This window comes from Salinisphaera sp. RV14, assembly GCF_052044135.1.
Lineage (GTDB): Bacteria > Pseudomonadota > Gammaproteobacteria > Nevskiales > Salinisphaeraceae > Salinisphaera.
The window spans coordinates 1-115,343 of record NZ_JBQDYF010000012.1; the positions used below are offsets into that span (position 1 = coordinate 1).

Annotated in this window: 103 protein-coding genes, 2 tRNA genes and 1 pseudogene (1 of these 106 running past the window's edge); 46 read left to right on the forward strand and 60 right to left on the reverse strand. The window is 65.8% G+C overall.

Going from position 1 to position 115,343, the window contains the following annotated elements:
- The first annotated feature begins 229 nt into the window (after positions 1-229).
- A complete protein-coding gene (locus ACS8Y6_RS12420) occupies positions 230-1,246 on the forward strand; it encodes a DNA ligase (RefSeq protein WP_440848974.1) in 1,017 nt (338 codons plus the stop codon).
- A 6-nt stretch (positions 1,247-1,252) separates the two neighbouring features.
- Here ACS8Y6_RS12420 and ACS8Y6_RS12425 read toward each other — a convergent pair whose 3' ends face one another.
- Positions 1,253-1,555: an antibiotic biosynthesis monooxygenase family protein gene (locus ACS8Y6_RS12425; protein WP_440855685.1), complete on the reverse strand. Its 303-nt coding sequence runs from the start codon at positions 1,553-1,555 to the stop codon at positions 1,253-1,255.
- A 278-nt stretch (positions 1,556-1,833) separates the two neighbouring features.
- Between ACS8Y6_RS12425 and ACS8Y6_RS12430 the strand changes: the two genes are divergently transcribed.
- Positions 1,834-2,202: a tautomerase family protein gene (locus ACS8Y6_RS12430; RefSeq protein ID WP_440848977.1), complete on the forward strand. Its 369-nt coding sequence runs from the start codon at positions 1,834-1,836 to the stop codon at positions 2,200-2,202.
- 74 nt (positions 2,203-2,276) lie between these two features.
- Here ACS8Y6_RS12430 and ACS8Y6_RS12435 read toward each other — a convergent pair whose 3' ends face one another.
- Both ACS8Y6_RS12435 and ACS8Y6_RS12440 read right to left on the reverse strand, forming a co-directional pair.
- Entirely contained in the window at positions 2,277-2,885 is a 609-nt protein-coding gene (locus tag ACS8Y6_RS12435) for a class I SAM-dependent methyltransferase (RefSeq protein WP_440848978.1), read from the reverse strand.
- 158 nt (positions 2,886-3,043) lie between these two features.
- Complete coding sequence (locus ACS8Y6_RS12440; protein WP_440848979.1) at positions 3,044-4,975, reverse strand: aconitate hydratase; 1,932 nt, start codon at positions 4,973-4,975, stop codon at positions 3,044-3,046.
- Positions 4,976-5,274: 299 nt separating this feature from the next.
- Here ACS8Y6_RS12440 and ACS8Y6_RS12445 point away from each other — a divergent pair, with 299 nt between their 5' ends.
- The 13 genes from ACS8Y6_RS12445 to nuoN are packed head-to-tail and all read left to right on the forward strand — an operon-like array spanning position 5,275 to position 20,011.
- Positions 5,275-5,739 (forward strand): NADH-quinone oxidoreductase subunit A, encoded by a 465-nt coding sequence (locus tag ACS8Y6_RS12445; RefSeq protein ID WP_440848980.1) that lies wholly within the window; start codon positions 5,275-5,277, stop codon positions 5,737-5,739.
- A gap of 45 nt (positions 5,740-5,784) precedes the next feature.
- Positions 5,785-6,438, forward strand: a complete 654-nt coding sequence (locus tag ACS8Y6_RS12450) for a NuoB/complex I 20 kDa subunit family protein (RefSeq protein WP_440848981.1) — start codon at positions 5,785-5,787, stop codon at positions 6,436-6,438.
- Between the two features lie 11 nt (positions 6,439-6,449).
- Positions 6,450-8,198 (forward strand): NADH-quinone oxidoreductase subunit C/D, encoded by a 1,749-nt coding sequence (gene nuoC / locus ACS8Y6_RS12455; RefSeq protein WP_440848982.1) that lies wholly within the window; start codon positions 6,450-6,452, stop codon positions 8,196-8,198.
- On the forward strand, positions 8,195-8,665 hold the full coding sequence (gene nuoE, locus ACS8Y6_RS12460; protein WP_440848983.1) for an NADH-quinone oxidoreductase subunit NuoE: 471 nt from the start codon (positions 8,195-8,197) through the stop codon (positions 8,663-8,665). The genes nuoC and nuoE overlap by 4 nt, the downstream gene beginning before the upstream one ends.
- A complete protein-coding gene (gene nuoF, locus ACS8Y6_RS12465) occupies positions 8,665-9,984 on the forward strand; it encodes an NADH-quinone oxidoreductase subunit NuoF (RefSeq protein ID WP_440848984.1) in 1,320 nt (439 codons plus the stop codon). The genes nuoE and nuoF overlap by 1 nt, the downstream gene beginning before the upstream one ends.
- Before the next feature lie 18 nt (positions 9,985-10,002).
- Positions 10,003-12,687 carry an NADH-quinone oxidoreductase subunit NuoG gene (nuoG, locus tag ACS8Y6_RS12470; RefSeq protein WP_440855686.1) on the forward strand — a complete coding sequence of 895 codons (2,685 nt, stop codon included), beginning with the start codon at positions 10,003-10,005 and terminating at the stop codon, positions 12,685-12,687.
- Positions 12,684-13,664: an NADH-quinone oxidoreductase subunit NuoH gene (gene nuoH / locus ACS8Y6_RS12475; RefSeq protein ID WP_440855687.1), complete on the forward strand. Its 981-nt coding sequence runs from the start codon at positions 12,684-12,686 to the stop codon at positions 13,662-13,664. The genes nuoG and nuoH overlap by 4 nt, the downstream gene beginning before the upstream one ends.
- Positions 13,665-13,722: 58 nt before the next feature.
- Positions 13,723-14,271, forward strand: a complete 549-nt coding sequence (nuoI, locus tag ACS8Y6_RS12480; protein WP_440848987.1) for an NADH-quinone oxidoreductase subunit NuoI — start codon at positions 13,723-13,725, stop codon at positions 14,269-14,271.
- Positions 14,272-14,286: 15 nt separating this feature from the next.
- Positions 14,287-14,841: an NADH-quinone oxidoreductase subunit J gene (gene nuoJ, locus ACS8Y6_RS12485; RefSeq protein WP_440848988.1), complete on the forward strand. Its 555-nt coding sequence runs from the start codon at positions 14,287-14,289 to the stop codon at positions 14,839-14,841.
- Positions 14,841-15,149, forward strand: a complete 309-nt coding sequence (gene nuoK, locus ACS8Y6_RS12490) for an NADH-quinone oxidoreductase subunit NuoK (RefSeq protein ID WP_424819076.1) — start codon at positions 14,841-14,843, stop codon at positions 15,147-15,149. Before nuoJ ends, nuoK begins: the two co-directional genes overlap by 1 nt.
- Complete coding sequence (nuoL, locus tag ACS8Y6_RS12495) at positions 15,146-16,996, forward strand: NADH-quinone oxidoreductase subunit L (RefSeq protein ID WP_440848989.1); 1,851 nt, start codon at positions 15,146-15,148, stop codon at positions 16,994-16,996. Before nuoK ends, nuoL begins: the two co-directional genes overlap by 4 nt.
- Positions 16,997-17,008: 12 nt before the next feature.
- On the forward strand, positions 17,009-18,541 hold the full coding sequence (gene nuoM, locus ACS8Y6_RS12500) for an NADH-quinone oxidoreductase subunit M (RefSeq protein ID WP_440855688.1): 1,533 nt from the start codon (positions 17,009-17,011) through the stop codon (positions 18,539-18,541).
- Positions 18,542-18,553: 12 nt separating this feature from the next.
- A complete protein-coding gene (gene nuoN / locus ACS8Y6_RS12505) occupies positions 18,554-20,011 on the forward strand; it encodes an NADH-quinone oxidoreductase subunit NuoN (RefSeq protein WP_440848991.1) in 1,458 nt (485 codons plus the stop codon).
- Between the two features lie 80 nt (positions 20,012-20,091).
- Here nuoN and ACS8Y6_RS12510 read toward each other — a convergent pair whose 3' ends face one another.
- Both ACS8Y6_RS12510 and ACS8Y6_RS12515 read right to left on the reverse strand, forming a co-directional pair.
- The gene (locus ACS8Y6_RS12510) at positions 20,092-21,507 is read right to left on the reverse strand and encodes an FAD-binding oxidoreductase (RefSeq protein ID WP_440855689.1); all 1,416 of its coding nucleotides are present in this window, start codon (positions 21,505-21,507) and stop codon (positions 20,092-20,094) included.
- Positions 21,508-21,510: 3 nt separating this feature from the next.
- Positions 21,511-22,407 carry a TIGR01777 family oxidoreductase gene (locus tag ACS8Y6_RS12515; protein WP_440848993.1) on the reverse strand — a complete coding sequence of 299 codons (897 nt, stop codon included), beginning with the start codon at positions 22,405-22,407 and terminating at the stop codon, positions 21,511-21,513.
- A gap of 97 nt (positions 22,408-22,504) precedes the next feature.
- Between ACS8Y6_RS12515 and ACS8Y6_RS12520 the strand changes: the two genes are divergently transcribed.
- Positions 22,505-22,580, forward strand: a tRNA-Gly gene (locus tag ACS8Y6_RS12520).
- Between the two features lie 26 nt (positions 22,581-22,606).
- Here ACS8Y6_RS12520 and ACS8Y6_RS12525 read toward each other — a convergent pair.
- The 7 genes from ACS8Y6_RS12525 to ACS8Y6_RS12555 form a co-directional block, all read right to left on the reverse strand.
- Positions 22,607-23,143: a hypothetical protein gene (locus tag ACS8Y6_RS12525; protein WP_440855690.1), complete on the reverse strand. Its 537-nt coding sequence runs from the start codon at positions 23,141-23,143 to the stop codon at positions 22,607-22,609.
- An 87-nt stretch (positions 23,144-23,230) separates the two neighbouring features.
- Entirely contained in the window at positions 23,231-24,196 is a 966-nt protein-coding gene (locus tag ACS8Y6_RS12530; RefSeq protein ID WP_440849073.1) for an ArsA family ATPase, read from the reverse strand.
- The gene (locus ACS8Y6_RS12535; RefSeq protein WP_109993867.1) at positions 24,196-24,459 is read right to left on the reverse strand and encodes a cory-CC-star protein; all 264 of its coding nucleotides are present in this window, start codon (positions 24,457-24,459) and stop codon (positions 24,196-24,198) included. Before ACS8Y6_RS12535 ends, ACS8Y6_RS12530 begins: the two co-directional genes overlap by 1 nt.
- Positions 24,460-24,503: 44 nt before the next feature.
- Positions 24,504-24,929: a hypothetical protein gene (locus tag ACS8Y6_RS12540; protein ID WP_440848995.1), complete on the reverse strand. Its 426-nt coding sequence runs from the start codon at positions 24,927-24,929 to the stop codon at positions 24,504-24,506.
- The gene (locus tag ACS8Y6_RS12545) at positions 24,926-26,635 is read right to left on the reverse strand and encodes a carbon starvation CstA family protein (RefSeq protein WP_440848996.1); all 1,710 of its coding nucleotides are present in this window, start codon (positions 26,633-26,635) and stop codon (positions 24,926-24,928) included. The genes ACS8Y6_RS12540 and ACS8Y6_RS12545 overlap by 4 nt, the downstream gene beginning before the upstream one ends.
- Positions 26,636-26,739: 104 nt before the next feature.
- Positions 26,740-27,846, reverse strand: coding sequence for a molybdopterin-synthase adenylyltransferase MoeB (gene moeB / locus ACS8Y6_RS12550; protein ID WP_440848997.1), 1,107 nt, complete (start codon positions 27,844-27,846; stop codon positions 26,740-26,742).
- A complete protein-coding gene (locus ACS8Y6_RS12555) occupies positions 27,843-29,237 on the reverse strand; it encodes a DNA recombination protein RmuC (protein ID WP_440848998.1) in 1,395 nt (464 codons plus the stop codon). Before ACS8Y6_RS12555 ends, moeB begins: the two co-directional genes overlap by 4 nt.
- 337 nt (positions 29,238-29,574) lie before the next feature.
- On the opposite strand from ACS8Y6_RS12555, the gene ACS8Y6_RS12560 reads away from it, so the two are divergent.
- Together ACS8Y6_RS12560 and ACS8Y6_RS12565 are read left to right on the forward strand one after the other, a co-directional pair.
- Positions 29,575-31,452, forward strand: a complete 1,878-nt coding sequence (locus tag ACS8Y6_RS12560; RefSeq protein WP_440855691.1) for an ATP-binding cassette domain-containing protein — start codon at positions 29,575-29,577, stop codon at positions 31,450-31,452.
- 97 nt (positions 31,453-31,549) lie between these two features.
- Entirely contained in the window at positions 31,550-32,134 is a 585-nt protein-coding gene (locus ACS8Y6_RS12565; RefSeq protein WP_440849000.1) for a cysteine hydrolase family protein, read from the forward strand.
- 708 nt (positions 32,135-32,842) lie between these two features.
- On the opposite strand, the gene ACS8Y6_RS12570 is transcribed toward ACS8Y6_RS12565, so the two are convergent.
- Entirely contained in the window at positions 32,843-33,472 is a 630-nt protein-coding gene (locus ACS8Y6_RS12570) for a YceI family protein (protein ID WP_440849001.1), read from the reverse strand.
- A 201-nt stretch (positions 33,473-33,673) separates the two neighbouring features.
- Between ACS8Y6_RS12570 and ACS8Y6_RS12575 the strand changes: the two genes are divergently transcribed.
- Positions 33,674-34,657: an aldo/keto reductase gene (locus tag ACS8Y6_RS12575; RefSeq protein WP_440855692.1), complete on the forward strand. Its 984-nt coding sequence runs from the start codon at positions 33,674-33,676 to the stop codon at positions 34,655-34,657.
- A 144-nt stretch (positions 34,658-34,801) separates the two neighbouring features.
- Here ACS8Y6_RS12575 and ACS8Y6_RS12580 read toward each other — a convergent pair whose 3' ends face one another.
- The 5 genes from ACS8Y6_RS12580 to ACS8Y6_RS12600 all read right to left on the reverse strand — a co-directional run bounded on the left by ACS8Y6_RS12580 (position 34,802) and on the right by ACS8Y6_RS12600 (position 38,776).
- Positions 34,802-36,142 (reverse strand): lytic murein transglycosylase, encoded by a 1,341-nt coding sequence (locus tag ACS8Y6_RS12580; RefSeq protein WP_440855693.1) that lies wholly within the window; start codon positions 36,140-36,142, stop codon positions 34,802-34,804.
- Between the two features lie 30 nt (positions 36,143-36,172).
- Entirely contained in the window at positions 36,173-37,375 is a 1,203-nt protein-coding gene (locus ACS8Y6_RS12585) for an NAD(P)/FAD-dependent oxidoreductase (RefSeq protein ID WP_440849004.1), read from the reverse strand.
- A 225-nt stretch (positions 37,376-37,600) separates the two neighbouring features.
- On the reverse strand, positions 37,601-37,852 hold the full coding sequence (locus ACS8Y6_RS12590; RefSeq protein WP_440855694.1) for a hypothetical protein: 252 nt from the start codon (positions 37,850-37,852) through the stop codon (positions 37,601-37,603).
- A 316-nt stretch (positions 37,853-38,168) separates the two neighbouring features.
- The gene (locus tag ACS8Y6_RS12595) at positions 38,169-38,456 is read right to left on the reverse strand and encodes a hypothetical protein (RefSeq protein WP_440849006.1); all 288 of its coding nucleotides are present in this window, start codon (positions 38,454-38,456) and stop codon (positions 38,169-38,171) included.
- Positions 38,457-38,533: 77 nt separating this feature from the next.
- Entirely contained in the window at positions 38,534-38,776 is a 243-nt protein-coding gene (locus ACS8Y6_RS12600; RefSeq protein ID WP_440849077.1) for a hypothetical protein, read from the reverse strand.
- Between ACS8Y6_RS12600 and ACS8Y6_RS12605 the strand changes: the two genes are divergently transcribed.
- The 4 genes from ACS8Y6_RS12605 (at position 38,691) to ACS8Y6_RS12620 (ending at position 43,614) form a co-directional block, all read left to right on the forward strand.
- Positions 38,691-39,020 (forward strand): putative solute-binding protein, encoded by a 330-nt coding sequence (locus ACS8Y6_RS12605; RefSeq protein WP_440855695.1) that lies wholly within the window; start codon positions 38,691-38,693, stop codon positions 39,018-39,020. The two genes, ACS8Y6_RS12600 and ACS8Y6_RS12605, sit on opposite strands and share 86 nt — an antisense overlap.
- 581 nt (positions 39,021-39,601) lie before the next feature.
- Positions 39,602-41,062, forward strand: coding sequence for an alanine/glycine:cation symporter family protein (locus tag ACS8Y6_RS12610; protein WP_440849008.1), 1,461 nt, complete (start codon positions 39,602-39,604; stop codon positions 41,060-41,062).
- Between the two features lie 115 nt (positions 41,063-41,177).
- Positions 41,178-41,729, forward strand: coding sequence for a lipocalin family protein (locus tag ACS8Y6_RS12615; RefSeq protein WP_440855696.1), 552 nt, complete (start codon positions 41,178-41,180; stop codon positions 41,727-41,729).
- A gap of 49 nt (positions 41,730-41,778) precedes the next feature.
- On the forward strand, positions 41,779-43,614 hold the full coding sequence (locus tag ACS8Y6_RS12620) for an ABCB family ABC transporter ATP-binding protein/permease (RefSeq protein ID WP_440849010.1): 1,836 nt from the start codon (positions 41,779-41,781) through the stop codon (positions 43,612-43,614).
- Here ACS8Y6_RS12620 and ACS8Y6_RS12625 read toward each other — a convergent pair.
- The 10 genes from ACS8Y6_RS12625 to ACS8Y6_RS12670 all read right to left on the reverse strand — a co-directional run bounded on the left by ACS8Y6_RS12625 (position 43,581) and on the right by ACS8Y6_RS12670 (position 53,878).
- Positions 43,581-44,783, reverse strand: coding sequence for an MFS transporter (locus tag ACS8Y6_RS12625; RefSeq protein WP_440849011.1), 1,203 nt, complete (start codon positions 44,781-44,783; stop codon positions 43,581-43,583). The genes ACS8Y6_RS12620 and ACS8Y6_RS12625 overlap by 34 nt on opposite strands.
- A 63-nt stretch (positions 44,784-44,846) precedes the next feature.
- Positions 44,847-45,746: a glycine betaine ABC transporter substrate-binding protein gene (locus ACS8Y6_RS12630; protein WP_440849012.1), complete on the reverse strand. Its 900-nt coding sequence runs from the start codon at positions 45,744-45,746 to the stop codon at positions 44,847-44,849.
- 81 nt (positions 45,747-45,827) lie between these two features.
- On the reverse strand, positions 45,828-46,718 hold the full coding sequence (locus tag ACS8Y6_RS12635) for a glycine betaine ABC transporter substrate-binding protein (RefSeq protein ID WP_440849013.1): 891 nt from the start codon (positions 46,716-46,718) through the stop codon (positions 45,828-45,830).
- A 57-nt stretch (positions 46,719-46,775) separates the two neighbouring features.
- The gene (locus ACS8Y6_RS12640) at positions 46,776-47,669 is read right to left on the reverse strand and encodes an ABC transporter permease (RefSeq protein ID WP_440849074.1); all 894 of its coding nucleotides are present in this window, start codon (positions 47,667-47,669) and stop codon (positions 46,776-46,778) included.
- Between the two features lie 8 nt (positions 47,670-47,677).
- Positions 47,678-48,892, reverse strand: coding sequence for a glycine betaine/L-proline ABC transporter ATP-binding protein ProV (proV, locus tag ACS8Y6_RS12645; RefSeq protein ID WP_440849014.1), 1,215 nt, complete (start codon positions 48,890-48,892; stop codon positions 47,678-47,680).
- Between the two features lie 870 nt (positions 48,893-49,762).
- Positions 49,763-49,838, reverse strand: a tRNA-Phe gene (locus ACS8Y6_RS12650).
- Positions 49,839-49,904: 66 nt separating this feature from the next.
- Positions 49,905-50,177, reverse strand: coding sequence for an oxidative damage protection protein (locus tag ACS8Y6_RS12655; RefSeq protein ID WP_109993844.1), 273 nt, complete (start codon positions 50,175-50,177; stop codon positions 49,905-49,907).
- A complete protein-coding gene (gene mutY / locus ACS8Y6_RS12660) occupies positions 50,174-51,244 on the reverse strand; it encodes an A/G-specific adenine glycosylase (RefSeq protein WP_440849015.1) in 1,071 nt (356 codons plus the stop codon). Before mutY ends, ACS8Y6_RS12655 begins: the two co-directional genes overlap by 4 nt.
- The gene (locus ACS8Y6_RS12665) at positions 51,241-51,834 is read right to left on the reverse strand and encodes an SRPBCC family protein (RefSeq protein WP_440849016.1); all 594 of its coding nucleotides are present in this window, start codon (positions 51,832-51,834) and stop codon (positions 51,241-51,243) included. The genes mutY and ACS8Y6_RS12665 overlap by 4 nt, the downstream gene beginning before the upstream one ends.
- A 1-nt stretch (position 51,835) precedes the next feature.
- Entirely contained in the window at positions 51,836-53,878 is a 2,043-nt protein-coding gene (locus tag ACS8Y6_RS12670; protein WP_440855697.1) for an AsmA family protein, read from the reverse strand.
- A 146-nt stretch (positions 53,879-54,024) separates the two neighbouring features.
- Between ACS8Y6_RS12670 and thiS the strand changes: the two genes are divergently transcribed.
- A complete protein-coding gene (gene thiS / locus ACS8Y6_RS12675; RefSeq protein ID WP_440855698.1) occupies positions 54,025-55,023 on the forward strand; it encodes a sulfur carrier protein ThiS in 999 nt (332 codons plus the stop codon).
- Between the two features lie 55 nt (positions 55,024-55,078).
- A complete protein-coding gene (gene trmB, locus ACS8Y6_RS12680; protein WP_440849019.1) occupies positions 55,079-55,759 on the forward strand; it encodes a tRNA (guanosine(46)-N7)-methyltransferase TrmB in 681 nt (226 codons plus the stop codon).
- A 582-nt stretch (positions 55,760-56,341) separates the two neighbouring features.
- Here trmB and ehuA read toward each other — a convergent pair.
- From ehuA to ehuB, 4 genes are all read right to left on the reverse strand, one after another.
- On the reverse strand, positions 56,342-57,136 hold the full coding sequence (ehuA, locus tag ACS8Y6_RS12685; RefSeq protein WP_440849020.1) for an ectoine/hydroxyectoine ABC transporter ATP-binding protein EhuA: 795 nt from the start codon (positions 57,134-57,136) through the stop codon (positions 56,342-56,344).
- The gene (ehuD, locus tag ACS8Y6_RS12690; protein WP_440849021.1) at positions 57,133-57,825 is read right to left on the reverse strand and encodes an ectoine/hydroxyectoine ABC transporter permease subunit EhuD; all 693 of its coding nucleotides are present in this window, start codon (positions 57,823-57,825) and stop codon (positions 57,133-57,135) included. Before ehuD ends, ehuA begins: the two co-directional genes overlap by 4 nt.
- Positions 57,825-58,484 (reverse strand): ectoine/hydroxyectoine ABC transporter permease subunit EhuC, encoded by a 660-nt coding sequence (ehuC, locus tag ACS8Y6_RS12695; protein WP_440849022.1) that lies wholly within the window; start codon positions 58,482-58,484, stop codon positions 57,825-57,827. The genes ehuD and ehuC overlap by 1 nt, the downstream gene beginning before the upstream one ends.
- Before the next feature lie 112 nt (positions 58,485-58,596).
- Entirely contained in the window at positions 58,597-59,487 is an 891-nt protein-coding gene (gene ehuB, locus ACS8Y6_RS12700) for an ectoine/hydroxyectoine ABC transporter substrate-binding protein EhuB (RefSeq protein WP_440849023.1), read from the reverse strand.
- A 277-nt stretch (positions 59,488-59,764) separates the two neighbouring features.
- Here ehuB and ACS8Y6_RS12705 point away from each other — a divergent pair, with 277 nt between their 5' ends.
- A complete protein-coding gene (locus ACS8Y6_RS12705) occupies positions 59,765-60,811 on the forward strand; it encodes an NADP(H)-dependent aldo-keto reductase (RefSeq protein ID WP_440855699.1) in 1,047 nt (348 codons plus the stop codon).
- Between the two features lie 94 nt (positions 60,812-60,905).
- On the opposite strand, the gene ACS8Y6_RS12710 is transcribed toward ACS8Y6_RS12705, so the two are convergent.
- A complete protein-coding gene (locus ACS8Y6_RS12710) occupies positions 60,906-62,414 on the reverse strand; it encodes a hydroxymethylglutaryl-CoA synthase (protein WP_440849025.1) in 1,509 nt (502 codons plus the stop codon).
- Positions 62,415-62,582: 168 nt separating this feature from the next.
- On the opposite strand from ACS8Y6_RS12710, the gene mvaD reads away from it, so the two are divergent.
- The 4 genes from mvaD to idi all read left to right on the forward strand — a co-directional run bounded on the left by mvaD (position 62,583) and on the right by idi (position 67,593).
- Positions 62,583-63,554: a diphosphomevalonate decarboxylase gene (gene mvaD / locus ACS8Y6_RS12715; protein WP_440849026.1), complete on the forward strand. Its 972-nt coding sequence runs from the start codon at positions 62,583-62,585 to the stop codon at positions 63,552-63,554.
- Positions 63,551-64,627 carry a mevalonate kinase family protein gene (locus tag ACS8Y6_RS12720; RefSeq protein ID WP_440855700.1) on the forward strand — a complete coding sequence of 359 codons (1,077 nt, stop codon included), beginning with the start codon at positions 63,551-63,553 and terminating at the stop codon, positions 64,625-64,627. Before mvaD ends, ACS8Y6_RS12720 begins: the two co-directional genes overlap by 4 nt.
- A 72-nt stretch (positions 64,628-64,699) precedes the next feature.
- Complete coding sequence (locus ACS8Y6_RS12725; protein WP_440849028.1) at positions 64,700-66,994, forward strand: hydroxymethylglutaryl-CoA reductase, degradative; 2,295 nt, start codon at positions 64,700-64,702, stop codon at positions 66,992-66,994.
- The gene (idi, locus tag ACS8Y6_RS12730; RefSeq protein ID WP_440855701.1) at positions 66,991-67,593 is read left to right on the forward strand and encodes an isopentenyl-diphosphate Delta-isomerase; all 603 of its coding nucleotides are present in this window, start codon (positions 66,991-66,993) and stop codon (positions 67,591-67,593) included. The genes ACS8Y6_RS12725 and idi overlap by 4 nt, the downstream gene beginning before the upstream one ends.
- 102 nt (positions 67,594-67,695) lie before the next feature.
- Here the strand turns inward: idi and ACS8Y6_RS12735 are convergent, their stop codons facing one another.
- The 10 genes and pseudogenes from ACS8Y6_RS12735 to ACS8Y6_RS12780 all read right to left on the reverse strand — a co-directional run.
- On the reverse strand, positions 67,696-68,337 hold the full coding sequence (locus tag ACS8Y6_RS12735; protein ID WP_440849030.1) for an ABC transporter substrate-binding protein: 642 nt from the start codon (positions 68,335-68,337) through the stop codon (positions 67,696-67,698).
- Positions 68,338-68,520: 183 nt separating this feature from the next.
- On the reverse strand, positions 68,521-69,642 hold the full coding sequence (locus ACS8Y6_RS12740; RefSeq protein ID WP_440855702.1) for a glycosyltransferase: 1,122 nt from the start codon (positions 69,640-69,642) through the stop codon (positions 68,521-68,523).
- Between the two features lie 67 nt (positions 69,643-69,709).
- The gene (gene hpnH, locus ACS8Y6_RS12745) at positions 69,710-70,852 is read right to left on the reverse strand and encodes an adenosyl-hopene transferase HpnH (protein WP_109993827.1); all 1,143 of its coding nucleotides are present in this window, start codon (positions 70,850-70,852) and stop codon (positions 69,710-69,712) included.
- Between the two features lie 484 nt (positions 70,853-71,336).
- Positions 71,337-72,491, reverse strand: coding sequence for a phosphonopyruvate decarboxylase (gene aepY, locus ACS8Y6_RS12750; RefSeq protein WP_440849032.1), 1,155 nt, complete (start codon positions 72,489-72,491; stop codon positions 71,337-71,339).
- Between the two features lie 301 nt (positions 72,492-72,792).
- Complete coding sequence (locus ACS8Y6_RS12755; RefSeq protein WP_440849033.1) at positions 72,793-73,290, reverse strand: DUF2147 domain-containing protein; 498 nt, start codon at positions 73,288-73,290, stop codon at positions 72,793-72,795.
- On the reverse strand, positions 73,287-74,288 hold the full coding sequence (gene hpnA, locus ACS8Y6_RS12760; RefSeq protein ID WP_440849034.1) for a hopanoid-associated sugar epimerase: 1,002 nt from the start codon (positions 74,286-74,288) through the stop codon (positions 73,287-73,289). The genes ACS8Y6_RS12755 and hpnA overlap by 4 nt, the downstream gene beginning before the upstream one ends.
- 355 nt (positions 74,289-74,643) lie before the next feature.
- On the reverse strand, positions 74,644-77,265 hold the full coding sequence (locus tag ACS8Y6_RS12765; RefSeq protein ID WP_440849035.1) for an MMPL family transporter: 2,622 nt from the start codon (positions 77,263-77,265) through the stop codon (positions 74,644-74,646).
- Positions 77,262-77,987, reverse strand: a complete 726-nt coding sequence (locus ACS8Y6_RS12770) for a phosphorylase family protein (RefSeq protein WP_440849036.1) — start codon at positions 77,985-77,987, stop codon at positions 77,262-77,264. The genes ACS8Y6_RS12765 and ACS8Y6_RS12770 overlap by 4 nt, the downstream gene beginning before the upstream one ends.
- Before the next feature lie 63 nt (positions 77,988-78,050).
- Positions 78,051-80,069: a squalene--hopene cyclase gene (gene shc / locus ACS8Y6_RS12775; RefSeq protein WP_440855714.1), complete on the reverse strand. Its 2,019-nt coding sequence runs from the start codon at positions 80,067-80,069 to the stop codon at positions 78,051-78,053.
- A gap of 84 nt (positions 80,070-80,153) precedes the next feature.
- Positions 80,154-81,080, reverse strand: a pseudogene (locus ACS8Y6_RS12780) (phytoene/squalene synthase family protein); the annotation flags it as partial.
- 173 nt (positions 81,081-81,253) lie between these two features.
- On the opposite strand from ACS8Y6_RS12780, the gene ACS8Y6_RS12785 reads away from it, so the two are divergent.
- Complete coding sequence (locus ACS8Y6_RS12785) at positions 81,254-82,141, forward strand: polyprenyl synthetase family protein (RefSeq protein WP_440849037.1); 888 nt, start codon at positions 81,254-81,256, stop codon at positions 82,139-82,141.
- 42 nt (positions 82,142-82,183) lie between these two features.
- Here the strand turns inward: ACS8Y6_RS12785 and ACS8Y6_RS12790 are convergent, their stop codons facing one another.
- Genes ACS8Y6_RS12790 through ACS8Y6_RS12800 form a run of 3 tightly spaced genes read right to left on the reverse strand, consistent with a single transcriptional unit; the run spans position 82,184 to position 85,763 of the window.
- On the reverse strand, positions 82,184-83,557 hold the full coding sequence (locus tag ACS8Y6_RS12790; protein WP_440855703.1) for a DUF4139 domain-containing protein: 1,374 nt from the start codon (positions 83,555-83,557) through the stop codon (positions 82,184-82,186).
- Between the two features lie 18 nt (positions 83,558-83,575).
- A complete protein-coding gene (locus ACS8Y6_RS12795) occupies positions 83,576-84,988 on the reverse strand; it encodes an AmpG family muropeptide MFS transporter (protein ID WP_440849039.1) in 1,413 nt (470 codons plus the stop codon).
- Positions 84,972-85,763 carry an exodeoxyribonuclease III gene (locus tag ACS8Y6_RS12800; protein ID WP_440849040.1) on the reverse strand — a complete coding sequence of 264 codons (792 nt, stop codon included), beginning with the start codon at positions 85,761-85,763 and terminating at the stop codon, positions 84,972-84,974. Before ACS8Y6_RS12800 ends, ACS8Y6_RS12795 begins: the two co-directional genes overlap by 17 nt.
- 114 nt (positions 85,764-85,877) lie before the next feature.
- Here ACS8Y6_RS12800 and pyrE point away from each other — a divergent pair, with 114 nt between their 5' ends.
- Positions 85,878-86,528: an orotate phosphoribosyltransferase gene (pyrE, locus tag ACS8Y6_RS12805; RefSeq protein ID WP_440849041.1), complete on the forward strand. Its 651-nt coding sequence runs from the start codon at positions 85,878-85,880 to the stop codon at positions 86,526-86,528.
- 35 nt (positions 86,529-86,563) lie between these two features.
- On the opposite strand, the gene ACS8Y6_RS12810 is transcribed toward pyrE, so the two are convergent.
- The 14 genes from ACS8Y6_RS12810 to coaBC form a co-directional block, all read right to left on the reverse strand.
- The gene (locus ACS8Y6_RS12810; protein ID WP_440849042.1) at positions 86,564-87,772 is read right to left on the reverse strand and encodes a TIGR02679 family protein; all 1,209 of its coding nucleotides are present in this window, start codon (positions 87,770-87,772) and stop codon (positions 86,564-86,566) included.
- Positions 87,762-91,889, reverse strand: a complete 4,128-nt coding sequence (locus ACS8Y6_RS12815) for a TIGR02680 family protein (RefSeq protein ID WP_440855704.1) — start codon at positions 91,887-91,889, stop codon at positions 87,762-87,764. The genes ACS8Y6_RS12810 and ACS8Y6_RS12815 overlap by 11 nt, the downstream gene beginning before the upstream one ends.
- Positions 91,886-93,091, reverse strand: coding sequence for a TIGR02678 family protein (locus ACS8Y6_RS12820; protein ID WP_440849044.1), 1,206 nt, complete (start codon positions 93,089-93,091; stop codon positions 91,886-91,888). The genes ACS8Y6_RS12815 and ACS8Y6_RS12820 overlap by 4 nt, the downstream gene beginning before the upstream one ends.
- 45 nt (positions 93,092-93,136) lie before the next feature.
- A complete protein-coding gene (locus ACS8Y6_RS12825; RefSeq protein ID WP_440849045.1) occupies positions 93,137-93,412 on the reverse strand; it encodes an antitoxin in 276 nt (91 codons plus the stop codon).
- Positions 93,409-93,687 carry a BrnT family toxin gene (locus ACS8Y6_RS12830; protein ID WP_440849046.1) on the reverse strand — a complete coding sequence of 93 codons (279 nt, stop codon included), beginning with the start codon at positions 93,685-93,687 and terminating at the stop codon, positions 93,409-93,411. Before ACS8Y6_RS12830 ends, ACS8Y6_RS12825 begins: the two co-directional genes overlap by 4 nt.
- Positions 93,688-93,768: 81 nt before the next feature.
- On the reverse strand, positions 93,769-95,274 hold the full coding sequence (locus ACS8Y6_RS12835) for a TIGR02677 family protein (protein WP_440855705.1): 1,506 nt from the start codon (positions 95,272-95,274) through the stop codon (positions 93,769-93,771).
- A gap of 115 nt (positions 95,275-95,389) precedes the next feature.
- Entirely contained in the window at positions 95,390-95,701 is a 312-nt protein-coding gene (locus tag ACS8Y6_RS12840; protein ID WP_440849048.1) for an addiction module antidote protein, read from the reverse strand.
- Positions 95,691-96,005, reverse strand: a complete 315-nt coding sequence (locus ACS8Y6_RS12845) for a type II toxin-antitoxin system RelE/ParE family toxin (protein WP_440849049.1) — start codon at positions 96,003-96,005, stop codon at positions 95,691-95,693. Before ACS8Y6_RS12845 ends, ACS8Y6_RS12840 begins: the two co-directional genes overlap by 11 nt.
- Before the next feature lie 157 nt (positions 96,006-96,162).
- Positions 96,163-99,723, reverse strand: a complete 3,561-nt coding sequence (locus tag ACS8Y6_RS12850; protein ID WP_440855706.1) for an SNF2-related protein — start codon at positions 99,721-99,723, stop codon at positions 96,163-96,165.
- Between the two features lie 59 nt (positions 99,724-99,782).
- A complete protein-coding gene (locus ACS8Y6_RS12855) occupies positions 99,783-100,091 on the reverse strand; it encodes a hypothetical protein (protein ID WP_440849051.1) in 309 nt (102 codons plus the stop codon).
- Between the two features lie 49 nt (positions 100,092-100,140).
- Positions 100,141-101,052 carry an acetylglutamate kinase gene (gene argB, locus ACS8Y6_RS12860; RefSeq protein ID WP_440849052.1) on the reverse strand — a complete coding sequence of 304 codons (912 nt, stop codon included), beginning with the start codon at positions 101,050-101,052 and terminating at the stop codon, positions 100,141-100,143.
- A 27-nt stretch (positions 101,053-101,079) separates the two neighbouring features.
- Positions 101,080-101,496, reverse strand: a complete 417-nt coding sequence (locus tag ACS8Y6_RS12865; RefSeq protein WP_440849053.1) for a VOC family protein — start codon at positions 101,494-101,496, stop codon at positions 101,080-101,082.
- Between the two features lie 4 nt (positions 101,497-101,500).
- A complete protein-coding gene (dut, locus tag ACS8Y6_RS12870) occupies positions 101,501-101,956 on the reverse strand; it encodes a dUTP diphosphatase (protein WP_440849054.1) in 456 nt (151 codons plus the stop codon).
- 26 nt (positions 101,957-101,982) lie between these two features.
- The gene (gene coaBC / locus ACS8Y6_RS12875; protein WP_440855707.1) at positions 101,983-103,179 is read right to left on the reverse strand and encodes a bifunctional phosphopantothenoylcysteine decarboxylase/phosphopantothenate--cysteine ligase CoaBC; all 1,197 of its coding nucleotides are present in this window, start codon (positions 103,177-103,179) and stop codon (positions 101,983-101,985) included.
- Between the two features lie 70 nt (positions 103,180-103,249).
- Between coaBC and radC the strand changes: the two genes are divergently transcribed.
- The 14 genes from radC to ACS8Y6_RS12945 all read left to right on the forward strand — a co-directional run.
- A complete protein-coding gene (gene radC, locus ACS8Y6_RS12880) occupies positions 103,250-103,924 on the forward strand; it encodes a RadC family protein (RefSeq protein WP_440855708.1) in 675 nt (224 codons plus the stop codon).
- Positions 103,925-104,045: 121 nt separating this feature from the next.
- Positions 104,046-104,732 carry an outer membrane beta-barrel protein gene (locus ACS8Y6_RS12885; protein ID WP_440849056.1) on the forward strand — a complete coding sequence of 229 codons (687 nt, stop codon included), beginning with the start codon at positions 104,046-104,048 and terminating at the stop codon, positions 104,730-104,732.
- Between the two features lie 177 nt (positions 104,733-104,909).
- A complete protein-coding gene (gene rpmB / locus ACS8Y6_RS12890; RefSeq protein ID WP_440849057.1) occupies positions 104,910-105,146 on the forward strand; it encodes a 50S ribosomal protein L28 in 237 nt (78 codons plus the stop codon).
- A 273-nt stretch (positions 105,147-105,419) separates the two neighbouring features.
- Complete coding sequence (rpmG, locus tag ACS8Y6_RS12895; RefSeq protein WP_109993797.1) at positions 105,420-105,575, forward strand: 50S ribosomal protein L33; 156 nt, start codon at positions 105,420-105,422, stop codon at positions 105,573-105,575.
- Positions 105,576-105,742: 167 nt separating this feature from the next.
- Positions 105,743-106,687 (forward strand): ABC transporter ATP-binding protein, encoded by a 945-nt coding sequence (locus ACS8Y6_RS12900; RefSeq protein WP_440855709.1) that lies wholly within the window; start codon positions 105,743-105,745, stop codon positions 106,685-106,687.
- Complete coding sequence (locus ACS8Y6_RS12905; protein WP_440849059.1) at positions 106,684-107,454, forward strand: ABC transporter permease; 771 nt, start codon at positions 106,684-106,686, stop codon at positions 107,452-107,454. The genes ACS8Y6_RS12900 and ACS8Y6_RS12905 overlap by 4 nt, the downstream gene beginning before the upstream one ends.
- A 10-nt stretch (positions 107,455-107,464) precedes the next feature.
- On the forward strand, positions 107,465-108,823 hold the full coding sequence (locus ACS8Y6_RS12910) for a GldG family protein (protein ID WP_440855710.1): 1,359 nt from the start codon (positions 107,465-107,467) through the stop codon (positions 108,821-108,823).
- Complete coding sequence (locus tag ACS8Y6_RS12915; RefSeq protein WP_440855711.1) at positions 108,820-109,683, forward strand: hypothetical protein; 864 nt, start codon at positions 108,820-108,822, stop codon at positions 109,681-109,683. Before ACS8Y6_RS12910 ends, ACS8Y6_RS12915 begins: the two co-directional genes overlap by 4 nt.
- A 444-nt stretch (positions 109,684-110,127) precedes the next feature.
- Positions 110,128-110,943, forward strand: a complete 816-nt coding sequence (gene mutM / locus ACS8Y6_RS12920; protein WP_440849062.1) for a bifunctional DNA-formamidopyrimidine glycosylase/DNA-(apurinic or apyrimidinic site) lyase — start codon at positions 110,128-110,130, stop codon at positions 110,941-110,943.
- 94 nt (positions 110,944-111,037) lie between these two features.
- Positions 111,038-112,639, forward strand: a complete 1,602-nt coding sequence (locus tag ACS8Y6_RS12925; RefSeq protein ID WP_440849063.1) for an FMN-binding glutamate synthase family protein — start codon at positions 111,038-111,040, stop codon at positions 112,637-112,639.
- 29 nt (positions 112,640-112,668) lie between these two features.
- Complete coding sequence (locus tag ACS8Y6_RS12930) at positions 112,669-113,103, forward strand: YkvA family protein (RefSeq protein ID WP_440849064.1); 435 nt, start codon at positions 112,669-112,671, stop codon at positions 113,101-113,103.
- Positions 113,100-113,912: an SDR family NAD(P)-dependent oxidoreductase gene (locus tag ACS8Y6_RS12935; protein WP_440849065.1), complete on the forward strand. Its 813-nt coding sequence runs from the start codon at positions 113,100-113,102 to the stop codon at positions 113,910-113,912. Before ACS8Y6_RS12930 ends, ACS8Y6_RS12935 begins: the two co-directional genes overlap by 4 nt.
- 75 nt (positions 113,913-113,987) lie before the next feature.
- Positions 113,988-114,239 (forward strand): GlsB/YeaQ/YmgE family stress response membrane protein, encoded by a 252-nt coding sequence (locus ACS8Y6_RS12940; RefSeq protein ID WP_440849066.1) that lies wholly within the window; start codon positions 113,988-113,990, stop codon positions 114,237-114,239.
- A gap of 268 nt (positions 114,240-114,507) precedes the next feature.
- Positions 114,508-115,343, forward strand: partial view of a methyl-accepting chemotaxis protein gene (locus ACS8Y6_RS12945; protein WP_440855712.1) — the 5' portion only. 823 nt of this gene lie beyond the right edge of the window; the window shows 836 of its 1,659 coding nt (coding positions 1-836); it begins with the start codon at positions 114,508-114,510; its stop codon lies off the right edge, out of view.

Here is a 115,343-nt window from a genome sequence, read left to right on the forward strand (position 1 = left end):
TAGCCCGCTTGTGCAGAGTGACTGCACGGCGCGCACTACGCCTCGTCTTGCCGCACAACAGCGCTTGGCGCGGACTCGCACGAAGCGGCAACAGGCCCTAGAACCGGATGGCAATCCACAGATCCCGCCGCCCAGAGACACTGGGCGCGAAGGGCTGCGGGCAGGGACTGCGCGCTCGCCTCGGACCCAGAGTGGTCATGATTGCCGCCGGCGCGTTCGACCGGCGGCTGTGCGCCCGCAACTGACGACAATTGACAGCGCGCGCCCCGTTTTCGTACATACAACACACGAAACCGACAAAGTTGACCCGCGGGGAGGGGTCGACATGAAGACACGCGTCGTCGCAGCCTGCGCGCTGCTCGCCATGATAGCCACGATCGGCGTCGCCTGGGCGGGGCAACCGCCGCAGGTGGAACTGGTCGACGTATACCACGGGAAAGTGGATGTCACGAACTACTGGGTATCGGAAAAGTATGACGGCGTACGCGGCTACTGGGACGGCCAGCAAATGCGCACACGCAGTGGCTCGGCTGTGGAGCTGCCGGCCTGGTTCACCGCGCATTTTCCGACCACACCCATGGACGGCGAACTCTGGGCCGGCTACGGCCGGTTCTCGACCGCCTCGACCCTGGTGAGAACAGCCGGCCCGGAGGATCCAGGCTGGCACGCGATCAGCTATCGGGTATTCGACCTTCCCGGCCGCAACGACGATTTCGACGACCGCGTGCCGGCGATTCGCCGCACCGTCGCGCGCATCGATGATCCATGGGTTGTCGCCGTGCGCCAGTTTCACGTCGCCGACAAGGACGCATTGCAGGCGGCGCTCAAGAACGTCCTCGCCAGGGGTGGCGAAGGGCTGGTCCTGCATCGCGGCAGCCGCGACTACACGCCGGGCCGCCATGCCGGCCTGCTCAAGGTCAAGCCCTATCGCGATGCGGAGGCGCGCGTCGTCGGCATCCACCCCGGCCATGGCCGTTTGAACGGGATGATGGGCTCGCTCGAAGTACGTATGCGCGACGGCCGCCAGTTCGCGATCGGCACCGGCTTCACCGACGAGCAGCGCGCCGACCCACCGCCGGTGGGTTCATGGATCACGTTCCGCTATCAGGGCACGACCGCCACAGGCCTGCCCCGCTTCGCCCGTTTTCTGCGCCGGCGCACCGGGGGGCCGCCGCCGGAAATTACCGCGGACGGCCACGCCGCCGCGCCGGAAGCCGAAGGCATCGAGGCCGACGACGACGCATAAACGCCCTCAGAGTTTAACGTCGAAGCCTTCGAACTCGGGCGGCCCGAGATAGATATCGCGGCGTCCGCCCGCGTTCTCGTGGGCCTTGCGAAATGCTTCGCTTCGCGTCCAGGCCTCGAAAGCCTCGCGCGAATCCCACTCCGAATGCGAGGCGAACAGCGTGTGCTCGTCCGTACTGGGCCCTTGCAGCAGGTTGAAGCGGCGAAAACCGGGCACCTGGTCGAGATGGGTTTCGCGCTGGCGCCAGATGGCGAGGAATTCGTCCTCGCAGTCAGGCTTGATCCGGAATCGATTCATGGCAATGAACATGGCATGGCCGTCGGTCGAAAAACGAGGCCTGATTGTAGACGCCTACCGTGCGCCCCGACAGAGGCATTCCGCGCCGGTTGCCGGTGGAGCCTCCCCGCTTGGGCTTGATCGCTTGCCTGCAGCGAAACGTCGGCCCCGTGTTCAATATGCGGTCAGCATCGATGATGGCCGCGGTCGCCGGCTGTCGCCCGACAACACCGTGCGCCCCAGCCCGGCGCTGGCATTCGCGCCGCGTTCACCTTATATTGCGCGCTATCTAATTTTTACGGGATTCATTCATGCCATTCGTCAATATCGCCATCCTGGAAGGTCATGATCGCGAATACGCCGAAGCGGTGGCCGACGCGGTCAACGAAGCGGCCCTCACCGCGCTCGATTTCCCGGCCGACGATCGCTATCAGCTGATCCGCGAATTCGCGCCGCACGCCCTCCAGCTCCAGACGCGTACCGCAGATCGCGTGATGCTTCATCTCGTGTTGCGCTCGGGCAAGACCGACAGCCAGAAAAAAGCCTTTTATCGCCGGGTGACCGATAATCTGGCGGCCCGCCCCGGTATCGACCCGCGCAACGTCATGATCACCATGACCGAGAACAACGACATCGACTGGTCCTTCGCGGATGGCAAGGCCAGCTTCATCGAAGACTGACGCGTGGCGCACACCAAAAAAAGCCGGCATCGCTGCCGGCTTTTTCATCCATGGGCCCGCAGCCCGGCGGGCTGTCAGCGGTTGCGCGCGTGGATGAAGGTCCAGTAACCGAAGGCGTTGACGGGCACGGACTCGATCACGTCGAGATCGGCCATGGCGAGAAATTCGTCGATCGGGAACGACGGCCGGAACCCCACCAGCTTGGACAACGGCGACGCCAGCCGCTCCAACTTGGCCATCGGGCCCTTGTGGCTGAAGTGGTTGACGATAAAGATCTCGCCGCCCGGCTTGCAGACCCGCTTCATCTCCTCGACCAGCTTGTGCGGATCGGGGGCGACGGATACCACGTACATCGCCACGACCTTGTCGAAGCTATCGTCGGGATACTCGGTGGCCTGGCCGTCCATCACCTGCAGCGTGATGCGATCGGCATTGCCGTTCACGCGCTGACGGGCATGTTCGAGCATGTCGGGCGAGACATCGATGCCGACCACTTCCACGCCCTCGGGGTAATGCTCGAGTGACAATCCAGTGCCGACACCAACTTCCAGTACGCGATCGCCGGCCTGGCAATCCATCTTGTGCACCGCGACCTGCCGTCCCTGTTCGAATACGGGACCGAAGAATCGGTCGTACGTACTGGACAGACGGCGGTAGGCGGTAACGACGGAACGTTCATCCATGGCGTGGTATGACCCGGGTTGCTTGACGAGGATGATCGAAAGCGCGAGGAGAATACGCCGATCTGCCGACGGATACAAAAAAGACCCGCCGCGCAGCAGCGGGTCGGCCCGCACCATGACCATACGGCGCGGGCGCTGACACTCACCCGGCGCTCGGTCTAGCCCTGATCGCGCTTCCAGTTGATCAGCCCGCCAGCGCGCAGAATCTCGACCTGGCGTTCGGACAGCGCATGCTTGCACTCGATGGTATCGCCGTTCGCGGTTTCGACCGACACCGTATCGCCCGAGGCCAGCGCTTCGTGCAGGCCGCTGATCTTGAGCGTCCCGCCCTGCTCGAGCTTGTCCAGGTCATCGCCGTTGGCGAACGTGAGCGGCAGCACGCCGAAGTTGACCAGGTTCGACCAGTGAATACGGGCATAGTCCTTGGCAATGACCGCGCGCAGCCCCAGATAGCGCGGCGCGATCGCCGCGTGCTCGCGGGAGCTGCCCTGGCCGTAGTTCTTGCCGCCGATGATCGCGTGATCGCCGGTTTCCTTGGCCCGATCCGGGTATTCCTCGTCGACCACGTCATAGACGAAGTTGGCGATCTCGGGAATATTCGACCGAAACGGCAATACCTCGGCGCCGGCGCGCATGATTTCGTCGGTGGAGATGTCGTCGCCCACCTTGAGCAGGATCGGCAGTTCGAACGCGTCGGGAATGCCGTCGAAGTCGGGCAGCGACTGGATGTTCGGCCCCTTGACCAGTTCGACCTTGCGCGCCTGCTCGTGCGGCAGCGGATTTTCGAGCATGTGATCGTTGACCACCGGGTCGTCGGGATTGCTGACCTTCGGATACGCGAAATCCAGCGTGCGCGGATCGGTGATCCGGCCCATCAGCGCACTGGCGACCGCCGTTTCCGGCGAACACAGGAACACCGAATCCTCGGGCGTGCCGGAACGGCCCGGAAAGTTGCGCGGGGTGGTACGCAGGCTGTTGCGCCCGTAGGCCGGGGCCTGCCCCATGCCGATGCAGCCGTTGCAGCCGGCCTGGTGGATGCGCGCGCCCGAGGCGATCAACTGCCCCAGGCGGTCATCGCGCGCCAGTGTCTGCAACATTGCGCGCGAGGAGGGGTTCACATCGAACGAGACATCCTTGGATACGGTCCGACCGCGGACCATCTCCGCGGCAACGGCGAAATCGCGGTAGCCGGGGTTGGCGGAGGAGCCGATATAGGCCTGATACAGCGCGTCGCCCGCGATCTCCGACACCGGCACGACATTGCCCGGCGATTGCGGCTTGGCAATCAACGGCACGAGTTCGGACAGATCGATCTCGTCGTGCTGGTCGTATTCGCAACCCTCGTCGGCCAGGAGTTGCTCGTACTCATCTTCGCGACCCTGCGATTTCATGAACCGCCGGATCTCGTCGTCGGCCGGGAACACGGTGGTGGTCGCGCCGAGCTCCGCGCCCATGTTGGCAATCACGTGCCGATCCATGGCCTCGAGATTATCCAGCCCCGGCCCGTAGTATTCGATGATCTTGCCGACCCCGCCCGATACGCCGTGCCGGCGCAACATCTCCAGAATCACGTCCTTGGCCGAGACCCAATCCGGCAGCTTGCCGGTGAGCTTGACCCCGAACACCTTCGGCATCTTGGTATAGAACGGCTCGCCCGCCATCGCCATCGCGACCTCGAGACCGCCCGCGCCGATCGCGAGCATGCCCATCGAGCCGGCGGCCGGCGTGTGGCTGTCCGAGCCCAGCAGAGTCTTGCCAGGGCGGCCGAAACGCTCCATGTGCACGGCATGCGAAATCCCGTTGCCCGGACGCGAGTAGTAGGCGCCGAAGCGCTCACACGCCGATTGCAGGAACAAGTGATCGTCCGGATTCTTGTTGTCTTCCTGGATCAGATTGTGGTCGACGTATTGCGCCGAGACCTCGGTCTTGACCCGGTCCAGCTGCATGGCTTCGAGTTCCAGCATTACCAGCGTGCCGGTCGCATCCTGGGTCAACGTCTGATCAATCTTGAGCGCGACCTCCGAACCCGGGTTCATCCGGCCGTCCACCAGATGCGCGTCGATCAGTTTTTGGGCAACGTTCTGTGCCATGTCGGCCTCCATAAGTGCGTTGTCCCCACTCTAGCGCTGCAAATGGCTCCGGACCAAGCCGCCGGGTGGGAACGAACCCATTGATTTCGCGCCAATCGCTAATGATTCTTATTACACACAACGGTTTTATGCGGCTTCCGACCGCAGCCCTCGCCATGCACGTGACTTTTGGTCTATTTTGACGCCACTCAATCGAGGCACGGGGATTCGGCGGTGACGCACCGCTCGGCCGATTTCCCTGTAAACTACATCGAATTGCCCGGCCGATTCCGCATCGCGATGCCCGGCTCTGGCGTAGGATGGATACGAGCTATATGGACCCTGCAGCGCAACACGCCGTCGTCATCTGGCCGCTGATCCTGTTCGCGGCGGCCGCCATCGGCCTGATCGGGCTCATGCTGGGCATGTCCTACATGCTGGGCGGGCGCCACGACGAGCGGTTGGGCAACCAGCCCTACGAGTCGGGCATCAAGCCCACCGGCGGCGCGCGGATGCGGTTTTCGTCCAAGTTCTACCTGGTCGCGATCATATTCGTGCTGTTCGATCTGGAAGTGGTGTTCATCTTTTCCTGGGCCATCGCCGCGCCCAAACTCGGCTGGACCGGCTATGAAGCGTTCATGAGCTTCCTGTTCGATCTGACGCTCGGCCTGGCGTATGCCTGGCGGATCGGCGCGCTCGATTGGGCGCCCAAGGCGCCGCGCCAGTTCCGACTGCACGCGATAGAAAGCAATCAACGCCGTAATCTGCCCAGCGAACAGAGCTAGGCAGCCATTGCGGCTGGCACCATTTGACTCAAACGGTAACGAGCCATGTCTTGGTCTCTCACCAGCGCTGATAGCAACCCGACTCCCGGTTCCGGCACCCCCGGCGACCACGGCGGCACCGTCGAGGACGCGATGGCCCGCAATGTCGTCACCGCCAAGCTGGACGACCTGGTGGCGTGGGGCCGCAAGAACTCGCTCTGGCCCTTCAACTTCGGCCTGTCCTGCTGCTATGTGGAAATGGCCACCGCCCTGACCGCGCCGCACGACATGGCCCGCTTCGGCTCCGAGGTGATCCGCGCCACACCGCGCCAGTCCGACGTGATGATCGTGGCCGGCACCTGCTTTCTCAAGATGGCGCCGGTGATCCAGCGCCTTTACGAGCAGATGATGGAACCGCGCTGGGTTATTTCAATGGGATCCTGCGCGAATTCCGGCGGCATGTACGACATCTACTCGGTAGTCCAGGGCGTGGACAAGTTCATTCCGGTGGATGTCTATGTCTCGGGCTGCCCGCCGCGGCCGGAAGCCTTCCTGGAAGGCCTGCTGCTGCTGCAGGACTCGATCACCGTCGAGAAGCGGCCGCTGTCGTGGATGATCGGGCCGCAGGGCGTCACCCAGGCGCCGAAGCTCTCCCAGCGTGACAGCAAGCGCGCGGACCGCCTGGCGGCGACCACGCTGCGCACCCCCGACGAAGTGTAAGGGCCCAACGGATGCTTGATACCGTAGACATTCAGCGTCAGCTGACCGAGCGATTCGGCGAGAATACGCTCATCCCGCAGATCACCGCGGACGGCACACCCACGTTCTGGGTCGGCCGCGATCGCGTGCTCGAAGTCCTGAAATACCTGCGCCAGGATTCTGCGCCGGCCTATCGCATGCTCTACGATCTGACCGCGATCGACGAGCGCGCGCGTCATTTCCGGCAGGGCCAGCCCGACGCCGATTTCACGGTTGTCTATCACCTGCTCTGCCTGTCGCCAGTTGCCGAAATCCGGATCAAGGTCGCCCTGTCGGAAAACGATCTGACGACCCCGAGCGCGACCGGCATCTGGCCGAATGCCAACTGGTACGAGCGCGAAGTCTGGGACATGTTCGGGATCACCTTCGACGGCCACCCGAACCTGCGCCGCATCATCATGCCGCCGACCTGGCAGGGCCATCCCCTGCGCAAGGATCACGCGGCCCGCGCGACCGAATTCGAGCCGCTGCATCTGGACCCCAAGCGTCAGGACATCGAGGAAGACGCGCTGCAGTTCAAACCCGAAGACTGGGGCATGCAGCGCGAGTCGGAAGACCACGAGTTCATGTTCCTCAACATGGGGCCGAATCATCCGTCGGTACACGGCGTGTTCCGTATCGTGCTGCAGCTCGACGGCGAGGAGATCGTCGGCGCGGTGCCGGATATCGGCTACCACCATCGCGGCGCCGAGAAGATGGCCGAGCGCCAGTCCTGGCACACCTACATCCCGTATACGGACCGGATCGATTATCTGGGCGGCGTCATGAACGAGCTGCCCTATGTGATGAACATCGAAAAGGTGCTGGGCATCGAGGTGCCGGAGCGGGTCAAGGTCGCCCGCGTGATGCTGTCGGAGTTCTTCCGCATCACCAGCCACCTCATGTTCTTCGGCACCTACGTTCAGGACATCGGCGCGATGAGCCCGATCTTCTGGATGTTCTCGGACCGCCAGAAGGCCTATGACGTCATCGAGGCGATCACCGGCTTTCGCATGCACCCCGCGTTCTTCCGTATCGGCGGTCTGGCCATGGATCTGCCGAAAGGCTGGGATCGCCTGGTCAAGGAATTCCTGGACTGGTTCCCGAAACGCCTGACCGAATACAAGAAGGCCATGGCCCGCAACAGCATGCTGGTCGAGCGTTCCAAGCACATCGGCGCCTACTCGCAGGACGAGGCCATCGACTGGGGCATCACCGGCCCGGGCCTGCGCGCCACCGGCGTCGATTTCGACCTGCGTCGCGACCGCCCCTATTCCGGTTACGAGAACTTCGATTTCGACGTGCCGCTCGGCGCCAACGGCGACTGCCTGGACCGGCTGGACGTGCGCATCGAGGAAATGTTCCAGAGCTGCCGTATCATCGAGCAGTGCATGAAGAACATGCCGGAAGGCCCGTACAAGGCCGACCATCCGCTGGCCACGCCGCCGACCAAGGAGCGCACGATGCACGACATCGAGACGCTCATCGCCCACTTCCTCACGGTGAGCTGGGGTCCGGTGGTGCCGGCCATGGAGTCCTCGACCATGATCGAGGCGACCAAGGGCCTGAACAGCTATTACTCCATTTCCGACAAGAACACGATGAGTTATCGCACGCGTATCCGTACGCCGAGCTTCGCCCATCTGCAGCAGATCCCGCTGATCTCGCAGGGCGGCCTGGTCGCGGACCTGGTCGCGATCATCGGTTCTATCGATTTCGTTATGGCGGACGTCGACCGATGATTGAACTCAGCGAAGCCGAAATCGAGGGCATCAAGCACGAGATGTCGCTCTACGAGGACCCCGGGGCCGCGACCATCGAGGCCCTCAAGATCGTGCAGGAACATCGTGGCTGGGTGTCCGACGAGGCCATGGCGGCCGCGGCCCAGGTGGTGGGCGTGACGCCGACCCAGATGGAAGCGGTCGCCACGTTCTACAACCTGATCTTCCGCCAGCCCGTGGGCCGGCACGTGATCATGCTGTGCGATTCGATCTCGTGCTATCTCGCCGGCTACGAGGAAGTGCGCGACCACCTGAAGTCGACGCTCGGCATCGATTTCGGCCAGACCACCGCCGATGGTCGTTTCACCCTGCTGCCGATCTGCTGTCTGGGCGACTGCGACAAGGGCCCGTCCATGCGCGTGGGCGAGACCTACCACAGCCATCTCACGCCCGAGCGGGTCGACGAGATTCTGGCGGAGTACAAGTAATGGAAGAGACGAAGGTACTGACCCAGCGCATTCGTCCCGACCGTTCACCGGTCTGGATCGACGACTACATGAATCTGGGCGGCTACGAGGCACTCAAGACCGCGCTCGCCGACTACGGCCCGGCCGAAGTGGGCCCGCTGATCAAGGAAGCCGGCCTGCGCGGGCGCGGCGGCGCGGGCTTCCCCACCGGCGTGAAATGGTCGTTCATGCCCCGCTTCGAGGATCGCCCCGACGAACGTCCGGCACATGTCTATCTCGTGGTCAACGCCGACGAGATGGAACCGGGCACGTTCAAGGACCGGCTGATCATGGAAGGCGATCCGCATCAGCTGATCGAAGGCATGATCATCGCCTCCTACGCCATCGGCGCCGACACGGCCTATGTGTTCCTGCGCGGTGAGTACACCGAGTGCCGCCGGCGCCTGCAGCAGGCGATCGACGAAGCCCACGCCAAGGGCTTTCTCGGCGAGAACATCCTGGGTTCGGGGTTTTCGCTCAACCTGCATCTGCACATGAGCGCCGGCCGCTATATCTGCGGCGAGGAATCGGCCCTGTTGTCGGCCCTGGAAGGCCGGCGCGCGGTACCGCGTCACAAGCCGCCGTTTCCGGCCGCATCCGGCCTGTTCGGCCAGCCGACGACGGTCAACAACGTCGAGACCATCTGCAACGTGCCGCACATCGTGAAAAACGGTGCCGAGTGGTACAAGAGCCTGGGGCTCAACAAGGACGGCGGGACCAAACTGTTCGGCGCCTCAGGCCATGTGGCGAAGCCCGGCCTGGCCGAGTTCCCGCTGGGCGTGAAACTCGGCGACGTGCTGGAACACTTCGGCGGCATCCGCCACGGACGCAAGCTCAAGGGTCTGTTGCCGGGCGGCGGCTCCACGCCGTTTCTCACACCCGAGCATCTCGACACGCCGATGGATTACGACGGGGTCGGCGCGGCCGGCTCGCGTCTGGGCACGGCCACCATGGTCGTGTTCGACGACCAGACGCCCATCGTCGGCGTGCTGAAGAATCTCGAACATTTCTACGCCCAGGAATCCTGTGGCTGGTGCACGCCCTGTCGCGACGGCCTGCCCTGGGTGGAGAAGATGCTGGTCAACCTGGAAGCCGGAAAGGGCCAGCCGGGCGATCTCGAGCTGCTCGACCTGCATGTCAAGCTGCTCGGCCCGGGCAAGACCTTCTGTGCCCACGCGCCCGGCGCGATGGGCCCGCTTGAGGCCGGCCTCAAGTATTACCGCGACGAACTCGCAGCGCTGATCCCCGACGATGCATCCAATCTGTCGCGGACCGAAGCAGCGAACGCGAATCCTCTTTAATTAGCGCACGGTTAAGTCATGGCAACGATTACGATCGACGGTAAGGAATTCGATGTCGACGACACCGAAAACCTGCTGGCCGTCGCCCTGTCGAAGGGCTTCGATCTGCCCTATTTCTGCTGGCATCCGGAGCTGCACAGCGTCGGCGCCTGCCGTCAGTGCGCGGTCAAGTCCTATCGCAACGACGAAGACGAACAGGGCATGATCGTCATGGCCTGCATGACGCCCTGTTCCGACGGCGGTCGCTTCGAGATCGACGACGAGCAGGCCGCCGAGATGCGCCGCCAGGTCATCGAATGGCTGATGATCAACCACCCGCACGACTGCCCGGTCTGCGAGGAAGGCGGGGAGTGCCATCTGCAGGACATGACCCTGATGGCCGGCCATACGCAGCGTCGCTATCGCGGGCCCAAGCGCACCCACAAGAACCAGGACCTCGGCCCGTTCATCAACCATGAGATGAACCGCTGCATCGCCTGCTATCGCTGCGTGCGCTACTACCGCGACTATGCCGATGGTGACGATCTGCGCGCGCTGGGTTCGCACAACAACGTCTACTTCGGCCGTGAATCCGACGGCGCGTTCGACAACGAGTTCTCGGGCAACCTGGTGGAAGTCTGCCCGACCGGCGTATTCACCGACAAGACGCTCGGCGCCCACTACAATCGCAAGTGGGACATGCAGAATGCCCCCGGCATCTGTACCCACTGCTCGCTGGGCTGCAACACCAGCCCTGGTTCGCGCCAGGGCGTGCTCAAGCGTATCCAGAACCGTTATCACGGCGAGATCAATCACTACTTCCTGTGCGACCGCGGCCGCTTCGGTGCCGGCTTCGTCAATCGCGACGACCGCCCGCGCCAGCCGCTGGTACGCAACGCCGACGGCATCCTCGAGCCGCGCGAGATGGACGTCATGCGCGACGTCATGGAAGAGGTCTTCGCCAAGGCCAAGGGCGTGGTCGGCGTGGGCTCGCCGCGGGCCTCGCTGGAAGACAACTTCGCCCTGCGCCATCTGGTCGGTGCGGAGCACTTCAGCAACGGCATGAGCCCGGCCGATTCGGATGCCAGCCTGGCCGCGCGTGACACGATCTCGGCCCATGCCGATCGCCTGGCCACGCTGCGCGAAGTCGAATCCTGCGACGCCGTGCTGATTCTCGGCGAGGACGTGACCCAGACCGCGCCGCGGCTGGCCCTGTCGCTGCGCCAGTCCCGCCGCAACAAGCATCTGGAGCACGCGGCGGCCAACAAGATCCCGAAGTGGCATGCCCGTGCCGTGCGCGACATCGGCCAGCACAACAATAGCCCGATCTTCTCGGCGACCACCCACGCCACGCGCCTGGATGACATCGTGATGTCGCCGCAGCGCCTGCGCCCGGCCGCGATCGCCGAGCTCGGCTTCGCCGTGGCCCATGCACTCGACAACACCGCCCCCAAGGCCGGCCCGCTCGACGACGAGACCCAGGCGCTGGTCGATGCCATCGCGGCAACGCTCAAGAGCGCGAAGAAACCACTGATCGTCGCCGGCACCAGCCTCGGCGATCCGGCCATCCTCAAGGCCGCGGCCAACGTGACCCAGGCGGTCGCCGCCGCCAATGACGCTGCCCGCCTGTTCGTCACCCTGTCCGAGGCCAACTCGCTCGGCATGGCGATGCTGGAACAGCGCAACGTCGATCACGCGCTCACCGCGATCGAGGACGGCTCCGCCGACACCCTGGTGGTGATGCAGAACTGCCTGTACGAGCGCGCGCCCAAGGCCCGCGTGGATGCCGCGATCCGGAAGGCCGCGCACGTGGTGGTCATGGATCACAGCATGACGCGCACGGTGGGCGAAGCCACGCACGTGTTGCCGGCCGGCAGCTTCGCCGAGGCCGACGGCACACTGGTGAACAACGAAGCACGCGCCCAGCGTTTCTTCCAGGTTTTCATCCCCGACGCGCCGATGCAGGAAGGCTGGCGCTGGGCAGCCGATCTGGCCGAAGTCGCGGGCCACAAGCCCGACTGGCTCGGCATGGACGATCTGATCCAGGCCATCGTCGCCGAATGCCCGCAGTTCGCCGGCATCGAGGACGCTGCCCCCAGCCAGAGCTTCCGCAAATTCGGCATGCGCTTCCCGCGCAGCCCGCACCGCTTCTCCGGCCGTACCGCGATGTACGCCAACGTGGATGTGCGCGAGCGCCGGCCCGAGGTCGATCCGGATTCGCCGCTGGCCTACTCGATGGAAGGCTATTACGGCGTGGATCAGCCGCCGTCGACGCTCGCCTACGCCTGGAGCCCCGGCTGGGATTCCAACCAGGCGGCCATCACCCGCTTCCAGGACGAAGTCGGCGGCCATCTGAAAGGCGGCGACCCCGGCATAAGGCTGTTCGCCACGGCTTCCGGGGCGGGCGAATTCTCTGCCGCCGAGGTGACGGCGGTCGACGGCTGGCAGGCCGTGCCGATGCATCACATCTTCGGCAGCGAATCGCAGTCGGCGCGCGCGCCGGCCATCGCCGAACGCATGCCGGCCCCGGAATACCGCATCAACGCCGAAGCCGCCAAGGCGCTCGGCGTCGCCCCCGGTGATTCGCTCGAACTGGCCGTGGACGGCGAAACCCATGCCTTCCCGCTGGCCATCGATCCCAGCCTGCCCGACCGGACCATCGGCGTGCCCGTGGGCATGCACGGGGTCTGCGGCCTGCGTCTGCCCGTGGAAGTGAAACCATGATCTTCGGTATCTCCGAGCACGAAATCCTGTCGGCCGTCGTCACCGCGATCCTGACGATCGTCACCCTGATGGGCTGCGTCATCATGGCGGCCCTGATGATCCCGATCGAGCGCCGGCTGCTCGGCCTGTGGCAGGACCGCTACGGCCCCAACCGGGTCGGCCCGTTCGGCTCGCTGCAGGTCGTGGCGGACATGATCAAGATCTTCTTCAAGGAAGACTGGATCCCGCCATTCGCCGACAAGGCGGTGTTCGTGATCGCGCCGGCGATCATCATGTTCACCACCATCATGGCGTTCGCCGTCGTCCCGTTCACCGAATCCTGGACCATCGCCAACCTCAACGTCGGCGTGCTCTTCCTGCTGGCCATGAGTTCGCTGGGCGTGTACTCGGTGATCTTCGCCGGCTGGTCTTCCGACAACAAATACGCGCTGCTCGGCGCCATGCGCACAGCAGCCCAGATGATTTCGTACGAAGTCTTCATGGGCCTGTCGCTGTTGGGCGTGGTGCTGCTGGCCGGCAGTTTCAATCTCGGCGACATCGTCGAATCGCAGCGCGGGATGTGGAACGTGATCCCGCAGTTCCCGGCGTTCGTGGTCTTCTTCATCGCCGGCTGCGCGGAAATCCATCGCGCGCCGTTCGACCTGCCGGAAGCCGAGCAGGAGCTGACCGCGGGTTATCACACCGAATACTCGGGCATGAAGTTCGGCATGTTCTTCGTGGGCGAGTATCTGGGCATCGTCTTGATCTCGTGCCTGGTCACCACGCTGTTCTTCGGCGGCTGGCTCGGCCCGTGGCTGCCCGGTTTTGTCTGGTTCTTCCTGAAGGCCTTCTTGTTCATGTGCTTCTTCGTCCTGTTGCGCGCGGCCACCATCCGCCCGCGGTATGACCAGCTCATGGCCTTCGGTTGGAAGGTGCTGCTGCCGATCGCCCTGCTCAACGTGGCGATCACCGGCGCGATCGTCGTCGCCCAGAGCTAGTGAGACGCCGGCGCCGCCCGCGCTGCCGGTCGTACAACGTGTTTGCAACGAGTCGTTTATGAAAAACGCCGCACAGAACGCCTTCTCCGCCACGTCGAGCGTGCTCCGCACGATCGGCATGACGTTCATGCATTCCTTCCGCAAGCGGGACACGGTCCTGTATCCGGAGGAAAAGCCCTATCTGCCGCCGCGCTATCGCGGCCGCATCGTGCTCACCCGCGACCCCGACGGCGCCGAGCGTTGTGTCGCCTGCAACCTGTGCTCGGTGGCCTGCCCGGTCGACTGCATCAGCGTGGTCAAGACCGAGGACGAAGCCGGCCGCTGGTATCCGGAGACGTTCCGGATCAACTTCTCGCGCTGCATCTACTGCGGCTATTGCGAGGACGCCTGCCCGACCTACGCGATCCAGCTCACCCCGGATTTCGAGATGGGCGAATTCGATCGTCAGAACATGGTCTACGAGAAGTCCGATCTGCTGATCTCGGGCGTCGGCAAGCGCCCCGGCTACAACTTCTACCGGGTGGCCGGCATGTCGGTCGGCGGCAAGGACAAGGGCGAGGCCGAGAACGAGGCCGCGCCGGTCGATATCAAGACGCTGCTGCCGTAAGCCAAGGGGATCGTCGTGGAAATTACATTCTTCATCGCCGGCATCGTGGCCCTCGCCGCGACCCTTCGGACCATCACCTGTTCGAACCCCGTGCATGCCCTGCTCTATCTGATCACGTCGTTGCTGGCCGTCGCCATCGACTTCTATGCCCTGGGCGCCGCGTTCGCGGCCACGCTCGAGGTCGTGGTCTATGCCGGCGCCGTGATGGTGCTGTTCGTTTTCGTGGTGATGATGCTCAATCTCAACCAGGAGACGGTCGAGCGCGAACGTCACTGGCTGCGGCCCAAGCTGTGGGTCGGCCCGTCGGTGTTCGCCGCCATCCTGCTCGTCGCCATGGTCTGGTCGATAACCGTCGGCGGCGCGATCGGCGGCATCAACGGCACACCGCTTTCGGCCAACGCTGTCGGTTCGACCCTGTTCGGCCCCTATGTGCTGGTGGTCGAGCTGGCCGCCTTCCTGCTGCTCGCCGCCCTGGTCGTTGCCATCCACATCGGCCGTGACGAGCGCAACGAGGCCCGCTGGAAAGCCGAGCACGGCGATCGCGAGACCACCGAGGCAGGGGAACAATAATGACGGGACTTCCCATTCAATACGGCATGGGGCTGGCCGCGCTGCTGTTCATCGCCGGCCTGACCGGACTGGTGGTGCGGCGTAACACGCTGTTCATCCTCATGAGCCTGGAAATCATGCTGAACGCCACGGGCCTGGCCTTCATCGTCGCCGGGGCCCACTGGCAGGCCGCCGACGGCAACGCGATGTTCATTCTGATCATTGCACTGGCCGGCGCCGAGGCCTCCATCGGCCTGGGCCTGCTGCTCCAGCTGTACAAGCGTTTCCGCACGATCGACATCGACGCAGCCAGCGAGATGCACGGATGAATCTTCTAGTCCTGACCCTAGTCTTTCCCCTGGCCGGCGCCATTGCGCTCTCCCTGTTCCCGCGCATGGCCGACAACGCGGCCCGTACCATCGGCGCGGCCTCGGTCGGCCTCGCCGCGCTGGTCACCGCGCTGGTGATGGTGTTCTGGGGCGCCAACGGCGGTTATCCGTACGTCCAGACGCTGTGGCAGTGGATCGCCGTGGGCGACTTCCACATCAACTTCGGTCTCTACCTGGACGGCCTGTCCATCACCATGATGGGCGTGATCACCGGCGTAGGCTTTCTGATCCACTGGTTCGCCGCCTGGTACATGGTCCACGACCTGGAAGGCTCGCCGGGCATGGCGCGGTTCTTCGCCTACATGAACCTGTTCATCGTGGCGATGCTGTTGCTCGTACTCGGCGACAACCTGCTGCTGCTGTACCTCGGCTGGGAAGGGGTGGGCCTGTGCAGCTATCTGCTGATCGGCTACTACTACCAGACCCCGGCCAATGCCTGGGCCGCCTTCAAGGCCTTCATCATCACCCGTATCGGCGATGTATTCCTCGCCATTGGCCTGTTCCTGCTGTACACGGTGTTCGGCACGCTCAACATCCAGACGCTGCTGCATGACGCGCCGCAGGTCTGGAGCCAGGGCGATGCCACCGCCAACATCGCGGCGCTGTTGATCCTGCTGGGCGCCTGCGGCAAATCGGCCCAGTTACCGCTGCAGACCTGGCTGGCGGATGCCATGGCCGGCCCGACACCGGTCTCCGCGCTGATCCACGCGGCCACCATGGTGACGGCGGGTGTGTACCTGATCGCGCGCATGCACGGCATCTTCGCGATGGCACCGGCGATCCAGGAACTGGTCGGCGTGATCGGCGGCGTCACCCTGCTCATCGCCGGTCTGGCGGCCACCGCCCAGACCGATATCAAACGCGTGATCGCCTATTCGACCATGAGCCAGATCGGCTACATGTTCCTGGCGCTCGGCGTGGGCGCATGGCAGGCCGCCATCTTCCATCTGATGATCCATGCGTTCTTCAAGTCGCTGCTGTTCCTGACCGCGGGTTCGGTGATCATCGCCTGCCACCACGAGCAGAACATCTTCAAGATGGGCGGTCTGCGCAAGACGCTGAAACTGGACTACTGGCTGATGATCATCGGCGGCTCGGCGCTGTCCGCGCTGCCGCTGGTGACCGCCGGCTTCTACTCGAAGGACGCGATCCTGTGGGACGCCGTCGCCAACGGGCATGGCATCCTGTGGCTGTTCGGCCTGATCGGCGCGTTCATCACCTCGATCTACACCTTCCGCATGATCTTCATCGTCTTCCACGGCGAAGAGAAGACCCATGCCCACCCCGGCCACGGTATCCCGCATCACGTGCCGCTGATGATCCTGGCCGTGCTGTCGACCTTCGTCGGCGCGCTGATCCATCAGCCCCTGGACGGCGTGCTGCCCTCGGGCGCAGTCGAAGGCCATCCGTGGATCGAGATCGTGTTCGAGATCATCTCGAGCGTGGTCGCGCTGGTCGGCCTCGGCGTGGCCGCGGCGCTGTTCCTCGGCAAGCGCCAGCTGATCGCGCAGGCCACCCAGGACGGCCCGGGCCGCAAGACCTGGCTGTTCTTCCACAGCGCGCTCGGCTTCGACTGGCTGTACGACAAGGTCTTCGTCCAGCCCTTCCTGTGCGTCGCGCGCGGCCATCGCCGCGACTGGATCGAGGCGATCGTGAACGTGGTGCCCGGGCTGGCTTCGGTCGGCAACTCGGGGCTGTCGGCGGTCCAGTCGGGCCGGCTGCGTTGGTATGCAATGGTCATGTTTGCCGGTGCGGCCGTGCTGCTGGCCGTGTTGATGTTCGGATAAGAAGGCGATTCGATGCTCCTTTGCTGGCTATTATTCATCCCCTTCATCGGCGGCGCGCTGTGCTGGCTCGTCGGCCGCGGCAATTCCGAAGGCGCCGCACCGCGCTGGATCGCTTTCGCCTCCATGGCGCTGGTGTTCATTCCGGCGCTGTGGCTGTGGGCCACCGGCGACTTCTCCCTGGCCGGGCTCGGCGGCAACGCGCCGCACTGGCAACGCGAGATCAGCGTGCCGTGGATTCCGGCCTTCGGCATCGATTTCCACCTGGCGGTCGACGGGCTGTCGTTGATCATGGTGCTGCTGGCCAGCCTGCTCGGCATGCTGGCCGTGGCCTGCTCCTGGAGCCAGGTGCGCGAACGCGTGGGCGCCTTCCACATGAATCTCATGTGGACGCTCGGCGGCGTGATGGGCATCTTCCTGGCGATCGATCTGTTCCTGTACTTCTTCTTCTGGGAACTGATGCTGATCCCGATGTACTTCCTGATCGCGCTCTGGGGACACGGCGAGTTCGACCGCGCCTCCCATGTCCGCGCCGCGGTGAAGTTCTTCATCTATACCCAGGCCAGTGGCCTGTTGATGCTGGCGTCGATTCTCGGCGTGGTGTTCGTGCACTACGCCCAGAGCGGTCACCTGACCTTCAACTACAACGCCCTGCTGAACACCCAGCTCGGCGGCGGCCTCGGCATGGTGCTGATGCTCGGCTTCTTCATCGCCTTCGCGGTGAAGCTGCCGGCGGTGCCGTTCCATGGCTGGCTGGCCGATGCCCAGGCCAACTCGCCATCCTCGGGCGCGGTCGACCTGTCCGGAATTCTGGTCAAGACCGCCGCCTACGGCTTTCTGCGACTGGCGCTGCCGTTGTTCCCGGAGTCCTCCGCGGCCTTCGCACCGATCGCCTTGGCGCTGGGCGTGATCAGCATCTACTACGGCGCGGTCATGGCCTTCGCCCAGACCGACATGAAGCGCCTGATCTCGTATTCGAGCATCTCGCACATGGGCTTCATCCTGGTCGGCCTGTATGCCGGCACGCTGCTGTCGCTGCAGGGCGTGATGATTCAGGTCGTGGCCTCGGCCGTATCGACCGCCGCGCTGTTCATTCTCGCCGGCCAGCTCTACGAGCGCATGGGCACCCGCGACATGCGCCAGCTCGGCGGCTTGTTCGGACGCCTCGGCGCCCTGCCCGGCTTCGCGCTGATCTTCGTTGTGGCCTCGCTCGGCATGCCGGCGACCGCCAACTTCATCGGCGAATTCCTGATCCTGTTCGGGGCGTTCGCCGCCTGGCCGTGGGTGGTGGTGGTCGCCTCCGGCGGCATGATTCTCGCGGCCGTGTATGCGCTGTACCTGATGCATCGGGTGTACTGGGGCACGCCGTCCGGCGAGGACACCATCGCGCGCATGAGTGCCCGCGAGTACACCATCATGATGACGCTGGTCGTGGTCACGCTGATCGTCGGTCTGTTCCCGCAGACCATACTGTCGGTCTCGCAGACCACCATGACCGAAGTCTCCCACTGGTTCGCCACGGGGCTGGCCGCCTCCTCGGCAAGTTAAGCGATAGCTGACATGAACGACACCTGGAACCAACTGGTCGCGGTGCTGCCGCCGATTTTCACCTGCCTCGCCGTGATCGGCGTGATGGCAGCCATCGCCTGCAAGCGCAACCACGGCTCGGCCGTCGCCATCACGGTGGTGGGGCTGAATCTGGCGCTGGTCTCACTGCTGGCCGTGCTCGCGGTCACGCCGATCCAAGTCACGCCGCTGTTCGTCATCGACGATTACGCGGTGTTCTTCTGGGCGGTGATTCTGGTCGCGGCTCTCGCCACCTGTACCTTTGCCGGCGCGTACTTCGAGGGGCTCGACGACAATCGCGAGGAGTTCTATATCCTCGTCGCATCGTCGGTGCTCGGCGGCATGGCGCTGGTCGCCAGCCGTCACTTCGCCTCGCTGTTCATCGGCCTGGAACTGCTGTCGGTGCCGCTGTACGGCATGATCGCCTACACCTACCGCGAACGGCAGTCGCTGGAAGCCGGCTTCAAGTACATGGTGCTCTCCGGCGCCGCCTCCTCGTTCCTGCTGTTCGGCATGGCGCTGCTGTACGCGGCCTCGGGCCATCTGGACTATGAAGGCCTGGCTGTCGCCCTGCAGTCGGGCGCTCCCGGCCACGCCTGGGTGCTGATGGGCGTGGGCATGATCCTGGTCGCGCTCACCTTCAAGCTGTCGCTCGTGCCCTTCCACGTCTGGACACCCGACGTCTACGAAGGCGCTCCCGCGCCGGTGTCGACCTTCCTCGCGACGGTCAGCAAGACAGCGGTGTTCGCCCTGCTGATGCGCTTCTTCTTCCTTGCGCCGGTGGCCCACGATCCCTGGCTGCTGACACTGGTGGGCGTGATCGCCTTCCTGTCGATGTTCGCCGGCAACCTGCTGGCCCTGCGCCAGACCAATATCAAGCGCATTCTGGGTTACTCGTCGATCGCCCACATCGGTTATCTGCTGACCGTGATCGTCGCCGGCATCCCGCTGTCGATCGAGGCCACCGGCGTGTATCTGGCGACCTACGTCGGCACCACGCTGGGCGCTTTCGGTGTGGTCTCGCTGGTCTCCAGCCCGTTCGCCGGGCGCGATGCAGCCCACCTCGACCATTATCGCGGCCTGTACTGGAAGCGTCCGATCCTGGCGGTATCGATGGCGATCATGATGCTCTCGCTGGCCGGCATCCCGCTGACCATGGGCTTCATCGGGAAGTTCTACATTCTGTCGGTGGCGGTCGCCGCCGGTCTGTGGTGGCTGGTCGCCGGCATCATCATCGGCAGCGGCATCGGCCTGTTCTACTACCTGCGCGTGATGGCTCTGCTGTTCATGGAACGCCCGGCCGACGCACGCGAGCCGGCCACCGGCGGTATGGGCCAGACGGCCGGCACCGTCGTGATCTGGCTGCTGGCGGCGGTGACGATCATCGTCGGCATCTACCCGACCTGGCTGATCGATCTGGTCGGCGCTTCGAGCATCGCCGGCATCGGCTGATACGCGAGCGCATCGATACGCATGAAAAAGCCCGCGAACGCGGGCTTTTTCATGCGCGCTCGTCAGCAGGCAACGACCGATCAGATTCGAACGACCGCCCCCGGGTTGAGCCGGTTATGCGGGTCGAACGCGGCCTTGAGCGCGCGCAGCATGTCGATCTCGACCGCCGGCTTGAGACGCACGATCTCATCGACCTTCAACCGCCCCACCCCGTGCTCGGCGGCGATGGAGCCGCGCATGGCGGCGACCCGATCGTGAACCAGGCGATGCAACTCGGCTTCATGGCGCCGGAACTCGGCGTCTTCCATCGCCCGTGGCCGCGTCAGGTTGAAGTGCAGATTTCCGTCGCCCACATGGCCGAACACGCACGGCCGGATATCCGGTACGGCGGCATGCAGTCGCGGTGTCATGTCGGCAATGAACGCTGGTAACTTCGACACCGGCAGCGAAATATCATGCTTGATCGAGGCCCCGGCCGCGGTCTGGGCCGGCGGGATCGACGTACGCAGGCGCCATAAGTCCGCCATCGCTTCGGGCGTCTCGCCGAGTACGTGATCGACGATATCCCCTTCCGTCGTGGCATGTCGCAGCGTATCTCTACAGGTCGCGGCGAGCCAGTCGCCAGCAGCCGAGATGGCCACCTCGACCAGCAGATACCAGTCGGCGCGTGTGGCAAACGGCACACGGCAATCGACGGAATAATCACAGGCCAGCTCGAGCGCCTGGGCCGAGATCAGTTCGCAACCGACGACGTGCTGGCCGGTGTCGCGCCGCAGGCGCGCGGCCAGACGCACGCCCGCGGCCACATCCGCCAGCGCGCAGAATGCGACGGCACGTTGCCGTGGCGGGTCTGCCAGTTCCAGCACGGCGGCTGTCATGATGCCGAGCGTGCCTTCGGAGCCGACGAACACGTCGTTCAGATCGTAACCGCTATTGTCCTTGCGCAGCCCGGTGAGATTGTCCCAGACGCGCCCGTCCGCCAGCACGACTTCCAGCCCCAACACGCGATCGCGCGTGTTGCCGTAGTGCACGACATTGAGCCCGCCGGCGTTGGTCGCGAGATTGCCACCGATACGACAGCGCTCGCTCGACGCGAGTTGAATCGGTAGATAGAAACCGGCGGCCTCCGCGGCACGCTGCGCATCCGCCAGCGTGCAACCCGCCTCGACCGTCATCGTGGCGTTGTCGGCATCGATCTCCCGGATATGATCCAGACGCTCGAGGCTGAGAATCACCTGCCGTCGCGGATCGTCCGCCGCGGATCCACCGACCGTGCCGGTATTACCGGACTGCGGCACGATCGCGGCGTCGAAGCGCGCGGCCACGGTCACGATGCGCGCCACCTCGTCGACATTGGCCGGGCGCACGATCGCCGCCGCCTGCGGCTCGAACGCCCCTCGCCATTCGGTGAGATAGTGCGCGGCGGCCTCGCCTTCGACGATGACCTGCTCGGCGCCGACCACCTCGGCCAGCGCCGTGATCAATGTTTCGCTCATCGGTCAGCGCCCCACGAGATCATTCAAGGCCGCCTCGAGTTCGGGATACTCGAACACATAGCCGGCCGATTCCAACGCGCGTGGCACCGCCCGCTGCCCGGTCAGCAGCAGACGCGCCATTTCGCCGACCATGGCTTTCAACGCCGGGCCCGGCACCCAGGCAAACGAGGGCCGGTGCAGAACGCGCGCCAACGTCCGGGTGAAAACGCGATTGGTCACCGGCTTCGGCGCCGTGAGATTGTAGGCACCCTGACAGCTCGTCTCGCGCATCAGAAAGCGAATCGCGCCGACCTCGTCGCGAACATGAATCCAGGGCATGTACTGGCGGCCGCTACCGAAATGCCCGCCCAGACCGAACTTGAACGGCGTGATCATCTGCGCCAGCGCGCCTTCGTTCTTCCCAAGCACGATCCCGGTCCGGATGAAGCAGACGCGCACACCGTATTCATCGCGCGCCCGCGCGGCTTCGCCTTCCCAGTCGGCACAGAGCCGCGACTGGAACTCGTGGCCCGCCGGCTCGCTTTCGTCCAGCACGTCATCGCCACGTGCGCCATAAAACCCGACCGCCGAGCCGCTGATCAGCACGTCCGGCTTTGTGTGGCATCGACCGATGAAATCCACGAGATCCCGCGTAACCGAAAGCCGACTTTCGCGCATCTCGCGCTTGCGCGCCTCGGTCCAACGCCCGGCGGCCAGATTCTCGCCGGCGAGGTTGATCACCGCGCGCGGCTCGCTCGCCTGCGCCAACGATTCGACCGGCACGACGCTGGCGGGCAGCACGCGTCGTGCTTTTGCCGCATCGCGCGTCAATACTTCCACCGTCCAGCCATCGGCCAGAAGATCAGTAACCAGGTGCCGGCCGATGAAGCCGGTGCCGCCGGTGATGAGTACGTTGTTCATGCGTCGCTGCTCCTGAAGGGCGCTGCGCGCGCCGACGTTCCGGATCATGAGAATCCGCTTGCATTGTGCCGCCCAACGCGGGTCTAATGGCAAGCGTGCGGCGGTAGCTCAGTTGGTAGAGCGCGACCCTCCCACGGTCGAGGTCGCGAGTTCGAATCTCGTCCGCCGCTCCATTCAATGCCTTGGCCGACCCGTCCGTCTATCGCCGGGTGAGCAGTTGCCGTTGCTTGAGCGCGTGTACGACAGCCGCGGCCAGCGCGTCGGCCCGGCTCGACAGATGCCGCGAGCGGCCATCGTCGATGGCGAATCTTGCCATCACCTTCTGGGTCTTCGCGTCGATCAAACTCACGCGGTAGCCGATTCGGCCGTCATCGAGAATACGGCGCGATGCGGCTTTCGGATCCGCCAGCTCGATGACCACGATCGCCTGTGCGCCGCTGTTCAAGGCGGCCCGATGCCGGCTATCGCCATTCTGCGGCCGCGTCGGCGGCGCGGCCTGGAGCATGGTGTCGCAGGCATGCCCCGCCGACAGCAAATGACGGCACAGGGCTTTTTCGTAGGCCCCCTCGACCGCGAGGTCGCTGAACGCGGCGTAGGCCAGGAAACCGTCGTAATGGGTGTGGGCAGCACCTGGCGAGACGAACCCCTGCGTGGGCAGGCCGGCGCAGCCGGCGACCGACAACACCACCGCGATGGCGAGGATCGGCAGGCGTACTCGCCAAGTCAATCGGGACAAGGACACGGGGCTAGCGACTCGGTTCATCGCGCAAGGCTAGCGGCAACGCAGCCGGTTCGCCAGCGCGCCGCCCGATTTTCACGCCGGTCACGGCGCGATGTTCGGCCCCGGCAGCTGGTCCGCCAGTTGTTCCAGCTGTTCCCGGCCCACGATATCGCGAGCGCTCTGGGCCACTTCGACCAGGGCGTGTACGGCGAAACGTTCGCGGATCTCGTCCAGGTACTCGTTCTGCTGGGCCACCCGTTCGGCAACGAAGGCGCTGTCGGTATCGGCCGGCCAGAGTCGATTCACGAACAGTTCGCCGACCGGAATGCCCGCCTCTTCGAGCTGGGCGATGAGACGCACGGTTTCCTCGATCGGCAGACGCTCGGCCAGTAACACCGGATGAAACAGGGCCTCTCGATGCAGACGCTGGCGTGACCGCGCGAACCGCTCGGCGCGCTGGCGCAGACGCGACAGCACCCGATCGTCGCGATCCGGCTCCGACACACCGGCCATGGAACGCCACATGCCCTGCAGCCGGTTCACCTTGGCCCGCTGGCCGGCCAGCCCTTCGACCCAGGCACCCAGCATCGACGGCAGGGTGAGCAGCCGCAGTGTATGCCCGGTGGGCGCGGTATCGAACACGATGCGGTCGTAATCGCCGGGCGCGGCATCCATCAGGCGAGTGAAGCGATCGAACAGCGCCGACTCCGCGGTGCCCGGTGCCTGCACCGCCAGCTTGAGATGGCGATCCAGGGCCGGCAGCACCGCCTTGGAGACCGCCTCGCGCGCGTCCTCGCGAATCGAATCCACATAGCGCTCGGCGTCGGCGGTCGGGTCGATTTCCATGGCCCAGAGATGGTCGCCGGCAACCGTGGGCGCGTCGCCCAGCTTCGTGCCCAGCAGATCCGACACCGAATGGGCCGGATCGGTGGAGACCAGCAGCGTGCGCTCGCCGGCCGCGGCCAGGCGCAGCGCATGCGCCGCCGCCAGCGTGGTCTTGCCGACGCCGCCCTTGCCGCCGAACAGAAAGAAGCGCGTGGGTTCGTGGTGGTCGTGGTCGTGCGCCATCAGCAGCACACCCCGGCTTCGGGGAATGTCTCCATGCCCATGCGCTGGTGCCAGCGATGAAACGCCTCGATCAGATCCGGGTAGAGTTCCAGCGCGAAGTAGTCGGCGGGGCCGGGAATACCCAGCGCTTCCAGGAACAACAGCGCCACGAGCACGTCCTCTTCCTTGCGGGCCTCGCGTGCGATGCTCGCCCGCCAGGGGGCCACGAACAGCTGGTCGTGATAATCGTTGATGCGGCGCCAAAGACTCTTGTCGTCCGCCATGCGGCCTCCGCTGGATCTTTCGGGAATGGAACCGCCAGCGACCCTCAGGCCGCGCGGGAATCGTGCAACTGTGCCATCACCGCGGCGACAATCGTTTCGGGCGGCGGCAACGCGCCCGAGTACAACACCTCACCGTCGAGCACGATGGCGGCCGCGGCGCCCGCGCGCGACAGGCTTTTCAGCGAGGCGCCGACACCGCGCCCGGCCCGACGCGACGCGCGCCAGACCGCCGGATACAGCCACACCGTGTTGCGCGGGTCGACCACATCGATGACCAACCCCGGCGCCGCGTCGCGCAGGCGCCGGTAGACCGTGCCGACCGATTCCATCACCGCCCGGCTGTGCGCGTAGTCGGCCGCGCCACCGAGGTCGGTATGCGCCTCACCGAGCCGCCCGCAGCAGCCCGAGCCACTGTGCTGGGCGTCCTGCTCGCGCACGAGGATCAAGCGATGTCCGGTACCGATGCTCATGCCTCGTTGGGCACCCCGGCACGACGTTCGCCCCGCTGGCGATTGAGCGCGGTGACCGCTTCCACGATGAGCCAGGCGGTGAGTACCGCGATCCCGGCATCCATGATCAACAACATCCAGCTGCCTTCCTTGAGAAAGGAGACGAGGTTGAGCAGCAGCGCCCAGCTGGTCATGAACAGCAGGAAGGTCAGCGGTACGAGGGCAGCCAGCGGATTGCGATTGCGCGACATCACCCAGACGCTGATCACCGACAGGGCCAGCCCCGCCGTGAGCTGGTTGGTGGTGCCGAACAGTGTCCAGAGCTGGCCGAAGGCAAAGCCCTTGCCGCCGGCGCCGTTGCCTCCCGGCACCAGGGCCAGCGCCAACGGAATCAGCACGGCCAGCGTGGTCAGGATGGTGGTCTTGCCAACCAGGGCCCGAAAGCCGGCCAGTTCGGCGATCTCTTCCAGGATGTAGCGCTGCAGGCGCACGCCGGTATCCATGGTGGTGCCGGCGAAGGTCACTACCACGACCACGGCGAACGAGGCGCCCAGCTGGGCATCGATGCCGAGATTGGCCAGGAAATGCCCGACACCATCGACGAAATGCCCGAGCGCCCCGCCCGACGCCGCGCCAAAGCTGGAATAGGCTGTGTTCCAGTCCGCCGCCGAACCGAGCCCGGCGGTGCAGGCCAGGATCGCGGCCAGCGCCAGCGAACCCTCGCCCAGCGCCCCGCAGTAGCCGATGTAGCGGGCATCGGTTTCCTTGTCGATCTGTTTGGACGTGGTGCCCGAGGCGACCAGGCTATGGAAACCCGAGATCGCGCCGCAGGCGATGGTGATGAACAGATACGGGAACCACTGCTTGGTGCCCTCGGCCACGTGGTTCACCGCCGGCGCCGTGATCTGGTCCCAACCGACGATCACGCCGGCGAAGATCACCGCGAGTGCGACCAGCAACTGCTGACCGTTGATGTAGTCGCGCGGCTGCAGCAGCAACCACACCGGCAGGCGCGAGGCGAACCAGGTGTAGGCGAAAATGAGGATTACCCAGGTCGTGCGCACCGACAGCCCCACCAGGTGGGCCAGGCCGTCGACATGAATCGGGTACATCTGGCCGATCGGGATCGCCGCATACAACAGAACCAGCCCGATGATCGACGGAATCAGCACCGCGCCCTTCATGCGATACACCCATTGGCCGATGCACATCGCGATCGGGATCACGATCACGGCCGGGATCACCGAGCCCGGGTGTGCTTCGAACAGGATGGCCATCACCACGCCGAACACCGCGTTCACCAGCGTCAGCAGGAAGAAGATGATCAGCAGGAACAACGTGCTGGCGCGCGCGCTGATGACCTTGCCGGACAGCGTGCCGATATTCTGGCCACGATTACGCGCGGAAGTCACGATGGCGCCGAAATCGTGCACGCCGGCACCGAATATCGTGCCCAGGATCACCCAGGCGATCGCCGGCAGCCAGCCCCAGTAGACCGCGATCGCCGGCCCGACGATCGGGGCCGCCCCGGCCACCGCCGTGAAGTGGTGGCCCAGCAGGATGTGTTTGTTGGTCGGTACGAAATCGACCCCGTCCGACAACTCGTGCGACGGCGTCTTGAAGTCCGGGTCCAGCGCATAGACGCGCTCGGCCAGATACCGGGAGTAGAAGCGGTAGCCCAGGTAAAAGGCCCCCAGCGTTATCACGATCAAATAGAAAGCCGGCATGCGCGGTCCCCCGACGGCCGAAACAATGGATACAACGGAATACAATAATGGTAACGACCGCTACCTAGGCACTGACATTCGACTTATGTCGTAGCCCGCTGTTTTCAGCCCGCACAGACCGGGCATTGGGGATTGGCCGGCAGCGACATCGTGCGCCAGCGCTGCGTTCGCACATCCAGCGACAGCAGCTTGCCGGACAGCGTGTCGGCCATGCCCACCAATAACTTGATCGCTTCCAGTGCCTGCAGCGTGCCCACGAGACCGGGCACCGCGCCGATCACGCCGGCCTCGGCACAGGTCGGCGCGCTGCCGGCCGGGGGCGCTTCGGCGAACAGGCAGCGATAACAGGGCCGCCCGCCGGCCGGAAAAACCCCGACCTGCCCATTGAAGCGCTCGACCGCGCCGTAGACCAGCGCGATGCCCGCGGCCACGCAGGCGTCGTTGACCGCATAGCGCGCGGCGAAATTGTCCGAGCCGTCGATCACCAGATCGTAGCCTGCAACCAGTTCCGCCGCGTTATCGGCCGAAACCCGTGCCTGAACGGGCGCGATCTCGATCGCCGGGTTGAGCGCGGTAAGCGTGGCATGCGCCGAACGCACCTTGGGCTGGCCGACGCTGGCGTCCCGATGCAGGATCTGGCGATGCAGGTTGGAGCGATCGACCGTATCGTGATCGACGATCGCCAGATGCCCGACCCCGGCCGCGGCCAGATACAAGGCCGCCGGGCTGCCCAACCCACCGGCGCCGATCACCAGCACCCGGGCATCGCGCAGCTTCGACTGCCCGGCCTCGCCGACCTCGGGCAAGGTGAGCTGGCGCGCATAGCGCGCGCGGTCGCCGGCATCGAGCATGGCCGGCGTCTCGAAGGCCAACCCCGCATCCTTCCAGGCATCGAAGCCGCCCGCCACCGAGCGCACGTCGGTGTAACCGAGCTGATGCAGTTGCTCGGCGGCCAGCAACGAACGCGAGCCCGAAGCGCACAACAACAGAATCGTGTCGTCGGCCGCCGCGCCCTCGGATTCCAGCCGCATTTCCAGAAAGCCACGCCCGAGCGGCCTGGCGCCCACCGGCGTGCCCTGGGCAATCTCGTCCGCCTCACGGATATCGACCAGCCAGGCGCCGGCCGCACGCAGACGATCGGCCTCGGCCGGGTCGATCGGCGGCATGGATTCGCGCAGGGCGGCGAGTCGTTCGCGAATGGATGGACTCATGACTTGGCTCCCGTGGTTTCGTCGTCGCTGATCGCCTCATCCGCCTCGAGCCGATCCAGCGCCGCATCGGGATCGTCCGCCTCCCCGGCCGCCCGGTCGGCGCCGAGCTGGCCGGCTTCGCGCCAGGCCTTGGGCGCCTGTTTCGATGTATTCGCCCCCATCGCCCGCAGCATCTCGGCCTGGCGCACCAGATTGCCGCGGCCGTCGGTGAGCTTGTTGCGGGCCTCGGCGAACGACTTGTTCACGGTTTCCAGATTGCGCGAGACCTTGTCCAGATCGGTAATGAAACCGACGAACTTGTCATACAGCGTGCCGGCACGATCGGCGATGGCCTCGGCGTTTTTCTCCTGTTTGTCCAGCCGCCACAGATTCTCCACCGCGCGCAGCATCGGCATGAGCGTGGTCGGCGACACCAGCGCGATGTTCGCATCGAGCGCTTCGCGCTGCAGGCCGAAATCACCGCGCAGCGCTTCGACATAGGCTGCCTCGGACGGCACGAACATGAACACGTAGTCCAGCGTCCGAATCGCATCGATGCCTTGATACTTCTTTTCCGACAACTGCTTGAGATGGCGCCGCACGGAGGTGATGTGTTCGGCCAGCGCGGTGCGGCGCGCGTTTTCATCCTCGGCTTCCTGCACCCGCAGATAGGCGGTGAGCGAGACCTTGGAGTCGATCACGAGCGAGCGCGACTCCGGCAGATGCACCACCGCATCCGGCAACTGGCGTTTGCCCTCTTCGGTGGTGCTATGAAACTGCGTCTCGTATTGCACGCCTTTTTCCAGCCCGGAGCGCTCCAGCACCGTCTCCAGGATCATCTCGCCCCAGTTGCCCTGGGTCTTGGACTCGCCGCGCAGCGCCTTGGTCAAATTGGTCGCGTCCTCGGCGATCGCCTTGTTCGACTCTTCCAGCATCCTGATCTGCTGCGCGAGCGCGGAACGCTGCCGGTTCTCGACGTCATAGGCTTCCTTGACCTGCTTCTCGAAGCGCCCGATATGCTCGCGCAGCGGATTGATCAACGGCTCCAGGCTGGCCTTGCTGGATTCGTTGAAGGCCTTGGCCTTTTCGTCGAGGATCTCCTGCGAGAGTGTTTTGAACTGGTGCGCCATCTGCTCGCGCGCCTGGGTGAGCGTGGCCAGCTTGTCCTCGGCGTGACGCTGCTCGGCCTCGATCCGTTCGGCGAGACGCGCATTCTCGCTACGCGCATTCGCCAGTTCCGCATGGGCTTTTTCCAGCGAGGCGCCGCGCGCTGCATCATCGCGTTCGAGCGCCTCAAGCTTCGAAACCAGCCCCGCACGGTTCGCGCGTGCCACCAGCAGGGCGATCAGCCCGCCAAGTGCGGCGCCAACCAGAAAAGCAATCGTCAGCGTAAGCCAGGCGCCATCGGTCATATCATTTCCACGCCATTCGATCTTGGATAATCGGTGGATTCTAAACCGCGCGATCGCCAGACCGCGACGCAGCGGGACTTTCCCGAAGTTGAGCCCGATTCCGTTTGAACGGGCCGCCGGCAGAGGTCGTCGGCGCACCGACGGGAAAGGACGAAGCAGAGCATAAACAGCCGAGGGAGCAATCGCGGCAAGATGTGCACACCGTTGAATCGTCCGTCTTCGACCTGCCTAGTTCTGCGTTAATCCGCGGATAAATCGTCTTTACCGCGCGGAGCATGCAACGGCGGCAGGACGCGTACAATAACGCTCGATTTATTCTTGGCCCGCTAATACCTCCATGCTGCTGCAACTCCGCGAACTGTCGCTGTCCTACGGCGTCGAAGTCCTGCTCGATCGCGCCGAGCTGTCCATCGCCGCCGGCGAGCGTGTCGCGCTGGTCGGGCGCAACGGCACCGGCAAGTCCACGCTCATGCGTATCGTCGCCGGTGAACTCGAGCCGGATCAGGTCAAGCGCGAAAGCAAGCCGGGGCTGAAGATTTCGCGGCTGGAACAGGAAGTGCCGGCGGCGACCCATGGCAGCGTGTACGAGGTGACCGCCGCCGGGCTCGGCGCCGCCGGCGAGGCGGTCGCGCGTTTTCACGACCTGGCCGCGCGCCTGTCGGCCGGGGAAGACGTGATGGATGCGTTCTCCCGCGCCCAGAGTGATGTCGAGGCCCACGACGGCTGGACGCTGGCGCAACAGGTCGAAGCCACCTTGAGCCGCCTGAAGCTCGATCCGGATGCCGACTTCACGGCCCTGTCCGGCGGCCAGAAGCGCCGCGTGCTGCTGGCGCGCGCGCTGGTCTCCGAGCCCGACCTGCTGCTGCTCGACGAGCCGACCAACCATCTCGACATCGCCGCCATCGCGCAGCTCGAAGAGATCCTGATGTCGTGGTCCGGCGCGCTGTTGTTCATCACCCATGACCGCGCCTTCCTGCGCAATCTGGCCACGCGGATCATCGATCTCGATCGCGGCCGGCTGACGTCATGGCCCGGCGACTACGACAAGTTCCTGGAAGGCAAGGACAAGGCACTCGCCGACGAAGAGAAGGCCAACGCCGAGTTCGACAAGCGCCTGGCCCAGGAAGAAACCTGGATTCGCCAGGGCATCAAGGCCCGCCGGACCCGCAACGAAGGCCGAGTGCGCGCGCTGAAAGCCATGCGCGCCGAACGGGCCCAGCGGCGCGAGCGCGCCGGCACAGCCAATATCGTGACCCAGGACGCCGCCCGTTCCGGCAAGAACGTGATCGTGGCGGAAAACGTTGCCTATGCCTGGGGCGACAAGCCGATCGTGACCAACCTGACCACCACCATCCAGCGCGGCGACAAGGTCGGCATCATCGGCCCGAACGGGGCCGGCAAGACCACGCTGATCCGCCTGCTGCTCGGCCAGCTCGAGCCGGACGCCGGCACCATCAAGCTCGGTACCAATCTCGATATCGCCCACTTCGACCAGCACCGGGCCGCGCTGGACGACAACATCAGCGTGCTCGACAACGTCGCCGGCGGACGCTCGTCGGTGACCATCAACGGCCAGGACCGCCATATCATGAGTTACATGGGCGATTTCCTGTTCTCGCCCAAGCGGGCGCGCAGCCCGACGCATGTGCTGTCCGGCGGCGAGCGCAACCGTCTGCTGCTGGCCAAGCTGTTCACCCGCCCGGCCAACCTGCTGGTGATGGACGAGCCGACCAACGATCTCGACGTGGAAACGCTGGAGTTGCTCGAGGAACGGCTGACCAACTTCGACGGCACCCTGCTGCTGGTCTCCCATGATCGTGATTTTCTCGACAATGTGGTGACCAGTTCGCTGGTGATGGAAGGCGACGGCCGCGTCGGTGATTACGTCGGCGGCTATTCGGATTATCTGCGCCAGCGCCCGGCCGATCGGACACCGGCGCCCGCGGCGAGCAAACCCGTCGCGACGCCGCAAGCGAAACCGAAGACCGAATCGGCGCTGTCCACCGCCGAGCGCAAGGAATTGCGCGACCTGCCGAGCCGGATCGAAAGACTCGAGCAGGATCTGGCAGAACGCGAAGCGGTTTTCGCCGAGCCCGGTTTCTACGACCGCAACGAGGCCGAGATCAAGAAAGCCACCGATGCCTTCGCCCGGGTCGAAACCGAACTGGAAAAAGCATTGAAACGCTGGGAGACGCTCGAGGCCCGGCAGGGCTGACGCGACACCGCGCGACATCGGCGGTCGCCGGCCTGGTTGACCGGGCCGGCGGGTACAGCTGCTAAGGTGCGGTTCTCAAACCGACACCGGAGTCGCCATGACCACTGCCCTGATCGCCCTGGATTTCATCAACGACATCGTGCATCCCGACAGCCCGATGGCCGGCGCGGCGCCGCAGATCGCCGAGCGCGGCGTGATCGAGCATGCCAACACGTCCCTGGCCCATGCCCGCGCCAACGAGTGGTTCGTGGTGCTGGTCAAGGTCGGCTTCGGCCCGGGCTACGCCGAATGCCCGAAGCATTCGCCGCTGTTCGGCGCGGCCAAGGAAAACGGCGTGTTGCAGCTCGGCACCTGGGGCACGGAATTCCACGAAGCGCTGGACGCCACCCCGGCCAATCCCGAGCGCGAATTCGTGGTGGAAAAGCCACGCGTGAACGCCTTCTACGCCACGCCGCTGGAGGCGCTACTGCGCGCCAACGCGGTCGACACGCTGTATCTGTGCGGCGTCTCGACCAGTTGGGCGGTGCAATCAGCGGCCCGCGACGGTCACGATCGCGATTACCGCATTCGTGTGATCGAAGATGCCTGTGCGACCGACGACATCGAGGATCACAAGGCCTCGATCCGCCAGCTGTCGCGCATCAGCGAGATCGTGACATCCGATAACCTGCGTTCAAACTGATCGATCTTTTCTTCGTTAAGGACGAGTCGGCCAATGGACGTGAATTGAACGCGAATCCTGATTATGTACGACAGGCAACGGCTGAATAAGCGAAGGCACTTTGTCCGCCAATGCACGCGAATGAGCGCAAATAGAAGCAGGATCAAGGCATTGCTGCTTCGGGTGCACGCAATCGCGTCATCAAGCCTTTGACTGAACGTTGTACATAATCAAAACGCGAATTGAAGCGAGGCGGCCCGTCTTGGCGCGGCCCGACTCGAAAACTCGGCACGCTCCGGCGCGGCCAGTCGTCATTCTGGCTCCTGATTATGTATAAATCTCAGCCAGGGCGACATGCGAGATCGCTCGGCGTGTTGTCGCTTCTGGAAGCCATTGATCGGGCCAGGGTTTCACGCTGATGCGCGAGTTACCTTTCTTGTTTGCCCAAGAAAGGTAACCGAAAGAAGGGCACCCGACACAGCGCCGGCTACGCCGGTTCACTCCGACGCGCAGCGCCGGCGGGATGCAGCCAGAACTCGGGCCGCTTTGGCGGCCCTCAAACAGGCTGGCCGCACCGGCGCAGTGCGCCGGACACCCGCCGTCACTCCGCGTCTCCGTCGCTGCGTAACGGGACGCAATACAGCACCGTCCGGCTAAGTTTTGTACACAGTGAGGTTCCGGTTTTTTATTTGCGCTCATGCGCGTCCATTGGCGGACCGACTTTTCAAGTCAGTCCTTCGCGTTCACAGGCTTGTTCGCCTCGACCTCGAACGACAGCTCGACCTTGTCGCCGACCAGCTTCGGGAAGGCATCCATGCCGAAATCGCTGCGTTTGATTTCGGTTGCGGCGTCGAAACCACAGGTGTAGCGGGTCTTTTCCAGCGGATTCACCTTGCAGGCGATATCGTCCACCTGCAGCGTAACCGGTCGCGTCACGCCGTGTAGCGTGAGACGGCCCCGCACGGTCGCTTCGCTGTCGCCATCAGCATCGTCGAAACGCACACTTGTCGACTTGAATGTGAGCGATGGATATTTCTTGACGTTGAAGAATCCTTCCATGTCGCGCAGGTGCTGATCGCGCGCGTCGTCGCCGGTATCCACGCTGGCCGGGTCGAACGTGACGTCGATCACGCTGTGCGACGGATCATCGCCGATCCGGATCGTACCCTTGCGCACGTCCATCCGGCCGCGCAGGGTCGATAACCCCATGTGGTCGATCGCGAAATGCGCATAGGTATGGGCGGTATCGATCTTGTAGCGGCCGGGCTTGAGCCCGGGCGCTGCGTGGGCGATCGTGACACCCGCAGCGGTCAGGGCCAGCAGCACGGAAAGGTCGCAGGCGCCTCGGCGAATCGTCATCACGCATCTCCAAACAGGCGGCACCACGCGCCGCGATGGACTTGAGACTATCACGCAACCGCCGCCCCCTCTCCTGCGTGGCGTACGGCTTCTATTGCCATCGCGACCGCGTGCCGCCACAGCGTAATTCGGCGGCTGAGCTTGTCGGGCTGGATAACGAAGATTATTGTAAGGCACACACATATGCCAAACCCATAATCCATGGAATTCAAACAACTGGGATCGACCGGTACACGCGTTTCGCCGTTGTGCCTCGGCACGATGACCTACGGCACCCCGAAATGGCGTGAATGGGTGCTGGACGAGCAGGCCAGCCGGCCGTTCATCAAGAAAGCACTGGATGCCGGCATCAATTTCTTCGACACCGCCGACATGTACTCGAAGGGCGAATCCGAAAAGGTCGTCGGCAAGGCCCTGCTGGACTACGCGGACCGCGAGGATTTCGTGCTGGCGTCCAAGGTCTACAACCCGATGGGCGACGGCCCGAACAACCGCGGCTTGTCGCGCAAGCACATCATGCATGCCATCGATGCATCATTGACGCGCCTCGGCACCGATCACATCGATCTGTACCAGATCCATCGCTTCGACTACGACACGCCGGTCGAGGAGTTCATGGAAGCCCTGCACGATGTGGTCAAGGCCGGCAAGGCCCGCTACATCGGCGCGTCGAGCATGTATGCCTGGCAGTTCGCCAAGTGTCAGGAAATCGCTCGCGCCAACGGCTGGACCGAGTTCGTGACCATGCAGCCGATGTACAACCTGGTCTATCGCGAGGAAGAACGCGAGATGCTGCCGTTGTGCGCCGATCAGGGCGTGGGCGTGATCCCGTGGAGCCCGCTCGCCCGTGGCGTGCTGGCCGGCAAGAAACAGGGCGCCGGCGGCGAGTCCAAGCGCGCCCAGACCGACCAGATGACCGAGAAATGGAAGCTCGGTGCCGCCGAGTCCGACGATCAGGTGGTCGAGGCCCTGCGCAAAGTGGCCGAGGCCCGGGGCGTGCCGATGGCCCAGGTTGCACTCGCCTGGGTGGCGGCCCATCCGCAGGTCACCGCGCCGATCGTGGGTGCGAGCAAGGAGCGCCATCTCGACGATGCCATCGCCGCGATGGACCTCACCCTCACCGAGGATGAAAAGACCCAACTGGAAGCGCCCTACGTGCCGCACGCGATCGCCGGCCACGAATAGGCCGCCCCGCGATTCGCCCGTGACATGGGCCGCCCTGCGGGGCGGCCTTTTTCATGCGGCTTCGCCGATGGGCGGCGCGCTATCACCCGCACCCTACGGGCTCGAAAAACCGCGCAAAGTAAGACGCGCCGTGGTGCGCGGCCGTTAGTTGCCAACCGCGACCGCGACCCGGTGCAGCAGGCTCCGGGTGGGGAAACCGTCCGCCGTCAGACCCTGGTCGCGCTGGAACGAGCGCACCCCGGCTCGGGTATTGGGGCCAACGATGCCATCGGGCGTGCCACTGCCGTAGCCGAGCGCATTCAGGTCGCGCTGCAGGGTGAGCACCTGAGCACGCGACAGGCTCGCCTCGTCCCGCGGCCAGGATTGCTGTACGCCGGGTTCGCCCCGGATCCGGTCGGCCAACAGGCCCACCGCCAACGCATAGCTGGTGGCATTGTTGTAGCGCCGGATCACCCGGAAATTCGGCCCGACCATGAAGGCCGGGCCCGACGCCCCGGCCGGCGCGATGATGGCGGCCGAGTCGAATTGTGGCAGGCCGCGTGAATCGACCGGGCGCACGCCCTGGGCGCGCCAGGCCGCGGCCGATCGATGGGCGTCGCCATCCGCTTGCGCATAATTGAAATTCGCCGGGAGCCGGACCTCGCGGCCCCACGGCTGCCCGGTCTGCCAGCCGTTCTTGGCCAGATAATTGGCGGTGGAGGCCATGGTGTCGGGAATCGAGCCCCAGATATCGCGCCGGCCGTCGCCGTCGGCATCCACCGCATACGCCAGGAAGCTGGTCGGCAGGAACTGGGTGTTGCCCATCGCGCCGGCCCAGGAACCGCGCATGTCGGATCGGCTGATATCGCCGTCGGCCAGAATCCTGAGCGCGGCATAAAGCTGGTGCTCGGCGAATGACTCGCGCCGGCCCTCGTAGCCCAGCGTGGCGAGCGCATCGATCGTTTCGTAATGGCCGAAATTGGCCCCGTAGTTGCTCTCCATGCCCCAGATCGCAACGAGCACGGCGCCCGGCACGCCATAACGAGCCGCGACCCGGTCCGCCGTGTTCCGATAGGTCGCCAGTTTCTCGCGGCCGTGGGCGATACGCGTGGCCGAGACCGCCGTATCCAGATAATCCCAGATCGCCCGGTTGAACTCGGGCTGGCGATGGTCAAGATCGATCACACGCGGCAGAAATTCGGCATCGGCGAGGGCGCTGTGCAGGGTCGTGCTGGCGACTCCCCTGGCCCGGGCACGCCGCTCGAAGCCCGCCACCCAGCGCGCGAAACCGGCCGCATCGCGCCCGTCGACACCCGCCGGCGCGCCCTGTCCGCTGTCGTTCGAGCGCTTCGTCGACTGGGCGGGTTCGGACTGCGTCCGCTCGCTCGTCGGCTGCTTCGCGCCCGCTGCGTTGGCCGCGGACGTGTCGGCCGGGGCGTGGGTGGCACAACCGGCCAGGAACACGATCAGGGGCGCGGCAGCCCGGGGAGGCCATCGATATGGCATGTCGGCGGACGGGGGTCGTGGATGTGCGCCCTAGACTACCTGACCGGCCGCGTTGGCGGAGGCCCAGGCCCATTGAAAATTGTGCCCGCCGAGATGCCCGGTCACATCGACCACTTCGCCGATAAAATAAAGGCCGGGCACGTCGCGCGCCGCCATCGTGGCTGACGACAGGGCCGCGGTGTCCACGCCGCCGATCGTGACCTCCGCAGTACGATAGCCTTCGGTGCCGTCGGGCCGGAACCGCCAGTCCGCGAGCCGAGCGCCGGCGGCCGTCAGTTCATGGTCCGACAGGGATTTGAGCCGCGCATCCCCCAGGCGCGCCGCCCCGACCTCGCGACACAGGCACGCCGCAAGGCGCTTGGGCAGGCGTTCCGCCAGCACGGTGGACAAACGGGCATCGGGTCTTGCCTCGCGCCGCTCGGCCAGCCAGGCGCGCCCATCGACACCGGGCAGGAAATCCACGCCGACCGGGTCGCCGGCCTGCCAGTAGGACGAAACCTGCAGCATGGCGGGCCCGCTCAGTCCGCGATGGGTGAACAGCATCCCGGCACCGAAGCTCGCCTCGTGGCAATGGGCCTCGACGTCCAGCCCGAGCCCGGACAGCGCGGCAAACGATTCGCGTTCCCGCCCCGCCAGCGTGAACGGCACCAGTGCCGGACGCGGCTCGCGCACGGCCAACCCGAAGCGTCGCGCCAGATCGAAGCCGAAGCCGGAGGCGCCCATCTTCGGAATCGACAGCCCGCCGGTGGCGACCACCACGGCGGCGCCGGTCCAGACACCGGCGCCGGTGTCGACCCGGAAGCTACCGTTGTCCGCGCGCGCGACGTTTCGGATATCGACTTCCGTATGCACGGCCACGCCCGCGCGTTCGCATTCATCCAGCAGCAATCGCACGATCTGCTTGGAGGAGTGGTCGCAGAACAGCTGGCCGCGTTCCTTCTCGTGATAGGCAATGCCGTGGGCTTCCACCAATGCGATGAAGTCGGCCGGGGTATAGCGCGCCAGCGCCGACTTGCAATAGTGCGGGTTGGCCGACAGGAAATTCGCCGGGCCGCTGTACAGATTGGTGAAATTACAGCGCCCGCCGCCGGACATCAGGATCTTCTTGCCCACGCGCCGCGTCTTTTCGAGCACATGCACACGCCGCCCGCGCGCGCCGGCCACCGCGGCACACATCAGCCCCGCCGCGCCGCCGCCGAGCACGATCACATCGGTATCGATTGTCTGGGTCATGGATATAGCGAGTCGGCCAGGCGCAATTGTCGCATACGACGTTTTGGCACCTTGGCCTGCCGTTTCTAAAAGGCTCCTCAGCGAAATTTGTGGGCGCACTCTGGCTCAGGTAGAGCGCCGAGGGCGTAATACAGAGCGATTTCGGCGCCATGATAGGTTCGAAACCCGTAGGATTTTCTGGTTGTCAGTTTATTGACCCGGCACAAAAATAGATGATTTTTCGGGTCAATAGCGCGAGCATGCGATCGCATGCTCGCCGCGGCCATTGGCCGCGAAGCCTTTGAAAATAAAAGACGGACAGGCGCCGGCTTTTATTTTTGAAGGCTTTGAAAACAGCGGAGGTAACAGGCAGGAGACCTCCCCGAACTCTGTGTCGAGGTCCTCGGCACCCTGGCGCCGCGCCACAACATGGCTGCGCGCGAACACGACCGCGCCGTATTCGTCTGCCTGCACATGAAACGCTTTGTCCTGGGTCATCACTACCTCCGATCACGTCGCGATCGCCGGCAGAGCCTTGGCCTCGCATCCTTGCTTGTTTCGGTTCGTCGTACGTGTGATCCGACCCGGTGCGATCGAAGTCTGCGCCAGACGGTGATCGCTCCTGCGGGCCCGTTGAGCGATTGCACTCGGCAACGCTTTTCGCAGAACCGCGGCGCGGCCCTCTGAAAAACGCTCGTTTGCGGGCGATCCATGGCGTCGTGTGCTTGTCGCTCACACAGCGCGCCGCCATGCGCCCTGCCCGTGGCCACTCGCCTCGCGCGGGCTCGATCGCCCGTTCTTGAGCCGGGCCGACCTAGCGGTCGTCCTCGGCTTCGTGCTCGGCGATCCGGTCGCGGATGTCGTCGACGACGGCGCCCGGTGTTTCGGGGTTCTCAGCCCGTATCTGGCGCAGCGCCTCGTTGCTGGGGAAGTCCTCGTTGTACTGCTCGGGGAAAAGTCGCTGATGGATGCGATTGATCGCGATGTGTACGGCCATCGTTTCGGATACACCGAGCTTGTCGGCGACCGCCTTCAGGGTATCGCGGTCGGCGCCGTTTTCGCTGCGCTCGTCTCGAAACCGTACAAGCAGTGGCTTGGTCATGGTCGGCTCCCTGCATGCCGGGCGGTGATGTATATCTAAAATATATTACACTGCCCGGCATGCAATTCGCGCTTGGTCTAGTCGAATTGGGCCTCGAAGATCGCATGTTTCAAGCGGCGCCTGATGTCGCGATTAGCGAGGTCAATATCGCCTTTCCGGGTCACATCCGTGACCTTGCGGCGGTAGCTGTCAGAATTCGGCAACAACGGCGGCATCGCCGACTTCGTGCCGGGCATGCTGTCCGGCCAGCTCGTATTCCACAAGAACCGGTTCCCGGCCGATTTCGGCCAGAAATCACGCACCTGGGTATTCAACAACATGTACGGGCCAACCATGCGTCGGGTGAAACGGTCCGACAACAAGATCCCGGACAAGTACTGGGTGCGTATCCCGGGTGATCGAGCCCGGAAGTACCGCCGGATGTGTCGCAACACCCGCGAGCGACTCTGCCAGGACGGCTGGTACAGCCACAAGATGCAGCATATGTTGAAAAAGATTCGCTGCTCCAGCAAGCCGGGGCTGGCCGAGTGCAGCCTGGACAACGAAGGCGGCCCGGTGAATTGATCGATCGCCCCGCCCGTAGCGGCCCGCGCCGGGCGGCCTAAAGGGGCGCCCAGCTGGTGTCTGCCGCATCGGCGGACGACCCCACGGACTGACACGGCGCGAGCGCGGCGGGCTTGTTGTGCGCCGCGACCGACCGCGAGCGCTTGCCGCGGTGCCGCCTACGGCTTCCGGCCAATTGCCTCGCCGCGTTCGGCACGGTAAAAAGGGCGCCGCCGGGAAATCGCAGACGCTTTGCGCCAAGCACAGCATGGGACACGGTCGTTACAGATCCGAGTCACGTGCGACGCTGGGTGGTCGAAAAGCCGGCGGCTCAACCACTCGCGCCGCGAGTGTTGCGCCGGTGCCGTGCCGTGGGCACGGCCAACCACACCGGGCGGCTCAATCCGAGCGGTCTCCCGAAGACACAATTCGTTTTCGCGACGATCTGCAAGCAGCGATTTGCACCCGGCCCGCGGCGACATTCTCCGCCGGGCCCGGGCGTGGTGCTGCGGCAGCGCCTGTACCTGGCTCCGGCTGGGGGCAAAACGTCGCGGTATCACTTATCGCGTGCCCGGGACCGGGTACGCCGGGGAGACAAATCGATGACGCTCATCCAGACGCTGGAACAGGCCGTGAATGCGGTGATCAATCCAGTCAGTGGTTTCATCTGGAACTACATCCTCACCTACTTGCTGCTGGGCGCCGGCCTGGTGTTCACCATTGCCACCCGCGGCCTGCAATTCCGGTTGCTGGCGCACATGGCAGCACTGGTGTTCACCGAGAAAGGCAGCGGCAAGGGTGTGAGCTCGTTCCAGGCGCTGGCGACCTCGCTGGCCGCCCGCGTGGGCACCGGCAACCTGGCCGGTGTGGCCCTGGCGTTGTTCGCCGGGGGGCCGGGGGCCATCTTCTGGATGTGGATGACCGCGCTGGTCGGCATCGCCACCACCTTCATCGAGTGCACCCTGGGGCAGGTCTACAAGGTGCACCACGGCGACGGCATCTATCGCGGCGGACCCGCTTATTACATCGAGCGGGCGCTCGGCCAGCGCTGGATGAGTATCGTGTTCGCCGTGTTTCTGATCATCGCCTACGGCTTTGCCTTCTGCGGCGCCCAGGCGAACACCATCGCGCAGGGCATCGAGGGCGGCTTCGGCGTGCCGAACTGGGTGACCGCGATCGTGCTGGTGATCCTCACCGCCATCGTCATCTACGGCGGCATCAAGTCGATCGCGCGTACGGCCGAGAAGATCGTGCCGATCATGGCCGTCGGGTACTTCCTGGTCGCGGCCTATATCCTGATCGCGAACTACGCGCAGGTGCCGAGCATGCTGGCACTGATCGTGAAATCGGCGTTCGGCTACGGTCCGGTCGCCGGGGGTGCGGCCGGCTATGCCGTGGCCGCCGCGCTCAAGAACGGCGTGCAGCGCGGCCTGTTCTCGAACGAGGCCGGCATGGGCTCCACCCCGAACGCCGCCGCGACCGCCGAGGTCAAGCACCCGGCGGCCCAGGGGCTGGTGCAGGCCTTCGGCGTGGTCATCGATACGCTGATCATCTGCAGCTGTACCGCAGTAGTGATTCTGCTTTCGGGTGTCTACGACCATATCCTGCAGGCCCATGCGGCCGGCCAGTCGCTGGAGGGCATCAAGCTCACCCAGGATGCGATGCAGTATCACCTCGGCGCCTTCGGCGAATGGTTCATCGCGCTGGCGATCTTCTTTTTCGCCTACAGCTCGATCCTGGCGAACTTCGCCTACACCGAGATCAACGTCGATTACCTGTTCGGCAAGTACGGGGACACCATGATCGCCTGGCTGCGGCCCTTCCTGCTGGCCATGGTCTTCATCGGCTCGGTGGCCACGCTGAGCTTCGTCTGGAATTTCGCGGACTTCGCCATGGGGCTGATGGCCACGACCAACCTGGTGGCGATCCTGCTGCTGTTCCCGATCGCGCTGCGCGTACTGCGGGACTACGAAAAACAGCGCCGCACCGGCACCGGCGATCCGGTCTTCAACAAACGGGTGCTCAAGAAACCGGAGCAGGTCGAACCCGGTATCTGGGACTGATCAGCCCGGCATCCAATGGCGCCGCTGTTGCGTAGCGCATAGACAATGCCATTCATCCCGGCCCCGACCGGCGCCCGCGACTGCGGCGCCGGTCGGCGGCCTCGCGGAGCCCGTCATGTCCCGTCTTCGTTTTCTGCTGCCGATCATTGCCCTGCTGTCGTTGTCGGCCTGCAGCGTGATCCCCAAGCCGGGGTTCCCGCGCGAGCACGATGTCGATCTCAATCGCTTCATGGGCCCCTGGTATGTGATCGCGCACATCCCGCCGTCCAAGACCAAGAATGCCTACAACGAGATCGAGCGTTACTCGCGCGGCCGGGGCAACACGATCCACGTGAAGTTCACCTATCGCGACGGCGGCTTCGATGGCAAGAAACACACCATGACGCCCACCGGCACAGTGATTGACGGCACCGGCAACGCCGTCTGGGCCATGCATTTCTACCATGTCCTGCGGCTGCAGTATGTGATCTCCTACGTCAGCCCGAACTACGACAGCACCATCATCGCGCGCGACAAGCGCGACTATGTCTGGATCATGGCGCGTACGCCGCATATCAGTGCGAAACGCTACAAGGCATTGGTGCAGCGCGTGAAGAACATAGGCTACGACACCCGCAAGCTGCGAAAGGTGCCGCAGCAGCCGTTGTCTGCGCGCCACGACCTGTGACCGCCTCAACCGGACATCCACTGGCGGGACGACAACCTCTCGTGATCTGTTGAACCGCCGCCCCCGGTCCGACGAGCGCGCGGAGCGCCGTGCCGAATGGCGACGGCTGGTGGCGCTGACACCCTACCTGCGCGCGCACACGCCGCGCGTGGCGCTGGCCATGGCCTTTCTGATGGCGGCCAAGGGCGCTTCCGTACTGCTGCCGATCGCGCTCAAGCATATCGTCGACAGTCTGGATCGCTCGGAACATAGCACCGCCCTGGTGCTGCCGCTCGGCCTGTTGCTGGCCTACGGCGCGCTGCGTCTGGCCTCCACCCTGTTCGGCCAGATCCGTGATCTGGTGTTCGGCCGGGTGACCGAGCGCACCATGCATCAGGTCGCGCTCGCGGTCTTTTCGCACCTGCATCGGCTGGATCTGGAGTTCCATCTGTCTCGGCGTACCGGCGGCCTGTCACGCGACATCGAGCGCGGGCTTGGCGGTATTCGTTTCCTGCTGCGTTTCATGCTGTTCAATATCCTGCCGACCGCGTTCGAGATCGGCCTGGTCGCGGCGATCCTGTTCTATTACTACTCGATCTGGTTCACCCTGATCGTGCTGGTGAGCGTGGTCGCCTACGTGGCGGTTACCGCCGCCCTTACCGAATGGCGCACCCGGCACGTGCGCGAGTCCAACCGGCTGGATACCGCGGCCAACACCCGCGCGGTCGATACCCTGCTCAACTACGAGACCGTGAAGTATTTCGGCAACGAAACCTTCGAAGCCGATCGCTACGATGCCGAACTCGGCCGCTGGGCCGATGCCATGGCACGCGCTCGGCGCTCACTCGGCGTGCTCAACACGTTGCAGGCGTTGGTGATCGCGCTTGCGATGACCGCGATCATGATCCTGGCCGGCCGGCGCGTGGTCGCCGGCAGCATGACGCTCGGCGACCTCACCATGGTCAATGCCTACATGCTGCAGCTGTTTCTGCCGCTGTCGGCGCTCGGCTTCGTCTATCGCGAGTTGAAGAAGGCAATGGCCGACACCGCACGCATGTTCGCGCTCACCGATATCGAGCCGGAAATCACCGAGGCCGCGGATGCCCGCCCCCTGCGCGCGACGCAGCCGGAAATCGTGTTCGAGGATGTCCATTTCGGATATTCCAGCGAGCGCGAGATCCTGCGCGGCGTGGATCTGGTGGCCCGGCCCGGCGCCAAGGTGGCCGTGGTCGGCCATAGCGGGGCCGGCAAGTCGACGCTGGCACGCCTGTTGTTCCGTTTCTATGACGTCGACGGCGGCGCGATCCGGATCGACGGCACCGACATCCGCGAGCTGACGCTCGACAGTCTGCGCGCCACGATCGGCGTGGTACCGCAGGACACGGTGCTGTTCAACGACACCATCGAATACAACATCGCCTACGGCGCGCCGGATCGCGCCGACAGCCCGGCGATCGAGCGCGCCGCGCGCATGGCCCATCTGGACGACTTCATCGCCCGGCTGCCGGACGGCATGCATACGCTGGTCGGCGAGCGCGGGTTGAAACTCTCGGGCGGCGAGAAACAACGCATCGCCATTGCCCGCGCCATTCTCAAGAACCCGGCGATCCTGGTGTTCGACGAAGCCACATCTTCGCTCGACAGCGAGGCCGAGCGCGCGATCACCCACGCCCTGGCCGAACTCGCGGCCGACCACACCACGCTGGTGATCGCCCATCGCCTGTCCACCGTGGTCGACGCCGACCGGATCGTGGTGCTCGACGCCGGCCGCGTAGCCGAACAGGGCCGTCATGCCGAGCTGCTCGCGGCCGGCGGCCTCTATGCACGCATGTGGCAGCTGCAGCAACACGCCGACCCGCCGAAAGGCGCGGCTCAGGATGCGGCCGTTTCCGTTCGCGCACGCTGACGCGCCAGCAGGCTGACCGCCGAAATCAACGACAGCACGGCCACCGCCGAGGCAAAGATGACGCCCGCTGTGGGCAACCCGCAGGCCCGCGCCATCAAGCCGAGCCCTACCACCGGAATAGAGATCGCCACGTAGGCAACCACGAAGAAAGTGGAAGCCACTTCGGCACGGCGCTCCGCCGGACTGGCCGCGGTGATCTCGCCCATGCCGGCCCGGAACGACGCGCCCTGCCCGGCACCGGCGATGGCCCCAGCGAAAATCATCAGCGTCAGTGACCCGGATTCAATCGCCGCGATCAGAAATCCCATGCCGATAATCAGCCCGAGGCAACCGATGGGCAGACGCGCCGCTCGCGGCAGTCGGGACTGAAGCGTCTGACCGACCGTTGAGCCGATGAAAAGCATGAAAACCACGCTTCCGGTCAGCGCGTGATTGCTGTAGCCCAGAACCTTGCCGATAAAAGCGGGCGCCACCGCCGTAAACAGGCCCATGACGGCAAACCCGGCAAAGCCGGCGATCGCCGCGGGTACGAACACGCCGCGAACCCCGGGCGGTACGGCCGGCTTGCGAACTGTCAGCCGGGGCCGGTCCGGCTTTCGCGCGGTTTCCGGCGCCAGGTAGAGCACTCCCGCCGCGAGGGCGATCAGCACCAGGTCAAGCACGAAACACAGCAGCAGCGGCGCCGGCGCGTATTGCGCCAGGATACCGGCGACGAACGGACCGAGACCGAGACCGCCCATGTTGGCGGCAGTCGCCACCAGTGTCGCCTGTTCACGCCATTGGCGTGGCGCCATTTCCACCACGGCAACCGTGGCGGTGCCGGTGAAGATTCCGGCCGAGAAACCGGACAGCAGCCGCCCGATCAGCAGTGGCACTAGCGCGCCGCCCCAGATAAAGGCGACCGCGCTGGCCGCAGAGAAAACGAGACCGAGCGCCAGCATCGGCCGGCGACCGATCTGGTCGGACCAACTACCGGTGATGATCAACGCGGCGATCACGCCGACGGCGTACACGGCGAAAATTACCGTGATCATGAGTTCGGAGAAGCCGAGCTGATCCTGATAGATCGGATACAGCGGGGTGGGCAATGTGGTGCCCATCATGTTGATGGCGAATGCTGCCGCCAGGCCGATGAACACGGCGGCGACGCCACGGGACGACAAAGTCATGGCTGTAAGAAAGCCGAATTTAGGCCTGCTAGGCTAGCAGGCCGGCGCGACCATACAAGGGCGTCAATGGCGCTTGCCTGGCGCCGTCCATTGCGCCACCTGATCGGCATGCCGGGCCATGAAGTCCTCTACCGCCGTCGCATAGCCGTTGGCCTGGGCATCGAGCATCGCATTCTGTAACTCCGGCAGCCCCAGGTGCATCCGTGACAGTATGGCCGCAACCCGCGGATAATCCTCGCGAAAGCCGTCGCGTACCAGCGCATCGACATGCTGCCGCGAGCCCAGCGCGCCCTTGGGGTCCTGGAGAAAGCGTAGCCGCCATTTGCCGAATATCCAGTGCGGCGTCCAACCCGTGACCACAACCCACTTGTGCGCTGCCTCGGCGCGGGCCAGAACCCTGGACATCACGCGAGCGTCCGCGGCCGCAAGACGATACTGCGTGTTCAGGCCGTAGCGTTTGAGTGCTTTTTTCGACAGCTGCATCAACCCGGCGCCGGGATCGATGCCCTGAATACGATGGTGCAACCGCGCTGCAATGTCGGGCTTCGCGAGGTCGGCGATACTGTTCAGCCGATCGCGGGGCACATAATCCGGCACCACCCAACCGAGTTGCCCGCCCTGGTACAGGGGCCCGAGATCGACCAACCGGCGCCGATAGCGTTGCCAGTAGCGCGCATGAGTATCGGGCAACCAGGCCATCAGCATGGCGTCGAGACGACCGTTGGCCACGCCGCGATACTGTTTACCTATACCCGCCAGCTTGAGCTGCACCGGGTGATGCGTGTGGTCTTCGATCACCGCCTTGGCCAGCCGCGTCACGAACTCCGCATCGTCCCAGGCCGTCCAGCCGATCACGATCGGATCGTGGGTACCGGCCCGCCGCTGGTGACCGCTGCAGCCCGCAAACAGCACGACGGCGCCCAACACGACAATCGACAGGAATCGTGATAACAGACTATCCATGCCCATAGTTTAGCAAGCGCGCAATAAAAAGCCCGGCCGACTGGCCGGGCTTCTGCGCTCATGCGCCCGAGGCGCGAGCGATCAGCTGCTCTTGTTGAACCAGCTGTTGACCTCGTCCGGATGGTCGGCGATGAATTTCTTGATCGCCTTCTGCTCACTGGTCTTGCGCGCGTTGTACATCGCAGCCTGGAGCTGACCCAGCGGGATGTGCATGTTGCTCAAAAAGCTCGCGACCTCCGGGTAATCCTTGGAGAACCCGTCACGCACGACAGCGTCGACATGCTGCGCGGCACCCATGGTGCCCTTCGGATCCTTCAGGAAACGCAGGTGCCACTTGCCGAACATCCAGTGCGGCGTCCAGCCGGTGACCACGATCCAGTCCTTGCGCTGCTCGGCACGCGCCAGGGCCGCCGTCATGGCCGCACCGCTGGCCGACACCAGACGATAGTCCTTGTTCAGGCCGTAGGCCTTCATGGTCTTGTGCGACAGCTGCATCTCGCCCGCGCCGGGATCGATACCCTGGATCTTGCCATGGAGCTTGGCCTTCACGGACGGCTTCTTCAGATCGGCAATGGAATTGAGCTTATCCTTGGGCACGTAGTCGGGCACCACCCAGCCGAGCTGAGCGCCGGTGTAAAGCGGGCCCAGATCCTGAACCTTGCCCTTGACCTTCTTCCAGTAAGCGGCCTGAGTATCCGGCAGCCAGGCCATCAGCATGGCATCCAGGTTGCCATCGGCCACACCCTGGTACTGCACGCCGATCGACGCCATCTTCAGCTTGACCTTGTAGTCGGTCCGCTGCTCGATCAGCGTTTTGCTCAGCTTGGTCACAAACTCGGCATCCGACCAGGCGGTCCAGCCGATGGTGATGGTCTTGTCGCCGCTGGCAGCCTGGGCGCTACCGAAACTGCCCATGGCAATCGTGGCACCGGCCACGGCGGCGACGGTCAAACTCTTCATTCCCATTTTCATAATTTCTCCCTTATTCAAACTCGTGCGCTCAGATACTCTCAATCCAGAGCCGCCCAATCAAGTCGAGCCGGACCCTGCACCGGAGCCGGAAAACAATTTTTTAAGGCGCGACAACAGACCGCCGTCACGCTGACGCTGACCGAAACTCTGAGTCAGGCGGTCCAGGATGATGGCCAGGATCACGACCCCGAGGCCGCCCTGGAAGCCTGTGCCCAGACGCAGCTGCTGAATGCCGGCGAGCACCGGATCACCCAGGCCGCCCGCCCCGATCATCGAGGCGATCACCACCATCGACAGAGCCAGCATGATGGTCTGGTTGATGCCGGCCATGATCGACGGCAGCGCCAACGGCAGCTCGACCCGCCACAGCAGCTGGAAGCCGTTGCAGCCGAATGCCTTGCCGGCCTCCACGTTCTCGGTCGGCACGTAGCGAATGCCGATGTTCATCAGACGCACCACCGGCGGCATGGAAAAGATGACGGTGGCGATCACGCCCGGCACTCGTCCGGTACCGAAAAAGATCACGGCCGGAATCAGGTACACGAATGCCGGCAGCGTCTGCATGAAGTCCAGTATCGGGCGGATGATGGCCTGCACCAAATCGCTCTTGGCCATGACCACGCCCAGCGGCAGGCCCACACCCAGGGCGGCCAGCGTGGCCGCCAGCACCAGCCCCAGCGTGTCCATGGTCTCGGGCCACAGATTCATGCCCATGACCACGTACAGCGCGACCAGCACGAATAGGGTGAATTGCCAGCCGACACGCCACAGTGCGAGGAAGGCGAGAATCAGGAAAACAACCGGCGCCGGCAGATAATTGAAGAAGGCAGTCAGATTGTCCGCAACAAAGCTGATGACCGCCGAAACGACGGAAAAGAACACCTCGAAGTGGGTCTGCATGAAGGTGACGACCGCCGTGAACCAGTCGCCGATCGGAAGATTGATGACCAAATCATTCATCAGGCAGCGTCCTGTTCAGTCCGGTTGAGCGTATGCAGCAGCGTGGCGCGCGAGATGGTGCCGATGTAGCGGCCGTTGTCGTCCACCACGGGCACCGGATACGGGCTTTCGGCCACAGGCTCGAGCAATTCGGTCAACGGCGTGGTCGACTCGACCACCGGCACGCCCTCGACGAAGGCATGCTCGATGTTGCCCTCCTCTCCCCGCGACAGACCCTCGATGCACAGTTCGAGCGAATCCGCGCTCACCGTGCCGAGATAGCGGCGGCTGCGATCGTGCACCACAGCCGCGGGCCGGTCGTGCTTGTTGAGCCGCGACAGCGCGGCCCGCACGCTCGATCCAGCGCGCTCGATCACGGTCACCTGATCGCGCCGCGCGATATCCGCTGCGGTAAAGACGTGCCCTACGTTGACGTCGCGGAAAAACGACCGGACGTAGTCGTTCGCCGGGTTGCGTACGATCTCTTCCGGCGTGCCCACCTGCACGACAACCCCGCCCTGCAGAATGGCGATCCGATCGCCCACACGCATGGCTTCGTCGAGATCGTGGGTGATGAACACCACGGTACGCGCCTGTTCCGACTGCAGCCGGAGCAGTTCGTCCTGCATTTCCGTACGAATCAACGGATCGAGCGCCGAGAACGCCTCGTCCATCAGCAGGATGCCGGGATTGACGGCGAGCGCACGGGCCAGGCCGACACGCTGTTTCATGCCACCGGACAGCTCATCGGGATAGCTGTCGGCATTCGCCTTGAGGCCGACGGCGTCGAGGGCCTCGAGCGCGCGCTTTTCGCGCTCCTGCTTGTCGACACCGGCGGTCACCAGTCCGAAGCAGGTGTTTTCCAGCACCGTTTGATGCGGCATCAGCGCGAACGACTGGAAGACCATGCTGATCTCGTGCCGACGGAGTTCGATCAACTCCTTGCGGCTCATCTTCGTGATGTCGCGGCCATTGATCTTGATGGCGCCCGAACTCGGGTCGATCAGACGATTGAGCATGCGCACCAACGTGGATTTGCCCGAGCCGGACAAGCCCATGACCACGAAGATCTCGCCCTCGTTGACTTCAAAACTCGCATCCGAGACACCCACCGTCATGCCGGTCTCGGCAAAGATCTGGTCCTTGCCCTGCCCCTTGTTGACGCGCTCCAGTGCGCGCTTCGGATGCGCCCCAAATATCTTGTAGACGTGCTCTACGGACAGCTTGGTATTCAAACGCTCCCTCGCGCCGAGTAAGTTTAACGACTCATGATAACGCAACTTCCGCACCAAACCGCAGCGCCGGGGCCTATCGGGCGCCTCTCGCGCAACGTACTGACCCTAATGAAATTTGCGCAAAGCCTGTATACACATGGCTTAGAGCGCTAGCTGCGCAATACATGACATTTCCTCGAATTCCCTGGTCTTTACGTAAAAATGACACCTTCATAACGCCGCTCAAGCGTCGAAAGCGGCCCATGGCGCAAGCCGCGACGACCGAAACGGATGACAGTCGACATCACGGCGCGCGAATCGGGCGGCCCGTCGGACCGAGCAAGCGGACAGGGTCCGGCCGGCGCTATGAGCGCGGCCTGCCCGCACCGGAACCCTCGACAGCAGTTCGAGCAACGGAGTTCGAGCGCCTTTTCCGGCCGGACAAGGCGTGGCGACGCCCCGGATCAGGAAGACGGCGACTGACCGCAACACCACATGACGGCAGAAAAGTGCCGGCATGGCGCGATGACTCGCGCTGCGGGGGCGTCAAGCCCGGACCGTGAACTCGGCCTCGGGACGCAACGGACCGCGGTCGGCTCAGGGGCCAGCGACAGTCAACACAGGATTGCGATCACGCGCCACCGCGCCGCCTCGAAAGCGGGGTGCCGGTCGCTTCGACCGCCGTGCAAGCCAAGCCAGGCAGCCACAAATGGCCCGGAATCGGTGAACACGGCCGCCGTGGGTCGCATCAACCAATCCTGGCATGACCGCCGTTTATGACCGCAAGGTCGAAACGGCGCCCACGACGAAATGATCATCGTCGTTTTGGGACGCGTTTTTGGATGGCGGCAAATCGCGGCGCCGGACCGCGCCGCAAGTGCCTGAAAAAGATGGTGGCCGGAGACAGAATCGAACTGCCGACACTGCGATTTTCAGTCGCATGCTCTACCAACTGAGCTATCCGGCCACGCCCTCGCCGTTGCGGCGAGACGCGTATTAAACCGATACGCGCGGCGCGGGTCAACCGCTGTGATCAGGATTTGGGCGGCACGTAGTGTGTCTCGGCGATATCGCCGTCGCCGAAGAAGTATTTTTCGGTCTGCTCGGCCAGGAATTCGCGCGCCTTGGGATCGGCCAGATGCAGACCGTATTCGTTGATCAGGCGGGTCTGCTCCTGCATCCACTGCTGCCAGGCCATCATCGAGACATTTTCGTAAATGCGCTTGCCGAGCTCTCCCGGCAGCGGCGGGCGGGGCAGTCCCTCGGCTTCGTAACCGAGTTTGACGCAATGCACGGTACGGCTCATAAGCCCAACTTGAGTTGCGGTGAATCGACCAGACGCGTAATCGGCGCGGGCAGCCCGGGCCGGTCTTCGCGTCCATACCAAGCGAAATCGCCCGCCATGATACGGACTGTCTCGCGATACTGCACTCGCCGCGCGTGCAGCGTCAGCAGAAAATGCGTGAAGCCATGTTCGATCGGGGCGAGTGCCGCGCCGGGCGTGACATCGATGCCGAAACGATCGCGACACAGTGCCGCGATGTCGGCCTCGGCGTCGACCTCGGGCAGGCTCCACAGGCCGCCCCAGATACCGGACGGCGGACGTTTTTCCAGCAGCAGGCGACCGGCATCGTCTTCGATGACCAATACCGTGGTCTGGCGTCGCGGACGGGCGCGTTTGCGGCGTGGCGCCGGGATATCGGCCTGCAAACCGTCCGCTTTGGCCACACAGTCGGCGGCCAGCGGACATGCGGCACAATGCGGGGCCCGACGGGTACACAGGGTCGCGCCGAGATCCATGATCGCCTGGGTGTAGTCGGTCACGCGCTCGCGCGGCGTGTAGCGTTCGGCAAGCCGCCAGAGCGACTTCTCGTAAGCGGCGGTACCCGGCACGGCCGTGATTCCAGCCAGGCGTGCGATGACCCGCTTGGCGTTGCCATCGAGGATCGGCGCCCAGACACCGAAGGCCTGCGCCACCACCGCGCCGGCCGTCGAGCGGCCGATGCCGGGCAGTGTCATCAGCGTGTCCACGTCGCGCGGAAACCGGCCGCCGTGCTCGTCAACCACCTGTTTCGCCGCGGCGTGCATATTGCGCGCCCGGGCGTAGTAGCCCAGCCCGGCCCAGTGCGCCATGACATTGTCGGCGTTCGCCGCCGCGAGCGACTCGACGTCCGGAAAGCGCGCCATGAACGCCTGAAAATAATCGATGACGGTCGCAACCTGCGTCTGCTGCAGCATGATCTCGGCGACCCAGACGCGATACGGCGTACGCGGATGCTGCCAGGGCAGATCGCGGCGACCATGGCGATCGAACCAGGCCAGCAGATCGGCGGCGATGCGCGGCGGGGCGCGCTCCGGGAAATCGTGTTTCATGACGATGACTTGTCGGTCAGACCGGCCCGCCGTCGGGCCAGGCGTTCGATGGCCGTGGCGGTCGCGGCGACCTGCTGACGCAGTGCCCGCGCGACCGCCCAGGGGCCGATCAGGGGTGGCACCCAGAAGCCGGGCACGATACGGGCACGAAAACGCAGGTTCGTGGCGTGATCTTTCGCCGCGGCGAAACGCCAGTGCGCCTGCCCGGACGACAGGTCGCCCCGGCCCGCCACCACGGTCATGTCGATGCGCCGGCGCGGTGTCAGGCGATAGCGCATGACCTGGCGTACGGTCTTGCAGTACCAGAGCACGCAAAGACGCATGCGCGAAGACAGTTCATTGTTGCCGATCATCTGCGTCGACTCGATCATCGCGGTGTAATCGGGCAGGCGCTCGAAATCCGTGGCCGCAGCATAGACCGGCCCGATCGGCGCATCGACCCGCAGGCGGGCAGCCACGACGTACGCCTTGTGATCGCGGCTCACCGTCAAATGCGCGACGGTGGCCGCTTGCGCCACCGCGCCATGCAACAAGCCGAAGACGATGACCGGCGCCACATATCGCCCGACGTGAATCCGCCAGCACGTCATGTCATCGGGCGCTCTGATCGGCCGTGCCGGCCGCGTGCGCCGCCTGCGGCATGTCAAAAGTGTAGGCGGGCGCGAGCAACGCGCCCTTCAGATGCATGGGGACGCTCAGCCCGGCCAACGGGGCCAGACGCTTGTGCGCGGAATCGGCGATCGCGAGCGTCAGCGTATAGTCGAGTTGGTTGTGCGGCAGGCTGTAGCGCCCCTGCCCATGGCCGGTGAGCGCGCCGGCCTGGAGGGAAAACGCATCGCTGGTGGCGATGCCGTGATCGACGGTGAAACGCCCGCCGAGATGCGCGAACGCGGTCGCGCCCTGATCCCCCGCCCCGCCTTCGCCGGCGCCGGTGGCGCGCTGATGCGCGGCACGCAGCATGCCTACCAGATCGAAACCGTTGATCTGGCCGTTGTTCAGATCGAACTGTGCCGTACCCGAGAGGCTGCGTTTCAATTGCGCCACCTGACGGCCGGTGGCGTGCAGATCGATGGCGACGTCGGCGTTGGCTTCGAGCCGGTGGCTGCCGGCAGCGTCCACGAGCAGCGGCTCCATGGCCACGTGTCGCAAGCGCCCGGAAAGCGTGTATCCCGGACGTGCCCCGCTGGCATCCACCGCCCCGGTCAGGCGCAGGGCGCCACCATAGAGATCGGCGGTCAACGGCGCCACGCGCAGCACGCTGTCGGCGGCCGATACATGCGCCACCGCATCGTGAATATTCAGATTGGCCATGGTCAGCGACCCGATCCGCAGCCGACCGCGCATACGCAGATGATGCAACGGCGCCAGGTCGAACTCGGCAGCCCTCTGGGCCGCACCGCCACCGGTCTGCGCCGGCTGGCTGGTCTGGGCCTGTGCCGCACTGCCGGGCGGCAGATAATCATCGATATCCAGCGTGTCGAGATTCAGATCGAAAGCGTAGTGCGGATGGGCCAAGTCGCGCACATCGACCGTGCCGCTCAAGGTGCTCTTGTCGAGCTTTGCCGCGATCTGCTTGAAATGAATGGCATGCGCACCGCCTTCGAACTGGGCATCGAAACTGGCCGAGGTCAGCGCAGAACCGGCCTGGGTCTTGGGCGAATGCAGTTCGAGCTGCTGCAGCACCGAGCGCGGGCTGAACGCCGCCACGGTGATGCGTCCGTTGTAGGCCAGCCGATCGTGCAGCCCGGTGCCGTCCATGTTGCCGGTGACGGTCAGGCCCGCGCCCTGCAGGCTGACGTCGTCGAGGCCGAAACGGCCGGCTTCGAGATCCAGGTCGCCGGAGGCGCCGAGATTGGCTTCCTGCTCACCGCCGGGCACGGCCGGGCCGCGCGCCAGCACATTCACGCTGAGCCCGGAAAAGCGATAGAAACGATCCGCCACATTCGGCTCGATACGCGAAACCACATGGATCTCGGCGGTCAGGCCCGACCCGGGCCAGCTCAGATCGCCGCCGGCTTCGAGCCGGAACGGCTGGCCATTGCTGATGCGGCCGGTGTCCAGTCCGGCCTTGTCGAACCGATAGTGGCGATCGCTTGCCTCGTCGTCGTAGCTCACCTCGGCCCCGGAGATCGCGACCGCCCCGATCTCGAGGGAAGACAATGGCAGGTCGCGACCACGCGCGGACGGGCCGGGTTGCGGCTGCGGCGCGCGTTCGGGCGCCGCCGACAGCCGCCGCACGACCCCCTGCCAGTTGGTCCGGCCGTTGGCGTGACGGGTCAGCTTCAGGGTGAGCCCGTGGATATCGAGCGTGCCCAAGCGCAGGTGACCGGTAAACAATGGCAACAGACGCAGCGTGATGTGCCCGGCGCGGATGCGCGCCAGCGGCTGGGCACCGAAACCATCGGCATTGGCCACGGTGACCGCGCCGAAACGTACCGACGGCCAGGGCAGCAACGACAATCGCACCGGGCCCGAGATATCGATATCGCGCCCGATCGCATCGCTGACGGCGGCCTCGATCCGCGAGCGATAGGCATCGGGATCGACAGTACAGCGCAGTGTGACCAGCATCGCCGCGATCAACACCACAACGGAAATCGCGGCGCCGATGGCGATCTTGACCCAGGTTTTCATTCGATTCGTTCGCTCCGGGTGGTCGCGCGTTCCACCATAAACATCGGCGCAGCGGCACACACGCCTGTGCAGGCCGTGGCCAATGCGCGTTATTCTACCGCCCTGTATTGCGGCACCGTCCGTGTTCCAACCAATCGACAATCCTCATGCAGATCGAAGTCAACGGCCAATCCCGGGAATGCGCCGAGCGTGCGACGCTGTCGCGACTGCTTGACGACATGGGTTACGGCGATCAACGCATTGCGGTCGAACACAATGGCGAAATCGTACCCCGCGATCGACACGCCGAGACCACGATCAGCCCAGGCGACCGTATCGAAATCGTGCACGCCATCGGCGGCGGCCAGGCCACCGCCGAGGCCGACGCCTTCACCGTGGCCGGGCGCAGCTTCGCCTCCCGGCTACTGGTCGGCACCGGCAAATATGCCGATCTCGACGAAACCGACGCGGCCATCACGGCCTCGGGCGCCGAGATCGTGACCCTGGCGATCCGCCGCACCCCGGCCCTGACCGATCCCGGGGCCCGCGAGTCGCGCAATTTGCTCGACGTCATCCCGCCGGAAAAATACACCCTGCTGCCCAATACCGCCGGCTGCTACAGCGCCGCGGACGCCGTGCGCACCTGCCGCATGGCGCGTGAACTGCTCGACGGCCATAACCTGGTCAAGCTCGAGGTCATCGGCGACGAAAAGACACTCTACCCGGACGTTTCCGAGACCCTGGTCGCAGCCCGGGAACTGATCGCCGACGGGTTCGACGTGATGGTCTATACCAGCGACGACCCGATCGTGGCCCGCCGGCTCGAAGACATCGGCTGCTGCGCGATCATGCCGCTGGCCGGCCCGATCGGCTCCGGGCTCGGCATCCAGAATCGCTACAATGTGATCGAGATCGTGGAGAACGCCAGCGTTCCGGTGCTGGTGGATGCCGGCGTGGGCACGGCATCCGACGCCGCGATCGCCATGGAACTGGGCTGCGACGGCGTACTGCTCAACAGCGCGATCGCCAATGCCGAGAGACCGGTGCTCATGGCCCAGGCCATGCGCCACGCGGTGATCGCCGGCCGCCTGGCTTATCTGGCCGGGCGCATGCCGCGCCGGCGCTATGCCTCGGCATCCTCGCCGACGACGAACCTGCCGTTCTGATATCGCGCCGGCGCCGCTCTATCCAGCGGCGCGCCACCTGCCAGGAGCCCGGGTCGTGGACCAGCCTGATCATCGTCGCATCCGCAGCTTCGTCAAGCGCGAAGGCCGGCTCACGCCGGGCCAGGAAAGAAATCTGGCCGAACTCTGGCCGCGTTACGGGCTGGAACGATCGACGGCGCCCATCGACTGGGCAGCGGAATTCGGCCGCGATGCGTATCGCACGCTGGAGATCGGTTTCGGCGCCGGCGAGGTGCTGGCCGATCTGGCCATCAACAACCCGCAGGCGGATTACATCGGCATCGAGGTCTATCGCACCGGCGTGGGCCGTCTGCTGGGCGCTATCGACGATGCAGGCGCCACCAATGCCCGGGTGTTCCGCGACGATGCGGTCGAAGTCCTGGCCGCCGGCTTTGCCGAGGACTCGCTCGACGAAGTACTGCTGTATTTCCCCGATCCCTGGCCGAAGAAACGTCACCACAAACGCCGGATCGTGCAGCCGCCATTCGCCGATGAAATCGCGCGCGTATTGAAGCCCGGCGGCATCTGGCGACTGGCCACCGACTGGGTGAACTACGCCGAGCACATGCGCGAAGTACTCGATGCACATGCGGACTTCGACAACATCGGCGATCGCGACGGCTTCGTGAGCACGCCACCCCGCCGCGACACCCGCTTCGAGAACCGCGGACGCAAAAAAGGCCATGTCGTCCACGACATGGCCTACCGGCGCCGCTGAAGACAAATCGATCCACAGATTACGCAGATTGCACAGATTTGAAGCACTGCCCCGGTCGGCTTACCGGGTGCCCGTTTGGCTTTGCACTCTGTCGCTTACAGATCAGTCTTATGATCTGCGTGCATCTGCGGAAAACAATCAGGGCCCGGCGACCACCAAGTAAACGGTTACCGCCGCTGGCGGACGCGGCCGCCTACCGAGCTTTGTCCGCCGGGCGCCATGTTCAGCCACATGGCCAGCAACAGACGCCCCGGGCAGTCACCTTCGAAATCTGCGTAATCTGTGCAATCTGCGGATAAACAGACCAGTTTCCGGGCGCCGCTGAAGACAAATCGATCCACAGATTACGCAGACTGCACAGATTCTAAGAAGTGCTCCGGTCGGTGGCCGGGTGCCGGTTTGGCTTTGCACTCTATCGCTTGCAGATCCGTCTTATGATCTGCGTGCATCTGCGTCGATCTGCGGACAACAGTCCTGACGCTGCGATATTCGCCTTTAAAAATCTGCGTCATCTGTGAAATCTGTGGATAAACAGCCCGATATCGGGCATCGCGACGGATCAGTGCCAAAGCGGCCCTGGACCTACCCCGATGCGGTCTCGGGCTCCTCCTGCAACACCATGCGCAGGAAGCGGCGGGTTCGCTCTTCGCGCGGCTCGGAGAAGATTTTCGACGGCGGCCCCTGCTCCAGGATCTGGCCGTCGCAGAAGAAGCACACCCGATCGGCCACATCGCGGGCAAAGCCCATTTCGTGGGTGACGATCAGCATGGTCAGGTCGTGCTCGGCCGCCAGATCCTTGATCACCTCCAGCACGTCGCCGACCATTTCCGGATCGAGCGCCGAGGTCGGCTCGTCGAACAACAGCAGCTTGGGCCGCATGGCCATGGCCCGGGCGATCGCCACGCGCTGTTTCTGGCCACCGGACAACGCGTTCGGGTAGGCATCGCGCTTGTCGGTCATGCCGACCCGTTCGAGCAGTTCGTCGGCCCGCTGCTCGGCGTCCTGGCGCGACAGGCCGAGCACGTGCATGGGTGCTTCGATGATGTTGCGCAGCACCGACATGTTCGGAAACAGGTTGAAGTGCTGGAACACCATGCCCACTTCACGGCGCATCTCGCGCAGATGCTTTTCGCGCGCGCGCACGAGGGCGCCGTTGCGCTGTTCGTGCCAGAGCGGCCGGTCCTCGATATAGACCACCCCCTCCTGGATGTCCTCGAGCGTCATCAGGATGCGCAGTACGGTCGACTTGCCGGATCCGGACGGCCCCATGAGCACGACGCGTTCGCCCGGCTGAATCTCGAAGTCGAAGTCGTCCAGTACGATGGCGTCTTCACCAAAGCGCTTGGTGACTTTTTCGAAGGTGACGATGGGCTTCATTTGAGTGCTATCCCCGCGCGTGGCAGACGGCTTTCGATGAACTGGACCACCGCGGCCGCAATAACCGTCAGGATCAGAAAAAGGATGCCGACCAGGGTCAGCGGAATCATGTAGCGGAAGGTGCGGTCGCCGATGATCTTGCTCACACCGAGCATTTCCAGAACGGTGATGGCCGACAGAATCGGGGTGTCCTTGATGATGGAGACCAGATAGTTGGCCAGCGCCGGCACGATGCGCGGAATGGCCTGCGGGATGATCACGTCGCGGAAGGTCCGCATCGGGCTGAGGTTGAGCGCCCGGGCGGCCTGGCGCTGCCCCTGGGGCACGGCTTCGATACCGGCCCGGTAAACCTCGGAGGTGTAGGCGCTGTATTGCAGGCCGAGTGCGAAGATGCCGGTCTCCAGCGCGGGTAGCGTAATCCCGATGTCGGGCAGGACGTAGTACAGGAAATACAGCTGGATGAGCAGCGGCGTATCGCGCACGAACTCCACGATCAGGCGCGTCGGCCAGGAGATCACGCGCAGCGGCGCGGACCGCAGCAACGCGAAGATCAGCCCCAGCACCAACGCCATGAGAAAGCCGAAGATGGTGGCCAGGACGGTGATCTTCATCCCGATCAGCAGGATTGGCAGGATGGAGAGGGCGAATGCCTCGGGGGACGACAAGTCCCAGTGATATCCGAACAGCATCAGCGGGCCACCTCGCGTCCAGACAGTCGCACCGTGTAGCGCTCAAGGGCGCGCATCGACACCATCAGCACCAGCGACATGAAGAAATAAAGGAACAGGGTCAGGGTCAGGATCGGCACGGTTTCAAGTGTCTGGTTGCGCAGGTTGTCGGCCTGGAAGGCGAGATCGCTCAGGCTGATCAGCGAGACGAGCGCGGAGTCCTTCAGATTCTGGATCACCAGATTGCCGAACGGCGGCATCATCTCCACCAGCGCCTGCGGCAATACGATGCGCCAGAGGGTCTGCACGTGGGTGAAGTTGAGCGCGGTCGCCGCTTCGAGTTGTTCAGACTCCACAGACGCAATCGCGCCACGCACGACCTCGGCCCCGTAGGCGCCGATGTTGAGCGACAGCCCGAGCACACCGGCCACGGTGGGCGAAAGCGAGATGCCGATGATCGGCAGGGCGAAGTATATCCAGAACAGCTGCACCAGCAGCGAAGTGCCGCGAAAGATCTGAACGTAGGCCCGCGCCAGCCAACGCCAGCCGGCAAACCGTGCCCCCGAACCGATACCGGCCGCAAACGACAGGATGGCACCGCCCACGGTCGAGGCGATGGTGATCCACGCGGTAACTTCGGCGCCCTTCAGCAGGGGCGGCAGGAGTTGGATCCATTGCATGCGTTATCCCCTTGTCGAAGCCGGCCGCGATGGGCAACCGCGGCCGGCTCGGTTGGTCTTGTTCGACACGGGACGGCTTTATGCGCGCCGCCCCGCCTTGGGAGGCGCCGCTTCAGGAACCCTTGCTGCTGCACAGCTCCTTGGTGGTCTTTTTGTGCACTTCATCAATGGAGTGCTGGTCGAGACCAAAGTGCTTGAGAGTCTTGCTCCAGAACGGGGTTTTCTGCACGGCCGCCAGGTTTTTGTCGAAGGCCTTACGCAGGTCCTGATCCTTCTTGTTGAAGGTGTAGCCGCCCCAGCTGCGTTCCGGCGAGCCGTTGATCATGGGGTCGTGGAAGGGCTCGGCCGGTTCCACCCGGTCGGATTTGGAGGCCAGGCGCGCCACGGTCAGCTGGGTGCCGGCATAGGCGTCAATGCGCCCGCTGGCCACGGCCGACGCGGCGTCGGTGTTCGCCCGCAGGGTCACGATCTGCGAGTCCTTGATGCCGACGTCGTGCGCGAATTCCAGCTGGTCGGCGCCGGAGACGATGCCCATTTTCAGGTTGGAGTTTTTGACGAAGTCGCCGTAGCCGTGGATGTTTTCGGGATTGCCCTTCTTGACCATCAGGCCTTCGCCGTAGGTGGTGTTGGGAATCGAATAGGCCACCTGGCTGCAACGCTGGGGCAAAATCGCCTGCGAGGCGGCGACCATGTCGACCCGGTCGGCCTTGAGCGCGGGGATCAGCGAGCCGAACGGCATGACCGTCCACTGGATGTCGGTGATGCCCATCTTCTTGAGCACACGCTTGGCCACAGTCGGGCCGAAGCCTTCGGCCGTGCCTTTGCTGTTCATGTAGCCGTAGGGAATTTCGTTGGCCACGGCGATCCGGATGTAGCCGCGGTTCTTGATCTGGCTCAGCGTGGCGGCACTCGCGGTGGTCGCCGCACCCAGCCCAAGCCCTAAGACGAGTGCCATGCCGACAAGCGCCGTGGTCAGTCCGGCCTTTGCGCGGAATAGTTTCATGGTTTCTCCTTTGTGTAGATGCAGTGTCGCCCGGCCACTTGACTGTGATCCGGCCGGCGGTGCCACCATCTCGGTACGGGCACCCCCCTTTGATTTACCATGCAACATCCGCACCGGGCCCGCAAACCAGACTTTGGCAGGGGCCGCACGCGCCGCGGCCCCCTGGCGCCGGGCCCGGCCGCCGCCGGCAAACGCCAGGAACGCGGCGTCGAGCGGTTGGTGCGGGCGCCGATCCACGATGGTGCATCGGCTTTCAAACCCATCAAGGAAAACACGCATGGAATATCGACAACTCGGCCGGAGCGAGGTCCAGGTCAGCAAGATCTGCCTGGGCACCATGACCTTCGGCGAACAGAACAGCGAGGCCGAGGCCCACGAACAGATCGACTACGCCCTCGATCGTGGCGTGAACTTCATCGATGCGGCCGAGATGTACCCGGTTCCGCCGCGCGCGGAGACCCAGGGCCGCACCGAGGCCTACATCGGCAGCTGGCTGGCCCGGACGGGACGGCGCGACGAGGTCGTGCTGGCCACCAAGGTGACGGGCCATGCCCGCAGTCCGATGCAATATCTGCGCAACGGTGAAACGCCGCGGCTGACCCCGGCGCATATCCGGTATGCAGTCGACGCCAGCCTCGCGCGCCTGCAGACCGATCATATCGACCTCTACCAACTGCACTGGCCGGACCGGGCGACCAACACCTTCGGCAAGCGTGGCTATGTGCACGACCCCGACGATGATCCGGTCCCGATCGAAGAAACCCTCGGCGAACTGGCCCGCCTGGTCGACGAGGGCAAGATCCGCCATGTCGGGCTGTCCAACGAAACCCCCTGGGGCGTCATGCGCTTTCTGCGCGCCGCGGAGCGCGAATCACTGCCGCGCGCGGTATCGATCCAGAACCCCTATTCGCTGCTCAATCGCACCTTCGAGATCGGCCTGGCCGAATGCGCGATGCATGAACAGATCGGCCTGCTGGCCTACTCACCGCTGGCCTTCGGCATGCTTTCCGGCAAGTATCTGGACGGCGCCCGCCCCGAAGGCGCGCGCCTGACGCGCTGGGAACGTTTTGCCCGCTACAACGGCCGGCGCGCCGAACAGGCGACGGCCGATTACGTCGCCCTGGCACGCAAACACGGGCTGGACCCGGCCCAGATGGCGCTGGCTTATGTCACCAGCCGGCCGTTCGTGACCTCGAATATTATCGGCGCCACCACCATGGAACAGCTGGCGGCGAATATCGACAGCGCCGAACAAGTGCTATCGAACGAGGTGATCGCCGGCATCGAGGCTATCCACGCCGACAACCCGGACCCATGCCCCTGACGGCATCGCAGCGCGCGAGCACGGACGTGCCGCGATAAAAAAGCCGGTGCCTGGGCAGGCACCGGCTTTTTTACATCCGCGGGAACGTGCGCCGTCAGCCGACGGCCTTCTTCGCAGCGGCGCCGACCTGTCGGGCCGCCGGCACGTAGCGGTAGTACTCGATCCCCAGATCGTGGAAATCCGGGCGATCGGTTTCGCCGATACGATCGACCACAAACTCGTCGCTGGCCGGCGCCGGCTTGACGTCGGCCGGGTGGCCATCGTGGAGCGCGGCGTACTGGTCGGCATCGAGCTCCACCGGTGTGCCCAGCGCCTCGGTAAAGTTGATGCGCGCCGCGGCGTCCTCCCAGCCTTCGGCCACCCGCATCGGTAATGCCTCGGCGGCGTCGCCGCTGCCGTAGCCCAGCGCCAGCCAGTGCTGCCCGCCGAGATTGAGCGTGTCGCGGTGGGCCTGGGTGAATCCGGCGGCCAGCCAGGCAGGCAGCGCGGCGGTGTAGAGATTACCCAGATCGCGCATCATCTCGCTGCCGAGAGCGAGCTTGCCGGAGACCAGGTTCTGCCACAGCTCGGTCTTGCGCAGATAGCGCATCAGATTGCCGGCCAGCGGGAACGCATCCTCGCCCGACTCGCCGGCGGCGACGCGCGCCCGCATGTCGGGCGTCACACCGGACAGCTCGGCCAGCAGGGCGTCGCCGTCGATACCGGCGCCCCTGGCATATTCGCTCAGCTCGGCGCGATTGGCGTCGTCACCGTCGGCCAGGGCGAACAGATAGGCCATGGCCCAGCCCGCCGAGGGCATGCGGTGATACGGTCGATGCATGAACACGGCATCCACCGAGTGAAAGAAATCGGCCCGCCGACCGCCACCACGGCGCGCGAGCATGGCGTTGATCGCGGCCCGAGTGGCATCGACGTAGCAGCTGGTCGAATAACGGCCGTTGAACACCGGCAAATCCTGCATCTGGCCATCGGCACGCTGTGGCTGCCCGCGGAAGCGGGCAAACGGTTTGCGGAAATCGACCATGCGGTAATCCGAGGCGCTGCCCGAGCCGCCCAGATCGACATGCAGCAGCTTCGGCTCGGCTTCGAGCAGCATGGCCACCGCGCCGGCGCCCTGGGTCGGCTCACCGGATGAGCCGCGCGCGTATTCAGCGATATCGGAACAGACCACGATCGCCTTGCGCGCCGCGCCGTCGGTGGCCAGATAGCGCAGTGCGTTCTTCATCGCATAGACACCGCCGAGACAGGCATGCTTGAACTCGGGCACCTCGCATTCGCGTGACATGGCGGGCAGCGCATGCGCAGCCAGCGCATCGTCGAGCATCCCCTTGACGATCACCGCGCCAGCCGAGTTATCGCTGGAGGACTCGGTGCCGAGCGCGAGATAGCCGATCTCGCGCGGATCGATGTCGTAGGCTTCGATCAAGCGCCAGGCGGCATTCGCGGCGAGCGTGTACACACTCTGCTCCGGCCCCCGCATGCGAAAGCTTCGGCCCACGACCTTGCGCACCTTGTCCCAGGGCTGGTCGTTCCAGGCGCACCAGTCCTCGAGATTGACACGATACGGCGGCAGATAAAGCGCCAGTCCACTGATTCCCGGCATGGTTTTTCTCGTCGTCCGGCGGCCCGCTGTGGGTGCCACGTGAATTTTTCGTCAGGGATATGCTAGCAAATGGTGCACTGTGCAAGGGCATCATGTTCGGCAGATCGATGACGATGGCGTATCCTTGCGCGCGAATTGTTCCTGTAAAAGCCGACGGCAGAATCGATCATGAGCCAAGCCACTGCGCGCGCCCACAGCAATATCGCGCTGATCAAGTACTGGGGCAAGCGCGCGGGACCGCGCAATCTGCCGGCAGTCGGGTCCATATCGGTGACGCTCGACGGCCTGTACACCGATACCACCGTCGTGTTCGACGAGGCGCTGGCGGCCGACACGGCCGAACTCGATAAAAAACCCGTCGACACCGCGCGCCTGACGCCGTTTCTCGATCTGGTGCGCGCGCACGCCGGGATCGACACACGCGCAGCGATCGTCTCGGCCAACAATTTCCCCACCGGGGCCGGTCTCGCCTCGTCTGCCTCGGGTTTCGCGGCGCTGTCGCTGGCCGCGACCCGGGCCGCGGGGCTCGATCTGTCCCCGCGCGAACTCTCGATCCTGGCACGCCAGGGCTCGGGCTCCGCGGCACGCTCGATCTTCGGCGGTTTTGCCGAAATGCACCGCGGCGAATTCGATGATGGCAGCGATGCTTTCGCCGAGCCCATGCTCGATCCCGGCGAGTGGCCGGTGGAGATCGTGGTCGCGATCACCGACCGGGCCACGAAGTCGGTCAACTCCTCGATCGGCATGAGCCATCTCGAGCAACGCTCCGATTATTATTCGGCCTGGGTGGCGCACTCGGAAACCGACCTGAGCGCCATGCGCGACGCCATCGCCGCGCGCGACTTCGGGACCGTCGGCGCACTCACGGAAATGAGCTGTCTCAAGCTGCACGGATTGATGATGTCGACCCGGCCGGGGCTGATCTACTGGAACCCCGCCACCGTGGCGGCCATTCAGGCCGTGCGGGCCCTGCGCGAAGCCGGCACCCCGGTCTACTTCACGATCGACGCCGGCCCACAGGTCAAGGCCCTGTGCGCGCCCGGCGATGGCGAGGCAGTGGCACGTGCGCTGGCGCGGGTACCCGGCGTGCTGGAGACCCGTAGGACGGCCCTGGGCCCGGCAGCGAGCGTGCTCGCATGACCACAACGGCCCCGGTCATCGCGAGCGCGCCGGGCAAGCTGTTCCTGATCGGCGAATATGCCGTGCTCGAAGGCGCACCGGCGATCCTGACCGCAGTCGATCGCCGGGCCCGCGTCACGCTCTCTGATTCGAACGACGGCCACTGGCATCTGACCGCACCCAATCTGGACATCCACCGGCTGGCACTCGGCGCCGACGGACACGGCGCACGGGGCGCCGATGAGGGGCTGCACGACCGGCTGCGGGTCTATCGGGCCGTGCTGGCCCATGTCGCAGCCTATCTCGATTCGCCGCTGCCGCCGCTCGACGTACACATCGACACCACAGATTTCGCGCGCGACGGGCACAAGCTCGGCCTCGGCTCGAGCGCGGCGGTTGCCGCCGCCCTCACGTGCGCACTCCTGGCCCGCGTCGGCGTCGAGCCGGCGCCGGCCCGGCTGGCCGAACTGGCCATCGCCGCCCATCGCGATGCCCAGGGCGGCACCGGCAGCGGCGGCGATGTCGCCACCGCGGTGTATGGCGGCATCATCAGCTATACCCGCGATCAACCGCCGGCGCCGCTGGTCTGGCCCACGGGGCTGGCCGGTGTCGCCGTGGTGACCGGCACCGGGGCGAGCACCACCGACCTGGTCGGGCGTGTCTATACCTACGGCCAACGCGATCCGACCGGCTTTGCGTCCGATCTCGGCCGCCTGGCGGCGCTGGCGGAGAATGCGGCGGCGGACCTCGACCATGCCGTGCGCTTCGTGCGGCTGGCGCGCGAGTACTTCGAGGCGCTGATCGCACTGGATCACCATGCCGAGGCCGGTATCGTCAGCGCCCGCCACCACCAGCTGCACGCCGCGGCAGCCGATCATGGCGCGGTGTTCAAGAGTTCCGGTGCCGGCGGCGGCGACGTGGGGCTGTTGTTCACCACGCCCAACGTGGATGAAACCGCGCTTCGCAGCGACTTTCAGGCGGTCGGCGCCGAAATCATCGAACTCGGTTTCGCGGCCCCCGGTGTGGCGCTGGAAGCCACGCCGGACCGGCCAACCGGGGCACATCCTGCGACAGACCGACACAGGCTGCGCTAAACTACTGTATTAGACAACGATATCGATGTGCTGTCGGTATCTTGGATCATCCCGCGCGAGGGTTCGTTTCGCATGAGTCATTCCCGTATTCCCCAGTTCTACAAGTTTTCGGTCGCCGATCGTCTGCGCGCCCTGCTCGAGCGCGAGGTCATCAGCGAGACCGAATACGACATGCTGGTGGACGGCACGCATCTACTCGATGCCGACAAGGCCGACCGGCTGATCGAGAACGTCATCGGGGCCTTCGGGCTGCCGATGGGGCTGGGCCTGAATTTCCAGATCAATGATCGCGACTACCTGATCCCGATGGTGGTCGAGGAACCTTCGATCATCGCCGCCGTATCCTCGGCGGCCAAGCTGGTGCGCCGGGCCGGTGGCTTCAGCTCGACCGCCCAGCGGCCGATGCTGATCGGCCAGATCCAGGTCGTGAACGTACCGCACGCGGCCCACGCCAAGCAGGCCATCCTGCAGGCCAAGGAAGAGATCCTGAATCTCGCCAACAGCCTGCACCCGAACATGGTCGCGCGTGGCGGCGGCGCGCGGGATGTGGAAGTGCTCACCCACGGCACCACCGCCGACCACGGTGAGATGCTGGTGGTGCATCTGATCGTGGACACCCGCGATGCGATGGGCGCCAACCTGGTCAATACGATGTGCGAGGGCGCGGCCCCACTGATCGAGAAGATCAGCGGCGGCGAGGTGTTTCTGCGTATTCTGTCGAACCTGACCGACCGCGCGCTGGTGCGCGCCAAGGCCGTGATCCCGCCGCGCCTGCTCGAGGCCGGCGATTATTCCGGCGCCGAGGTCCGCGACGGCATCATCCTGGCCAACGAATTCGCCGAGATGGACCCGTACCGCGCAACCACACACAACAAGGGCATCATGAACGGCATCGACGCCGTGGCCATCGCCACCGGCAACGACTGGCGCGCGATCGAGGCAGCCGCGCATGCCTATGCCGCGCGCACCGGCCGTTATCGCTCGCTCACACGCTGGACCGCGGACGACGACGGCAATCTGGTCGGCGAACTCGAACTGCCGCTCAAGGTCGGCACCGTCGGCGGCCAGGTCGAGTCCAACCAGGCGGTCAAGATCGCGCATCGCGTGCTCGGCATCGAATCCGCGGCCGAGCTGGCCGAGATCATGTGCGCGGTCGGGCTGGCGCAGAACTTCGCCGCGATCAAGGCCTTGTCGACACACGGCATCCAGCGCGGCCACATGACGCTGCATGCCCGCAGCGTAGCCATGGCCGCCGGCGCAAGCGATGCCCAGTTCGATGAAGTGGTGGACCGGCTGATCGCGCATGGCGATATCAAAGTCTGGCGGGCACGCGAGATCCTGACGGAACTGGACGAGCGTCGCGCCACCGAGAAACACCATGGCAGTGCTGCCGCGCGTACACCGGAACCCGAGGTGGTCGGCTACGGCGAGGCGACCGGCGACATCGGCTACGGCAAGATCATCGTGCTCGGCGAGCATTCGGTGGTTTACGGCCGGCATGCCATTGCCGCCCCGATTCCCCTCAACGTCCGCGCCGAAGTCAGGCCCCAGCCCGAGCAGATCGATCTGCTGATCCCGCGCTGGGGCGTGGAAATGCGTTTTTCCGAGCCCGAAGGCAAGATCAGTTCGTTGCACGAGTCGATCTCGCTGATCGCCGAACGTCTCGGCGTGGCCGATCGCGGCATGCGCATCGATGTGTCACCGCGGGTACCGCGCGCCAATGGCCTCGGCGCCTCGGCCGCCCTCGCGGTGGCCGTGATCCGGGCCATGGCCCGGTGCTTCGACATCAAGCTGTCCGAACGCGAAATCTCGAACCTGGCCTTCGACGTGGAGAAAATCGCCCACGGCACGCCGAGCGGCATCGACAACACGCTGGCGACCTTCGGCCGGCCGATCCTGTTCCGCAAGGACAACCCCGCCGCCCGCCCGGAGATCCGGGATCTGGCCACCGCGCGCCCGATTCCGGTCGTCATCGGCCTATCGGGCGTGGCCACGCTCACCGCGCAGACAGTCGGCAACGTGCGCGCCGCCTGGCAGAAGAGCCCGGCCCGCTATGAAGCCATATTCGATCAGATCGACGCTCTCGCCCTGGCCGGCGTAGACGCCCTGGCCCGCGGCGATATCGCCGAGCTGGGCGATCTGATGAACATCGATCACGGGCTGCTCAATGCCCTGCAGGTCTCGTCATGGGAGATCGAGGAACTGGTCGAGATCGCCCGCAGCCACGGCGCCCTCGGCGCCAAACTCACCGGCGGCGGCGGCGGCGGCGCCATGATCGCGGTGGCCGAACACGATAAAATCCAGGATGTGGCCTCGGCGATGCGGGCCGCGGGCTACAACTCGTTCATCACGGAAATACGCTCATGAGCACGAACACCGATGCCGGCGACGCCGACGTTGTTTCCTTCGACGACGAACCCCTGATCCTGGTCGACTCCGACGACAATGTGCTCGGCCACATGCCCAAGGCCGAGGCACATCTTGGCGACGGCGTGCTGCATCGCGCGTTCTCGATCTTTCTGTTCAACAGCGCAGGCGACGTGCTGATGCAGCAGCGGGCGGACGCCAAGCAGCTCTGGGGCGGTTTCTGGTCGAACAGCGTGTGCAGCCATCCGCGGCGCGGCGAAACCGTCGCCGAGGCCGCCAAGCGGCGCTTGCGCGAAGAGATCGGCATCGACGCGGATGTCACCTATCTCTACAAGTTCGAGTACCACGCACGGTTCGGCGACATCGGGGCCGAACACGAGATGTGCTCGGTGTTCGCCGCCGGTTCGGACGCGCCGGTCACCGGCAACCCGAACGAAATCGCGGATTTCTCGTTCGTGGCGCCCGAGGCACTCGATGCGGACCTGGCCGCACACCCCAACCGTTACACGCCGTGGATCAAGATGGAATGGCCGCGCATTCGCGAGGCGCACTGGGCCACAGTCACCCGACTGCTCGCAAGCGACCGTCAGTCCGGCTGACGCAATCCGCCGCGGCCGACAACTGACCGAAACACCGGCCGGCCCGCGCCACCCAGCGTAGTAACGCCAACCCGGCCTGCATACCGGGTTGGCAGCTGCCGGTTAGTTGCCGGAATTGGCCGGCACGCTCGGGATGCTCGGGTATTTCTTGAGTTGCGCCTTGAACTGCTTGATGAAGCCGTCGGCGCCCTTGTCCTGAATGGAACTGCTGTACTGGCCACGCTTGAGCGCCAGATCGCTGACCCCCTTGGCCACGACATTGACGATCTTCCAGTCGCCGCCCTCATTGTCCAGCACATAGTTGATCGGTATCCGATCGCCGCCGGACACAATCACCGTATCCACCTGACGGCGGCCGCCCGGGGCGTTCTTGACGCCCTTGATCTTGAAGGTCTGGCCACTGTAGCTGTCAAAACGCGACGCATAGGTCGCGAGCGTGTCCTCACGGAACATGTGCTGGTACTGCTTCTGCTGCTCCGGACTGAGCCTGGACCACTTATTGCCGAGCGCGAGCTTGGCGATGCGGTCCAGATCAAACGAGTGATCAATCACCGGCGCCAGCTTCTTGTAGCGCCCCGCAAAACCGAGCTGCTTGCCCTGTTTCATGGTCGCGACCAACTGGCTGTCGAGATTCTCGACCACACTGCGCGCCGGCTCGGCGGCCGCCGCCGTCCAGACACTGACGCAGGCAAATATCACGCCCGTGGCCACCAGACCTCGCAATAAACGCGTCGCTGCTTTCATTCTCGGCTTCCTTGACTCAATCCCAGGCTGCACCGTGTCGTGCCGCACGTCCCTCGATATGGGGCCGACATGCGACCCATCAAGCGGATTAGACCGCAGTCCGGTTGTATGTGTCCTGAATACATCGAAAACGACCCGGGGCGCCGGCGCGCGCGCCGCATTCGCTGGCCGCGCCGCCGATCGTCACGAGCGATGATAGGCGCGGCCGCGCCAGGCGGTGCGCACGCCCTGCCAGTAGCGCAGCGCCGATGACCAGGTCATGGCCAGATAAATGGTGCCGATCAAGGGCATGGCGAATGCCCACAGCCAGGACAAGCGGTAATAGATCAGCGTCGGCAGATAGCTCACGGCCATCGCGAACCAGGCCGCGATCGCCAGCCCGCGTGCGCTCGCATCGCCGAAAACGAGCGCAACGGGCGGGGCACAGAACATCAACGCCATGGCCAGCGTGCAGCCGGCCAGAAGCCAGGGCGAATAGCGCAATTGGCTATAGGCCGAACGCGCCACCATCGCATGAATGCCCGCGAAGTCGTCGTAGCCGCGCAGACTCGTGGCGGCATGGGTGACCCCGACCCATGTGCGTCCACCGGCGCGACGCACACAACGGGCCAGCGTACAGTCGTCAATCACGGCATCGGCCAGCGCACCGAAGCCACCGATGCGCTCCAGCACCGCGGCCTCGATCAATACGCAGCCACCGGCGGCCGCCGCCACATGACGCGAGCCGCGATTGGAAAGCGCGAACGGATACAATAGCTTGAAGAAGTAAATGAACGCCGGGATCAGCAACCGCTCGACGATGCTGGTCATGCGCAGATGCGCCATCAACGACACCATCTGGCGATCCTCGGCGATCGCCTTCGCCTTGAGCCCGGCAATCGTGCCCGGCGCAATCCGGATATCGGCATCCAGTAATACGACGCGCGGCGTGCTCACCTGCTGGCGCGCCTGCTCCAGCGCCCAGAGTTTGCCGGTCCAGCCATCGGGCAACGCTCGCCCCTGGATGACGGTCAGCCGCCCGATCGCTGCAGCCCGTGCGATCTCGGCCGTGCCGTCGCTGGAATTGTCATCGACCACGATCACCGAAAGTCCGGCGCCCTGACGGGCGAGCGCCGCCAACGTTCGTTCCAGCGATTCGGCTTCGTCGCGCGCCGGGATCAGCACCGTCACGTCCGACAGATCGGCCATATCGGCGTCGCTTGCCCGCGCCGCGAAGCGCTCGCGCAGCAACCAGGGCAGCCAGGGCTGGGCCAGCAGGCCGAGCCAGACGATCAGGGAAATCAGGGCAAGAAGGGTCAGCAGCATAACGTCGGATACAAAAAAGGCCGTCGGCGCCGCCGACGGCCCTGCAAAGGCTGAGGTGGGCCCGGCGCTAACCGAGTTCCTTTTCCTTCGGCGTCGACTCGCGGCGGCCGATCTGCGAGATCGGGATCTTGGTCGCCGTGGCCTGTGCGCGATCGCCATACAGAATCGGCAGTTCCTCGGCGAAGTCGCCCGACAGGCGCGGGCCGCGGGCCATGCTCTTGAACGCCTTCAGCGGATGCGCGAACGTGTCCTCGACCGCCGTGCCTTCATAGCCGCAGTGCGCCATGCAGTTGTCGCACTTGGGATTGCGGCCAACCCCGTAATTCTCCCATTCGGTGTTTTCCATCAGGTCCTTGAAGGTCTTCTCGTAACCTTCGTCGACCAGCAGATAGCAGGGTTTCTGCCAACCGAAGATGTTGTAGGTCACATTCGACCAGGGCGTGCACTGATAGGTCTCGTTGCCGGCCAGGAAGTCCAGGTACAACGACGAGTGGTTGAGTTTCCAGTCGGCGCCGCGCTCGCGGCCGTGGCGGAAGATCTCGCGGAACAGGTTCTTGGCCTTGGAGCGGCCGAGGAACACGTCCTGACGCGGCGCGTGCTCGTAGGAATAGCCCGGCGAGACGGTGATGCCTTCCACGCCGAGATCGGTGACATAGTCGAAGAAGTCGGCGACCTCTTCCGGCACTTCACCGTCGAACAGCGTGCAGTTGATAGTGACGCGGAAACCGCGATCCCGCGCCATTTCGATGGCCTCCACGGCCTTTTCGAACACCCCTTCCTGGCACACGGACTCGTCGTGGCGCGCCTTGAGGCCATCCAGATGCACCGACCAGGTGAAGTAGGGCGACGGATCGTAGTCGTCCATCTTCTTCTTCATCAGGAGCGCGTTGGTGCACAGATAGACGAACTTCTTGCGCGCCACGATGCCCTTGATGATCTCGGGCATGTCCTTGTGGATCAACGGCTCACCACCCGGGATCGAGACCATGGGCGCGCCGCATTCGTCGACCGCGTTCAATGCATCCTCGACGCTCATGCGCTGCTTGAGGATATCCTTCGGGTGGTCGATCTTGCCGCAGCCGGCGCAAGCGAGGTTGCACTGGAACAGCGGCTCCAGCATCAGCACCAGCGGGTAGCGTTCACGTCGGGCGATCTTCTGCCCCATGATGTAGCGCGCAACCTTGTACTGTTGAATCAACGGTACTGCCATTTCGACCTCTTCTTTTGGGCTCGATGTTCGGCTTGCGAGCCGCCCCGAGCGCAGCAGATGTAATGCGGCGATGCCGCCGACACCACTGCATTGTACATGTGTATGTTTCGTTAAGAACCATTGTGGCATATCAGCATGCGGTGATCCCGGCAATTCTCGCAATCAGGTCATCCAGGTCGCGACTATCGAGATTTCCCCAGGGTGGAACTACGAAAGGTCTCACCGGTCAGGCCACCACGCCCGTGTTGCTCACAAACCCTGTATTTTTGAAGTAAGCATGGCGCCTATCATAGGGCAAACCGTCCGGTAACCGATACGAAAGTAGAACGGTCGGGCATACGGCGCGGCCTGAACGAGCCCCGCGAGCGGCGCGCCCGCGGCGCTGGATTTACGTGGTCAGTCTGCGCGGCCGCCCGGGCGTCCGACGCGGAACCGGCCGGCATGAACGACGTACCGCGCGCCCCGTGCGGTCGGGGCATGCCGCTTACGGGCCGGCGCCGATATGCGCCATCAGACGCGCCTTGACCTCCACCGGCGCGGGCGAGGGCCGCGGCAGGCCGGCCTCGTCGATGCCCGGCGCGATGTGCAGATGCGAAAACGCCGGGCCCTGCGAGCTGCCGGCCAGCATCTGATCGATCACGGTTCGCTCGTGGCCTTCGTAAGTCGTGCGGTAGCCGGCTGCGGCGGCGATCGCCGCGAACGACAGCCCGGACGACACCGTCGCCTGGCCACCGGTGGACTCGTACATGCCATTATCGAGCAGCAGATGATGCAGGTTGGTGGGCCCGTAGGCCGCCAGGGTCGCCATGGCGCCCAGCCGCATCAACACCGAACCGTCACCGTCGACCACGATCACGTCAAGATCGGGCCGTGCCATGGCAAGCCCCAGCCCGAGCAGCGGCGCGCAGCCCATGGACCCGACCATGTAAAAATGATTGGGGCGATCGGCGAGCGCATACAGTTCGCGGCCGGTGAAGCCGGTGGCGGCGATGATCACGCTGCGGGCCGGATCCGTCCGGTCGACCAGATGGGCCAGTGCATCGCGCCGGGAGACGGTCGGCGTCTTCGGCGGCGCGGGCCGGAAGGTGATCGCGCCGCGACTCTGTGTCGGCGAATCCTGGCTGGCCAGTGCGGCCGGGGCGACTGTGTCCTTGTTCATGACCAGCACGTACGGCCGACCGCTCTCGTTCATGTGCGCCTCGGCGCGCGCCAGCGTTTCGGCCACGGCGCCGGCATCGTCCGGAAACAATGCCCAGGGCAGCGCCATGCGATCGAGCAGGTCGGTCGTGATCCGCCCCATAAGCTCGTGCTGCGGCGCATCGGCTACCCCGGGCGCGCCGCGCCAGGTCACGATCAGCAGAAGCGGCAGACGGAAGACCCAGTTGAGCGAGGTGAGTGGCGATACGGCGTTGCCGAGCCCGGAGTTCTGCATCATGGCCACGGCGCGCTTGCCGGCCAGTGCGCGGCCGGCCGCCAGCGCCACGGCATCGCCCTCGTTGGCCGCCGACACATAGGTCAGCCGGTCGTTGTCGAGCACGGTATTGATCAGCGGCGCAAGAAACGAACACGGCACGCCGGCATAGAAGTCGTAGCCGTATTCGGCGGCGCGGTCGATGAAGTCGTTGGCCTGGAGCGTCATGTCGAGGTTCCTTGAGCAAATTCGGATGCGGCAGGCAACGCGCCGGGATTGTGGACCTGGCGCCAATGACCGGCGCGTGCATCACACCAATGCGGCGGCCGCTCGGCGTGCCCGCCGGCCCATTGTCGCCGCCCGCACGAGGCGACGTCACGGCCTGCCCGCGCAACCGCGGCCGGCCGGCGCGCTGCATCCGGCCGGATCGTGCGGGATATCGGGGATTTGGCGCCTATACTTGCGGCCACGCCGCGGCGAGGCCGCCGCCGGGGCGGATGAAATCACGCCCGGCGCGGTGGACGGCGCCTCAATCCGCGGCGACGCGAGGGTCGGGTACGCGGGTCCAGGTGGTGGTCCGGCCCAGGGCCGGGATTCCGACGTAGCCGTGCAGCTTCAGGTGGCGGTGATCGGCGAGCCAGAGATAGCAGTCGAACCACTTGCCCCGGTCGGGATCGTACACCCGCCCGTTCTCCCAGCGCGCTCGATCGCTGGCCAGTACCCGATAATCCAGGCCCTTGATCAGGCGCAGCCCGATCATCGGCCGATCCCGTTTCGACGGATCCGGATTGTGCCGGTCCACAAGAGGTTGCCCCCCCATACCCTGGGGGTCGTCCGCAGGATAGCGATCACTTTCGAGCCAGACGACCCGCGCCAGGAAACCGCCTTGTTCCTCGACCATGTGGATCACCGCCCCGCCCTTCGCGGTACGCCAGAACCCGACAATCGCGGCCGGCGGCGGCGCGTCGGCCAGCGCCGTCATCGACGCCAACACCAGCGCCGTAGCGAGCGCCAACCGGCGAATCACGGCCTTTTGCCGAGCGGCAGGTAGCGATGCGCGTAATACCAGGCCACGGCGTCGGCCAACGCGTCACGCGCCGGCCGTGCGCGGTAACCGAGTTCCGCGGTAGCGCGCGCATGGGAAAAGAACATGCGCTTCTTGGCCAGCTTGACACCGTCGACCGTCACCTTCGGCGGCCGACCCGTGATGCGGGCGACTGCTTCGGCGGCGTGGGCCACGGGCAACAGCAGATTGTGCGGCAACTTCACGCGCGGCGGCGGGCGATCCACGATTTCGGCCACCAACCCCAGAATCGCCGCGAGCGTCATGTCGGTGCCGCCCAGCACGTAACGCCGGCCGGTCCGGCCATGGGCATGGGCCAGCAAGTGTCCGCGCGCCACGTCATCGACGTGGGCCACGTTCAGGCCGGTGTCGACGAACGCCGGCATACGACCGGCCGCGGCCTCCAGCACCATCTGCCCTGTCGGTGTGGGTTTGTGATCGCGCGGGCCGATCGGTGCCGACGGATTCACGATCACGATATCCAGCCCGTCGGCGGCGTATTCACGGGCGACTTCCTCGGCCAGATACTTGGACCGCTTGTAGTGCCCGATCATGTCCTGCAGGCCCACCGGCGTGTCTTCATCGCCCGGCGTGCCGTCGCCGGGGATGCCGAGTGTCGCCACGCTCGAGGTATAAACCACGCGCGCCACGCCGGCCATGCGCACCGCCTCGCAGATCCGACGGGTCCCCTCGACATTGTTTTCGTAGAGCTCGCCCGGATTGGCGGCCCACAGACGATAGTCCGCGGCGACGTGAAACACCGCGTCGCAGTCGCGCATGGCCTCGGCCAGGGCCGCCGTATCCGAGAGATCGACCTCGGCATACTCCAGATCGAGCCCTTCCAGTGCACTCAGATCGCTGGTCGCACGGCGCGTGGCGCGCACTGTCCAGCCCTCACGCAGCGCAGCGCGTGCGACCGCACTGCCGACGAATCCCGTCGCTCCGGTTACCAGGGCGCGCATGGCCTAACCCTCCTTCGGTCGCGCGCTCGGCACGCGGAAATACCAACCCGGCCGGATCGCGAACGCCGGGGCGCCGACAAGGGGCGGCACCGGAAACGCTTCGCGGACCCGGGCGACAATAAATAGAGACCGACCTTCATATCGACCAAACCCGCCGAGCAAACCGCGTCACAAGGCGGTTCGCCGCCGGTGTCCTCGACGATACCCGATCGTGCGAGCGTACCGGCATTTACCCACATCGCGCGCCAGGCCCGGCCCGGCGCGCGTTCGGCACGCGCGGCCGCAGGCCCTGATCCTCGCCCGCCGAATCGATCGGTTCCGACATGCTGGTGGATTCTCTCCTCGGCCCCCGGCCCTAATCTCGCAGGATACGAAAAAGCGCCGGCACGACAATAAGGGTTGTTACCAGAACCGCAAGCATACCGATCGTGAGCAGCTGTCCCATACTCGCCGTGCCCGCATGATGCGAGAACGCCAGACTGCCGAAGCCGGCCATGGTGGTCAGCGATGACAGTATGACGGCGCGCGCGGTCGAGGTGCCCAGAAACGGCCGATGGTGCTCGCGCTGGCGCAGTCGATGAACCACGTGAATGCCGCTGTCCACCCCCACACCGAGCAACAGCGGCAGCGCGATCACGTTGGCGAAATTGAACGGGATCTCGAACACCACCGTCGCTGCGGCCAGGATCATGCCCGACAGGGCCAGCGGCGCCAGCACACGCAGCGTGTCGCGCACACTGCGCAACAGCACCAGCAGGAACAGCGTGATGAAAACTCCGGCATAGATGAACGCATGCACGAACGCCCGCGATACCGTGTGTCCGGCCGACAGTTCGAGCACCGGCGCCCCGGTGATATGCGGCGCGACCTGGCGCACGCTGTTGACGAAGGCTCGCACCGCCGATTCGTGATTGAGATTGCCCTTCGGCGAGACCTCCACCCGGTACTGGCCGCCGGTGCCGATCCATCGTTTCTTCAGGTTCGCAGGCAGGTTCTGCAAGGTGATGCGCGACGCGTTCATGGCATCGGCCAGCCGGTCGACCTGGCGCGGCAGGCCGGCCAGCACGCGATCGTGCATCGTGGCCAGAATGCGCTTCTGTGCCGCCGGACTCTGTTGTGAAAACCAGCCGCGCCAGGCCGACAGCGCCTTGGCCAGGCGCTGCGCGGCACCGGCATCCGAACTGCTGTCGCGCTTGCGATACGCCGCCAGATGCTGCGCGAAATCGGCGATCGCCTGTTTGCGGGCGGGAAAACCGGCCCGCTTGGTCATATCGGGCGGTGACACCGCCAGCGTCAATGCCAGATCGCCGATGATCGACAACTTGGCGTCCTGGTGCGCGGGCACGAAATCCGCGACCGTCATCGCACCCGAGACATGCGGCTGCCTGGCGATGCGAGCCGCCAGCTGCTTGGCCTGGGCCAGCTTCGGACGCATGGTCACCAGCGTCAGCGGCGAATGCTTACTATGCGCGAGCAGATCGCGGTAGGTCTGCACTGCCTCGTCGTGCGGATTCTGCAGATCCAGCGTACTTGAATCGAAGCGTATGAACGGCAGCGCAACCACACAGCCCAGCGCGACCACCGCCGAGGCGGCCCAGATCGTGCGCTGGCCCCGACGCCCGATGAACGGCGCCCAACGGCTGGCCGTGGCACTCGAGCTCGGAACCCAGGGTTGCAGCATGGCGATGGCCGCCGGCAGGAACGTGAGACTCACGACCAGACTGATGAACATCCCCACGCCGGAGATCAACCCGAGTTCGGCGACACCGGAATACGCCGTCGGGATGAAGGCAAAGAACCCGCCCGCGGTTGTGATCGCGCACAGCGTGAGCGACAGTCCGACATCGGCTATGGCCGCCGCCAGCGCATGCCGGACCCCCGCGGCCCGACTGGCCACGCGCCCGCCGATCTCGGCCAACGCCTCGCGGTAACGCAGGCAGACGTGAATCGCGTAGTCGATGCCGAGGCCGATATAGAGCACGGCGAAGGCGATCGAAATAAGGTTCAACCGGCCGACCGCCAGTGCCGCGAACGTTGCGGTGCCGACCAGACCAGCGATCAGGCTGATGAGCGAGGCGCCCATGAGCGCCCACGAACGCAAGCCCAGATAAAGAATCACGCCCACCGCGATGAACGCCAGCGTCGCGCCCCAGGCCGCGCCCTGCGTCACGCTGGCCAGTTCCTCATCGGAGAGCGCGACCTCGCCGGTCTGGCGTATCCGCACGCCATGAGCGGCATCCAGATGCAGCCGCCTGGCGGTGTCGCGGATCGCCTGCATCGGCTGTTGCGCGGGCAACAAGGCGCCGTAGTCGAGCTTGGGGCGCACGATGATGAAGCGCTGGTCGGAAACGCCCGGCTGGTCGCCGCCAATGAGTTGCTGCCAGGACAGCCGATTATAGCGCCCGGCACGGCTGGCATCGAAGGTGGCGGCCAGTTCGCTGAAAACCGGCGACAGCTTCATGTCGACCGGGGCATCGGGTGCCATGGCGCGGTCGAGCATGTCGAAGAACGTCGGCAGCGTCGGATCGGCCGACAGGCGCCCGAGAAACGGCTGGATCCGGGTCAGCCGGGTCGACAGCGAATTGAGCTTGTCCACCGAAAGATAGAGAAACCCGTTTTTCGCGAAGAAATGGCCGCCGCCGGGCTCGTATACATCGGCAAACAGCGACGGCTGGCCGCGCAGCGCCTTCGTCAACTGGTCGGCGGCCGCCCCGGCGATGTCCGGGCTCGACCCGTCGACCACCACCACCAGGTTGTCCTTATAGACCGGAAACGCCTTGTTGTAGGCGATGTGGGTCTGGCGCCAGGGCACCTTGCTGCTGATCAGATTGCCATCGTCGGTGTCCATCGACAGATGGGTGACCGAATACCAGGCTCCGGCCAGCGTGATGACGACGCCGACCAGAACCACCCAGGCGGCATGGCGTGTCATCAGTTCGACCCAGGCCGCCAGCGCCCGTTCCAGTGCACGCGTCACGTGATCACCTCGCCGCGAAGTACCGCCGCGACATCCGCCAGGGTCATGCGCGCGGCGCGAAAGGCCACGGCCAGATTCTTCATCGCCCGGAGCTGGACATGCATGGACGCCGGCCGCCCCACCAGGGCCGCCAGCAGCGCGGCCGGGCGCAGGCGCCCGTCGGCGTCCATCGCGGCCCGGGCGACTGGCGGCAACGCCATCGAGGCATCGTCGATGATCGCGCGAACGCTCACGAAGGCCAGGCCGCGTTCGGCCGCAACCGCCGCGATGGCGGCGCTTTCCATGTCGCAGGCAATGGCGCCGCTGCGTTCGTACAGTGCCCGCTTGGCCGCGGCATCGGCGACCAGCGCCGGCGTTTCCACCAGATGCTGTTCGAAAACCTGATGCGCGGGCGCGAGACCGGCGGCCAGCGCGCCGCGCCAGCCGGCATCGGTATGCCAGACGTGGCCGTCGGCGCCGAGAACGCACGTCGCCAGCACCAACGCGCCCGGATCGATACCGGGCGCCAGCGCCGCCGCGGTGCCCCAGCTCATCAGCACCGAGACACCGTCATCCGCGAGCTGGCGCGCCGCCGCCCCGGCGCGATCGGCGCCCATGCCCGACAGCACGAGCTGCGCGCCGCCGGACAGGCGCGTCCGGCCACGTGGACGCAGGCGCGCCAGGGCACGGGCCTCGCCCGGCAACGCCGCGATAATGCCGAGCTGCGCGACCGGCAGGCTCAACACGGGGGCCTGGCACACCCGCGAGGGCGCGGCCCCACTGGACGATAAACGACAGACATCGACTCAGCCGGCGTCCGCCGTGCCGGCATCCGGTGCCGGATCGCCGTGCAGATTGCGGTAGCGCGCCAATGCCCAGAGCGGGAAGTAACGGGTGTAGCCGTGGTACTTGAGATAAAACACACGCGGGAAACCCGGGGCGGTGTGCTCCGGATCGTGCCAGGCGCCATCCGCGCCCTGCCGGTCGATCAGCCAGGCCGCGCCCCGCGCCAGCGCGGCCGAGCCGCGCTCGCCGGCCGCCATCAGACCGAGCATGGCCCAGGCCGTCTGGAAACTGGTGGAAACATCCGAGCGTCCGCGCGGCGGCTCCCAGTAGCTGCCGTTGTCCTCGCCCCAGCTGCCGTCGGTGCGCTGCATGCCCTTGAGATAGGCCACGGCACGCTGGATCCAGCCCTGGCTCATGTCCTCGCCGAGTGCCTCCAGCGCCATCAGCACCGACCAGGTGCCGTAGATGTAGTTCGTGCCCCAGCGGCCGAACCAGGAGCCGTCGGCCTCCTGTTCGCGCCGGAGATAGGCCAGCGCGCGTTCGATGAACGGCCGGTCCTCGGGCCGCTGCAGCAGGCCGACCAGCGTGATGACGCGGGCGGTGACATCCGCCGTGGGCGGATCGAGCAGCGCGCCGTGGTCGGCGAACGGAATTTCGTTGAGATATTCATGGTTGTTGTCGGTATCGAAGGCCGCGATACCGCCATTCGACGACTGCATGCCGACCAGCCAGTTGGTCGCCCGCGTGATCGCACGACCATAGGTCGCGCCGTCGCCGGTGTTGACCATCGCCCAGGCGATGACGGCGGTATCGTCCAGATCCGGGTAGTAATCGTTGGCGTACTGGAAGGGCCAGCCGCCGCCGGGCAGGTCCGGATGATCCCGCCGCCAGTCGCCGGGGCCATCGAGCACCTGGCGCGCGGCCAGCCAGTCGAGCCCGGCACGCACCACCGGGGTGTCGCCCGTGCCGGCGGCTTCCTGCAGCGCCAGGCTGGCCAGGCCGGTATCCCAGACCGGCGACATGCAAGGCTGCACGTTGGCCATGTCGCCATGGTCGTACACCAGATCGTCGATCGCCTGGCGGGTGTTGGCGCGGTACGGGTGATCGGCCGGATAGCCGAGCTCGCCCAGCGCCTCGTAGGCATTGACCATCGCCGGGAAGATGGCACCGATGCCGTCGGTGCCGTTGAGACGCTCGATGATCCAGTTCTCGGCGATCTTGATCGCCCGCTTGCGCACGAGCTTCGGGATCAACGGCTCGATGTTGCGCCCGACCCGGTCGAGTCCCTTGAATACACGCTGCAGCGTGTTCTGCGCCGGCACGAAATCGCGCTGCTGCTCGGGCGGAATGGTGAACAGTTCGCGCACGTTCACGCCGGCCGGGTTGCGCGCCATGGTGCGCAGGCTGGTGAGGATGAACAACGGCACCATCACCGTGCGCGACCAGTAGCTGACCTTCGACAGATGGAACGGCGAGGCCTCCGGCATGAGCATGACCTCCACCGGAATGAAGGGCACGGCCCGCCAGGGCACCTGGCCGAACTGAGCCAGCGCGATCAAGGTGAACACGTTGACCTGACCGGCGCCGCCGCGCGCCAGGATCGCCTCGCGCGCATGCGCCATGTGCGGCGCATCCACATCGTCGCCGGCGAGCTTGAGCGCGTAGTAGCACTTCACCGAACACGACAGATCGAGATCGCCACCGTAATACAACGGCCAGCCGCCATGCGCGGCCTGTTTGTAACGGATGAAGTTGGCCACGCGCGCCTGCAACGCGGTGTCGACATCGCCGATGAAATGCATCATCAGGATGTACTCGGCCGGAATCGTGCAGTCGGCCTCGCACTCGTAGCGCCAGTGACCATCGGGGTTCTGGTCAGCGAACAGGCGCTGCTCGGCCGCCTCGATGGCATCACCCAGGCCGGCCGGCAGCGTCGCGGTCGCCGACGACCGGCGCGGCAGCTCGGCGATATCGTTGATCGGCGCGGCGGGATCGTCCGCCAGTTTCGGCGTGAGCGCCGGCAGGTCGCCCGCGGTCATATGAAACAGATGCCGCAGGCGATCGTCGTCAGCCACCGCGAGATTCGTGGTGAGCACCGTCGCCTGCACGCTGCGGCGCGACACCTTGACCTGCGCGCCGTCGGTGAAATACGGATGCGCCTGGATCTTGCGGAGCGTGAGCAGCGCCAGCCCGATCGCCCACAGGCAGAAGCGACGCATGCCCTTCTGATGCCCGGGAATGCGCAGGGTGAATTCGAGTGCGTTGCGCAGGTGCCCGGTGGCCAGGCCGATCAATTCGTACAAGCCGGCGGCGAACGCCTCGTCGGCGCCGCGCTTGCCCAGTTCCGACAGATCGAAGCCGTGGCGCGCGAACACGTCGCGCGGCAGCCAGCAGACCCCGCGCCCGTGGTCGGCCCAGATATCCTTCAGGATATTGGTCATCTGCAGACCCTGGCCGAAGGATACGGCCAGGCGGTTGAGCTCGGCGTCGTGCTCGCCCATGCCGGGCTCGTAATCGGTGAACATCGCGGAGAGCATCTCGCCCACCACACCGGCCACGAAGTAGCAGTAGCGGTCGAGATGCGCCAGCGTCGGCAGGCCATCGGCGCTCGCCGCGCGTTCGTATTCCGGCATGCCGTCGCACATGATGCGCACACAGCGCGCGACCGCGGCCCGTTGGGCCGGGCGCAGACCGTGCATCACGGTGAGCACGTCGTCCGTATGCGCGACCAGCCGGCGCTCGGCGTCGAGCGTGGCGGGCGCCAGCAACGGCGCCAGACGCTGGCCGAAGTCGGCACCGCCCGCGCCGGTTTCGACCACGCGCACGAACGCGGCATGCCAGGCCGCCTTGCTCTGGTAATCGAGCTCGGCATCGTCCTCGATGGTGTCGGCGATACGGCACAGCAGGTAGGCATTGCCGACGGCCACCCGCAGCGCCTCCGGGAGCTCCGGTATGGTCAACGCAAAAGTGCGCGAAACATGCGGCAGGATCTCATCCTGAAAGGCCAGCGCGCGCCGACCGGAATCCGTCTGCATAGGGGCTTGTGACATGAACGAACGATTTCCAGGTTTTCAAGCGTGTGCGACACGCCGCGGCCGCGGGGCGCATCGTCGCACCGGTCAGACGCCACATCGAGTTGACGCTGCCGGTCTTCAGTGGCTAGCTAGCCGGCCTATCGAGCCGCCGGACAGTTTGTCCGGCCACCAGGGACGGCAAACTAACCATGGATGAATATCAAGCATCACATTATAGCCAACGCATCGAACATATGCTTGACGCGTGCCTGCCCGGCGCCGACACATCGCCGGCGCGGCTGCACGAAGCCATGCGTTACGCGGCCCTGTCGCCCGGCAAGCGCGTACGCCCGCGGCTGGTTTATGCCGCGGCCGAGGTGCTGGGCGTACCCATGACGAAAGTCGATGGCGCGGCCGTTGCCATCGAATGCATCCACGCCTACTCGCTGGTCCACGACGACCTGCCGGCCATGGACGACGACGATCTGCGGCGCGGCCGGCCGACCACGCATATCGCCTTCGACGAAGCCACCGCCATCCTGGCCGGCGACGGCCTGCAGGCGCTGGCGTTCGAGATCGTGGCCACCCACGGCGGGCTGGATGATGCGCCCGCCGCGCGCGCAGCCCAGATCGCGACGCTCGCGCATGCCGTGGGTTCGCGCGGCATGGTCGGCGGGCAGGTGCTCGACATGGGCGCCGAGGGGCGTGACGACGTCACCATCGACGATCTGGAACAGATCCACGATCTCAAGACCGGCGCCCTGCTCGCGGCCTGCGTGATGATGGCCGCGGACGCCGCCGAAAACCTGTCGCTCGACCAGCGCGCCGCGCTCGATATCTTCGCCACCCGGATCGGGCTCGCCTTCCAGGTACGCGACGATGTACTCGACATCGAGTCATCCACCGAGAAACTCGGCAAGACCCAGGGCGCGGACATCGCCCACCACAAGGCGACCTACCCCGCCCTACTCGGGCTGGACGAAGCCAAGGCCCTGGCCGAACGCCTGTATACCGAAGCCACGGCCGCCCTGGATATCTTCGACCACGCCGAGCCGCTGCGTGCGATCGCCGCGGAAATCGTCAAGCGCGACCATTAAACACGCCGGCCCGGGCCCCGCCGGCGACCCGGCCCGCTGCGCCTACGACGATTTGGGCTGCAGGAAACGATAGCGCAGCGTCCGGTGGCCACCCGCCGGCACGCTGACCCGCCATTCCGGCTGCTCGGCCGAGCCGCCGCTGGTCTTGGGTGCGTCGTCGGCCAGCTGCGCGCCGGCCGGCAGCCGTTCGGCAATCGTCACCCGGCGCGCCTTGTCGCCGGCATTGAACAGCTCGACGCGTACCCGGGTCGTTTTGCCGTTGCCCTCATCATCCGACTGCTTCGTGACCCGGTGCGTCCCGGTAATATCGAAAGCACCGCCCAGCGCGAGCGTCACCGGCGCGCCGGCCGGGGTATCGTCGATCCGCGTCCCGCCCATCAGCTGCGCGGCGTGGCCCGCGTCATAGATGCGCACCGCGCCCGCCGGCAGCGGCTGGCCCGAGCTGTTGTCGAACGCGAGGCTGACCCGGACGTGCTGGCGGCTGTTACCGGTATCGTTGAGCGCCTGGTTCTCGAAGCGATACCGGCGTGTCGCTTCCACACTGATCGGTTTCATCAGCGCGACCGATTTCACGGCGCCAGCCTTGACGTGCAGGCCATGGGCCAGCGGGTAGCGATAGACATCGCCAACCGCCTGCGGCGGGCCGGCCGCGGCGGATTCGCTCGAGGCCATCTTGGCCATCATCATCGGCCGCGGCGGGCCGCCATGGGCACGCGAGGTATCGCCCGCGACCAGCCAGGCCTGCCTGGCATCGAGCGCATCGTGGCCGCTATTGTCGATCACCGCCTGGCTCACCAGCCGCAGTTTGCCGCTCGCCGGATCGAAACGCCCGGTATAGCTGGCCTGCCAGCGCGGTGCCCGGGTCTGGTAGGTAACGGTGAGTTTCCGCTGGCCCGACTTGTCGGCGTCCACGTTCATGGTCAGGCCCGAACCGCTATTTCGGGCGCCGCCCCGGCTCTTGCCCACCGACCAGCTGATCTCGATCGGCGAGGCCGCGGTGATGCGCTCGATACGATCGTCGACGCGAACGTAGGCCGTATCGCCATCGACATTCACCAGCGTGCCCTGGCGTGTCTTGCCGCCCGGCGCACGCAGCGTCACCGACCGGCCGATGCGATCGGACAAATTGTTACCCGAAGCGTCGGCACCCGGCGCGCTGATGTCGAAGCCGGTCAGTTGCACACCGGCGCCCGACAACCACAGCGTATCCGGCTGGATTGCCCCGATCACTGGCCACGACACCGTCTGCTCACCCCGATCGAGACTGACCGCGCGGCTGTCCTGCACCACGGCTGCGCCCTGGCTGTAAAGCGCGATCGCATCGACCGCATGCGTTGAATTGCCCCCCGTCGCGGCGAACGCGTACGGCGCAGCCATGGCGAGGCCGGCGAGCGTGAAGATCCATCGGCTGTGCATGATTTCCTCCTCTTTCTATTACGTGGCCGGCACGCGCTCACTGTCCGATCGGACCAGCAGCCAGACCAGCAGCGCGATTACCGGCAGGGCGGCAATCGATGTATCGATGAAAAACCAGGTATAGCCGGCATGGTCGACCACCCAGCCGGAAAAGCCGCCGACGAACTTGCCCGGCAACGTCATCAGCGACGAAAACAACGCATACTGCGTGGCCGTATACGCCGTATTGGTCAGGCTGGATAGATAGGCGATGAAGGCCGAGCCGGCCAGTCCACCCGACAGGTTCTCGGCCGAAATGGTCACGGTCAGGGCGCCGAGACCGGGATTGTGAATCGTGGCCAGCCAGGCAAACACCAGGTTGGCGAGGGCGGACAGGATCGCACCGGCCAGCAACGGCTTCAGGATACCGAACCGCACCACCAGCACCCCGCCGATGCCCGCGCCCGAAATGGTCATGAGCAGGCCGAAGATCTTGGAGATACTCGCGATCTGCTCCGGGGTATAGCCGGAATCGAGATAAAACGGGTTGGCCATCACCCCCAGCGTGATTTCGGCCAGCCGGTACAGGCTCACGATAAGCAGGATCAGGATCGCCTGCCGACCATAGCGGGCAAAGAAATCCCAGAACGGACAGGCCACGGCGCCAATCACCCAGCGCTCGATGCCGCGCAGCCAGGCAGGCTGATGGGCGCGCGCATCGAGCCAGTCGACGGCCCACTGCTCACGGATCTCGGTATCGCGCGTGATGGCCGTGTCCGGCTCGCTCAGCACGAGCACGGTGATCATGCCCACGCCCACCAGTGCCGCCATCACATAATACGCTGCCGACCACGACGCGCCGGCCGCAATATAGAACGCCCCCGCACCGGCGACCAGCATGGCGACCCGGTAGCCGGCCTGGTAGGTCGCGGCCATCGCGCCCTGCAGGTCCTCCGCCACGGCCTCGATCCGCCAGGCGTCAATGGTGACGTCCTGCGTGGCCGAAGAAAACGCCACCAGCAGACCGAACCAAGCGATCTGCTCGAGATTCGCCGAGGGGTCCGTGCCGGCCATGCCGAACAAGCCCGCCATCAATCCGGTCTGTGCGAGCAACATCCAGCCGCGTCGCCGCCCCAGCAGCCGATGCAAAACCGGCAACGGCAGCCGGTCGATCACCGGCGCCCAGAAAAACTTGATGGAATACGTCAGCCCGATCCAGGAAAAGAACCCGATGGTGGTCTTGGACACGCCGGCCGTGGTCAGCCACGCCGACAAGGTGGAAAACACCAGCAGAAACGGCAGGCCCGAGGAAAAACCCAGAAAGCCCATGCCGACGACACGCGGCTGCGTATAGATCGCCAGGGCGCGGCGCCAATCGCGCCGCCCGGGCGAATCCTTGCGCTGACTGCCGCCCGAACGCCCGGCGACGCGGTACTCAGAGTTCGACGTCATAGTCGATCGTCAGCGGCGCGTGATCCGACAACCGCGTTTCGCGATAGACATATTCGGCCGTAGCCAGCTCGGCCAGCCCCGGCGTGGCGACGTGATAATCGATACGCCAGCCCACGTTGTTGTCCCAGGCCCGGCCGCGATTCGACCACCAGGTGAACTGATCCTCGTCCGGATTGATCTCGCGGAACACATCCACCAGCCCCACTTCGCCGAACAGCCGATCCATCCATGCCCGCTCGTGCGGCAGAAACCCCGAGTTCTTGCGGTTGTTCTTCCAGTTCTTGAGATCGATTTCCTTGTGCGCGATGTTCCAGTCGCCACAAATCAGATACTCGCCGGGGGCGGTGGCCTGCCGCCGCAGGAAATCGAGGAAATACAGCAGATAGCGCTCCTTGGAGTCCTGACGATGGTCGCCCGAGGAACCCGACGGCGCATACAGGCTGGCGATGCGCAGGTCGCCGCCGGGACGACTGAAGCGCGCCTCGATATAACGCCCCTCGGCATCGAACTCCTCGTGGCCCATGCCTCGAATGATCGCGTCCGGCTCGCGCTTGGCATAGATCGCGACGCCAGAATAACCCTTGCGGTTGGTCGCCTCTTCGTAGAAACAGTGGTAACCCGCCGGCCAGAATGCTGCCACGCCTTCGAGCTGATGCTGCTGCGCCTTCAATTCCTGGATACAGACCACGTCCGGATCCTGGCCGGCCATCCACTCGAAAAAACCCTTGCGCTGGGCCGCCCGGATACCGTTGGCGTTGAAGGACATCACCCGCATGCACGCTTTCCTTGGATCGTTGATGAAACATCGGCGCCGCGATTCGCCGCGCCCCGGATCAACGCTTATCATACGGGCTCATCGCCCGATCCCGACAACGCCGGAGTGCGCCCGATGCCCGCCGACGCGACCGACACCAGCCAGGATTTCCTGGCCCTGGCCGACGAATACCACGCGCTGAAATTCGGCGAATTCACGCTCAAATCCGGCCGTGTGTCGCCGTATTTTTTTAACATGGGCGAGATCGCCTCCGGCGCCGGCATGAAGCGCCTGGCCGCCGGCTATGCCGCCGCACTCACCGCCTCGGGCATCGAATACGACAGCCTGTTCGGCCCGGCCTACAAGGGCATTCCGCTGGTGGCGACCGTTGCCTGCGCGCTCGCCGAGCATGGCCGCGACGTGCCCTTCACCTACAACCGCAAGGAAGCCAAGGACCACGGCGAAGGCGGCACGCTGGTCGGCGCGCCGCTGGGCGCGCGTGTGGTGATCGTCGACGACGTCATCACCGCCGGCACCGCCGTGCGTGAAGCGATCCAACTAATCCGGGCGGCCGGCAGCGAAGTGGCCGGCGTCCTCATCGCGCTCGACCGCCAGGAACGCGGCGCCGACGACCGCTCGCCGCTGGCCGCGCTGGCCGCCGACGAAGGCATTCCCACCGCCGCGGTGGCCACGCTGGACGACGTGATCGGCTATGCACGCGGCCGCTACAGCGAGGCCACCGTCGCCGCGATCCGGGCCTATCGGGCGCAGTACGGCGTGGTCTAGGCCCTATGGCCCCAACCCGCAGGCGCCCGCGGCGGCTATTGTGGCGCCACGCCCGGGGCCAGATCGGCGAGCAGTCGATCGAGCTGGCTTTCTTCATGCACGGCCACGCCTGTGGCCTTCATGCGTGCGGCGAGCGCGTCGTCCCAGCGGGCTTCAACCGGCTCGCCGGTCAGCGGCGGTCCGTCGGTCGGCGTGTAATCGGCGGCCCGATAGCGCCACGGCCGGGCCCCGTAGCGGGCCATGATGCCGTTGGCGATGGTGAGTCCGGGCCAGTCGAAATCGCCGTGATAAACAAAATCGCAGCCGGCCCGGGCGAGTTGGTCGAGCAGGGTTCGGGGCGCGGCCGAAAGCTGGCCGTCGATGCAGACCAGCGGTGCGCTGTCGGCGGCCAGCGCGTCGGCGGCTGCCGCCAGCACTTCCGGGTTCTCGCAGACATGAACGGTCTGGCCCGGGCGCCAGAGCGGCGGATTGCGGGCGAGCAGACGTAGCGACAGATGCAGCGGGGCCCCCGCCTCGCGCGCGGTGGTGATGAGCCGGTCGGCTACGCCGGCGCCGCTCGCCTGCAGATTGAGCACCGCCACGGGTTTGGCCAGTTCGTTGACCAGCACGCCGTACTGGGCCCAGAGATCGCGCACCCGCTCGAACTGGCGCGCGCCGTCGAGGGTGCGGCGTACCAGCGTGGCCACCGGCTGACCGGCATCCAGCCCGTGCGCATCACCGAGCGCATCGGCGGCCAGGCGCGCCCGGGCAATGCCCGGTGCCGGCAGGCGCGCCAGCACCGCCTCGGCCTGGGCGATCAGGCGGCGCGCGGTATCGACATCGCGACCGGCAAGACGCTTGAGCAAGCCCTGGGTGCGGCGCTCGGCCAGGGTCTCGGCCAGTGCTGCGTGGGTGGGCGCGGCGAACACCTCGGCCCAGGCGCGGTCGGCACGCTCGCGCGCGGTGCGGGTATCGACGATCGGGCCGTCCAGGCATTCCAGTGCCTGGCGCAGGTTGTCGGCCAGTTCGGCGGCGCGCAGCGCCTGGTCCAGTTTGTCGTGCGACAGGCGCAGCGAGCGCTGATTGCTGCGGCGCCGGCCGAGCAGACCGGTCAGGGCATCACGTTCGGCGGCGGTGAGCTGGCCGAGGGTGAAACCGTCGACCGGGGTCTCCGCCGCCGCATAGCGTTTGCGCAGGCGCTGGCGCAGGCCGGCCAGTTCCGGGCCGCCGAGCAGCCGGTGCAGGCGTTCGCCATCAACCGGCAAGACGGCCCGCCACCGGCGGTGCGTCCGCGCGCTCGCGCGCGCGGCCGTTCCAGCGCCAGCGCGACACGAACACGGCGTCGACATCGGCGCGGCGCACCAGATGACAGATCGACACCCCGGGCAGCTCGGCATAGCAGCCCCATTCCCGCTCGCTGGTCATCACGAAATCCAGATCGAATTCGCGGATCAGGTCCATGCAGTGGGCGCGGGCGCCGTCGTCGATGCCGGCAAAGGCTTCGTCGAGCAGCACCAGCCGGGGCGCGAAATCGGCCGCACTTTCATAGTGGCTGGCAGCAGCCGCGAACAGGGGCACGGTCAGGCCCAGCGCGCGCTCGCCGCTGGAGGCCGGCCCGGACAGCGGCTTCCACTGGCCGTCCTGCCAGCGGCGGACGCGGAATCGATGCCAGGCGCGATAATCCAGCGCGCGGGCAAGCTGGTCGATGCGCGCCGCGCCGTCATCGCGGTCGCGCTCGGCGGCGATGCGTTGCTGCAAAAAGGCGCCGACCGCGGCCCGGTCCTCGGCCGACCAGGCATCGCTGACCTTGTTGAGCAGACGGTCGCGCACATCCGTCAGATTAGTGAACGCGCCGTCGTCGTCGGCCACCGGCTGCCAGACCAGCTTGAATTTGACCCCGGTGGAGGTCGGCCGCTGGTCCAGCTCGGCGTTGATGGCACGCACCCGGGCGTCGGCGTCGCGCATCAGGCCCTGCAGCTGTGCGGCCACCTCCGCCTGGAGGTGGTTTTCGATGATTTCGCTTTCCTTCGCGGTCAGCAGGTTGCGACGCTCGGCGATTTCGTTGTCGAGCATGGCCTGGAGCCGATCCGGGGCCTCGCTGCGTTGGTTGAAGGTCACCCGCACCACGAAACCGTGATCGGTGGGCTCGCCGGCGCTGTGATAGCCGCGCGCCGACAGCGCGCGCTGCAGTTCGGTGAATTCGCTGCCGATACGGTTTTGCACCCGCTGCCAGTCGGCATCGCTGTCGGCAACTTCGGCCAGCGCCGCCTCGGCGCCGCGGGCCGCGGCCAACGCCGGATCGATCGTCCACGCGGCCGTGGTCTCGGGCAGTTGCAGATCGGGTACCGCGGCCCGCAGCAGGCCGGTCTCGGCAAAAGCCTGAAACGCGGCCACCGCCTCGGCGCGTTCGCTCTGGCGCGCTTCGAGCTGGGCCCGTGTATCGGTGACCGCCTGCTCGGCGCCGCCAAGCTGTTTGTTGGCCTGGGTGAGTTCCGCGCGCGCGGTTTTCAGGGTCTCGCCGAGTGTGCGCTGTTCGCGCTCCAGGGCGTTCAGTCGCGTCAGCACTTCCTCGGCGCTGGCGCCGACGGTGTCCTGCAATTCGCGGTGGCGGGCGGCGGCCTGTTCGGCCTGTTGTTGCTGCGCGCGGGCACGCGCGGCGGCGCGGTCGCGATCCGCCCGGCTGGCCTGTTCGCGTGTGCTTTGCTCGGCGCGCTCCGCCAGGGCCTGGGCGTGCTCGCGAAGCGCGGCCTTCGCGTCACGAATCGCCAGCTTATAGTCGGCCAGATGCGCGGCGACCGCGTCCAGCGCCTCGGGCTCGGCGGGCAGGCGGGCGTCGTCGGCATCCATCTGCAACGCCTCGCGCGCCCGATCGAGGACGCTGCGGGCGCGCTGCAGCCGATCCTCGGCTTCGGCCAGGCGCTGGCGCGCGCTGGCGGCGCTGCGTTCGCTGGCCGCCAGTTCGGCATGGCTGGAGCGCAGCGCATCCGCGCCCGGGCGTGCGGCCAGCAGGTCCTTCAGCTGCTGACGTTCGCGGCCGAGCTCACCCAGCGCGGCGGCGATGCGTTCATCGCGCGCGGCCAGCTCGGCGAGTTCCGTCTCGATCGCTTGCAGGCGCTGGCGGCGGGCGGCTTCGCGCGCCGCGGCGCCGATATACTGGGCCGCCGGCTTGGCCCAGGCGCCGCGCGCCGGGCCGAACCGATAGCGACCGTCCACGGCCAACCAGAATTCGGCCGGCGCCACATCGTCCTCGGCAACCGCCACCGCGGCCAGAATCGACGCGACCCGGTCGGTGTTGATGGCAGCGGCCGCCGGATCGCCGGCATCCACGACCACATCCAGGAACGCGCCGAGGTTGTGGCGCTGCGCCGGGCGATCGACCAGCCACAGATCGTGGGTGTCCGGCGCCAGCAACTCGCCGGCCGGGCTGACCCAGGCATCGAGCACGCCGGCGGCCTGCAGCGCGGCTTCGATGCCGGCCCGCGTGGCGTCATCCACGCCGGGCCGGAAATCGACCAGCTGCCACAGCGGCGCGCCGGGACGCTGGCCGCGATCGGCGTCGCGGGTCATCGGGGCCGGCGGTGCCTGCTCGCCGCCCTCGCGCAGCCGCGCCTGTTCTTCGAGCAACGGCGCGCGCTCGGCGGCGACGGCCGCGCGCTGCTGATTGAGGTCGCCGACGCGCTCGGCCAGACGCTGGCGCTCGCGTTCGGCCACGGCCTGGGTATGGGTTTCCAGCGGCGATTCGCCGTCCAGGCTGTTGACCCAGTCGGCCAGCGCTTCGTCGGCATCCGGCCAGGCCCGCGCCGTATCCGCATCCAGCGTGGCGGCCACGCGCTCGGCAAAGCGCTGCCAGTCGGCGACATGGGTTTCGGCGGCGGCCTGCTGCGCAGCGCGCGCGTCACCGACGGCTTGTTCGGCGGCCTCGCTGTCGGCCAGCCGCGCGTCGCGTTCGTGCTGGGCCTGCAGGTGCTGCTGGCCGGCCGTGTCGACCGCCGCCAGGTTGCGCCGGATCTGGGCGATCTGCTGCTCGCGCCGGGTGGCGAGACCATTCTGGGTGGCAGCAATCTCCTGGCGCGCGGCCGGGTCCAGGCCACCCAGCGCATCCGGCGCCGTGGTCTCGCCCCAGCTCTGCCGGTGGGCGGCGCCCAGGCCAGCAGGGTCGGCGTGCTGCTCGGTGGCGGCGATGGCGCGGGCCAGCCCGTCGCGCGATTCACGACAGGCTTGTTCGCGCCGTTCCAGGCTGGCGACGTCCTGTTCGTGCCGGCGCCGGGCGGCCTCGTGATCGCGCCGGGCCTCGGCCGCGGCGCGCTCGGCGTCTTCGGCTGCGCTCTGGGCCCGATGCAGCTCGCGGGCGCTGCGCATCTCGGGGCTGTCCTTGAGCACTTCGATCTGGCTGGCGGTTTCGGCCGCGCGCCTTTCCGTATCGTCGACCTGCTGCTGGCTGGCCTCGAGCGCGGCCTGGGCCGCGGCCAGCGCCTCGCGGGCCGCGCGCGCCTCGCCGCTGGCGTTGTCGAACGCGGTCTGGGCCTGGCGCAGGTCGCGGGCCCGCCGGCGCGCCAGAATGCGCGCATAGCGGCCGTAGGTGGCATTGAACTGCGCGACCGCGGCTTGCATGGCGCGATAATCATCCAACTCGTCGCGATATTCATCGAGCTGGGTCATGGCCTCGGCCACGTCTTCCAGCACCGCCCGGTCCAGCGGCGGGAACGCCTGCGACAGCGCCGCCGAGAGGTTGTTCTCATTCGGCTGTTTGGACAGCTGCGGCTGGCGCAATTGAATGAGGGTATCGATCAGCGCGCGGTAACGCTCCGGGCCCAGCCCGAACAGGCGCTCGTCGACCGCGCGCCGGTAATCGCGCGCGGTGGTATGCACGCAGTGGCTGCCCAGCGCTTCGGCCAGCCGGTCGCGGGTGAGCACGGTCTGTTGGTCGGTGACCAGTGCCAGCTCAAAGCCGACGCGCTGCTCGGTGAGAAAAAACCAGGAGTCCACCCCGCTTCGCCCCGCGGTGGCGCGCAGGCCGCAGCCGAGGGTGGTGAAGCGCGGCGTCCCGTCGTCCTCGACCCGACCGAACTCGATCCAGGCATAACCGGTGCGCCGCTCGAAGCGTCCGCCCATGAGCAGGTTCCAGTCCATGCGCTTACCCGGGTCGGCGTCCGGCTCCAGCCGCGCCGACGACAGGCTGGCATCGAGCAGAAACGGCAGCGTCAGCGACAGCACCTTCGACTTGCCGGTGCCATTGTTGCCGCGGAGCAGCAGATGGCCGTCCTCGAACCAGAATTCCTCGGCGTCGTAGTGGTACAGCTCGACCAGGCCGAGCCGCAGCGGCTGCCAGCGGGCGGTTGTCGGCCGCGGCGCGGCGCCGGCATCGGATTCGGGATGGTTCATAGATCGGACAACAAATCGCTCTGTTTCGTCACGCGCGCTTCGCCGAGCCGGAAACGGCAAATGGCGGGCAGCGGCTCGATGGTCTGATCGGCACGGCGGATCAGACGCAGGGCTTCCAGACGTTCCAGCGCGGCCGCCGCCAGTGTGCGCTCGGCGCCGCTTTCCTGTGCGGCCTTGCGCCAGTACTTGCGGTGCTCGCGGGCGGCCTCGCGCATGAAGGCCAGCACTTCGGCCTCCGGCACCGGCCCGCTCTGGCCGGCACGAAGACGCGCAGCCAGGAATTCGGCCAGCAACAATGTGGCGTGGGCATCGGTGCCCTGCTGCGGCAGGGCGACATCGGTGAGTTCGCCGCGCGCATCGACCAGCGCCGTGCCCTCGGCCCGATGCTCGGCGGCAAGGCCCGTCGCCTCGGCCAGGCGCCGGCCCATCGGGCCGCGCTGGTTCAGGAAATACTCGCGCTCGTCGGTATCGAGCTCGTCCAGATACAACAGCGGATCGTCCAGCAACCGCCGCGACAGCCGATGCCGCAGCGCGGTGCGGCGCGCATCCTCGCCTTCGGCGAGATTATCGGCCGCCAACGCGGCCAGCCGCGCCTCCAGGGTTCCGGCGTCAGCCACCGCCGACGGCCCGCGGTCGCCGGCCAGTACCCCCGCCAGCAGGGGCCGGTGGATATCGTAGAGGGCGTCCCCGGACTGATTGATATAGGCCTGCTCGTCGCCGGCCACACGGGAGATGATGCCGAGCGCCAGCAACAGCCGGCAGACCGCGACCAGATCGCGGCGCTCGGTCTGGCGATCGAGCGCGAACACGAACCCGCTGGCTGCGAGTTGCGAATCCAGCGCTTCGACCATCAGGCGTTCGCCCAGCCGCGCCAGGGTGATCTGCACATCCTCGCGCTCCAGCACCGCCAGCGCCAGACACAGCAGGATGTACCGGTTGCGGTTGAACTCGCGGGCGCCGCGGCTGGCATCATTCACATCGGCCGCGCGCTTGGCCAGCCGCGCGTGTCCGCGCTCGACGCGCAGCACCCAACCGCATTCGCGGGCGAACCAGGTGCGCAGATAGTCGGCATGGGCGCGGACCAGGCCAAACACCCGGTCGTCGGCAGGCATCAAGGGGCGCGCCAGCAATGCGCGCAGCGCGCGCTGGCGCTGCTCGTCAATCTCGCGGGTTCTGGCGTCGATGACGGCGGCTTCGGCCATCAGGCGCCTGCTTTCATTCGATTACTCGACAACATTCCCGCGCCTTCAATCGCCGCGTTCGTGCAGCCGGCCTTCCACGTATTTGTGCAGGATGCTCGCAACCAGCGTCTGATACGGCATGCCTTCGGCCAAGGCTTTCTTTTGCAGTCCACGCAGGTCTCTGGAGGTAATCCGTATATTGATCCGCGCATCCTTCTTGAACATGGCCTCGGCGTAGGCTTGATGTCGCTTCTTCGTTTCCGGTGCATCCTGGGCGTGCCGGACCTTCCCGGCTTCGAACGCGTCCAGAATTTCTTTTTCTTCCGGGTCCAGCTTGTTCATTTCCTGCCACCTCGATAGATTCGGGTCGCCTTGCGGCTCGGAATGATCGTTTTCAGAAAAACCTCGTCTTCCGTCTCAACGAACGGCACCAGATAGACGTAGTCCTCGATCTCCAGGACATGGATCTGTTGGCCGGGATAACGCGCTTGATTCGGATGCTCTATCGTATCGAGCACATCGCCAGCCATGATGTGGAAAACCGCGTCCTCGAATGAAACACCCCGCTCGGCTTTCAGAAGCGCGTTCTTTTCCCGACTCCATGATATGACCTTCATCGGAGAAATCTAGCACATCGTGTGCCTTTTGGAGGACGTCCCGAAACCTGTGTTTACCACGCAGGACAAGCGCCACGACGGTCAATCCACCGCCCGCACATGCAGCCAGTGATCGCGCCCGGCAAAGCCGCCGTTCTCGGTTTCGATGGTCACCACGGGTGCGTCGTCGATGGGTGCGAGCGTCAGTGCCAGGCTGCCGTCGGAGGTGAGCCGCTCGATACGCGCGCCCGGCTCCCGCATGGCGGCGAGCGCTTCGCCGAGCACGTCGAGAAACAGTGCGAAAGCGTGGCGATCCAGGCGGCCGATCTCGGACAGGCGGGTGATCTCATCGGTGGTCAGGCGCTCGCGCGCCGCGGCGATCTGGGCATCCTCGGCGGCGATCTTTTCGGCCAGCCAGGCTTTTTCGGCGCTGCGATCGTGCACCTTGGGCGAACCGCCGGCGCTGGGCAGGCGGCCGCGTTCGCGCAGGGTCGGCTCGATGGCGATGGCGGGCGAATCGATCCAGGGCGTGGTCGCGGCCACATCGTCTTCGACGGTAAGCGCCAGATGACGCGCCGGCGACAAGCCGAACGCCACCCGCCATAACCGATGCGCATCGGCTTCGTCCCGGGTATCGGCGAACCAGCGCGCCAGTTCGCGATAATCGGCGGTGCGGTCGCTGCGCCCGGTGCGGCGCTCGTTGACCCGCGCGATCGCCGACAACAGCCGCGGAATCGCCGAGCGGGCCCGCGCGCGCAGGCGCTGGGCCTGGGACGGGCCGTCGTCACTGCGCAGAAACCAGCCACGCAGGCCGGCCCAGCGTTCGCGCCAGGCCGCGAGCGCGCGTTCGACCGCCTCGTCACTGGCCTGATCGTCGCCGGGCGCGGCATCCCGGGCTTCACGGGCCGCGGCCAGGCGCAGCAGTTCGTCGGCCGGCTCGAGCGCGGCGATGGTTTCGGCGATGCGCCCGGAGGCGGCCACCAGATCGCCGATGAAGCGCTCCAGATAATCGATCAGCCGGTCCTTGTAAGCGACCACGGTGGCCGCATCGGCGGCCTGCAACTCCACCGTGCGCGCCAGCCCGGCCATGAAATCCTCGGCGTTGTCGGCCAGCCCCTCGAACACATGCACGAGCTCGCGCAGGGTCTGGTGAATCCGAGCACCGTCGAGCGGGTCTTCGCCAGCCAGCCGCTGCAACGCGGCCAGCTGGGTCTGAATATCCTCCAGCGCCACCGTCTGCAGCTCGGCGCGGCGCTCCAGCGCCTGCGCGAAGGCCGCCAGCCCGGTTTCCACCGCCTCGCCCTCGCGCGAGAGTTGATAGAGAAACTTGGCGCGATAGAAATCCTCGATGGTGGAAACGCGCGCGGTATCGGCCTGGGCACGCAGGTTGCCCCATTCCACGAGCTGGGCCAGCAGACTCTGGACTTCCTCCGGCGTAGGGATTCCGCCGTCCGGCCAGCGCGCTTCCGCGCGCACCTCGTCGGGGCGCAGATGCAGACGGAATTGGCGCTTGGCGGCGGCAAACGCATCCAGCACGGCGCGATAGGCCATCGCGCGCTCGGCGCTGACGTGGCGGAAGAGATCGGCGGCGTTGGTCGTATCGCTCATAAGCTATCCTTGCGCGCTGGCTCGATGCGTTAAGCACTTCGGCCGCATTTTTTTATCTTCGACCGCCGGGTTCACCACTTAACGTTTGCCGCCCCCCGTGCTTCGAGATATCTCCTTAAGTCGTAGTCTGCGTCTCGGGTTCCTCACGCTCCTTGACGGACAAGCGCAGGCCAAGGGCATTAAATATCTTCATGAGAGTCGCCAGATTCGGATTGCCCTGGTCCGACAGGGCGCGATACAACGACTCGCGCGACAAGCCGGTCTGGCGCGCCAGATCGCTCATGCCCCGCGACCGCGCGATGTCGCCCAACGCCTGGGAAAGCAGACGGCCGTCATTGTATTCAAGGACCATATCCAGATACATCGCCATGTCGGCTGTTGTATCGAGATGCCGGGACGGGTCGAATGGAATGGTCTCAGTACTCATCGGTTTCACCCAGATTCGCAGCGAGCCGTTGCGCTTTCGCGATGTCGGCCTGTTGCTTCGTTTTGCTGGATTTGTCGCCCCCGCATAGAAGGATCACCAGTTCGCTGCCGCGCTTGGTGTAATACACCCGGTAGGCCTTGCCTTCGCGAATTTTCAGTTCGCTGACGCCGCCTTTCAGATCACGGTGCTCGCCCGGATTGCCATCAGCCAAGCGGCGGATGCGGATATCAATGCGTAGCTGCGCTCGTTTGTCCTTTAGACCATCAAGCCAGTGCGCAAACTCGACTGTCTGCTTGATATCCATGTATTAAAGTGTAGCTTTAAAACTACAATAATCCAATGGACCAGAAAACGTCCGCAAACAAAACGCACCCCCGGAATGCCTCATGCCGAGTATTTAACGCCCGGCTGAACGCTCGGCAGACATAGGCCAAAGTCGAGCTGCGCTCAGCAAACCAAGCTCACAAACTCACCAGATCTTGCAACTCCGCGTCGGACAGATCGGTGATCCAGCGCTCGCCGCTGGCCACGGTCAGGTCGGCCAGCTCTTTTTTCGACTGGATCATGGCATCGATTTTCTCTTCGAAGGTGTTTTCCGTGATCAGGCGATGGACGATGACATTGCGGCGCTGGCCGATGCGATAGGCGCGATCGGTGGCCTGGGCCTCGACCGCGGGGTTCCACCACAGGTCGTAGTGGATGACCTGGCTGGCCGCGGTGAGGTTCAGGCCCGTGCCGCCGGCCTTGAGCGAGACGATCAGGGCGCGCGGGCCACCCTCGCCCTGGAACGCATCGACCAGGCCGTCGCGCTGCTTGCGGGTGAGCCCGCCGTGCAGAAACGGGGCGTCGATGCCGAGTTCGTCGCCGAGTGCTGCGGCCAGCAGCCGGCCCATCGTCGTGTACTGGGTGAAGATGAGGGCTTTTTCACCGGCGGCATCGATTTCGCGCAGGATGCCCATGAACGCAGCGAGCTTGCCGGAAGCTTCGATATCGGCGGTCTCGCGGCCGGCGAACTGGGCCGGGCTGTTGCAGATCTGCTTGAGGGCATTGAGCAGTTTGAAGATGATGCCGCGCCGCTCGACGCCCTCCTCGGCCTCGGCCAGCTCCTGCATGATGGTGTCCACGGTGTTCTGGTACAGCGAGGCCTGTTCCGCGGACAGCCGGCAATAGCGATTGGCTTCGATCTTGTCCGGCAGGTCGGCGATGATGGATCGGTCGGTCTTGAGCCGGCGCAGGATGAACGGCGCGGTGATGGCACGGAATTTATCCAGCGCGGCGTGGTCGCGGTCGCGCTCGATCGGCTGGGCGAACATTTGGGCGAAACGTTTCTGGCTGCCCAGAACTTTCGGATTGATGAAATCGAATACCGACCAGTATTCCCGCAGACGATTCTCCACCGGGGTGCCGGACAACGCGATCCGGATATCGGCCTTGAGGCGCTTGACCGCCCTGGTCTGGGCGGCCGCCGGATTCTTGATGTTCTGGGCCTCGTCGATGGCCACCAGCGCCCAGCGCGGCCGGGCCACTGTCTTGGCATCCGAGCGCGCCAGGCCGTAGCTGGTCAGCACCACGTCGTGGCCGGCCCGGTCGAGCTGGCGATTCGGGCCGTGGTAGATCTGCACCGTCAGGTCCGGCGCAAAACGCGCGATCTCGTGGCGCCAGTTGGTCAGCAGCGGGGTCGGCACGACAATCAGCGCGCTCGCCTGGTCGAGCCGATGGGTCGCTTTCAGATGCGCCAACAGCGCGATCACCTGCAAGGTCTTGCCCAGCCCCATGTCGTCGGCCAGCAGGCTGCCGAAGCCCAGCCGGGCGTTTTCGGCGAGCCACTCGAAGCCGCGCTGCTGATACGGCCGCAGGCGGGCGTCGAGCGTGGCCGGCACCGGCGGCGGCGATTGCGGCCGGATCAGTTGATCGAACAGGGCCCGGGCGTCCTCGCTGGCGGCGACCGCGGCGCCATCGAGTTCGCCGGACAGGCCGGCCTGCAGCAACTCGGCGCGCGACAGTTCGGCCGGTGGCGTGTCCAGTTTGTCGAGCAGGCGACGTGTCTCTTGTGCGTCGACCATGACGTATTGATCCATGATCCGCACCAGGCCCGCGGCGTTCTCGACCAGCCGCCGGAATTCGTCAACCGAGATATGGCGATCGCCGATCGCCACCTGCCAATCGAACGTCAGCAATTGATCGAGGTTGAGATAACTGACCGCCGACTCGCTGTCCGCACTCGACAACGACAGGCTGGCCTGGGGCCGGGCCAGATTGCGCAGCGCCTTGGGCAGGATCACGCCGATACCCAGCATGCGCAGCGCCGGCAGCACGTCGCGCAGGATCGGGGTGAAGGCCTCGAGGCTATAGACCAGCGTCTGTTCGGGTGTCTCGTCGGTGCCCGGCGTGCCCGCCTCGCCTGCATACAACTGTTCGATATCCGGGAAGTAATCCGCCAGCACCGCCAGATCGGCGAGCACGTCGGCCCGGGCGGGTCCGCCGGGCGTCTCGGCCAGCCAGTCCGCAATCGGCTGGAAGCCGTCGTCGCGCTCGACCGTCAGCGCCACGGCCAGCTGGTCCTCGCCCGGCTCGTCGACCCGCAAATGCAGCCGGTGCGCGCGTTCGCCCAGGCTCAGGCGGCGCAGCCAGTGGGCGATCAACGACGGCGTCCGGTGCGTCTCGAAGGACTCGAAACGCACCGGCTGGCCGGTGAAGAATACCCGCTTGATCGCGTCATCCTGCCGCGATTCGGCCGTGCTCTGGAAACCGGCGCGAACGAAGAAGCCGAGCAGCACGCCCAGGGCGGCGCCGATCTGGGTGGGCGCATCGGCATAGGCCGGCTCGCGCCGGCGTGACTTGCCGCTTTCCAGTCGCCCCCGTTCCAGCTGCACCAGATCCGGCGGACACAGCGCGCACAGGTGCTCGAACAGATCCGCGACCGGCTCGGCCAGGCGTGCCGGCTGCCATGTCACGACGGTCGCGCCGCGGCTGTCCGCGGCCACGGCGGGCACGAAGGCGCCCTGCTCGATCAGCTTGAGCGCGAAGCGCAGCAATGTGCGCCACAGGGCCACGCGATGGGCCAGCCGCGGCTCGCGCTCGGCCGGCACGGCATGCAGCCCGGCCAGGAACGCCTCGAAGTCATCCGGGGCGCGTTTTTTATGTACTGGCTTGAACAGGCGCCCGTGGTCGCCGCGCATCTCGATCAGGCCGCCGCTGTCGTCGATGACGGCGGTCAGCCGGGTAACCCGCTCGGCCTCGGGCCATGGCGTGTCGGCCTCGCGATCATACGCCCGGGCGGCTCTTCGCGCGCGTTTGTAATGCGTGGCCAGAATCTGGTGGAAATCCTTGCTGTGAAACAGCGGCTGGGCCGAGAGAATCGTGAAAATCCGTGACTCGAGCGCCGGAATCCGAGATAAATCGAGCGCGGCGAAGGCCTCGGCCGATGGCGGCTCGAAATGCTCGATCGCCGGCTCGCGCGACCAGTCCTCCGACAACACGGGCAGCGTGGTGAGCGAGTCGGGGGCCACGCCCATCTGCGCCTGCAGTGTTTGGGCCAGATCCAGCCCATGCAGCGCGAACACGACGAACGGATCCTTGTCGATTTCGTTGGCGATCAGATAGATCACCGCCGCGATGTGCTTGCAGGGCAGCGCGTCGTCGGGACAGGAACAACGCGCGGTCAGGTCACGCCAGGAGCGCGGAAACAGCCGGATACCGCGCGCGCCGAGCCGTGTCAGGACATGCGCCGGCAGTTCGCGGTTGAGCAGGCGCGACAACAGCACTGGATCGGCTTGCACCGTGTCCAGCACGGTCTGCCGCTCGACCTTGGAAAATGCCGGCAGCGCGATACGGACCCGGTACGGTGTGGGTCGCGTGCCCAGTACGCGGGCGGCCGCCGTGCCGCCGGCGATGTCGACCGCGCGGACCGAGCCGTTATTGGCATAGCGCCGGCCACGCGGCAGCCGGTTGCTCTGATCGATACCGTCGAAGGCAGCCAGCCATTGCCGGCCCCACCAGGTGCGTCCGAAATCGGCGGGCATATCACGTCAGCCTGTACTGCGCCGCCTCTTCAGGTCGGCCAATCTCTGTTGCCGGCTCATCATGCCTGTCGTTCGAGACGAATAGCCGAATCATCGCCGAGATGGATGAACAACCGGCCTTCGCCCGTGTCCTGGTCCGTCAGGGATAGCCAGCCGCGACCGCTGACGTCGTCGCCTTCATCGCTGCGTTGCCAGGAAAAATCCACGCGACGGCCGTTATCGGCGTAGCGGGTGTCGATCACGGCGCCGAAGGCGAATTCACCCGAATCATCGGCAAAACGGAAATAGCCCGGCTGGACGAGGTCGATGAAGTCTTCGTCCCATGTTTGCATCCAGACGATACGCCAGTGACCCTTGAACCCAGCCATGAAGTTCTCCGGGCGCGCGGGCACTTGTGATTTGTTTTGTCGACCGGGCTCAGGCCGGTGTCGGCGTATCCGATACCGGCCGCGGCGCGCCGGAATCGCCGATCAGCGTCCCCACCCCGGCATCGGTGAACAGCTCGAGCAAAACGGCGTTCTCCACCCGGCCGTCCACGATATGCGCCGCGCGCACGCCGTCGGCCACGGCATCCAGCGCGCACTGAATCTTGGGCAGCATGCCGCCGTGGATGACGCCGGCGTCGATGAGCTTGCGGACCTGCTCGGGCGTCAGCCCTGTCAGCAGACGGCCTTCGGCATCCAGCACGCCCGGCGTGTTGGTCAGCAGCATCAGCTTTTCCGCCTTGAGCACCGAGGCGATCCGGCCCGCCACCAGGTCGGCGTTGATGTTGTAGCTGCGCCCGTCGGCGCCGACCCCGATCGGGGCGATCACCGGAATGAAGTCGTCGGCCTCGAGATGCTTGACGATGCCCGGGTCGATGCCGGCGACTTCGCCGACAAAGCCGAGATCGGTTGCGTCTTCGACCAGGGTCAGCTTGCGCGCGGTGATGAGGTTGCCGTCCTTGCCGGTCAGGCCCACGGCGCGGCCGCCGTGCTGGTTGATGAGGTTGACGATTTCCTTGTTCACCAGGCCACCGAGCACCATTTCGACCACGTCCATGGTGTCGGCATCGGTGACCCGCATGCCCTTGATGAACTCGGTCTGCTTGCCGACCCGCGCCAGGACCTTGCCGATCTGCGGGCCGCCGCCGTGCACCACCACCGGGTTGAAGCCGACCAGTTTCATGAGCGCGATATCGCGCGCGAAACCGGATTTCAGCTCCGGATCGGTCATGGCGTTGCCGCCATACTTGATGACGACGGTCTTGCCGGCGAAACGGCGGATGTAGGGCAGCGCTTCGCCGAGTACGCGGGCCACGCGGGCGGCGGCTTCGGGGTCCAGGGACATACGTCTTTTGTGCTCCATCGACCGGACTCAGTTGTCGGCCATGACCGCGGCCACGGCCGCATGATCATAGGTGGTGATCTCGAACCGGTTGCCATCGGGATCGGCAAAATACAGCGACCACGATACCGCGTGGTCCGCCCGGCGCACGGCCAGATCGGGCGCGGCGGACAGGTCGCGCTGCCAGGCGAGAAAATCGGCGCCGCTCACGCGCAGGGCGATGATGGCCCGATGCACCGATTCGCTCTGCTCGAACAGGGCGAGCGTGACCGTGCGCGCCGGGTTCGACAACGCCAGCGGGCCGCCCTCGCGCGCCCAGAACTCGAGTTCGGGCACGGGCGTCAACCCGAGCACGCGTGCATACCACTGGCGCGCGGCAGCACAATCGGCCACAAACACATGCACATGGTCGATAGCGAGCAACGTCGTGCCGTCGCCGATCGTCATCGGATCACGCCGCGCCGGTCGAGCCGAAGCCGCCCGCGCCGCGCGTGCTTTCGTCGAATTCGTCGACCACGGCGAGCTCGGCCGCAACCACGGGGATGAGCACGAACTGCGCGATGCGCTCGCCGGGTTCGATGGTGTAGGCCACATCGGCGCGGTTCCAGACCGAGACCTTGAGTTCGCCCTGATAGTCGGAGTCGATCAGGCCGGTGCCGTTGCCGAGCACGATGCCGTGTTTGTGGCCCAGCCCCGAGCGCGGCAGGATCAGCCCGGCCAGGTTCGGATCGGCGATATGCACCGCCAGACCACTGGGCAGCAGTTCGCATTGACCGGGCGCAAGCGACAGCGGCGCGGCGATCATCGCGCGCAGGTCGATGCCGGCCGAGCCGGCGGTGGCGCGCGCCGGCATGGGAAAGTCGCGGCCGAGCCGCGCGTCGAGGCGTTTCACCTGCAGTTGTGTCATCGAATGTTCCGAATCCTTCGAGGGTGTTAGGTCAGGCGTTCGCCGATCAGGGCGACCAGATCGCGGGCCAGATCGGCCTTGGCCGCCCGCGCCAGGCGTTTCTCGCCGCCGTCCCAGATCACGAGCAGTTCGTTGTCGTCGCGGCCGAAGGCCTGGTCCGGGCCGACCACGTTGCCGGCGATCATGGACAGCCCCTTGCGCCGGCGCTTGTCGCGCGCGGCGGCTTCCATGCCGGTGGTCTCGGCGGCGAAGCCGAGCGTGAAGGCGCCCGGCCAGGCCCGCGCGACCGCGGCGATGATGTCGGCGGTACGCGCCAGGCGCAGCGTGGCATCGCCGTCGGATTTCTTGATCTTATCGCCGGCCACCTCGGCCGGGCGGTAGTCGGCGACCGCCGCCGCGCCGATGAAGACATCCGCACCGGGCATGGCGGCCATCACCGCATCGTACATCTGGCCGGCCGATTCCACGTCGATGCGCGCGACAGCCGCCGGGGCAGCCAGTGTCGTCGGCCCGGACACCAGCGTGACCTCGGCCCCCGCCGCCGCGCATGCCGCGGCCAGCGCGTAGCCCATGCGCCCCGACGAACGATTGGTCAGATAGCGCACCGGATCGAGCGCCTCCCGCGTGGGCCCCGCGGTGACCACCACACGCCGCCCGGCGAGCGCCCCGCGTGCGGCGCTGTAACGGGCGATCAACGCATCCCGGATCGCATCGGGCTCGCTCATGCGCCCGGCGCCGGACTCGCGCTCGGCCAGCTCGCCGGTGTCCGGGCCGATAATGGTCACCCCGCGCTCGGCCAGCGCCGTCATGTTCGCGCGCGTGGCCGGGTGCGCCCACATCACATGATTCATCGCCGGCGCCACCACCATATCGGCGGTGGTGGCCAGACAGAGCGTGGTCAACAAATCGTCGGCGCGGCCGAGTGCCAGCCGCGCCAGGATGTCGGCGCTGGCGGGCGCGATCAGGACCAGCTCGGCCCAGCGCGCCAGCTCGATATGGCCCATCGCCAGCTCGGCGGATTCATCCCAGAGGTCGTCACGCACCGGATGGCCGGAAACGGCCGCCAGGGTCATCGGCGTGACGAACCGTTTCGCCGCCGGGGTCATCACCACCTGGACCTCGGCGCCGGCCTCGACCAGACGGCGCACCAGGATCGGCGTCTTGTAGGCGGCGATGCTGCCGGTCACCCCGAGCAGCACGCGACGTTGGGCCAGTGCTTGCATGGGCTCTATTGTACCCGGGACGGCCGGTCGCTCCATGGGCCGGGTCGAACAACGACAGACGGGGATGAGAATGCGTATCACGGACTGGCCGGCCACGGAGCGGCCACGCGAAAAACTGCTCGAACGCGGCGCCGCCGCGCTGTCGGACGCGGAGTTGCTGGCGATCTTTCTGCGCACCGGCGTGACGGGCATGAGCGCGGTCGATCTCGCCCGGCGCCTGCTCACCGACTACGGCAGCCTCGATGCCCTGCTGGCCGCCGACCGCGCGAGCTTCACCGCCGGCCGCGGGCTTGGCGTAGCCAAGTACGTGCAGCTGCAGGCGGTTCTGGAAATGGCGCGGCGCCATGCCGGGGAGACGATCCGCAAGCGCGACGTATTAAGCGATCCGTCAGCCACCCGCGCCTACCTTGCGCTGCACTTGGCCCGGTCCGAGCACGAAGTCTTCGCCTGCGTGTTTCTGGACAACCGAAACCGCGTGATCGCATTCGAGGAGTTGTTTCGCGGCACGATCGACGGTGCGGCGGTCTACCCGCGGGAAGTGGTCAAGGCCGCGCTGGCACACAATGCCGCGGCGGTGATCCTGGCGCACAACCATCCATCGGGTGTCGCCGAGCCGAGCCCGGCGGATCGGGACATCACCCGGCGCCTGACCGATGCGCTGGGACTGGTCGATATCCGTGTGCTGGACCACGTCATCCTCGCCCGCGAAGCGACGACCAGCCTCGCCGAGCGGGGAATGATGTAAAATACACAAAATACTATCGTAATGATTGTTTAATTTTTTATTGACAATTTAGCCACGGCTTCATAATGTCTCCGGCGATCGGACCCCCCCCCCTATCTGATTGTTAAGTTTGGAGAAAGAAATGAAAAAAGCCGCATTTATCCTGGGCGCCACCATGCTCCCCGCCGCCTCTGCCATGGCGGCGCCGAGTTTTCTGACGTCCACGACACAAACCGATGGCCCGGGTTACACGTATCTTCAGGGCGATTACATCCCGACCGGCCACCTCGCCGGCACCGGGCACGACTTCAATGGCTTCGGCTTCCGGGGCTCTTACCAGCTGCCGTCCCACATAATCGTCCAGGGCGGCTACGACCGTCTGGACGTCGATCACAGCGGCGAGGACGTGAACCGCGCGTTCTTCGGCGTGGGTGCCCAGGGCTTCTACGACTACGGCGGCCGCAAGGGCACGGGTATCGGCTACTACGGCACCGTGAACTACGAGCGCCTGGGTCTTTACAACACCGTCGGCACGCGGGATGTCACCGGCACGGGCTTCGGCCTCACGGCCGGGTTGCGCTGGATGGTCGCCCCGCAGGTCGAGATCAATCCGCACGCGACTTATGTCGACTACGGCGAACTGTCCGGTGACGGCGTGGACTACGGCAAGCCGGATGGCTTCAAGTATGGCGTGCAACTGGTCGGTTACCTCGACTCGGATCAGCATTACGCCCTGACCGCGGGTTACGATCGTTCCGACCTGAACATCGGCTCGAACAACCAGGACTTCCACAACGAAGTCAATGTCGGCGCGCGCTACACCTTCTAGGTTGTAGGCTGCACGCTCGGCCGCCGCATCCGCCTGCGACGGCCTAAAACACCCCGCCTCGCGGGGTGTTTTCCTTATCCGGAAAAAAACTGCGCTGCGGCGGTTGTACGCCGATGCGTTAAATGCTTAAATACGCGGCTCGCCGACGCCGACTTGCGCGCGACCAGGAGATCAAGCATGTCCCAGATTTGTCAGGTAACCGGCAAGAGGCCGATTACCGGTTACAACGTTTCGCACGCCCACAACAAGACCAAGCGGCGCTTTGTGCCCAATCTGCACTGGCACCGTTTCTGGGTTGAGGCCGAGCAACGCTATGTGCGTCTTCGGGTCTCATCCAAGGGCATGCGTATCATCGATCGTCAAGGCATCGAGAGCGTGCTTGCCGATCTGCGTAAGCGTGGGGAGAAGGTTTAGGAACCTCTGATTCATTCGTACGCGATCGCGCCGGCTTTGCGCGCGCGTCTGGCGAGGAATGAGGAGAGAGGTTTACTTTCAGTAAATGAACGACGAATGACGCTGCTCAGACGCGCGCGCAAAGCCGGCCCGGAGGGTCTGGCCCGAGCCGCCCGCCTGCAGCGTTGCCCGTCTCGACCGTGGGTCCTGCCACGGCGCTTCGCCGGGCGCCTTGCAGACGAACGGCTCGGGACTCAGACGCGATCCGTGTACGAATAAATCAGAGGTTCCATAATGCGCGAAAAGATTCGCATGGTCTCGACCGCCGACACCGGGTTCTTCTACACCACGTACAAGAACAAGCGGAACAGTCCCGACAAGCTCGAGATGAAGAAGTACGATCCGAAGGCGCGCAAGCACGTGGTCTTCAAGGAAGCCAAGATCAAGTAATCGCATCGCGATTGCTTGCAGGAAAAGCCGGCCGCGCGCCGGCTTTTTCGTGTCCGGCCCCGGTCTTTTTCCGTGACGTAACAGCCCGCCGGCCCGGCCCTTGGGTAGACTGGCGATCTTTGAGCCATGGCCTGTGGGTGTGCCGGCTCGCTGCTTGGCGAGGAGACATGGAAAGCGATTGGCTGTTGTCGGCGCAGGGGTTGGCGCGCGATTACGGCGGGCGGCGCGTGGTCGCCGATATTGAACTGCGGCTCGCCGCGGGCGACGTGCTCGGCGTGCTCGGGCCCAACGGCGCCGGCAAGACCACGATCCTGCGCATGCTCGCGGGCACGCTCGCACCCAGCGCGGGCCGGGTGGCGATTGCCGGCGCGGACCTGGCGGACAACCCGCGCGCGGCCAAGCGGCATCTCGGCTATCTGCCTGAACGGCCGCCCGTCTACCCCGAGCTTACGGTCGACGAATATCTGCGCTTTGCGGCCCGGCTGCATGGCATCCCGCGCGCGCGGCGCGCGGCAGCGATCGAGGCCGCCAAGATCGATTGCGGCCTGACCGATGTCGGCCGCCGGCTCATCGGCGCACTGTCGAAGGGCTATGCCCAGCGCGTGGGCCTGGCCCAGGCGATCGTGCATCGTCCGGATGTGCTTATCCTCGATGAGCCGACCGCCGGGCTCGACCCGTCACAGCTGATCGGCGTGCGCGCGTTGATCGGCCGCTTGAGCCGGGAACACAGCGTCGTTATTTCCAGCCATATTCTGGGCGAGATCCAGGCCGTGGCCTCGCACATCGTGATCGTCGACCGCGGCCGGCTGGCGTTGTCGGCCAGCCACGCGGAGCTGGCCGCCGATGCGAGCTGGCTGGAAATCGGCCTCGCACACGGCCCGGACGCCGCCACCCTGGGCGCCCTGCCGGATGTGGCGGACGTGCGCGAAGCCGGCGATGGCCGCTGGCTGATCCGCCCGGTCGACGGCCACGATATCCGCGCCGCCCTGGCCGAACACGCGGTGGCCCACGGTTGGGGTCTGCAGATGCTGGCCCCCCGACCGACCAGCCTGGAGGAACGCTTCATGCGCGTGATCAGTGCCGGCGACGACACCGGCAGGGCCGCGTCATGAGCGGCGCGATCGCGATCGCACGGCTGGAGGCGACGCGGCTGTTCGCCTCGCCGCTGGCCTGGGCGTTGCTCGGCTTCACCCAGTTGCTGGCCGGCGTGTTGTTCGTGATGTCGCTGACCGACATCTCGCTCAACCCGCAGCATCTGGATGCCTACGACGGCGTTTCCGAAGTGGTCGGCGCCGGCCTGTTCCGCTTTACCACCCTCATTCTGTTGCTGGTAGTGCCGCTGCTGACGATGCGGGCCTTCGCCGAGGAACGAAAGAACGGCACGCTGGAACTGCTGCTGGCCGCCCCGGCCTCCGCCACCGAGCTGGTGCTGGGCAAGTTCGCCGGCGTGATGGGCTACCTCACGCTGAGCGCGCTCCTGATCGGCGCGCTCCCCGCCACATTGACCCTGTTCACACCGCTGGACTGGGGCGTGATCGCCGCCGGCCTGCTCGGCCTCTGGCTGGTGATGGGCGCGTTCGCCGCGCTCGGTCTGTTCGCCTCGGCGCTGACTCGCGAACCCACATTGGCCGCCGTGATCAGCCTGGCGGCCCTCATGCTGCTGTGGCTGATTTATGCCGTGGCCAGTATCGACTGGCATCCGAGTGTGTTCGGCGCCACGCTCGATATCGGCAGACTCGCTGGCGGTATTTCGCCCATCGGCCACGACGACACCCTGCTGCACGGGCTCGTTTCCTCGGCCGACGTGCTGTACTTCGCGATCTTCATCGTCGCCTTCCTGGCCTTGACCATCGTGCGTCTCGACGCCGAACGACGCTGAGACGCCGGGCATGCGCGCAAGCACCTACCTGACCATGCTTCTGATCGCGCTGGTGGCCGTGGCCGCGGGCTGGCTGGCCCAGCGCTATGCCGTCACCACCGACTGGACCGCCGGCAATCGCAACAGCCTGACCGCGGCCAGCCAGCGCGTGATCGGCGCGCTCGACGACGGCCCGATCGATTTCACCGCGTATATCTACCCCGGACCACAACGCCACGATGTGCGCCAGCAACTGGCCCGCTATACCCGGGCGTCGCCCCGCATCCACCTGCACTTCGCCGACCCGGCCCGGCATCCGACGACTGTGCGCAGGCTCGGCATCGGCCAGGCCGGCGCCGTGGTCGTGCGGTACCACGGCCGGCAACAGACACTCACCGATTATTCGGAAGCCAGCGTGACCAATGCGCTGCAGCGGCTGTCGCCGGGCGGCACGAAGTGGATCGTGTTCCTGACCGGCCACGGCGAGCGCGACCCGGGCGCGAAAACCACCGCCGGCTATTCCAAACTGGCCGCCGCGCTCGACAATCAGGGCCTCAAGGTCCGGCAGGTGAATCTGGTCAAGGCCGGCGCCATTCCGGACAACACCGCGGTCCTGGTGATCGCCTCGCCGCAGCACGACCTGCTGCCGGGCGAGGTCAACATGATCCGCGCCTACGTCAAGCGGGGCGGCGACCTGCTGTGGGTGGACGACCCCGGCCCGCGCTACGGCCTGACGCCGCTGGCCCAGGATCTCGGTATTCACTGGCTCACGGGCACGCTGGTCTATCCGGACTTCCGCAAGCTCGGCACCGGCAGCCCGGCCATCGCGCTAGTCGCCAACTACCCCAACACGCCGATCACCGCGAACCTTAAGCAGATTACTGTCTTCGCCTTCGCCGGCGCACTGTCGCCGCTGGCGAACGCGTCCTGGCACTCGAAGGCATTTCTGCGCTCGCCGGCCCGCAGCTGGCTCGAAACCGGTTCGCTGGACCGCGGCAGCATCAGTTTCCAGCCCGACCAAGGCGACCGAGCCGGACCACTGACCTTCGGCATGGCGCTGAGCCGGTCGCAGCCGCCCCCCGGAAACGGCCCCCCCCGCCACGACACCGACCGCACGCATCAACAACGCGCGGTCGTCGTCGCCGACAGCGATTTCATGGACAACGGGCACTTGCCTGAGCTGGGTAATCGCACGCTGGCACTCGCCATCCTCCAGTGGCTGGCCGGCCGTGACGCCCAGATCGCCGTCGACGTGCCCAAGGCGCCGGGCGCGCATCTGCAGATGGCGCCGGCGCGGCTTTCCACATTCTGGTGGCTGTTCGTGGTCGGCCTGCCGGGTACGTTGTTCGGGTTCGGCGTGGCGCGCTGGTGGTGGCGGCGACGCCGATGAGGAGACGGCTCGTCCTGATCGCGACCCTGCTGCTGGCGCTGGCGGGCCTCGCCGCTGCGTTGTGGTGGTCCTACCGGGCGCCGCCCGGCCCGCACACGGCCCAACTCCCGCGCATCAGCACACTCGCACCGGCCCGGGTCACCCGCATCCGCGTCCGCCACGGCAGCGACCTGGTCATGCTCCAGCGCAATGGCCCGCGGGCCCCCTGGCATCTCACCGCTCCGGTCGACGCGCCGGTCGACCGGCTGCATCGACAGGCCGTACTGTCGTTGCTCGGCCGGCGTGCCCGGCATCGCTATGCGCCCGATGCCATCGACCAAGCGACCACCGGCCTGAAGAACCCGGCGCTGGTGGTCCAGTTCAATCGGCAGGCACCCATCGATATCGGCGGACGCGGCCCCAGCCCGGACAGCCGCTATGTCCGCACGCCGCACGATCTGCTGATCGCGGCCCTGCCGGATCTGTCCGGTCTGCAGTGGGGCTGGACGCACTGGATCTCGCCGGCGCTGGTGCCGCCACATCGACAACTCAAGAAACTGGTGTTGCCGCATTTCACGCTGAATCGCGACACGCATGGCGATTGGCACGCCCAACCGGCCGGTCAGCGCAGCGCGGCGGCCGTCGCGGCGACGCGGCAGGCCTGGCAGCGCGCCCGGGCGCTGACCGTCGTGCCGGCCAACCAAAGCCGCCAGCGCCTGGCGCGCGTCACGCTCGTGTTCGAACACGGCCCACCGCGCCATCTCGACATCATCGAACGCCACCCCAACCTGATCCTGCGCGATCCGGCACTGGGCGTGGACTATCACCTGGCCGGCAATCGCATCGGCCCGCTGCTCGAGATCCGGCATCCCGGGCTTTGACGCCTTGACGCGTAGTTCCACGGGGATTTTTATCCGCAGATCGACGCAGATTCACGCAGAAGGCGGTTGGGCTCGGTTGGCTTCGCCAAGCCAAGCAGGCGCCACCCAGTGCACGACGTCACTGCCTCCCGATACAATCGTGGCGAAACCACTTATGGACGTATTTTTTTATTGCAAAAACCACGAGATAAACGCTCCGGAACTCAATTCATGACGAGTAAGGCGACACGCCCGACACCGCTCCAGGCCGACGCCGGCCAACCGCCCTCTGCGCGAATCTGCGGACAGACATTTTAAAGCACCCGTCTTCCTTCCGGTTGCCGACTCGAGCGATTCCAAGTCGCCGCCCCCTGAATACGCCCCCCAATCGCGTTTGCGCTGCGCGCATTAGCGGATACGCAAGCGCATCGTGTCCGGCCATGTCGCGCATGTCAGAATATCGGCATGCCCGAGCTACCCGAAGTCGAAACCACCCGCGCGGGCGTGGAGCCGCATGTGGCCGGCCAGCGTGTGCGCACGGTGATCGTACGCCAGCCGCAGCTGCGCTGGCCGGTGTCGGCAGCGCTGGCGTGTGACCTGCCCGGCCAGACCATTCACGGCGTTCGCCGCCGCGCCAAATACCTGTTGTTCGCCGCCGATACCGGGCATGTCTGCCTGCATCTCGGCATGTCCGGCCGGCTGCGCGTGGTGCCGGCCGATACGCCGGCGCAAACGCACGATCATGTCGACATCGTGCTCGAAAGCGATATGACACTGCGCTTCAACGATGCGCGCCGTTTCGGCTCCCTGTTCTGGCTGACGGGCGACCCGCAGGCGTTCCCGCTGCTGGCAAGGCTCGGCCCCGAGCCGTTGTCGGACGATTTCGACGGCACCTGGCTGAAGGCGCGCTCGGCCGGCCGGCGGAGCGCGGTCAAGGCCTTCATCATGGACGCGGCGGTGGTGGTCGGCGTCGGCAATATCTATGCCTCGGAAGCGCTGCACGCGGCCGGCATTCATCCACGCCGCGCGGCCGGGCGCATCGGCGCCTCGCGCTACGAGGCACTCGCCGTCGCCATCAAACGCGTGCTCGGCGAGGCGATCGCGGTGGGCGGCACGACGCTGCGCGACTACATCGGCGTGAACGGCGATACCGGCTATTTTCAGCTGTCGCTGGCCGCATACGGCCGCGAAGGCCAGCTCTGCCCCCGCGGCTGCGGGCCCATCCGGCGCGAGGTGATCGGCCAGCGCAGCACCTTCTTCTGTCCCGTCTGCCAGACCTGAGTCGCATACACGCCCCGCCGCGTGGCACCGGAAGATGACAGGCCGCCAAGCGGCGGACTAGGCTGGGCGCTCGTTTAACGACTCCCGCGGTCTCATGCGCTACATCGGACTGATTGCGGCCTTCGTGGCAACCGGCGTTTTCGCTGGTCTGACCTTCATGCTGCCATCCTACTTCGCGCTGTTTTTCATCATCTCCGGCGTGTTTCTGACCATCGGCCTGCACGATCTGCTGCAGTCCGAGCATTCGCTGCTGCGCAACTATCCGCTGCTCGCGCATTTTCGCTGGTTCTTCGAATCGATCCGGCCCGAGATCCGTCAGTATCTGCTCGAATCCGACACCGAGGCGGCGCCGTTTTCCCGCGAGGCGCGCAGCCAGGTCTATGCCCGGGCCAAAGGCGCCAACGATGCCGACCCGTTCGGCACCGAACTGGACGTCTATGCCGAAGGCCACGAGTGGCTGGCACATTCCATGGCCGCCCGTATGCCGGCCGAGACCCCGCCGCGGGTGCATATCGGCGGCCCGGACTGCACACGGCCCTACTCGGCCTCGACCCTCAATATTTCCGCGATGAGCTTCGGCTCGCTGTCGGCCAACGCCATCCGCGCGCTCAACAAGGGCGCAGCGCTCGGCGGCTTTGCCCACGACACCGGGGAAGGTTCGATCTCGCGCCATCACAAGGAATTCGGCGGCGATCTGATCTGGGAACTGGGCAGCGGCTACTTCGGCTGTCGCAACCGGGATGGCTCCTTCGACCGCGCCCAGTTCGTCGATCGTGCGAGTGACGACCAGGTCAGGATGGTCGAAATCAAGATGTCCCAGGGCGCCAAGCCCGGCCACGGCGGCGTGCTGCCGGGCGCCAAGGTCACCCCGGAAATCGCCGAGGCGCGCGGCGTGCCGGTCGGCCAGACCTGTGTTTCGCCGCCTTCCCACACGGCATTTTCCACCCCGATCGAAATGATGGCGTTCATCGCCGATCTGCGCGAAGGCTGCGGCGGCAAGCCGGTCGGCTTCAAGTTGTGCATCGGCCACGGCTGGCAGTTCATGAGTCTGGCCAAGGCCATGCTCAAGACCGGCATCACGCCGGATTTCATCGTCATCGACGGCGCCGAGGGCGGCACGGGCGCCGCACCGCTGGAACTGGCGGACAATGTCGGCACGCCGCTGCGCGAGGGCCTGGTCTGGGCGCATAACACGCTGGTCGGCGCTGGCCTGCGCGAGCGCATCAAGATCGGCGCCTCGGGCAAGATCACGTCGGGTTTTCGCATGGCATCCAACATGGCGCTGGGCGCGGACTGGTGCAATTCGGCGCGCGGCTTCATGTTCGCGGTGGGCTGTGTGCAATCCGAGTCCTGTCATACCGATCGCTGCCCGACCGGCGTGGCCACCCAGAACCCCTGGCGCCAGCGCGCGGTGGTGGTGCCCGAGAAGGCCGAGCGGGTCTATCATTTTCACAAGGCCACGGTGGCGGCCATGCAGGAAGTGGTGGCCACGGTCGGGCTCGATCATCCGGCCCAGCTCGCGCCGGAGCATCTGTGCCGGCGCACGCGCGATTCCGAGATTCAGAGCGCCGATCAGGTGTATCGTTTCCTCAAGACGGGCGAACTGCTCGTGGCGACCGGCAAGCGCGGGCGCTACGAGAGCGCCTGGGCCCGCGCCCAGGCCGAAAGTTTCCTGCCCCGCAGCCACGCCGCCTGATCGCCGCCACCGGCGAAGGAGTTGAATCGATGGCCTGGTTCCGACCGCACCGCCGCGATGACCGGCCGACCGGCGCGCCGGAGACGCCCGACGCGCTGCGCGCCTATGCCGGCCAGTATTCCGAAACGCGCTTCTGGACCAAGATGTCGCGGGTATTCAAACGTGCCGGCTACGAACTGCTGGAGAAAGCGCTCTGGCTGCACTATGCCGCCCGGCGAACGGACACGCCGGCCTGGGCCAGGGCCACGGCCTACGGCGCGCTCGCTTATTTCATACTGCCGTTCGACGCCATTCCCGACTGGCTGGTCGGCTATGGCTTCACCGACGACCTGGGGGCGATCACGCTCGCCGTGGCGACCATATCACGATACATCGACGCCGATGTGCGGCGTCGGGCCACGGCCAAGCTCGACGACTGGTTCGGGCGGCCGAGCCATCGTCGGCCGATGCATACGGTGAAATGAGCGCCGCCCACGATTTCCGCGGCCGGCGGGCGCTGGTCACCGGCGCCTCCTCGGGCGTCGGCGAAGCCGTGGCACGACGACTCGCGGCGGCCGGCGCGCACGTGGTGATCGCCGCACGCCGTGCCGATCGCCTGCAGCGCCTCGCCGACGAGATCGGCACCATCGCCTGCCCCGCGGATATAACCGCGCCAGGCACCTGCATCGAACTGGTCGAAAGCGCGGTCGCCGCGCTCGGCGGGCTGGATATCCTGGTCAACAATGCCGGCGCCCATCATCGCGGCGATTTCGCCGATCAGAGCGTGGATCATCTGGCGGCGATGGTGGATGTGAACCTGCGGGCGCCGGTGGTGCTGTCGCGCGCCGCCCTGCCGCATCTGCGTGCCGCCGCGCGCGGCGCCATCGTCAACGTCGGCTCGGTAGCCGGGCGCATGCCGGTGCCCGGCAGTGCCACCTATTCGGCGACCAAGGCCGGCCTGCGAACGCTGACCTATGCGCTGGCCGAGGAATGCCGCGGCACGCGCGTGTGCGTATCGGTGGTCTCGCCGGGACCGATCGCGACCGATTTCATTCTCGCCGACATCGACGCCGTGACCGACCTGACGTTCTCACAACCCATGAGCACGCCCGAGCAGATCGCCGACCTGGTGCTCGACTGCATCACCGACGCACGCGTGGAACGCACCCGCCCCGCCTCGACCCGCATCATGACCACCCTCGGCAGCCTGTTCCCGGTCCTGCCGCGCGCGCTGCGCCCGGCCCTGGCGGCCAAGGGGCGACGCGCCAAGGCACGCTACCGACGCGGCAGCTGATCGCCGCTTGCGCCCGTATCGCTCTGGGCCCAAAGTGGCCAAGCCACTCGAACCGTTGCCAAGGAAACTGCAGCCATGGGCATTATTGCCTGGATCATATTCGGCCTGATCGCCGGCGCCATCGCGAAACTGATCATGCCCGGTGACGACCCGGGCGGCATCATCGTCACCATCGTCATCGGTATTGTCGGCGCGGTGATCGGCGGCTTCATCGGCGGCATACTCGGCTTCGGCGGCGTGACCGGATTCAATATCGGCAGCTTCGTCATCGCCATTCTCGGGGCGATCATCCTGCTACTCCTGTATCGGATGGTCGCCCGGCGTTAGTCGCCGATATCGGTGTGCGCCGCGGTTTTCCGCGGCCTCGCCCGCCGCACACGCGAACCCCCCCTGGTTCGGCGCCCGCTCGCGCGTCAGGCGCTTGTCGTTGCTGAACGAGATACGATCTGGCCCGGCCAACCCGGCGACCTGCTCGATCGTCGACCCCGCCCTGCTTATTTCCGCCCGGTACGGCGCGCTCAAGTAGCGCGCCGTACCGCCGATGTATCCCCTGGAATTAAACCTATGGCATCGGCAAGGCAAAGGGGAGTGATGAATGGCCACAAGCCAATGGGATCTCGCGATCGACCCGGTCTCTGACGAGACTGACAGCGGCACACCACATACCGAGGGCACACGCACGGTCGCCCGCGGTTGGCCGCTCAAGTACAAGATCGGCGTTGCACTGGTCTTTCTGCTCGTGCTGGCTGTTGGCATCGTGGCCATATTCGGTCACAACGTGCGCTCGGAAATCTATTCCTCCCGAAAGGCGGGTTTGCGTAACACCGTGGCCATGGCCGAAACCATGATCGCCGGTTTCGAAAAACGCGCCGCCAATGGCGAAATGAGCGAGCAGCAGGCCAAGCAGCGGGCCATCCAGGCGCTGTCGAACATGCGCTTTGGCGCCAACCACAAGGACTATGTTTTCGTCTTCGACTCCGACGACAACATCATCTGGCATCCGCGCCACAAGGCCGGAACGAACGAGAGCGACTTCAAGGACGTCAACGGCGTTCACGTCTACCGCCGGCTCAGCGAAGCCGCTCGCAAGACCGGTGCGGGCTACGTCTACTATTCGGCGCCACGTGCCAAGAACGGGCCGGAATTACCGAAGCTGAGCTATGTCACGCAATTCAAGCCCTGGGGCTGGGATATCGCGGCCGGGGTCTACATCGACGACCTGCACACGATATTCGTGCAAGAACTGATCCGGTACGGCGCCACGCTCGGCGGCTTCACCCTGATCATCATGCTGATTTTCATCCTAATCGGCCGCAACATCTATCGCGAACTCGGCGGTGAAACCTATGAAGCGCGCCGCCAGCTCGAGCGCATGGCGACCGGCGATCTCAGTCAGTCCACCGAGATCACCAGGCGCCACGCCAACAGCCT

Coding starts and splice junctions, on each gene's coding strand:
- ACS8Y6_RS12425 (WP_440855685.1), bottom strand. CDS start 1,555: ATGTTCATTGCCATGAATCGATTCCGGATCAAGCCTGACTGCGAGGAC.
- ACS8Y6_RS12430 (WP_440848977.1), top strand. CDS start 1,834: ATGCCATTCGTCAATATCGCCATCCTGGAAGGTCATGATCGCGAATAC.
- ACS8Y6_RS12435 (WP_440848978.1), bottom strand. CDS start 2,885: ATGGATGAACGTTCCGTCGTTACCGCCTACCGCCGTCTGTCCAGTACG.
- ACS8Y6_RS12440 (WP_440848979.1), bottom strand. CDS start 4,975: ATGGCACAGAACGTTGCCCAAAAACTGATCGACGCGCATCTGGTGGAC.
- ACS8Y6_RS12445 (WP_440848980.1), top strand. CDS start 5,275: ATGGATACGAGCTATATGGACCCTGCAGCGCAACACGCCGTCGTCATC.
- ACS8Y6_RS12450 (WP_440848981.1), top strand. CDS start 5,785: ATGTCTTGGTCTCTCACCAGCGCTGATAGCAACCCGACTCCCGGTTCC.
- nuoC (WP_440848982.1), top strand. CDS start 6,450: ATGCTTGATACCGTAGACATTCAGCGTCAGCTGACCGAGCGATTCGGC.
- nuoE (WP_440848983.1), top strand. CDS start 8,195: ATGATTGAACTCAGCGAAGCCGAAATCGAGGGCATCAAGCACGAGATG.
- nuoF (WP_440848984.1), top strand. CDS start 8,665: ATGGAAGAGACGAAGGTACTGACCCAGCGCATTCGTCCCGACCGTTCA.
- nuoG (WP_440855686.1), top strand. CDS start 10,003: ATGGCAACGATTACGATCGACGGTAAGGAATTCGATGTCGACGACACC.
- nuoH (WP_440855687.1), top strand. CDS start 12,684: ATGATCTTCGGTATCTCCGAGCACGAAATCCTGTCGGCCGTCGTCACC.
- nuoI (WP_440848987.1), top strand. CDS start 13,723: ATGAAAAACGCCGCACAGAACGCCTTCTCCGCCACGTCGAGCGTGCTC.
- nuoK (WP_424819076.1), top strand. CDS start 14,841: ATGACGGGACTTCCCATTCAATACGGCATGGGGCTGGCCGCGCTGCTG.
- nuoL (WP_440848989.1), top strand. CDS start 15,146: ATGAATCTTCTAGTCCTGACCCTAGTCTTTCCCCTGGCCGGCGCCATT.
- nuoM (WP_440855688.1), top strand. CDS start 17,009: ATGCTCCTTTGCTGGCTATTATTCATCCCCTTCATCGGCGGCGCGCTG.
- nuoN (WP_440848991.1), top strand. CDS start 18,554: ATGAACGACACCTGGAACCAACTGGTCGCGGTGCTGCCGCCGATTTTC.
- ACS8Y6_RS12510 (WP_440855689.1), bottom strand. CDS start 21,507: ATGAGCGAAACATTGATCACGGCGCTGGCCGAGGTGGTCGGCGCCGAG.
- ACS8Y6_RS12515 (WP_440848993.1), bottom strand. CDS start 22,407: ATGAACAACGTACTCATCACCGGCGGCACCGGCTTCATCGGCCGGCAC.
- ACS8Y6_RS12530 (WP_440849073.1), bottom strand. CDS start 24,196: ATGGCGCACGACCACGACCACCACGAACCCACGCGCTTCTTTCTGTTC.
- ACS8Y6_RS12535 (WP_109993867.1), bottom strand. CDS start 24,459: ATGGCGGACGACAAGAGTCTTTGGCGCCGCATCAACGATTATCACGAC.
- ACS8Y6_RS12540 (WP_440848995.1), bottom strand. CDS start 24,929: ATGAGCATCGGTACCGGACATCGCTTGATCCTCGTGCGCGAGCAGGAC.
- ACS8Y6_RS12545 (WP_440848996.1), bottom strand. CDS start 26,635: ATGCCGGCTTTCTATTTGATCGTGATAACGCTGGGGGCCTTTTACCTG.
- moeB (WP_440848997.1), bottom strand. CDS start 27,846: ATGAGTCCATCCATTCGCGAACGACTCGCCGCCCTGCGCGAATCCATG.
- ACS8Y6_RS12555 (WP_440848998.1), bottom strand. CDS start 29,237: ATGACCGATGGCGCCTGGCTTACGCTGACGATTGCTTTTCTGGTTGGC.
- ACS8Y6_RS12560 (WP_440855691.1), top strand. CDS start 29,575: ATGCTGCTGCAACTCCGCGAACTGTCGCTGTCCTACGGCGTCGAAGTC.
- ACS8Y6_RS12565 (WP_440849000.1), top strand. CDS start 31,550: ATGACCACTGCCCTGATCGCCCTGGATTTCATCAACGACATCGTGCAT.
- ACS8Y6_RS12570 (WP_440849001.1), bottom strand. CDS start 33,472: ATGACGATTCGCCGAGGCGCCTGCGACCTTTCCGTGCTGCTGGCCCTG.
- ACS8Y6_RS12575 (WP_440855692.1), top strand. CDS start 33,674: ATGGAATTCAAACAACTGGGATCGACCGGTACACGCGTTTCGCCGTTG.
- ACS8Y6_RS12580 (WP_440855693.1), bottom strand. CDS start 36,142: ATGCCATATCGATGGCCTCCCCGGGCTGCCGCGCCCCTGATCGTGTTC.
- ACS8Y6_RS12585 (WP_440849004.1), bottom strand. CDS start 37,375: ATGACCCAGACAATCGATACCGATGTGATCGTGCTCGGCGGCGGCGCG.
- ACS8Y6_RS12590 (WP_440855694.1), bottom strand. CDS start 37,852: ATGACCCAGGACAAAGCGTTTCATGTGCAGGCAGACGAATACGGCGCG.
- ACS8Y6_RS12595 (WP_440849006.1), bottom strand. CDS start 38,456: ATGACCAAGCCACTGCTTGTACGGTTTCGAGACGAGCGCAGCGAAAAC.
- ACS8Y6_RS12605 (WP_440855695.1), top strand. CDS start 38,691: ATGCTGTCCGGCCAGCTCGTATTCCACAAGAACCGGTTCCCGGCCGAT.
- ACS8Y6_RS12600 (WP_440849077.1), bottom strand. CDS start 38,776: ATGTTGTTGAATACCCAGGTGCGTGATTTCTGGCCGAAATCGGCCGGG.
- ACS8Y6_RS12610 (WP_440849008.1), top strand. CDS start 39,602: ATGACGCTCATCCAGACGCTGGAACAGGCCGTGAATGCGGTGATCAAT.
- ACS8Y6_RS12615 (WP_440855696.1), top strand. CDS start 41,178: ATGTCCCGTCTTCGTTTTCTGCTGCCGATCATTGCCCTGCTGTCGTTG.
- ACS8Y6_RS12625 (WP_440849011.1), bottom strand. CDS start 44,783: ATGACTTTGTCGTCCCGTGGCGTCGCCGCCGTGTTCATCGGCCTGGCG.
- ACS8Y6_RS12630 (WP_440849012.1), bottom strand. CDS start 45,746: ATGGATAGTCTGTTATCACGATTCCTGTCGATTGTCGTGTTGGGCGCC.
- ACS8Y6_RS12635 (WP_440849013.1), bottom strand. CDS start 46,718: ATGAAAATGGGAATGAAGAGTTTGACCGTCGCCGCCGTGGCCGGTGCC.
- ACS8Y6_RS12655 (WP_109993844.1), bottom strand. CDS start 50,177: ATGAGCCGTACCGTGCATTGCGTCAAACTCGGTTACGAAGCCGAGGGA.
- mutY (WP_440849015.1), bottom strand. CDS start 51,244: ATGAAACACGATTTCCCGGAGCGCGCCCCGCCGCGCATCGCCGCCGAT.
- ACS8Y6_RS12665 (WP_440849016.1), bottom strand. CDS start 51,834: ATGACGTGCTGGCGGATTCACGTCGGGCGATATGTGGCGCCGGTCATC.
- ACS8Y6_RS12670 (WP_440855697.1), bottom strand. CDS start 53,878: ATGAAAACCTGGGTCAAGATCGCCATCGGCGCCGCGATTTCCGTTGTG.
- thiS (WP_440855698.1), top strand. CDS start 54,025: ATGCAGATCGAAGTCAACGGCCAATCCCGGGAATGCGCCGAGCGTGCG.
- ehuA (WP_440849020.1), bottom strand. CDS start 57,136: ATGAAGCCCATCGTCACCTTCGAAAAAGTCACCAAGCGCTTTGGTGAA.
- ehuD (WP_440849021.1), bottom strand. CDS start 57,825: ATGCTGTTCGGATATCACTGGGACTTGTCGTCCCCCGAGGCATTCGCC.
- ehuC (WP_440849022.1), bottom strand. CDS start 58,484: ATGCAATGGATCCAACTCCTGCCGCCCCTGCTGAAGGGCGCCGAAGTT.
- ehuB (WP_440849023.1), bottom strand. CDS start 59,487: ATGAAACTATTCCGCGCAAAGGCCGGACTGACCACGGCGCTTGTCGGC.
- ACS8Y6_RS12705 (WP_440855699.1), top strand. CDS start 59,765: ATGGAATATCGACAACTCGGCCGGAGCGAGGTCCAGGTCAGCAAGATC.
- ACS8Y6_RS12710 (WP_440849025.1), bottom strand. CDS start 62,414: ATGCCGGGAATCAGTGGACTGGCGCTTTATCTGCCGCCGTATCGTGTC.
- mvaD (WP_440849026.1), top strand. CDS start 62,583: ATGAGCCAAGCCACTGCGCGCGCCCACAGCAATATCGCGCTGATCAAG.
- ACS8Y6_RS12720 (WP_440855700.1), top strand. CDS start 63,551: ATGACCACAACGGCCCCGGTCATCGCGAGCGCGCCGGGCAAGCTGTTC.
- ACS8Y6_RS12725 (WP_440849028.1), top strand. CDS start 64,700: ATGAGTCATTCCCGTATTCCCCAGTTCTACAAGTTTTCGGTCGCCGAT.
- idi (WP_440855701.1), top strand. CDS start 66,991: ATGAGCACGAACACCGATGCCGGCGACGCCGACGTTGTTTCCTTCGAC.
- ACS8Y6_RS12735 (WP_440849030.1), bottom strand. CDS start 68,337: ATGAAAGCAGCGACGCGTTTATTGCGAGGTCTGGTGGCCACGGGCGTG.
- ACS8Y6_RS12740 (WP_440855702.1), bottom strand. CDS start 69,642: ATGCTGCTGACCCTTCTTGCCCTGATTTCCCTGATCGTCTGGCTCGGC.
- hpnH (WP_109993827.1), bottom strand. CDS start 70,852: ATGGCAGTACCGTTGATTCAACAGTACAAGGTTGCGCGCTACATCATG.
- aepY (WP_440849032.1), bottom strand. CDS start 72,491: ATGACGCTCCAGGCCAACGACTTCATCGACCGCGCCGCCGAATACGGC.
- hpnA (WP_440849034.1), bottom strand. CDS start 74,288: ATGCGCGCCCTGGTAACCGGAGCGACGGGATTCGTCGGCAGTGCGGTC.
- shc (WP_440855714.1), bottom strand. CDS start 80,069: ATGACCGCGGGCGACCTGCCGGCGCTCACGCCGAAACTGGCGGACGAT.
- ACS8Y6_RS12785 (WP_440849037.1), top strand. CDS start 81,254: ATGGATGAATATCAAGCATCACATTATAGCCAACGCATCGAACATATG.
- ACS8Y6_RS12790 (WP_440855703.1), bottom strand. CDS start 83,557: ATGCACAGCCGATGGATCTTCACGCTCGCCGGCCTCGCCATGGCTGCG.
- ACS8Y6_RS12795 (WP_440849039.1), bottom strand. CDS start 84,988: ATGACGTCGAACTCTGAGTACCGCGTCGCCGGGCGTTCGGGCGGCAGT.
- ACS8Y6_RS12800 (WP_440849040.1), bottom strand. CDS start 85,763: ATGCGGGTGATGTCCTTCAACGCCAACGGTATCCGGGCGGCCCAGCGC.
- pyrE (WP_440849041.1), top strand. CDS start 85,878: ATGCCCGCCGACGCGACCGACACCAGCCAGGATTTCCTGGCCCTGGCC.
- ACS8Y6_RS12815 (WP_440855704.1), bottom strand. CDS start 91,889: ATGAACCATCCCGAATCCGATGCCGGCGCCGCGCCGCGGCCGACAACC.
- ACS8Y6_RS12820 (WP_440849044.1), bottom strand. CDS start 93,091: ATGGCCGAAGCCGCCGTCATCGACGCCAGAACCCGCGAGATTGACGAG.
- ACS8Y6_RS12825 (WP_440849045.1), bottom strand. CDS start 93,412: ATGAACAAGCTGGACCCGGAAGAAAAAGAAATTCTGGACGCGTTCGAA.
- ACS8Y6_RS12830 (WP_440849046.1), bottom strand. CDS start 93,687: ATGAAGGTCATATCATGGAGTCGGGAAAAGAACGCGCTTCTGAAAGCC.
- ACS8Y6_RS12835 (WP_440855705.1), bottom strand. CDS start 95,274: ATGAGCGATACGACCAACGCCGCCGATCTCTTCCGCCACGTCAGCGCC.
- ACS8Y6_RS12840 (WP_440849048.1), bottom strand. CDS start 95,701: ATGAGTACTGAGACCATTCCATTCGACCCGTCCCGGCATCTCGATACA.
- ACS8Y6_RS12845 (WP_440849049.1), bottom strand. CDS start 96,005: ATGGATATCAAGCAGACAGTCGAGTTTGCGCACTGGCTTGATGGTCTA.
- ACS8Y6_RS12850 (WP_440855706.1), bottom strand. CDS start 99,723: ATGCCCGCCGATTTCGGACGCACCTGGTGGGGCCGGCAATGGCTGGCT.
- ACS8Y6_RS12855 (WP_440849051.1), bottom strand. CDS start 100,091: ATGGCTGGGTTCAAGGGTCACTGGCGTATCGTCTGGATGCAAACATGG.
- argB (WP_440849052.1), bottom strand. CDS start 101,052: ATGTCCCTGGACCCCGAAGCCGCCGCCCGCGTGGCCCGCGTACTCGGC.
- ACS8Y6_RS12865 (WP_440849053.1), bottom strand. CDS start 101,496: ATGACGATCGGCGACGGCACGACGTTGCTCGCTATCGACCATGTGCAT.
- dut (WP_440849054.1), bottom strand. CDS start 101,956: ATGACACAACTGCAGGTGAAACGCCTCGACGCGCGGCTCGGCCGCGAC.
- coaBC (WP_440855707.1), bottom strand. CDS start 103,179: ATGCAAGCACTGGCCCAACGTCGCGTGCTGCTCGGGGTGACCGGCAGC.
- radC (WP_440855708.1), top strand. CDS start 103,250: ATGCGTATCACGGACTGGCCGGCCACGGAGCGGCCACGCGAAAAACTG.
- ACS8Y6_RS12885 (WP_440849056.1), top strand. CDS start 104,046: ATGAAAAAAGCCGCATTTATCCTGGGCGCCACCATGCTCCCCGCCGCC.
- rpmB (WP_440849057.1), top strand. CDS start 104,910: ATGTCCCAGATTTGTCAGGTAACCGGCAAGAGGCCGATTACCGGTTAC.
- rpmG (WP_109993797.1), top strand. CDS start 105,420: ATGCGCGAAAAGATTCGCATGGTCTCGACCGCCGACACCGGGTTCTTC.
- ACS8Y6_RS12900 (WP_440855709.1), top strand. CDS start 105,743: ATGGAAAGCGATTGGCTGTTGTCGGCGCAGGGGTTGGCGCGCGATTAC.
- ACS8Y6_RS12905 (WP_440849059.1), top strand. CDS start 106,684: ATGAGCGGCGCGATCGCGATCGCACGGCTGGAGGCGACGCGGCTGTTC.
- ACS8Y6_RS12910 (WP_440855710.1), top strand. CDS start 107,465: ATGCGCGCAAGCACCTACCTGACCATGCTTCTGATCGCGCTGGTGGCC.
- ACS8Y6_RS12915 (WP_440855711.1), top strand. CDS start 108,820: ATGAGGAGACGGCTCGTCCTGATCGCGACCCTGCTGCTGGCGCTGGCG.
- mutM (WP_440849062.1), top strand. CDS start 110,128: ATGCCCGAGCTACCCGAAGTCGAAACCACCCGCGCGGGCGTGGAGCCG.
- ACS8Y6_RS12925 (WP_440849063.1), top strand. CDS start 111,038: ATGCGCTACATCGGACTGATTGCGGCCTTCGTGGCAACCGGCGTTTTC.
- ACS8Y6_RS12930 (WP_440849064.1), top strand. CDS start 112,669: ATGGCCTGGTTCCGACCGCACCGCCGCGATGACCGGCCGACCGGCGCG.
- ACS8Y6_RS12935 (WP_440849065.1), top strand. CDS start 113,100: ATGAGCGCCGCCCACGATTTCCGCGGCCGGCGGGCGCTGGTCACCGGC.
- ACS8Y6_RS12940 (WP_440849066.1), top strand. CDS start 113,988: ATGGGCATTATTGCCTGGATCATATTCGGCCTGATCGCCGGCGCCATC.